The sequence below is a fragment of the Methylorubrum sp. B1-46 genome (genome assembly GCF_021117295.1).
Taxonomy (GTDB): Bacteria; Pseudomonadota; Alphaproteobacteria; order Rhizobiales; family Beijerinckiaceae; genus Methylobacterium.
Genome location: NZ_CP088247.1, coordinates 3,982,574 through 4,095,000, shown reverse-complemented (window position 1 = coordinate 4,095,000; position 112,427 = coordinate 3,982,574). Strand labels below are relative to the sequence as shown.

General features: G+C 68.0%; 105 protein-coding genes, 1 tRNA gene and 8 pseudogenes (2 of these 114 running past the window's edge). 71 read left to right on the top strand and 43 right to left on the bottom strand.

The window, feature by feature from the left end:
* The 4 genes and pseudogenes from LPC10_RS19115 to LPC10_RS19100 form a co-directional block, all read left to right on the top strand.
* Positions 1–134: the 3' end of a 3'-5' exonuclease gene (locus tag LPC10_RS19115; RefSeq protein ID WP_231343940.1), read on the top strand. It extends 751 nt beyond the left edge of the window; only the last 134 of its 885 coding nucleotides appear in the window; its start codon lies off the left edge, out of view; the stop codon is at positions 132–134.
* 221 nt (positions 135–355) lie between these two features.
* Positions 356–835 (top strand): annotated as a pseudogene (locus LPC10_RS19110) (hypothetical protein); the annotation flags it as partial.
* Positions 836–2,864: 2,029 nt separating this feature from the next.
* Positions 2,865–3,947: pseudogene (locus LPC10_RS19105) on the top strand (IS630 family transposase).
* A gap of 66 nt (positions 3,948–4,013) precedes the next feature.
* On the top strand, positions 4,014–4,262 hold the full coding sequence (locus LPC10_RS19100; RefSeq protein ID WP_003596801.1) for a hypothetical protein: 249 nt from the start codon (positions 4,014–4,016) through the stop codon (positions 4,260–4,262).
* Positions 4,263–4,352: 90 nt separating this feature from the next.
* Here LPC10_RS19100 and LPC10_RS25560 read toward each other — a convergent pair whose 3' ends face one another.
* The gene (locus tag LPC10_RS25560; protein WP_255538462.1) at positions 4,353–4,487 is read right to left on the bottom strand and encodes a hypothetical protein; all 135 of its coding nucleotides are present in this window, start codon (positions 4,485–4,487) and stop codon (positions 4,353–4,355) included.
* Positions 4,488–6,193: 1,706 nt separating this feature from the next.
* Between LPC10_RS25560 and LPC10_RS19095 the strand changes: the two genes are divergently transcribed.
* On the top strand, positions 6,194–8,782 hold the full coding sequence (locus tag LPC10_RS19095) for a recombinase family protein (RefSeq protein WP_003596798.1): 2,589 nt from the start codon (positions 6,194–6,196) through the stop codon (positions 8,780–8,782).
* A gap of 167 nt (positions 8,783–8,949) precedes the next feature.
* Here LPC10_RS19095 and LPC10_RS19090 read toward each other — a convergent pair whose 3' ends face one another.
* From LPC10_RS19090 to arsH (LPC10_RS19080), 3 genes are all read right to left on the bottom strand, one after another.
* Positions 8,950–9,387: an EamA family transporter gene (locus LPC10_RS19090; RefSeq protein WP_003596796.1), complete on the bottom strand. Its 438-nt coding sequence runs from the start codon at positions 9,385–9,387 to the stop codon at positions 8,950–8,952.
* A gap of 305 nt (positions 9,388–9,692) precedes the next feature.
* On the bottom strand, positions 9,693–11,033 hold the full coding sequence (locus LPC10_RS19085; protein WP_003596795.1) for an anti-phage deoxyguanosine triphosphatase: 1,341 nt from the start codon (positions 11,031–11,033) through the stop codon (positions 9,693–9,695).
* A gap of 262 nt (positions 11,034–11,295) precedes the next feature.
* Positions 11,296–12,042, bottom strand: a complete 747-nt coding sequence (gene arsH, locus LPC10_RS19080) for an arsenical resistance protein ArsH (RefSeq protein ID WP_017484361.1) — start codon at positions 12,040–12,042, stop codon at positions 11,296–11,298.
* 50 nt (positions 12,043–12,092) lie between these two features.
* Here arsH (LPC10_RS19080) and LPC10_RS19075 point away from each other — a divergent pair, with 50 nt between their 5' ends.
* From LPC10_RS19075 to LPC10_RS19055, 5 genes are read left to right on the top strand one after another with little or no spacing between them, the layout of a single operon-like run.
* Positions 12,093–12,452, top strand: coding sequence for a helix-turn-helix transcriptional regulator (locus LPC10_RS19075; protein WP_003596793.1), 360 nt, complete (start codon positions 12,093–12,095; stop codon positions 12,450–12,452).
* Entirely contained in the window at positions 12,445–12,972 is a 528-nt protein-coding gene (locus LPC10_RS19070; RefSeq protein WP_003596792.1) for an arsenate reductase ArsC, read from the top strand. Before LPC10_RS19075 ends, LPC10_RS19070 begins: the two co-directional genes overlap by 8 nt.
* Positions 12,972–13,397, top strand: a complete 426-nt coding sequence (gene arsC, locus LPC10_RS19065) for an arsenate reductase (glutaredoxin) (protein ID WP_003596791.1) — start codon at positions 12,972–12,974, stop codon at positions 13,395–13,397. Before LPC10_RS19070 ends, arsC (LPC10_RS19065) begins: the two co-directional genes overlap by 1 nt.
* A 7-nt stretch (positions 13,398–13,404) precedes the next feature.
* Positions 13,405–14,472: an ACR3 family arsenite efflux transporter gene (gene arsB / locus LPC10_RS19060; protein WP_231343939.1), complete on the top strand. Its 1,068-nt coding sequence runs from the start codon at positions 13,405–13,407 to the stop codon at positions 14,470–14,472.
* Positions 14,462–15,742: an MFS transporter gene (locus LPC10_RS19055; protein WP_003596788.1), complete on the top strand. Its 1,281-nt coding sequence runs from the start codon at positions 14,462–14,464 to the stop codon at positions 15,740–15,742. Before arsB ends, LPC10_RS19055 begins: the two co-directional genes overlap by 11 nt.
* Positions 15,743–16,707: 965 nt before the next feature.
* Here the strand turns inward: LPC10_RS19055 and LPC10_RS19050 are convergent.
* Positions 16,708–17,220 carry a hypothetical protein gene (locus LPC10_RS19050; protein ID WP_003596786.1) on the bottom strand — a complete coding sequence of 171 codons (513 nt, stop codon included), beginning with the start codon at positions 17,218–17,220 and terminating at the stop codon, positions 16,708–16,710.
* A gap of 402 nt (positions 17,221–17,622) precedes the next feature.
* Between LPC10_RS19050 and LPC10_RS19045 the strand changes: the two genes are divergently transcribed.
* Both LPC10_RS19045 and LPC10_RS19040 read left to right on the top strand, forming a co-directional pair.
* A complete protein-coding gene (locus LPC10_RS19045; protein ID WP_003596784.1) occupies positions 17,623–18,156 on the top strand; it encodes a hypothetical protein in 534 nt (177 codons plus the stop codon).
* Between the two features lie 147 nt (positions 18,157–18,303).
* On the top strand, positions 18,304–19,050 hold the full coding sequence (locus LPC10_RS19040) for a hypothetical protein (protein ID WP_003596783.1): 747 nt from the start codon (positions 18,304–18,306) through the stop codon (positions 19,048–19,050).
* Positions 19,051–19,350: 300 nt separating this feature from the next.
* On the opposite strand, the gene LPC10_RS19035 is transcribed toward LPC10_RS19040, so the two are convergent.
* Both LPC10_RS19035 and LPC10_RS19030 read right to left on the bottom strand, forming a co-directional pair.
* Positions 19,351–20,085, bottom strand: coding sequence for a type II toxin-antitoxin system PemK/MazF family toxin (locus tag LPC10_RS19035; RefSeq protein WP_003596782.1), 735 nt, complete (start codon positions 20,083–20,085; stop codon positions 19,351–19,353).
* 377 nt (positions 20,086–20,462) lie between these two features.
* Positions 20,463–20,795, bottom strand: coding sequence for a helix-turn-helix transcriptional regulator (locus tag LPC10_RS19030; RefSeq protein WP_003604320.1), 333 nt, complete (start codon positions 20,793–20,795; stop codon positions 20,463–20,465).
* 114 nt (positions 20,796–20,909) lie between these two features.
* Here LPC10_RS19030 and LPC10_RS19025 point away from each other — a divergent pair, with 114 nt between their 5' ends.
* The 7 genes from LPC10_RS19025 to LPC10_RS18995 all read left to right on the top strand — a co-directional run bounded on the left by LPC10_RS19025 (position 20,910) and on the right by LPC10_RS18995 (position 26,203).
* A complete protein-coding gene (locus LPC10_RS19025; RefSeq protein ID WP_012455859.1) occupies positions 20,910–21,575 on the top strand; it encodes a hypothetical protein in 666 nt (221 codons plus the stop codon).
* Between the two features lie 61 nt (positions 21,576–21,636).
* Positions 21,637–22,038: a hypothetical protein gene (locus LPC10_RS19020; RefSeq protein ID WP_003604318.1), complete on the top strand. Its 402-nt coding sequence runs from the start codon at positions 21,637–21,639 to the stop codon at positions 22,036–22,038.
* On the top strand, positions 22,035–23,219 hold the full coding sequence (locus LPC10_RS19015; protein ID WP_003604317.1) for a PfkB family carbohydrate kinase: 1,185 nt from the start codon (positions 22,035–22,037) through the stop codon (positions 23,217–23,219). The genes LPC10_RS19020 and LPC10_RS19015 overlap by 4 nt, the downstream gene beginning before the upstream one ends.
* Positions 23,216–23,860, top strand: coding sequence for a 7-cyano-7-deazaguanine synthase (locus tag LPC10_RS19010; RefSeq protein WP_003604316.1), 645 nt, complete (start codon positions 23,216–23,218; stop codon positions 23,858–23,860). The genes LPC10_RS19015 and LPC10_RS19010 overlap by 4 nt, the downstream gene beginning before the upstream one ends.
* Positions 23,861–23,896: 36 nt before the next feature.
* Positions 23,897–24,217: a hypothetical protein gene (locus LPC10_RS19005; protein ID WP_017484369.1), complete on the top strand. Its 321-nt coding sequence runs from the start codon at positions 23,897–23,899 to the stop codon at positions 24,215–24,217.
* Entirely contained in the window at positions 24,214–25,401 is a 1,188-nt protein-coding gene (locus LPC10_RS19000) for a carbohydrate kinase family protein (protein ID WP_012455858.1), read from the top strand. The genes LPC10_RS19005 and LPC10_RS19000 overlap by 4 nt, the downstream gene beginning before the upstream one ends.
* Positions 25,402–25,573: 172 nt before the next feature.
* Positions 25,574–26,203, top strand: coding sequence for an FRG domain-containing protein (locus LPC10_RS18995; protein WP_003604313.1), 630 nt, complete (start codon positions 25,574–25,576; stop codon positions 26,201–26,203).
* 294 nt (positions 26,204–26,497) lie between these two features.
* Here LPC10_RS18995 and LPC10_RS18990 read toward each other — a convergent pair.
* Positions 26,498–26,573, bottom strand: a tRNA-Ala gene (locus LPC10_RS18990).
* A 122-nt stretch (positions 26,574–26,695) separates the two neighbouring features.
* Here LPC10_RS18990 and LPC10_RS18985 point away from each other — a divergent pair.
* Together LPC10_RS18985 and LPC10_RS18980 are read left to right on the top strand one after the other, a co-directional pair.
* Positions 26,696–26,986, top strand: a complete 291-nt coding sequence (locus LPC10_RS18985; RefSeq protein ID WP_231343938.1) for a YggT family protein — start codon at positions 26,696–26,698, stop codon at positions 26,984–26,986.
* A gap of 302 nt (positions 26,987–27,288) precedes the next feature.
* Positions 27,289–28,335: a MaoC family dehydratase gene (locus tag LPC10_RS18980; RefSeq protein WP_231343937.1), complete on the top strand. Its 1,047-nt coding sequence runs from the start codon at positions 27,289–27,291 to the stop codon at positions 28,333–28,335.
* Between the two features lie 28 nt (positions 28,336–28,363).
* On the opposite strand, the gene LPC10_RS18975 is transcribed toward LPC10_RS18980, so the two are convergent.
* The gene (locus LPC10_RS18975) at positions 28,364–29,155 is read right to left on the bottom strand and encodes a TSUP family transporter (protein ID WP_231343935.1); all 792 of its coding nucleotides are present in this window, start codon (positions 29,153–29,155) and stop codon (positions 28,364–28,366) included.
* Positions 29,156–29,306: 151 nt separating this feature from the next.
* Positions 29,307–30,092 carry a class II glutamine amidotransferase gene (locus LPC10_RS18970; RefSeq protein ID WP_231343934.1) on the bottom strand — a complete coding sequence of 262 codons (786 nt, stop codon included), beginning with the start codon at positions 30,090–30,092 and terminating at the stop codon, positions 29,307–29,309.
* A gap of 297 nt (positions 30,093–30,389) precedes the next feature.
* Here LPC10_RS18970 and LPC10_RS18965 point away from each other — a divergent pair, with 297 nt between their 5' ends.
* Positions 30,390–30,779 carry a response regulator gene (locus tag LPC10_RS18965; RefSeq protein ID WP_108941568.1) on the top strand — a complete coding sequence of 130 codons (390 nt, stop codon included), beginning with the start codon at positions 30,390–30,392 and terminating at the stop codon, positions 30,777–30,779.
* A gap of 112 nt (positions 30,780–30,891) precedes the next feature.
* Here the strand turns inward: LPC10_RS18965 and rpsU are convergent, their stop codons facing one another.
* Positions 30,892–31,200, bottom strand: coding sequence for a 30S ribosomal protein S21 (gene rpsU / locus LPC10_RS18960; RefSeq protein ID WP_108941567.1), 309 nt, complete (start codon positions 31,198–31,200; stop codon positions 30,892–30,894).
* A 336-nt stretch (positions 31,201–31,536) separates the two neighbouring features.
* Positions 31,537–32,751 carry a polyhydroxyalkanoate depolymerase gene (locus tag LPC10_RS18955; protein ID WP_231343933.1) on the bottom strand — a complete coding sequence of 405 codons (1,215 nt, stop codon included), beginning with the start codon at positions 32,749–32,751 and terminating at the stop codon, positions 31,537–31,539.
* Between the two features lie 347 nt (positions 32,752–33,098).
* Between LPC10_RS18955 and LPC10_RS18950 the strand changes: the two genes are divergently transcribed.
* Entirely contained in the window at positions 33,099–33,755 is a 657-nt protein-coding gene (locus LPC10_RS18950; protein ID WP_231343932.1) for a glutathione S-transferase family protein, read from the top strand.
* A 217-nt stretch (positions 33,756–33,972) separates the two neighbouring features.
* Here LPC10_RS18950 and LPC10_RS18945 read toward each other — a convergent pair whose 3' ends face one another.
* From LPC10_RS18945 to LPC10_RS18935, 3 genes are all read right to left on the bottom strand, one after another.
* Entirely contained in the window at positions 33,973–35,145 is a 1,173-nt protein-coding gene (locus LPC10_RS18945; protein ID WP_231343931.1) for a GGDEF domain-containing protein, read from the bottom strand.
* Positions 35,146–35,343: 198 nt separating this feature from the next.
* A complete protein-coding gene (locus tag LPC10_RS18940) occupies positions 35,344–36,831 on the bottom strand; it encodes an ATP-binding protein (RefSeq protein ID WP_231343930.1) in 1,488 nt (495 codons plus the stop codon).
* Complete coding sequence (locus LPC10_RS18935) at positions 36,828–37,550, bottom strand: response regulator (protein WP_231343929.1); 723 nt, start codon at positions 37,548–37,550, stop codon at positions 36,828–36,830. The genes LPC10_RS18940 and LPC10_RS18935 overlap by 4 nt, the downstream gene beginning before the upstream one ends.
* A 242-nt stretch (positions 37,551–37,792) precedes the next feature.
* Here LPC10_RS18935 and LPC10_RS18930 point away from each other — a divergent pair, with 242 nt between their 5' ends.
* The 6 genes and pseudogenes from LPC10_RS18930 (at position 37,793) to LPC10_RS18905 (ending at position 41,852) form a co-directional block, all read left to right on the top strand.
* Entirely contained in the window at positions 37,793–38,074 is a 282-nt protein-coding gene (locus LPC10_RS18930) for an accessory factor UbiK family protein (protein ID WP_026105500.1), read from the top strand.
* Between the two features lie 338 nt (positions 38,075–38,412).
* Positions 38,413–38,919 (top strand): YbjN domain-containing protein, encoded by a 507-nt coding sequence (locus LPC10_RS18925; protein ID WP_003607101.1) that lies wholly within the window; start codon positions 38,413–38,415, stop codon positions 38,917–38,919.
* Between the two features lie 22 nt (positions 38,920–38,941).
* Positions 38,942–39,772 carry a pyrroline-5-carboxylate reductase gene (gene proC, locus LPC10_RS18920; RefSeq protein ID WP_231343928.1) on the top strand — a complete coding sequence of 277 codons (831 nt, stop codon included), beginning with the start codon at positions 38,942–38,944 and terminating at the stop codon, positions 39,770–39,772.
* 70 nt (positions 39,773–39,842) lie between these two features.
* Positions 39,843–40,637 carry a TetR/AcrR family transcriptional regulator gene (locus LPC10_RS18915; RefSeq protein WP_231343927.1) on the top strand — a complete coding sequence of 265 codons (795 nt, stop codon included), beginning with the start codon at positions 39,843–39,845 and terminating at the stop codon, positions 40,635–40,637.
* Between the two features lie 146 nt (positions 40,638–40,783).
* Positions 40,784–41,104 (top strand): hypothetical protein, encoded by a 321-nt coding sequence (locus tag LPC10_RS18910; protein ID WP_231343926.1) that lies wholly within the window; start codon positions 40,784–40,786, stop codon positions 41,102–41,104.
* A 151-nt stretch (positions 41,105–41,255) separates the two neighbouring features.
* A pseudogene (locus LPC10_RS18905) lies at positions 41,256–41,852 on the top strand (cytochrome b).
* Positions 41,853–41,938: 86 nt separating this feature from the next.
* Here the strand turns inward: LPC10_RS18905 and LPC10_RS18900 are convergent.
* The 8 genes from LPC10_RS18900 to LPC10_RS18865 form a co-directional block, all read right to left on the bottom strand.
* A complete protein-coding gene (locus LPC10_RS18900; protein WP_133090084.1) occupies positions 41,939–42,628 on the bottom strand; it encodes a DUF4142 domain-containing protein in 690 nt (229 codons plus the stop codon).
* Positions 42,629–42,782: 154 nt separating this feature from the next.
* A complete protein-coding gene (locus LPC10_RS18895; RefSeq protein WP_231343925.1) occupies positions 42,783–43,283 on the bottom strand; it encodes a GNAT family N-acetyltransferase in 501 nt (166 codons plus the stop codon).
* Between the two features lie 255 nt (positions 43,284–43,538).
* Positions 43,539–43,817 (bottom strand): DUF2218 domain-containing protein, encoded by a 279-nt coding sequence (locus tag LPC10_RS18890; RefSeq protein WP_231343924.1) that lies wholly within the window; start codon positions 43,815–43,817, stop codon positions 43,539–43,541.
* A gap of 39 nt (positions 43,818–43,856) precedes the next feature.
* Entirely contained in the window at positions 43,857–44,693 is an 837-nt protein-coding gene (locus LPC10_RS18885; protein ID WP_231343923.1) for a sugar phosphate isomerase/epimerase, read from the bottom strand.
* Positions 44,690–46,003: a DUF6005 family protein gene (locus LPC10_RS18880; RefSeq protein ID WP_231343922.1), complete on the bottom strand. Its 1,314-nt coding sequence runs from the start codon at positions 46,001–46,003 to the stop codon at positions 44,690–44,692. The genes LPC10_RS18885 and LPC10_RS18880 overlap by 4 nt, the downstream gene beginning before the upstream one ends.
* Positions 46,000–48,978, bottom strand: a complete 2,979-nt coding sequence (locus tag LPC10_RS18875) for an IucA/IucC family protein (protein ID WP_231343921.1) — start codon at positions 48,976–48,978, stop codon at positions 46,000–46,002. The genes LPC10_RS18880 and LPC10_RS18875 overlap by 4 nt, the downstream gene beginning before the upstream one ends.
* Positions 48,962–50,740, bottom strand: coding sequence for an IucA/IucC family siderophore biosynthesis protein (locus LPC10_RS18870; RefSeq protein WP_231343920.1), 1,779 nt, complete (start codon positions 50,738–50,740; stop codon positions 48,962–48,964). Before LPC10_RS18870 ends, LPC10_RS18875 begins: the two co-directional genes overlap by 17 nt.
* 344 nt (positions 50,741–51,084) lie before the next feature.
* Complete coding sequence (locus LPC10_RS18865) at positions 51,085–51,309, bottom strand: hypothetical protein (protein ID WP_231343919.1); 225 nt, start codon at positions 51,307–51,309, stop codon at positions 51,085–51,087.
* 341 nt (positions 51,310–51,650) lie between these two features.
* Between LPC10_RS18865 and LPC10_RS18860 the strand changes: the two genes are divergently transcribed.
* The 16 genes and pseudogenes from LPC10_RS18860 to LPC10_RS18785 all read left to right on the top strand — a co-directional run bounded on the left by LPC10_RS18860 (position 51,651) and on the right by LPC10_RS18785 (position 70,181).
* The gene (locus LPC10_RS18860; protein WP_231347093.1) at positions 51,651–52,172 is read left to right on the top strand and encodes an RNA polymerase sigma factor; all 522 of its coding nucleotides are present in this window, start codon (positions 51,651–51,653) and stop codon (positions 52,170–52,172) included.
* A gap of 98 nt (positions 52,173–52,270) precedes the next feature.
* The gene (locus LPC10_RS18855) at positions 52,271–53,275 is read left to right on the top strand and encodes a FecR domain-containing protein (RefSeq protein WP_231343917.1); all 1,005 of its coding nucleotides are present in this window, start codon (positions 52,271–52,273) and stop codon (positions 53,273–53,275) included.
* A gap of 122 nt (positions 53,276–53,397) precedes the next feature.
* The gene (locus tag LPC10_RS18850; protein WP_231343916.1) at positions 53,398–55,965 is read left to right on the top strand and encodes a TonB-dependent receptor; all 2,568 of its coding nucleotides are present in this window, start codon (positions 53,398–53,400) and stop codon (positions 55,963–55,965) included.
* Positions 55,966–56,191: 226 nt separating this feature from the next.
* A pseudogene (locus tag LPC10_RS18845) lies at positions 56,192–56,610 on the top strand (ABC transporter substrate-binding protein); the annotation flags it as partial.
* A 152-nt stretch (positions 56,611–56,762) separates the two neighbouring features.
* Positions 56,763–56,997 (top strand): annotated as a pseudogene (locus tag LPC10_RS18840) (oligopeptide/dipeptide ABC transporter ATP-binding protein); the annotation flags it as partial.
* Positions 56,975–58,279, top strand: coding sequence for a Zn-dependent hydrolase (locus LPC10_RS18835; protein WP_231343915.1), 1,305 nt, complete (start codon positions 56,975–56,977; stop codon positions 58,277–58,279). The pseudogene LPC10_RS18840 and the gene LPC10_RS18835, both read left to right, overlap by 23 nt.
* A complete protein-coding gene (locus LPC10_RS18830) occupies positions 58,276–59,256 on the top strand; it encodes a phosphotransferase (RefSeq protein ID WP_231343914.1) in 981 nt (326 codons plus the stop codon). Before LPC10_RS18835 ends, LPC10_RS18830 begins: the two co-directional genes overlap by 4 nt.
* 10 nt (positions 59,257–59,266) lie before the next feature.
* Positions 59,267–60,202 carry a phosphotransferase gene (locus tag LPC10_RS18825; RefSeq protein WP_231343913.1) on the top strand — a complete coding sequence of 312 codons (936 nt, stop codon included), beginning with the start codon at positions 59,267–59,269 and terminating at the stop codon, positions 60,200–60,202.
* A 3-nt stretch (positions 60,203–60,205) separates the two neighbouring features.
* On the top strand, positions 60,206–61,012 hold the full coding sequence (hisN, locus tag LPC10_RS18820) for a histidinol-phosphatase (RefSeq protein WP_231343912.1): 807 nt from the start codon (positions 60,206–60,208) through the stop codon (positions 61,010–61,012).
* 121 nt (positions 61,013–61,133) lie between these two features.
* Positions 61,134–62,393, top strand: coding sequence for an SRPBCC family protein (locus tag LPC10_RS18815; protein WP_231343911.1), 1,260 nt, complete (start codon positions 61,134–61,136; stop codon positions 62,391–62,393).
* A 3-nt stretch (positions 62,394–62,396) separates the two neighbouring features.
* The gene (locus tag LPC10_RS18810; protein WP_231343910.1) at positions 62,397–63,524 is read left to right on the top strand and encodes a hybrid-cluster NAD(P)-dependent oxidoreductase; all 1,128 of its coding nucleotides are present in this window, start codon (positions 62,397–62,399) and stop codon (positions 63,522–63,524) included.
* Between the two features lie 74 nt (positions 63,525–63,598).
* Positions 63,599–65,641: an NADH:flavin oxidoreductase gene (locus tag LPC10_RS18805; protein ID WP_231343909.1), complete on the top strand. Its 2,043-nt coding sequence runs from the start codon at positions 63,599–63,601 to the stop codon at positions 65,639–65,641.
* A gap of 91 nt (positions 65,642–65,732) precedes the next feature.
* Entirely contained in the window at positions 65,733–67,631 is a 1,899-nt protein-coding gene (locus LPC10_RS18800) for a (Fe-S)-binding protein (RefSeq protein WP_231343908.1), read from the top strand.
* Positions 67,628–68,854, top strand: a complete 1,227-nt coding sequence (locus tag LPC10_RS18795; RefSeq protein ID WP_231343907.1) for an electron transfer flavoprotein subunit alpha/FixB family protein — start codon at positions 67,628–67,630, stop codon at positions 68,852–68,854. The genes LPC10_RS18800 and LPC10_RS18795 overlap by 4 nt, the downstream gene beginning before the upstream one ends.
* A complete protein-coding gene (locus LPC10_RS18790; RefSeq protein ID WP_231343906.1) occupies positions 68,851–69,651 on the top strand; it encodes an electron transfer flavoprotein subunit beta in 801 nt (266 codons plus the stop codon). The genes LPC10_RS18795 and LPC10_RS18790 overlap by 4 nt, the downstream gene beginning before the upstream one ends.
* A gap of 20 nt (positions 69,652–69,671) precedes the next feature.
* Entirely contained in the window at positions 69,672–70,181 is a 510-nt protein-coding gene (locus LPC10_RS18785) for a prolyl-tRNA synthetase associated domain-containing protein (RefSeq protein WP_231343905.1), read from the top strand.
* A gap of 152 nt (positions 70,182–70,333) precedes the next feature.
* Here the strand turns inward: LPC10_RS18785 and LPC10_RS18780 are convergent, their stop codons facing one another.
* The 6 genes from LPC10_RS18780 to LPC10_RS18755 form a co-directional block, all read right to left on the bottom strand.
* Entirely contained in the window at positions 70,334–70,489 is a 156-nt protein-coding gene (locus tag LPC10_RS18780) for a hypothetical protein (RefSeq protein WP_231343904.1), read from the bottom strand.
* A 450-nt stretch (positions 70,490–70,939) separates the two neighbouring features.
* On the bottom strand, positions 70,940–72,298 hold the full coding sequence (locus tag LPC10_RS18775; protein ID WP_231343903.1) for an L-serine ammonia-lyase: 1,359 nt from the start codon (positions 72,296–72,298) through the stop codon (positions 70,940–70,942).
* Positions 72,299–72,441: 143 nt separating this feature from the next.
* Entirely contained in the window at positions 72,442–73,032 is a 591-nt protein-coding gene (locus LPC10_RS18770; RefSeq protein WP_231343902.1) for a sarcosine oxidase subunit gamma, read from the bottom strand.
* Positions 73,025–76,012, bottom strand: coding sequence for a sarcosine oxidase subunit alpha family protein (locus tag LPC10_RS18765; protein ID WP_231343901.1), 2,988 nt, complete (start codon positions 76,010–76,012; stop codon positions 73,025–73,027). The genes LPC10_RS18770 and LPC10_RS18765 overlap by 8 nt, the downstream gene beginning before the upstream one ends.
* Before the next feature lies 1 nt (position 76,013).
* The gene (locus LPC10_RS18760; protein WP_231343900.1) at positions 76,014–76,346 is read right to left on the bottom strand and encodes a sarcosine oxidase subunit delta; all 333 of its coding nucleotides are present in this window, start codon (positions 76,344–76,346) and stop codon (positions 76,014–76,016) included.
* A 15-nt stretch (positions 76,347–76,361) separates the two neighbouring features.
* On the bottom strand, positions 76,362–77,615 hold the full coding sequence (locus LPC10_RS18755) for a sarcosine oxidase subunit beta family protein (RefSeq protein WP_231343898.1): 1,254 nt from the start codon (positions 77,613–77,615) through the stop codon (positions 76,362–76,364).
* Between the two features lie 448 nt (positions 77,616–78,063).
* Between LPC10_RS18755 and LPC10_RS18750 the strand changes: the two genes are divergently transcribed.
* Positions 78,064–79,092, top strand: a complete 1,029-nt coding sequence (locus LPC10_RS18750) for a GlxA family transcriptional regulator (RefSeq protein ID WP_231343897.1) — start codon at positions 78,064–78,066, stop codon at positions 79,090–79,092.
* A 381-nt stretch (positions 79,093–79,473) separates the two neighbouring features.
* On the opposite strand, the gene LPC10_RS18745 is transcribed toward LPC10_RS18750, so the two are convergent.
* The 4 genes from LPC10_RS18745 to LPC10_RS18730 all read right to left on the bottom strand — a co-directional run bounded on the left by LPC10_RS18745 (position 79,474) and on the right by LPC10_RS18730 (position 84,009).
* The gene (locus LPC10_RS18745; protein ID WP_231343896.1) at positions 79,474–80,823 is read right to left on the bottom strand and encodes a hypothetical protein; all 1,350 of its coding nucleotides are present in this window, start codon (positions 80,821–80,823) and stop codon (positions 79,474–79,476) included.
* Between the two features lie 80 nt (positions 80,824–80,903).
* On the bottom strand, positions 80,904–81,740 hold the full coding sequence (locus LPC10_RS18740; protein WP_231343895.1) for a glycine betaine ABC transporter substrate-binding protein: 837 nt from the start codon (positions 81,738–81,740) through the stop codon (positions 80,904–80,906).
* A gap of 185 nt (positions 81,741–81,925) precedes the next feature.
* Complete coding sequence (locus tag LPC10_RS18735) at positions 81,926–82,777, bottom strand: proline/glycine betaine ABC transporter permease (protein WP_231343894.1); 852 nt, start codon at positions 82,775–82,777, stop codon at positions 81,926–81,928.
* Entirely contained in the window at positions 82,693–84,009 is a 1,317-nt protein-coding gene (locus LPC10_RS18730) for a glycine betaine/L-proline ABC transporter ATP-binding protein (RefSeq protein ID WP_231343893.1), read from the bottom strand. Before LPC10_RS18730 ends, LPC10_RS18735 begins: the two co-directional genes overlap by 85 nt.
* Positions 84,010–84,736: 727 nt before the next feature.
* Here LPC10_RS18730 and LPC10_RS18725 point away from each other — a divergent pair.
* Positions 84,737–84,952 carry a hypothetical protein gene (locus tag LPC10_RS18725; protein ID WP_108941525.1) on the top strand — a complete coding sequence of 72 codons (216 nt, stop codon included), beginning with the start codon at positions 84,737–84,739 and terminating at the stop codon, positions 84,950–84,952.
* Between the two features lie 31 nt (positions 84,953–84,983).
* On the opposite strand, the gene LPC10_RS18720 is transcribed toward LPC10_RS18725, so the two are convergent.
* Both LPC10_RS18720 and arsH (LPC10_RS18715) read right to left on the bottom strand, forming a co-directional pair.
* Complete coding sequence (locus tag LPC10_RS18720; protein WP_231343892.1) at positions 84,984–85,868, bottom strand: alpha/beta fold hydrolase; 885 nt, start codon at positions 85,866–85,868, stop codon at positions 84,984–84,986.
* Between the two features lie 73 nt (positions 85,869–85,941).
* Positions 85,942–86,688: an arsenical resistance protein ArsH gene (gene arsH, locus LPC10_RS18715; protein ID WP_231343891.1), complete on the bottom strand. Its 747-nt coding sequence runs from the start codon at positions 86,686–86,688 to the stop codon at positions 85,942–85,944.
* Positions 86,689–86,738: 50 nt separating this feature from the next.
* Between arsH (LPC10_RS18715) and LPC10_RS18710 the strand changes: the two genes are divergently transcribed.
* The gene (locus tag LPC10_RS18710) at positions 86,739–87,098 is read left to right on the top strand and encodes a helix-turn-helix transcriptional regulator (RefSeq protein ID WP_231343890.1); all 360 of its coding nucleotides are present in this window, start codon (positions 86,739–86,741) and stop codon (positions 87,096–87,098) included.
* A gap of 4 nt (positions 87,099–87,102) precedes the next feature.
* On the top strand, positions 87,103–87,540 hold the full coding sequence (gene arsC, locus LPC10_RS18705) for an arsenate reductase (glutaredoxin) (RefSeq protein ID WP_231347092.1): 438 nt from the start codon (positions 87,103–87,105) through the stop codon (positions 87,538–87,540).
* A 208-nt stretch (positions 87,541–87,748) separates the two neighbouring features.
* Here the strand turns inward: arsC (LPC10_RS18705) and LPC10_RS18700 are convergent, their stop codons facing one another.
* On the bottom strand, positions 87,749–88,285 hold the full coding sequence (locus LPC10_RS18700; protein WP_231343889.1) for a phosphatase PAP2 family protein: 537 nt from the start codon (positions 88,283–88,285) through the stop codon (positions 87,749–87,751).
* 184 nt (positions 88,286–88,469) lie between these two features.
* Here LPC10_RS18700 and LPC10_RS18695 point away from each other — a divergent pair, with 184 nt between their 5' ends.
* From LPC10_RS18695 to LPC10_RS18655, 9 genes are all read left to right on the top strand, one after another.
* Complete coding sequence (locus tag LPC10_RS18695) at positions 88,470–90,623, top strand: tetratricopeptide repeat protein (RefSeq protein WP_231343888.1); 2,154 nt, start codon at positions 88,470–88,472, stop codon at positions 90,621–90,623.
* A 147-nt stretch (positions 90,624–90,770) separates the two neighbouring features.
* Positions 90,771–91,553 (top strand): WbqC family protein, encoded by a 783-nt coding sequence (locus LPC10_RS18690; RefSeq protein WP_231343886.1) that lies wholly within the window; start codon positions 90,771–90,773, stop codon positions 91,551–91,553.
* A gap of 146 nt (positions 91,554–91,699) precedes the next feature.
* Positions 91,700–92,380, top strand: coding sequence for a phytanoyl-CoA dioxygenase family protein (locus tag LPC10_RS18685; RefSeq protein ID WP_231343885.1), 681 nt, complete (start codon positions 91,700–91,702; stop codon positions 92,378–92,380).
* The gene (locus tag LPC10_RS18680) at positions 92,377–93,111 is read left to right on the top strand and encodes a bifunctional 2-polyprenyl-6-hydroxyphenol methylase/3-demethylubiquinol 3-O-methyltransferase UbiG (protein WP_231343884.1); all 735 of its coding nucleotides are present in this window, start codon (positions 92,377–92,379) and stop codon (positions 93,109–93,111) included. Before LPC10_RS18685 ends, LPC10_RS18680 begins: the two co-directional genes overlap by 4 nt.
* Before the next feature lie 67 nt (positions 93,112–93,178).
* Positions 93,179–93,616 (top strand): GNAT family N-acetyltransferase, encoded by a 438-nt coding sequence (locus LPC10_RS18675; protein WP_231343883.1) that lies wholly within the window; start codon positions 93,179–93,181, stop codon positions 93,614–93,616.
* A 192-nt stretch (positions 93,617–93,808) separates the two neighbouring features.
* On the top strand, positions 93,809–94,618 hold the full coding sequence (locus tag LPC10_RS18670; protein WP_231343882.1) for an IS5 family transposase: 810 nt from the start codon (positions 93,809–93,811) through the stop codon (positions 94,616–94,618).
* Positions 94,619–94,647: 29 nt separating this feature from the next.
* Complete coding sequence (locus LPC10_RS18665; RefSeq protein WP_231343881.1) at positions 94,648–95,310, top strand: site-specific integrase; 663 nt, start codon at positions 94,648–94,650, stop codon at positions 95,308–95,310.
* Between the two features lie 181 nt (positions 95,311–95,491).
* A complete protein-coding gene (locus tag LPC10_RS18660; RefSeq protein ID WP_231343880.1) occupies positions 95,492–96,706 on the top strand; it encodes a site-specific integrase in 1,215 nt (404 codons plus the stop codon).
* A gap of 42 nt (positions 96,707–96,748) precedes the next feature.
* Positions 96,749–97,870, top strand: coding sequence for a hypothetical protein (locus tag LPC10_RS18655; protein ID WP_231343879.1), 1,122 nt, complete (start codon positions 96,749–96,751; stop codon positions 97,868–97,870).
* A gap of 63 nt (positions 97,871–97,933) precedes the next feature.
* Here LPC10_RS18655 and LPC10_RS18650 read toward each other — a convergent pair whose 3' ends face one another.
* Positions 97,934–98,209 (bottom strand): hypothetical protein, encoded by a 276-nt coding sequence (locus LPC10_RS18650; RefSeq protein ID WP_231343878.1) that lies wholly within the window; start codon positions 98,207–98,209, stop codon positions 97,934–97,936.
* Between the two features lie 246 nt (positions 98,210–98,455).
* Here LPC10_RS18650 and LPC10_RS18645 point away from each other — a divergent pair, with 246 nt between their 5' ends.
* From LPC10_RS18645 to LPC10_RS18610, 8 genes and pseudogenes are all read left to right on the top strand, one after another.
* The gene (locus tag LPC10_RS18645; RefSeq protein ID WP_231343877.1) at positions 98,456–98,683 is read left to right on the top strand and encodes an AlpA family transcriptional regulator; all 228 of its coding nucleotides are present in this window, start codon (positions 98,456–98,458) and stop codon (positions 98,681–98,683) included.
* 101 nt (positions 98,684–98,784) lie between these two features.
* Complete coding sequence (locus LPC10_RS18640) at positions 98,785–99,570, top strand: hypothetical protein (RefSeq protein ID WP_231343876.1); 786 nt, start codon at positions 98,785–98,787, stop codon at positions 99,568–99,570.
* A gap of 310 nt (positions 99,571–99,880) precedes the next feature.
* Positions 99,881–100,582: a hypothetical protein gene (locus tag LPC10_RS18635; protein WP_231343875.1), complete on the top strand. Its 702-nt coding sequence runs from the start codon at positions 99,881–99,883 to the stop codon at positions 100,580–100,582.
* An 85-nt stretch (positions 100,583–100,667) separates the two neighbouring features.
* Positions 100,668–100,940, top strand: coding sequence for a hypothetical protein (locus tag LPC10_RS18630; RefSeq protein WP_231343874.1), 273 nt, complete (start codon positions 100,668–100,670; stop codon positions 100,938–100,940).
* Between the two features lie 388 nt (positions 100,941–101,328).
* Positions 101,329–102,023, top strand: a pseudogene (locus LPC10_RS18625) (ISL3 family transposase); the annotation flags it as partial.
* Positions 102,024–102,101: 78 nt separating this feature from the next.
* A complete protein-coding gene (locus LPC10_RS18620; RefSeq protein WP_003599685.1) occupies positions 102,102–103,151 on the top strand; it encodes an IS110 family transposase in 1,050 nt (349 codons plus the stop codon).
* A gap of 292 nt (positions 103,152–103,443) precedes the next feature.
* Entirely contained in the window at positions 103,444–103,899 is a 456-nt protein-coding gene (locus LPC10_RS18615) for a transposase (RefSeq protein ID WP_231343873.1), read from the top strand.
* A gap of 175 nt (positions 103,900–104,074) precedes the next feature.
* Positions 104,075–104,398, top strand: coding sequence for a hypothetical protein (locus tag LPC10_RS18610; RefSeq protein ID WP_231343872.1), 324 nt, complete (start codon positions 104,075–104,077; stop codon positions 104,396–104,398).
* 61 nt (positions 104,399–104,459) lie between these two features.
* On the opposite strand, the gene LPC10_RS18605 is transcribed toward LPC10_RS18610, so the two are convergent.
* Positions 104,460–104,615, bottom strand: coding sequence for a hypothetical protein (locus tag LPC10_RS18605; protein ID WP_231343871.1), 156 nt, complete (start codon positions 104,613–104,615; stop codon positions 104,460–104,462).
* A 128-nt stretch (positions 104,616–104,743) separates the two neighbouring features.
* Between LPC10_RS18605 and LPC10_RS18600 the strand changes: the two genes are divergently transcribed.
* Positions 104,744–104,992: a hypothetical protein gene (locus LPC10_RS18600; protein ID WP_231343870.1), complete on the top strand. Its 249-nt coding sequence runs from the start codon at positions 104,744–104,746 to the stop codon at positions 104,990–104,992.
* Positions 104,993–105,208: 216 nt separating this feature from the next.
* Positions 105,209–106,888, top strand: a complete 1,680-nt coding sequence (locus LPC10_RS18595; RefSeq protein WP_003605489.1) for an IS1182 family transposase — start codon at positions 105,209–105,211, stop codon at positions 106,886–106,888.
* Here LPC10_RS18595 and LPC10_RS18590 read toward each other — a convergent pair.
* The gene (locus LPC10_RS18590; protein WP_231343869.1) at positions 106,870–107,202 is read right to left on the bottom strand and encodes a hypothetical protein; all 333 of its coding nucleotides are present in this window, start codon (positions 107,200–107,202) and stop codon (positions 106,870–106,872) included. The genes LPC10_RS18595 and LPC10_RS18590 overlap by 19 nt on opposite strands.
* Positions 107,203–107,920: 718 nt before the next feature.
* Here LPC10_RS18590 and LPC10_RS18585 point away from each other — a divergent pair.
* Positions 107,921–108,316, top strand: coding sequence for a hypothetical protein (locus LPC10_RS18585; RefSeq protein WP_231343868.1), 396 nt, complete (start codon positions 107,921–107,923; stop codon positions 108,314–108,316).
* Positions 108,317–108,318: 2 nt separating this feature from the next.
* Here the strand turns inward: LPC10_RS18585 and istB are convergent, their stop codons facing one another.
* Both istB and istA read right to left on the bottom strand, forming a co-directional pair.
* Positions 108,319–109,161 carry an IS21-like element ISMdi7 family helper ATPase IstB gene (gene istB / locus LPC10_RS18580; protein ID WP_003596510.1) on the bottom strand — a complete coding sequence of 281 codons (843 nt, stop codon included), beginning with the start codon at positions 109,159–109,161 and terminating at the stop codon, positions 108,319–108,321.
* Positions 109,158–110,657 carry an IS21-like element ISMdi7 family transposase gene (istA, locus tag LPC10_RS18575; RefSeq protein ID WP_012778770.1) on the bottom strand — a complete coding sequence of 500 codons (1,500 nt, stop codon included), beginning with the start codon at positions 110,655–110,657 and terminating at the stop codon, positions 109,158–109,160. Before istA ends, istB begins: the two co-directional genes overlap by 4 nt.
* A gap of 146 nt (positions 110,658–110,803) precedes the next feature.
* On the opposite strand from istA, the gene LPC10_RS18570 reads away from it, so the two are divergent.
* Positions 110,804–110,968 carry a hypothetical protein gene (locus LPC10_RS18570; protein WP_231343867.1) on the top strand — a complete coding sequence of 55 codons (165 nt, stop codon included), beginning with the start codon at positions 110,804–110,806 and terminating at the stop codon, positions 110,966–110,968.
* 384 nt (positions 110,969–111,352) lie between these two features.
* Here LPC10_RS18570 and LPC10_RS18565 read toward each other — a convergent pair.
* Positions 111,353–111,460 (bottom strand): annotated as a pseudogene (locus tag LPC10_RS18565) (IS5/IS1182 family transposase); the annotation flags it as partial.
* 49 nt (positions 111,461–111,509) lie between these two features.
* On the opposite strand from LPC10_RS18565, the pseudogene LPC10_RS18560 reads away from it, so the two are divergent.
* A pseudogene (locus LPC10_RS18560) lies at positions 111,510–111,684 on the top strand (IS3 family transposase); the annotation flags it as partial.
* A 286-nt stretch (positions 111,685–111,970) separates the two neighbouring features.
* On the opposite strand, the gene LPC10_RS18555 reads toward LPC10_RS18560, so the two are convergent.
* Positions 111,971–112,427, bottom strand: the 3' end of a protein-coding gene (locus LPC10_RS18555; protein WP_231347091.1) for an IS701 family transposase. Its footprint extends 845 nt past the window's final position; only the last 457 of its 1,302 coding nucleotides appear in the window; the start codon falls outside the window, past its right edge; the stop codon is at positions 111,971–111,973.

Below are 112,427 nucleotides of genomic sequence, written 5' to 3'. Positions count from 1 at the left end.
CGGCCTTCGCGCAGGAATGGCGACGGACTGGATCGCGCGCGCCGATGCATGTGGGTCGAACGACCGGGTCGGGTGCGGTGGTGGCTGGTCCGGACACCTGTCACGGAGCTCGACGGAGCTCGCTTGGGGCCTGAGGGCCGGGTCGCGGAGTAGCCAATCCTCGGGATGCCCCATGAGCGGGCGGCGGGACGCAGGTCCCGCGCCCGGATCCGCCGGTCCGGCGTGAGACCGCGATAAAACCGGGCGTTAGCCACGAGTGAGTCGAAGGCGTCGAAAGCCATCGGGGTAAATCGACCGTAATGGCTGGCGTGCGAAGGATCGGGCAACGGCCAGCAAGCCCAGGGGGGAACAGCCGATGACCCTGCCGCGCCTTTCGCGACCACTTGAATATAGCCGCGCTTGGGTGGCGCTCGGGGTCCTGGCACCTATCGGCGTGCTGATCGTGTCGGCGTCGATGCTCCTCGATCTTCGTCGCGATGCCTGGGACAAGGCCGAGCAGACCTCCAGGAACCTCATGCAGGTCATCGAACGCGACATCGCCCGCAACGTCGAGATCATCGACCTTTCGCTGCGGGCCGTCGTCGACAACCTGCGCGCGCCCGAGACCGCGGAAGCGAGCCCGAAGGCACGGCAGATGATCCTGTTCGACCGTGCCGCGAGCGCCAGGGACCTCGGCGTGATGCTGGTCCTGGACGGGAACGGCGACAGCAGCCTCGTGATCACTCAGAACCAGTACGCTGCCTGTGTCGCTGCTCGCTCAGACGTGATCACCGCGCAAACCCAGCTTCAGACAACCGAAGCCTTGAGCATTGCGGTCGAGCTCAGCCGGGCGACACTGACGACGAACAAATGAAGACTATGAGAAGTCGCCTCGCAGATGATGACGCAACTAGATCGCAAAATCGATATCAGACTGAGCCGAAACCGGATCTACCGTTGAGCATCCGGCCCCGACGACAAATAATAGTATAGCAGGCACACTCGACCGTGCTCAGTAACCGTAGTGGTAATCAAAGCTCGGAGCGTAACCACAACCGTAGTGGCCGTAGTATGGGCTGTGCGCCACGAGCCCATCGAGCGCCAAGCCACCGATCAATCCAGCTGCAACGGGGACCCCGTAGTAACCCCGCCTATGGCCGTAATGTCCGTGTCCTCTGCGGTAGCCGCGACCGCTATAGTAGCGGCGCCCATAGCCAAAACCACCATACCCATAAGTGCGACCGTGGCCGCCATAGTACCTGTGGCCTCCGCCATGGCCGCCATAAAACCCATGTCCTCCGCCATAGCCGCCATGATGGCCTTCAGCCTGGGCCGCACTCGGAATGGCCACGAGGCTGATGACGAGCGTGACCGTCAGAAGGCCGACACTCAGTGCCGTCTTCACCCTACCAAGACGAGCCATAACTATTTCTCCTTTGCGTTGCGCGTCCCTTCCCGAAGACTCGTTTGAGCGGGTCAAGGCCCTCTGCCTTGCCCAACGCCTGAACGCACGGGTGCGATCCGGCAGGCTCTGCTGAATGGTGTTTTCATCCCACCTCGCCCGCGCGCTTGGCAGGAGCGTTCCATCACATGACTTCGAAGAAAGCAAATAAGGTGAAGAGTTATACAGTAATAAAAATATATTTTATAGCCACAGCTAAGCTGTAAATTCCCCTTGTTTGTACGTCAGCTTCAGAAGCAACTGAATTGATCTGTGCTAGTCGGCCTAGACAATATCGTTGAAATGTAGACGAGGGGCGACCTGTAATGGCCACCCGTCGCTTATTCACAGCTCTTTTTATCTCAAGGCGTCAGTGACGTTCCCGCGGGGCATCGCCATGGTGTCCCTCTCGACGCTCTTCGTGGTGCTCTCTGCGAGGTTCATGATGGCCGCCCTCGCTACGCTCTTCGACAACGCGTCGTCCGTGGCTATCGCCTTCCACCCGAACCCCGCCCGGATTGACATCGATATGCTGAGCGAAGACTGCTGTTGGAGATACGGCAAAGGCCGCAGCGATCATTGCTCTTGCTGACTTTTTCATCACGACATCATTCTCCTGTGCTCGGATTTGGAAGAAAAAACATGGCTGTGCTTTGCTTCCGGATCGGATTTCGTTACGTCGGAGAATTATTCTGAGTAACGAACTATTTGCCGTCATCCGATGACTGAGTCCCGCCAACCTCGCCTAATGCTTGGGCTCAAGACAATCTTTGCGGGATCAAGCTTCTAGTTTGTGTCCCTAGTGGCCACCACCCCTGTGATGACCGCCGCCACCCGAGCGTCCGTGCCCACCGGAATAGCCATGTCGCCGACCGCCGCCGTGCCCACTGTACGATCTGCGATGTCCGCCGCCATAGCCGTGCCGACCGCCGCCACCGTGACCGCCGTAGCCGCCACCATGACCGCGGGAATGACCGTAGCCATGGCCTTGGGCGGCTGCCGGTTCGGGGATTGTTGCCAAGCCAAAGCCTAGTGCGAGCGCAGCAAAGCCAGCGATGAGTGAGGCTCTGAATTTAGACGTACGTGTCATGGAATAAACTCCGCAATTACGGGGATCGATTTCGTGTGGCGACCTTGGCAGGTTCAACGACCGCCGCCGAAGACGATGTGAACAGCGAGCGGCGGCGGGTGCGCATTTCCTACAGGCACGTAACGCTCGACGGGACGGAAAAGTCGAAGTCTCGTTCCAAAATGATCCGCAAACGGCCGTTTTCGGCGCAAAGCCGGCGACGAGCGAGGCAACCAGGAATTGCTGCGCTTAAATTGTCCCGCATCTCTGCTGCACAATCAGCGTACCCATAATACCAATCGGTACGGGTGAGGACTCGCGGGTTTACGCGGAAGCGGCGGATGTGATTCGATGTGGCAAGCTAGGAGGTTTGCCATGTCGAAGGCCGTGGATCTGCGCGAGGATTTCGATGCGGATACCCTGCGACGTCTGGCGCGGAAGAGCCGCGATGCCGGTCAGAGCCGGCGGCTTCTCGCGCTGGCCGCGATCTACGAGGGTGGGAGCCGGACGCAGGCCTCGCGGATCGGCGCGGTCGGCCTGCAGACGGTGCGCGACTGGGTGCTGGCCTTCAACGCGGCCGGGCCGGACGGCCTGATCGAGCGCAAGAAGCCCGGCCCGCGGTTCAAGCTCGACGCGGCCCAGCGGCAGGCGCTCGCGGTTGCCATCGAGGAAGGGCCGGACCTGCAACGGGACGGCGTGGTGCGCTGGCGGCTGAAGGACTTGGCGGCTTGGCTGTTCGCGCGCTTCGGCGTCAGCCTCGACGAGAGCAGTGTCGGACGGGAGGTGAAGCGGATGGGCTATGCCAAGCTGTCGGCCCGTCCGCGCCATCATCAGCAGGACCCGGCGGCGCTGACGGCGTTTAAAAAAACCTCCCCGCCCGCGTGAGCGCGATCCGCGCCCAACTGCCAGTCGACACGCCGCTCGAACTCTGGTGGCAGGACGTCCTTCGAGAGCCTCAGGATGAGAGCCCGCGTCGGTCAGAAGAACACGGTCCCGCGCCGGTGGGCGCGCAAGGGCAGCCGGCCCACGGCGCCCAAGGATCAGCGCACGGCGTCCGCCTACATCTTCGGGGCGATCTGTCCCGAGAAGGGCAAGGACGCCGGTCTCGTCCTGCCCCGCTGCGCCACACCGGCCATGAACGCGCATCTGGCCGAAATCAGCCGCGCCGTCGATCCCGGCGCGCACGCCGTCCAAATCCTCGACGGCGCCGGCTGGCACGTCGCCGCCGACCTCGTCGTCCCCGACAACTTCACCTTGCTGACGCTGCCGTCTCATGCGCCCGAACTCAACCCGGTCGAGAATGTCTGGCAGTTCCTGCGCGAGAACTGGCTCGGCGACCGGATCTTCGACTCCTACGAGGACATCCTCGATCAATGCTGCGAGGCTTGGAACAAGCTCGTCGCACAGCCTTGGATGATCATGTCGCTCGGACTGCGCGAATGGGCCTATCGGTTATGAACCATGCCGATTGGTATTAGCCGGCGCTTGGACCACGTGCGTTCTGAGGAGTTCTGGGATCGCGTGATGCACGAAGCCTACGAGATCCTGCCTGCGCAAGGCAGCATGTCGGTTGCGGACATCATGGTTCGGCTGCGAATGACGACGCTGAAGGGCGGCCGCTTGGTCAAGGAAGCGCTATCCGAGGGGATGCCGCGCAAGAAGATCGAGATCAGCGTCGAATACGAGCGATACTTCCAGAGGGTTGGCAAGGACGCCTATGCGCGCCTCCCAGGCTGGGACGGCGCGCTGGGCAAGCGGACGCGCGCCGGGTAGGGTTGGCGAAGTGTCCGGCGCCTCCCGAGAGCGCCGGCGGGCTAAACTCACCTGGACCTCAGGAAGGATTGGCGCAGCTTCGGCCCTGCGTCACCAAAGGTCCTCCTCGTCGAGACGCTGCAGGGCCGAAACATGCAGCCGCAAGCTGTCCGATAGCTCGCCTCGGACCAAGGCGAGGTCCCCGAGTTCGTCGAACGCGACGTCGAGCAGTTCGGGACCCATCACCTCGACGAAGGCTCCTTGGGTCTCCTCATCGTATTCGGTGGATTCGACGACGCGATCTGATACCGCCCTCAGCCTGCCCAACCGTTCCCTGGTCGGCGGAAGGCGCCGGCGTGTGGCCCTTCCGGTTGAGCTTGACGGAGCCTTATCCTGCTCAACGTCGCGCGGACTCGCGTGCCTCATCGTCTCACTCCCGTTGCTAGAGTGCGCTTCGTGTCTGGGGAACCGGAGTCGTAAATCGTCTGACACCGGTCGCGGCCATGTGCTCGCGGTCGGTGCGGTTGATCTGCAGGGCGGGGCAGCCTACCGCCCGGGGGACTTCGACGTCGCGATACCGTCCGACCACTGGCGCAGGGGCAGCCAAACCCTATCGGCACTTGGCGGCACCAGCGTCGTATTTATATCGCCAGTATATTCTACCGCCGATCCGCCTGCTTGACCATCACCCTCGCCGCGCCGGACCAGGATGGTCGTGTCGACCTGTGGATTGCGGGAACTTCGGTAAGGGGAATTCGGCAACGGCCCGGCAGCACCGACGACAGGCATAGGGTCAGTGCTCTCCGGGATGGCCCTGGGGGCCATCGGTTCCCACGTCATCTCGGTCAGCGGCTGTGCTTTTGCTCCTCAGGAGCAGGCCGATTGCTCCGAGCCTAGCCGCCCGGCAAACGTCGTGAATGCCCTTCACGGGCTGCTTGGTACGGACCGAAGCCGACGCCCTGGACACCTGCCCGTACCGACGGAGCATTCGCAACGGGGACTGGGACGACAAGGTCGGAGGTGGCGCTCGCGGATATCGCAAGTCAGGTGGCGGTTCCGCGGCGTCGTAACGCGCCATACCGCTTCCGCATCGACCTTTGAGGTTCATTGAGAACGGAAACGGTCTCTTGCAACTGGACAGGCTACCTTCGGCACCGCGTGCGGCCGCGATGCCCTTTCGTCCCGTCGGTCGCCGCACATGGCGACGAGTTCCGGATCGGCCTCCGGTATTGCAGTTGTATATACCTGCGGTATAATTAGAGACTTCACCCACGTTTCGTCGATGCGGCGCGGCCGTCCCAGAAGGGGCGGCCGACGCGCGTTTCTCGTACGCCAGCCGCCATGCGCGATCCAGGGGTAATTTCAATGGAACAGGGGGAGCGAACGATGTCGTTCGGCATCCAGAGGTTTCGGGGCGAATCGTCCAGTTCAGGACGGCCGCTCACGGTCTTAGACGCATTGTTCGAGGGCTTGGTGGGGATGGCCGCCGAACGGTCGGACGCCCAAAGGCTGGTCGCGCGCGGACAGAATAGGAAAGTTGCCGGTCGGGACTTGTACGCGGGCGACCTGGAATTAGATGTCGCCGTGACGCGAAATGCTCCGGCCAGGATGCGAAATTCACGTCGCGATGGTGCAGCGGAGACCCGGCCCCGTGGACGGGAGAGACGAAAATCACGGCCAAGCGCCCGAAGTCGCTTGTCGGCGGGAGCGAGCCGAAGCGTACGTGGCGTCGCGCGGCATGGATTCGAACGCCGGTCGCTACCGGGATGCCTGGAAGGATGACCGCTTGCGACCCGGCCAGGTGCGTCGAGGAGAACGTGACGGTCTCGGGCGGAGTCAAAGGAAAGCCATCCGGCGCACCGAGATGGACGTAAAGCGAACCCGCGCACGTCCCGGCTATCGCGTCCTCAGGCAAGCAATTCTCCCTTCTCTTCGCATGGAGCGGCGTTGCGATGGCCCACGGTGAACGGACGACCGACCTGATGCCTGGCGCCGTGGATCTGCGGCAGGTGGTCGATACGACGGCATTGTGCCCTCTGGACCGGTTGGCCCTTCGACGGAACCTGGATGTCGAACGCCGTGACGGCTTCGGCCCACCGGACAAGCTTGTGCCCGTGGGCCTCTACGCTCGCTACTCGTCTAATAAGCAGAAGGAGATGAGCATCGAGCGTCAGGTCAAGGTTGTAACCGCTTACATGAGGAAGCTTGGTTACGCGATTTACGTGCTGTATGACGACCCTGCTCGAAGTGCCCGATCAATGCGTGATCGTGAAAGCCTGCAGCGTTTGCTCGAAGACTGTCGGTCTGGCAAGATAAAAGTCATCATGGTTGAGGACTTTGACCGGTGGTCCCGCGAAACTTACGATGCGGTCGAAGTATGCGAGGAATTGAATGAGCTTGGCGTGGAATTTCATAGCGCCGGCGACTTCAAGGCACTGAACAAGAAGGAGGTCATCGAAGCGGCACTCAAGGCCGAGGCGGATCGGGACCGTCGCACCCTGATCATGGGCATGGGCAGGTTCCAGCACGCTGCCCAGGGCGGCGCCCATTCCGGTGCGTTCTTCGGATATCGGTACGGCGAAGAAAGGGGCTTCCTCGTGCGTCACCCCGAGGAAGAGAAGACCATATTTTCAATCTTTGAAATGGCAGCCGCGGGAATTTCCTACCGAAGCATCGGCCGGATCATGAAGGAACGCGGGGTTGCAGGACCGACGAAGGATTGCAGATGGACGAAATCGACCGTTGCGAACGTTTTGGGCCAGTTGGCCTATACGGGTAGATGGTACTATCCATTTACCTTGAATACGTTCGACCGCAAATCGGGGAAGGTCACCGTCCAGCGTCGGCATCCGAGCGAGATGACGCGCAACTACTTCGATCACCTTCGAATTGTGCCAGACGATCTGTTTTTCGCTGTCAACGAGAAGCGACGCCCCCGGGGGAAGCAGAAGTTCGAGCACAGCCACTTCTTGGCCGGAAAGGCGACGTGCGACTGCGCCGGGGTCGAAGGCCAGCGGTTCACCTTGGGTGGTCGACAGCTAACCTGCAACGTCTGGTCGGACGGGGGCTGCTGCCCGGCGAGGCGTCACTCCGTTATGCACGAGACCGTGGAGCGCGCCGTCCTCACCGCCGTTTGCGGCAAGCTGCGGTCCTTCGTCGGCGAGGAGGATTTCGCGGCTGCCGTCGACCGCTCGCTACGTGAGGCCTCCGCCGCCCGCCGCGCCGCCCGTGCGGATGTTGCGCGTAAGATTGCGGTCACCCGCGAACAGCTTCGCCGGGCGCTCGTCAAGGAGCTTGAATCGACCTATCCATCCGACCTGTTGTCCGAGGAGAGGAGCCGGCTGACGGGGGAGCTCGCAGACCTTCAGGCCCGTTCGGCGGGCCTCGCCGAACTGCCCGAGGTGGACGAAGCCGGTGAGAGGCTTCGAACACTTTCCGCCACGTTGGATCACCTTATCGAGCGGGTGCCATTCAGGGCCTTGACGGAGGCGGAGGCGAAGGTCTCCGCCGCCCTTGCCCGCCTCGTCCAGCGGGTGGTGGTCATACGGGATGGCCGGCCGGCGGGGACCTTGGGCCTGGCCATCCACCTGGACTTCTTGGCGTTCCTACAGGAGGACGGGAGCTGCGGCTCGCCCGGTGTTAGCTTGGACGTGATCCATGTCGATGTCGAGCAGCCGATGGGACGCCATGTCCGCCTTCGCGAAGACGCCCAGCGGCTTATGGCAACCGGAGGTTATCGGATCGACGACGCGCGTTGGGCCCTCGTCGCCAAGCACCTCCCGGACGTCACGGGCCACAGGAATGACTCGCGCCACATCCCGACGCGGGCTCTGGTCGACGCCCTCCTGCTCCGGCTCCGGACGGGCCTGCCTTTGCTGTCGGCGGCGTTCGGCGACGCGCTGGAGATGCGGCGTGCACTCTCGCGGTTCGTCTATGCCGCAGGGGACCAGATCCTGATTGACCTCCTTCGCGAGGCGGACCCTTCCTTCGTGGCCGGACTGGACCTCGGTCCGGTCGAGGCCGCGCGGGCGCGCTGGAAGGTTGGCGGTGATGATTGGCGCAAGCGCAGGGGGCCGGCCGCACGCTTCCACGCCCTGAATGGCCAGGATGCGCTCACCGACGAGCAATGGCTGGCCTCGAAGCCGCTGTTGCATTCGTCCATCGAGATCTCGTTCAAGGGCACCCCGGGCATTCCCGGCCGGCTGCTTCTGGAGGCGGTGATCCTGGCGCTGCGGACCGGCCTCTCATGGCGCAGGATGCCGGAGCGGTTCGGTGACGAACGGAACCTCACGAATTCCGTGCGCCGGCTGGTCCGCAGCGGAAGTTGGGACCGGTTGCTGGAGCTATGGGCGCTGCGCTTCCCTGAGCTTCTCGATGACTTGGATGTCGGGCGCTTGGCCAATATGCTCCGGGGTTCGGCGCAGTGGCAGGGCCCGTCACCCAGGCGCTCGCGCTACGCCAGGAACGGCGGCGTGGCCCCGGCCGTCCATCGAGCGCGCCGACGCAAGTCGCCTGCCGGGCGGAAGAGGGACGCGGCCTAGGCGCCGCCAGCCGTGTTCTTGGACGGCGAGCGTCAAGGGTCTGGACGTTGGGCGCAGGAACGAATGCAGAGAGTGCTCGATGGCGATCGGCCAACGCCCGTGCTGGTCGCGGCGTCCCGGGCGCTATCCTGCGTACGCCTCCGGGCGAAAGGGCACGCGGCCAGCCTTCAGCTCCTGTAGGCGACCAGGATCGTGCCGGCCGCTATCAGACCGACGCCCAACCAGTTGGGGACGGTCAGGCGTTCTCCGAGGAAGATGGTCGCGAAGACCGCCACCAGGACGACGCTCAACTTGTCGATGGGCGCCACGCGGGCGGCATCCCCGAGCTTCAGGGCGCGGAAGTAACAGAGCCACGATCCACCGGTGGCGAGCCCCGATAGGACAAGAAACAGGTATGTTCGTCCCGAAACTGAATCGAGTGGTTGCCATTGGCCCGTGCCGGCCAAAAGCGCGCCGAGGACGCACAGGATCACCACCGTACGGATGAAGGTGGCGAAGTCCGAGTTGATGTTCTCTATCCCGATCTTGGCAAAGATCGCCGTCAGCGCGGCAAATGCCGCCGAGAACAACGCCCAGAACTGCCAGGAGGCCAGCACGGCTTTCATGGGCATCTCCGAAAGTCGGAAACGAAAGGGGTCGTGACGAGCAGCCGCCGAACCGAGCAACATGCAACGCTGTTCGACGGTCTTATGCGGATGCCGATGATCCACGGCGCCGTAGCGCTGCCGCGCCCCGGCAAGATGGAGCGGGGCGAGGCTGCCGCCTCAGCATTCCGCCGGCGCCGGAAGGGAGGTCGTCCCGGTCTGCCCGCCCCTTCGGCATCGGTGAGGCCCTCACGCATCTGGGGTTGACGTGGGCCGGGAGCAGGAAGGAATCACGGGTTGCTCGCTTAAACCGGGCGGCGGGTCGGTCAGAGGCGGTCGAACACGGAACCCATCCTCGGGCTGAACAAGCGCTCGTAAGTGCGCATGAGGAAGGCGTCGGTCATGCCGGCCACGTGGTCGCAGATTACGCGCCGACCGTCAGGCGCCTTTTCGTACGCCTCGTAGGTCGACCGCGGCAGGAACGACTTCGGCTCCGAGGCGAGGGCCTCGAACACCGCGACGACCATACCCTGACCCTTGAATTCGAGGTGCTGGACCCCCGGGCTGCGAATGACGACCTCCCGGACCAGTTCCTTCAGCGCTTCCAGGAAGGTGTTCGCTCCGGCTTCGATGGCAGCCCGATATCGAACGAGGGGCTCGTCGAACTCCTCCCTGGTCTCGATCACGCAGTTCGTGATCAGGTGATGGACCATCCGGCCGATGCACCTCTTCCGGGTATCGCCGGCACCGAACAGCCGATCAAGGAATCCCTCATAGACGTTGTTGCCGAACTCCTCCGGGTATTTCTCCTTGAGACTGTTGAGGAAACTTGAGCTCTTCTCCTCGGTCACGTGCGCTTCGAAATCCACCTGCGTTACCAGGCCAAGGGCGAGGGCATCCTCCAGGTCATGGATGCCGAAGCCGATGTCGTCGGCGACGTCCATGATGCTGCAATCGAACGACTTGTGGAGGGGCTTGCGGTGCTTGCCCTCTTGATCGCGGGCCTCGGTGAAGGCGTTGCGGTCCTTTTCGCTGAGTGGGGCGAGGATCCAGTCGACGACGTCTTGCTCGCAATCCAGGTAGCACTTGGGCGGCTTGGAGGCCTCGCGGTCGATGATCCGGATCGACTCCGGGCCGACGTGGAGGGCGGGGCGGATGTCCGCGTTCATCGCGAGGCTGAAGGGCACGGGATACTTCAGAACCCCGAGCAGGGTGCGCCGCATCAGGTTCGCGCCGGCGGCCTTGGAGAACTTTTCCAGCCTGGACAGGATGCGCAGGGTCTGGCCGTTGCCCTCGAAACCGCCGGCACCGCGCATGCAGAAATTCAGGGCGACCTCGCCGCCGTGGCCGAACGGGGGGTGGCCGAGGTCGTGGGTCATGCCCACGGCCTGGATCATGCTGAGGTCCGGGATGTATTGCCGGGCGGAATGGTCGGCATAAACCTTCTCGAACCGCCGCGCGATCCCGCCGGCGATCTGCGCGACCTCAAGCGAATGGGTGAGCCTCGTCCGGTAGAAGTCGCTGTCGCCGAGGTTCAGGATTTGCGTCTTGCCCTGCAAACGCCGGAACGACGCGGAGTGGATGACCCGGCTGTAATCGGTGGCGGCCCCATCGCGGGCGTCGTCGGCCTGGGCCTGCCATGGTTCGCGGCGGTCGTACCAATCCATATGCAATCACTTTCGCGGCTAAACTCGATCCAGGCAGCCGGTACCTCTCGGCTGCGCTGGGTACCAACGGAAAGCGTCGATGCCGCCGCGGTTCCTTGCACACGGCGCCTCCGTCCTCTTAGGAGCCTTGGCAGTTGGATGTGCGGGTCTTCCACCGTCGGTGTTTCGAGCCGCGGGACAAGGGCCGCTACGCCCGTAAGGGAGGCTGACAGCGCAATCCGCAGGCCGGGACCGAGGCTCGCTCCACGGGGGAACGGTCCGTCTACCGCTGCACGAACCCGATGTCGGCGGCGACGCCCTTGAGGCGCTCGGGCTCGCGCTCCTTACGCTCGGAGTAGCGGTCGACGAGGTAGTCGGCCCGTCCACGCATCAGGAGAGTGAACTTCATCAGCTCCTCGCAGACGTCCACCACCCGGTCGTAGAGCGGCCCGGGCTTCATTCGGCCGGCGTCATCGAACTCCTTGTAGGCCATCGGCACCGACGACTGGTTCGGGATGGTGATCATCCGCATCCAGCGCCCCAGCACCCGCAGGCTGTTGACCGCATTGAAACTCTGCGATCCGCCCGAGACCTGCATCACCGCAAGCGTCCGCCCCTGCGTCGGGCGCACCGAGCCCTCGCTCAGCGGCAGCCAGTCGACCTGGGCCTTCATCACCCCGGTCATGTTGCCGTGCCGCTCCGGGCTGACCCAGACCTGCCCCTCCGACCAGATCGAGAGCTGCCGGAGTTCCTGCACCTTCGGATGTTCGACGGGCGCGTCGTCGGGCAGCGGTAGCCCGTCCGCGTGGAATATGCGGACCTCCCCGCCCATCGCCTCCAGCAGCCGTGCCGCCTCGTAGGCCAGGAACCGGCTGAAGGACCGATCCCGGAGCGACCCGTAGAGGACGAGGAATCGAGGCGCATGGTCGAGCGGCGTCGGCGGCGCCATCCGTTCCTCGGTCGGCACCTCGAAATGCGCCTCGGAGAGGTTCGGCACCCCGTCGGCGAACGGCTGCTGGGGCTTGTCCAAGGCGCTTAACTCCTCTATGTTTCAACGATAGTTGATATGTAGGTCATTCGATGGACGAACGGCAAGCCCTCGCCGCCTTCGCCGCCCTCGGCCAGGAGCATAGGCTCCGGGTCGTGCGCGCCCTGGTCACCGCCGGTCCGGGCGGCCTCGCCGCGGGCGTCCTCGCCGAGACGGTGAACGTCGCCGGCAACAACCTGTCCTTCCACCTGAAGGAGCTCTCGCACGCCGGGCTGATCACCTCCCGGCGCGAGGGCAAGTCGGTCATCTACAGCGCCGCCTACGCCGGCCTGTCCGACCTCGTCCAGTTCCTCATGCGTGACTGCTGCCAGGGCCACCCCGAGGTGTGCGCCCCGGCCGTCGCCGCGCTCGCCGCCTGCGACTGCACCACCGGGGACACCCTCCATGCCTGAGCCAGTCTACAACGTCCTGTTCCTCTGCACCGGCAACTCGGCCCGCTCGATCCTGGCCGAGGCCATGCTCAAAAAGGAGGGCGGCGGGCGCTTCCGCGCCTTCTCGGCCGGCAGCCGACCGAAGGGCGAGCCGCACTCGCTGGCGCTGCAGGTCCTGCGGGAAAGCGACTACCCGACGGAGGGCCTGCGCTCGAAGTCGTGGGACGAGTTCGCCGGTCCCGAAGTCCCCGTCATGGATTTCGTCTTCACCGTCTGTGACAACGCCGCCGGCGAGACGTGCCCGTACTGGCCGGGCCAGCCGGTGACGGCCCACTGGGGCATCGAGGACCCCGCCGCGGCGGAGGGCTCGGAGATGGAGCGCAAGCGCGCCTTCGTCACCGCCCAGCGCTACCTCAAGAATCGGATCGCGGCCTTCGTCGCCCTGCCGCTCGGCAGCCTCGACCAGGTCGCCCTGTCGTCGAAGGTCCGCGAGATCGGCCAGATGGCCGGCGCGACCTCGGCCCGCCCGGAGGTCGCGTGATGGACGTCGTCATCTACCACAACCCCGCCTGCGGCACGTCCCGCAACACCCTGGCGATGATCCGCAACGCCGGCATCGAGCCGCACGTGGTCGAGTACCTGAAGACGCCACCGAACCGGGCGCTCCTCAAGCAGATGCTCGCCCGCGCGGGCCTCTCGGTCCGGGATGTCCTGCGCGAGAAGGGCACGCCCTACGCCGAGCTCGGCCTCGCCGACCCGGCGCTGACCGACGAGCAACTCCTCGACGCGGTCGAGGCGCACCCCGTCCTGCTCAACCGCCCGCTGGTCGTCAGCCCCAAGGGTGTGCGCCTGTGCCGCCCATCCGAGGCGGTGCTGGACCTCCTCCCCGCCCAGCAGGGGGAGTTCGTGAAGGAGGACGGCGAGCGCGTGGTCGACGAGCGCGGCCGCCGCGTCGCCACCGCTTGAGGACACCATGAGCACCTTCGAACGCTACCTGACCCTCTGGGTCGCCCTCTGCATCGTGGCCGGCATCGCCCTCGGCCACGTCATGCCCGGCTTCTTCCACGCCGTCGGCGACGCTGAGGTCGCCAAGGTGAACCTGCCGGTCGCCGTCCTGATCTGGCTCATGGTCATCCCCATGCTGCTCAAGATCGACTTCGCCTCGCTGCGCCACGTCGGGCGGCACTGGCGCGGCATCGGCGTGACGCTGTTCATCAACTGGGCCGTGAAGCCCTTCTCGATGGCGGCGCTCGGTTGGCTGTTTATCGGCTACCTGTTCCGGCCCTACCTGCCTGCCGACCAGGTCGATAGCTACATTGCCGGGCTCATCATCCTGGCGGCGGCGCCGTGCACGGCGATGGTGTTCGTCTGGTCGAACCTGACCCGCGGCGAGCCGCACTTCACTTTGAGCCAGGTGGCGCTCAACGACACCATCATGGTGGTGGCCTTCGCGCCCCTCGTCGGCCTGCTGCTCGGCCTGTCGGCCATCACCGTGCCCTGGGGCACGCTGGTGCTGTCGGTGGTGCTCTACATCGTCGTTCCGGTGATCATCGCCCAGGTCGTGCGCCGCGCCCTCCTCGCCTCGGGCGGGCAGCCGGCGCTCGACCGGTCGCTCGCCAAGCTCGGGCCGGCCTCGCTCGTGGCGCTCCTCGCGACCCTGGTGCTGCTGTTCGGCTTCCAGGGCGAGCAGATCCTGGCGCAGCCCGCGGTGATCGGACTGCTGGCGGTACCTATCCTCATCCAGGTCTACCTGAACTCGGGACTGGCCTACATCCTGAACCGCGCCGCGGGCGAGCAGCACTGCGTGGCCGGGCCCTCGGCACTGATTGGCGCCTCGAACTTCTTCGAGCTCGCGGTGGCGGCCGCGATCAGCCTGTTCGGCTTCAACTCGGGCGCGGCGCTGGCCACCGTGGTCGGCGTCCTCATCGAGGTCCCGGTCATGCTTTCCGTCGTATGGATCGTGAACCGCTCGCAGGGCTGGTACGAGCGTGGAGCGGCCGGCAAGGCAGCGGCGCTGAAGCCTGCCTCCCGTGAGGTCTGAGGTCCACAACCGCCTCGTCGTCATCTCGGCCCTGGGCGTGGTGGAGATCCTCGCCTGGGGCTCGTCCTTCTACTTGCCGGCGGTGCTCGCGGGGCCCATCGCCGCCGACACGGGTTGGCCGCTCGCCTGGGTGGTCGGGGGGCTGTCCGTCGGCCTGCTGGTCGCGGCAATCGCCTCGCCCCGGGTCGGGATCGCCATCCACCGGCACGGGGGTCGGCCGGTCCTTGTATCTGCGGCCTTGCTGCTAGCGGGTGGCCACTTGGTGATCGGCCTGGCACCGAACCTTCCGGTGTTCCTGTCCGGCTGGCTGGTCATTGGGCTCGGGATGGGCTGCGGCCTCTACGACCCGGCCTTCGCCACCCTCGGCCGGCTCTACGGCGACGAGGCGCGCCCGGCCATCACCACCCTGACCCTATGGGGTGGGTTCGCCAGCACCGTCTGCTGGCCGCTCTCGGCCCTTCTCGTCGAGCAGGTCGGCTGGCGCTCGACATGTCTTGCCTATGCCGGGCTGCACCTCTTCGTCACGCTTCCCCTGGTGCTCGGTCTGATCCCTGAGGCGCCTGCCTTGGCTAACGGCGGGGACGTAAAACACCTTGGCGAGGCGCCGCTCACCTCGCGGGAACGGCGCGCCTTCGCGCTGATGGCCGGCGTGCTGGTTTTCGGCGGCACCGTGATGACGTTGATCTCGGTCCACCTGATTACCTTGCTGCAGGCACGCGGCGTGGCCTTTGCCGCCGCCGTATCCTACGGCGCCCTGATCGGGCCGTCCCAGGTCGGAGCCCGCGTTGTCGAGATGGCCAATAAGGGGCGGCACCACCCGCTCTGGACGCTAAACGTGGCCATGGCCCTCGTGGCGTTCGGGCTGGCAATCCTGGCATTGGGCATTCCTGCGGTCGGCATCGCCTTGGTGCTCTACGGTGCCGGCAACGGGATCTACTCGATCGCGAGAGGCACGGTGCCGCTCGCCCTGTTCGGGTCGGAACGCTACCCGGTTCTGGCGGGGCGGCTCGCCCGGCCGAGCCTGATCGCCCAGGCTCTTGCTCCGTCGCTGGGGGCCACGGTCCTCACCTACGGCGGCCCCGATTTGGCCTATGCCCTTCTGGCGGTGCTCGCGCTCGCGAACGTCGGTTTGGCAGGCGCCTTGTGGGGCACACGACCGGAAGCGGTCGGCATCCCTGGCGAGGCCGAGGCGGTTTCGAAGAACAGGTGCTTCGCGTCAGCAGCCAAGCCGAAAGGCCGCCTTCGAAACGGCCCCCCTTCTTCGCTCTAGGTTGCTTCAGTGCAGAACAATGGTGCCCGGCACCGGAATACCGGGTTGAGCATCATAAGGTGGCCGGTTCGGCACCACATCCAGGCGGCAGTGGCCCGTCCACGTCGGCCTCTGGCGGCCGCGCAAAGCACCCGATGTCATTGATCTTTCAACAATTTGTGGCAGACATCTCTAAATTGGGCGACTGGTCTCCGCTGGCTCCCGAGCCTCCGCTTGGGAGCCAGCGGAGGCCGGTCGCCCAAATGTCTGCTCTCTGCGATATCTATCTGTACATGCGCGATTTTTTTGATTTTGGGTGGTTACGTGTCCTCAGGATCCTGTAGTAGATAACTGGCCTCCTACGCCCGGGCCCGGAAACCGAAACGAAGAACGGCATCTCGGCAGTTTCGTGCCATGCATGGCTGCCGCCGCCTTGTCGCTAGAGTGGTGTTCAAGTCTGCTAACCGCAGCAATCGGAGCACCGCGGCCGAGCGCTTACTGGAATTAGCCAGTGCGCAGCATCCGTGTGATCCCGAGCGCCCTCGTGGGCCATCGCCCCGCGGGCGCGACGCACGTCCATGCACACGACGTGGAACACCGCGACTTCGGTCATCCGCCCGCACGGCCGGCCCGCCAGCGCCCGTCTCCTGTCCGCAGCCGATCAGCGACAGGCCGAGGGCACCCAGCGACGCCGCCGCTCACGCGCGATATTGGCTTCGCTGATGATGCCGTCGTCCTCGTCGGCGACGCATGCGCAGGTCTCAAGCCAGCGAGGCGTCGATACGGGTCTAGCAGCGCATGAGCCGTGCCCATACGGTCGGTCGCGAGCGGAACCCGGCAGACCGGCCGGCCATCTCGGCAGCTTGCCACGATCCGCGGCTCGGGGAAGGCTGGCGATGGCCCGGTCACCTGATCCAAGTCGTGACCGATCCGCCCGAAACCGCTGCCCCCCCGGGCGACGTGACCTGTACGTCGGAGTCCTTCGATCAGCGTGGTCGATCCGGCGGAAGCGGAAACCGCTGCGGCACCTCCCGCGACCGTCGCTTATGGTCCAGGAGATCCAGGGCCCAATCCGGCCTCGGCGCGACGGATGCTTCGTACAATTCACGGTATGCTTCAGGTGTCAGCCAAGTGCCGACGGGATGACGTCCGGTCAGGCGCAGGAAGGCGCTCAGCGATAGGCAAACTGGCGGCGGCAGGCCGACGACGGTCTGGAGAGCGCAGCTTGAACTCTTGCTGCGCTGTCCCACGATACGCGTGTTGATGAGGCTCATGGCCCCGGCCCGGGCATCCGGGCCGACGAGTTCCTCGTCGAGCGGCGTGGGCGTGCCGGGCGTTTCAAGCGCCGAAAGCAACTCGCTCCAGGACTGCCACCCCCACGCCAGCGCGACGACCTGTCGAGCGGTCGCCTCGGCGATAGGCTGCCGGACATTGGCGAGTTGCGCGCGCAGGGCGTGCACCTTGCGGTTTGCGAAGAAGATCGAGGACGGGCGGAACATCGCGGACCATGGGACTGCGTACGGTGAGCCAATGGATTCAGCTCGCTACGGAGCGGTCAAGGCAAGGCCGCGTCCGAAGCTGCTTCGGGTCGCCCCGGCCAGGACGAGGTCCGGCTGGAAAGGCGCCTTGCCCCTTCACCGCCGCCGCCCAGGCGGCGACCTGGTCCGCGACCTGGGCGCCTGTTCCGTCGCCGAGCGCGGGAGCGGTCGGGTACGTTGTCGCCTTCCCCACGTCGGCGGCCGACCCACGTCCACCAGGATCTCTGCAATCCGCCGTGGCCATCCCTCCGCCGTGACGCGAAACTCCCTGTGGATAAATCGCGTCGCCTCTAACCCCGCTTAGATATCCATGTGGACGTGTAACCGTCGGAGGTTAGTGTGGCGCAACGGAGGTGCGGCACCATGGGCGACTCGGATTGGGCGGCGGAGCGGGCTGAGGAATACTGGCGGCTCCACGCGGAACCCGTGCTCAAGCGCGTCGTCATCGACGCCTTCCTGTCCGGAACGGCGGCCGTGCCCCCTGCCTTGGCGAACTGGCTGGCATCGGCGCCCATCGGGCGCGGTGCCGAGGCTGTCACGCCGCCTCCATCCCCGGAGCCTGCGCAGCAGGTGCCGCCAAGCGCCAAGGAGGTCGCGGCACCGCAAGCCGGTCCTCGGCCCAAGAGGTCCCCCCGCCCGCTCAAGGGGGTGAGCGCCGCTGCGTACGACCTCGTCAAGCGCGCAGGCAAGCCCCTGACATCCCGGGAGCTGCTCGGACAGCTGAGGGACTGGGACGGGGGCGAGCGGACCGAGGCGCGCGACAATTCCCTCCTGGCCGCGATGCGGCGGCTTCGCAAGGCCGGTTGGGTCGACTTCGACGGGACGCATTACAGCCCGTCGGCGAAGAGGCCCCGCAGCAAAGGCAGGTCCGGTCCCGCCGGGCCGGGTCGGGTCTGATCGCCCGCCCATGGCAAGGCGAATCCATCGCCTCGCAGATCGGCTCCCTGCGCAGGAAGGCAGGGCGCTGGCGGAGATCGAGACCCGGCAAGCCCGCGGCCTACCGCCCGTTCGACCATCCAACGCAAACATGGACTCGGAGCGCACATGACCACCTCGTTCGGCGACGCGCGTCGCCTGCACGTCCTGTCTCTCGTCGCCCTGCTCTCGGTCGTGACGCCGCCGCGCAGCCGGGCCGCCGACGGAACCATGAGCGAGCACGAGATCGCTCCCGGCATGGTCATCCGCGGCCTGGTCACCGCGGCGGGCGCGCGGGCCTTTCGCCTGATCGTGCGGGGAACGCTCGTTGCCTCCTTGACCGCGAGGGATGGGGCGCCGCCGACCGGGTACTGCCTCGTTGGAGAGTGGTTGTCCGTGCTGGAGGCACTGGCTGCGCCATGGCGCGCGTTCGCCGGCGAGACCTCGCCGCGGAACTTCGTACCGCCGCGCCGGTCGCATTCCGAGCGCTCACCCTTCGTCGCACGGTTCCCGGCGCGCCAAGCCCGCCTCACGGGCCCGAAGCTCGTTCGGTTCCTCGCCGAGTGCACCGCTTCCCTAGGAGCGAAGGACTCGATGCGCGGCGATGAAATCGCCCTCGTCGTCGGCACGCCGGAGACCCGAGTTCGGATCGCGTGCAGCGGTGCCGAACTTCACGTCCTGGTCCATCGAGAGCGGCGCTTGGTCATGGCCGGCACCCTGTCGCGCCTCGACCTGAGTCGGCCCGGGCGCACGCGCTGCTGCATCGGTCGCCAGTGGCTGCCCGAGTTGTTGGATTGGTTCTGGGCCGTATCCGACGATGTCGATCCTGCAGACCTCGTTCGGTTCTGCCAGGGTGCCGCCTCGGATCGGCCCTAGCCGGCGTCGGCCGATGGCGCCGACGCCCGGATGCAGGGCCGGCCCTCGCCAAGCTTAAGCTCTCGCCTCTCGGGCCGTGACGTGTGCCAGGAAGGAGCGCAGCGTGGGTGTACGGCGGTCCTTGTGCGTTCGAGGCGCATACCGCCAACGAAAAAGCCCCGCCTGAGCGGAGCTTTCGTTTGAGGGGAATACCCGCGGGCAAACCCCGACCTCCGATGGCGAGCATCTTCGGTCAGCTGAAAAGACGGTGTGACCCGCCTCCAGCGAGTGAGAGGGATATCGCATATCCGCCTCGCCGGGTCAATGATCGAGGCCCAGCACGGTTCCGAGGAGCGCTCGGATGCCGGCGAGCTCGGCGGGCGAGATGGACGGCAGCGCCGGGCGGCGGTTCACGTTGACCTGCCACAGCCGGACCAGGGAAACGGTATAGATGTGGTCGCAGACGGCCCAAACCGGGTCGGTCTGGTGGAAGAAGGGATACGTGCCCGGCTCGAACCGGAAATGATGGGTGTTGTTCTCCCGGGGCGGGCTCTTGCTCACCGGCACCACCGTGCAGCGCCCGGCGGCGCCGGCCGAGCGCGAGGACACGACGATCGCCCGCCGTTCCTTCTGCATCTCCGGCTTCACGAGGTAGGTGAAATCGCACATCACGACCCGGCCGGGGCTCGGAGCGTGCGGAACCGGCCGCCTGACCTCGGCCGTGCGGCGCGTGACGACCGAACCTTCCAGCGTCGTCAGGAACGCGTCCGCCTTCGCGGCGGCGATGCCGCCGCGAACCAGCGCCGTCTTCAGCTTGGTCCGCTCGTACTGCGCGGTGGCCTTCTCCGACAGGAAGCAGTGGCGCAACGCGCTGGCCACCGCCTCCGCGGCCTCTTCGGCGAAGCCTCCCTCGCACAGCCGGTCGAGGCAAGCCTCGCCGTCGAAGCGGGTATCGGGATGCCGGGAAATCTCCATCAATCCGCCGACGGCGAGCGCCTCGCCCTGGGCGAAGCCGAGATCCGTCATGGCCTTGAACATGCGAAAGGCGTGGGGCACCCCGAGACAAATGCTCCTGCCGATGGGAAGGCGATGGCGTAGCCCGGGCGACGTCGCGTCGGGCAGGCCGAGGGCGAGCCGATCCGTTCGAAGTCGGCAAACACCTCGGCCGACGCCGTATCCGCACGCCGGACCATTGTCATCCCACGCCGAAGGGGCCGAGCGCCGCCGGCGCCCGGGCGCCGCGATCATGCCGGGGCCTACCCGCCGTGGATGCATTCGTTTGAGCGACCAGGCCCGGGGGGGGCGGCACCCGCGCTCGTCATCGAGGCGCCGGGTCCCGCCGCCCGGGCGCGCCGCCTCGGCCTGGTCCCGGGGCACGTTCCATCCGGCGCCGAGAACGACGGTTCCCGACCTTGCCGCACCGCCCGGCGCGGCTATTCGTTTTCATTCAAGAGCGCCACCGCGGCCTCCAGGAGCGCTCGGAACGCGACCGACTGCCGTGCAGCCGCCTCCACGCGCAGCGTCAGGTTCGAGAAAGCCGCGGGATCCTCCGACGGGTGCGCACCGATGAACCGAACCGCGGCGAGATGCAGCGCGGGTCTAGGCTTATGTTGCCCTGCCAATAGCTTCGATATGGTCGCCTGGCTCGCGCCGAGGATCTTGGCAAGGGCAGCCTGCGTAAGCCCGCGCTCTCGACGCACGCGACCGAGGGCAATCGCCAGCGCATGCGCATCCCCGCCGTCAGCCGCCCGCTTGCTTCCGCTCATGAAGTCAATAAAATCGAATGATAACGAATAATCAAGGCGCGCAGGATGCAGGCTCAGACGTCCGGGAGGACGCGGTCGGTCGCGACGATTCCCGCGGACCCGGAGGCCGAATTGATGCCGGGGGTGCGGTGGGGGCGCCCGGAATGGGTGCCGAGTGCCGCGTTCTGGGCTTTCATGGTCGGTCGGGCCAGCGAGCCGGTCGACGGGTTCGTGGGGCGGGAGGTCAGCCTGGCCCACGAGATCGGCTTCTGTCTGCTCGGGGGCTACGGCATCACGGCCGAGGTCAACCACGCGGTCCATCGCGCGCTCGCCGCGGATGGGATCTTCGAGCCGGGCCGTCGTCCCGGGGCCGATGAGATCGAGGCCCTCCTGCGCAGGCCGGTCCGCATCGGCGAAAGGTCGGTGCGCTACCGCTTCCCGAAGCAGAGGGCGGGCAGGCTCGCCGACGCGCTGACGCTCATCGAGACCGATCCTCCGCCGTCGAGCGACGCCCTGGCCTTCCGACGCCACCTGATGCGCCTGCCCGGCGTCGGTCCGAAGACCGCCTCGTGGGTCACCCGGAACTGGCTGGGCTCGGACGAGGTCGCCATCCTCGACATTCACATCATCCGTGCAGGCCTCCTGATCGGCCTGTTCGAGCGGCCGATCCGCCTCCCGCGGGACTACGAGGCGCTCGAACGGCGCTTCCTGCAGTTCTGCGTGGCCCTGGACGCGAAGCCGTCGCTGGTCGATGCCGTCATGTGGCGGGCGATGCGCAACATCGGCCGGGGACCGGTTTGACCGGCGACGGCGGAGGCCGATAAGAAATCAGGTCTCCTTCACCAGTGGCCGGGCAAGCGGGATGTCGGGGGGCAGCAAGAAAAGTTCGGGCCGTCGCCTGGTCGCGCCGGCCGGTGCAGGGCCGGGCGCGCCGAGCTCGACCGCCGGATCGGAGGGCGGGAATGCGCCGACGGGCTCGCCCTGCGACCTCAGTTACGACGTCGAACTGACCGGGGTCCGGGCCGACGTCGTCGCCGTCGTGCGCATCGGCGACGTCCTGGACGTCGCGCTGCACAGGGCGGGTGCGTTCGAGACCGCCGTGTGCCGTACCCGCCCCGCCGGGCAGGTGGTCGGCACGCTGGCGAACGTCGAAGGCCTCGACGAACTTCTCGGTTGCCTGCGCACCCACCACCGCTACGCGGCGACCGTGACGCAGGTCGGCCGCCTCCTCTGTCGCGTCGCCATCGCACCGGTGCTGGGTTGATCGTCGCCGGAGGGTCCTACCTGGAGATCTGCGAGATCCCGCGCTGGCGCCGGCTGTTCGGTTCGGGCGGCCGTGCCGCCGCGGCGGTCGGGCAGCTCTCGCCGGGCAGCAGCCTTCACACCTATGCCTTCGCAGGCTGGGCCCGCGACGTCGAGAGCTCGATGCACGCCTGCGGGGTGACGGCGACGGTAATGCCCATCGCCGAGGAGATCAGCTTCGGCTACTTCCATGCCCTGTCGCCGGCCACGCTGCGGCCCGGCGTGCCGACGCGACACCCGGCCCTCTCGGTCGACGGGCGGGTCGTGCTGCGTTTCGGCTTCGTGGAGGGCGACGCGGTCGTGTCCGCGGAGCGGGCGGTCCACGACCCGCAGGGCGACGACGTTGTCCCGTTCCGCGCCAACGGGTCCCGGGCCGAGGCCCTGGCCGTAGTCCTGAACGAGGGGGAGGCGGAGGGGGCGACGGGCGAGGAGGGGCCGGCCGCAGGCGAGGCCGTTCTCGCCCTGCACGCGGCCGACGTGGTCGTGGTCAAGCGTGGCTGCTCGGGCGCGACCGTCCACCGGCCTGGTCGCGACCCCGTCGCGGTGCCCGCTTATCGATCCGCCCGCGTGTTCAAGATCGGCTCGGGCGACGTCTTCAGCGCCGCCTTCGCGCATCACTGGGGCGAGCGCGGCCTCGACGCCGCGGCGGCGGCCGACCTGGCGTCGCGCGCGGTCCACCATTTCGTCGACACGCGCTCGCTGCCGCTGCCCGCGGCCGCCGACCTCGCCGACCAGGCGCTCGCACCCGTGGGCGGGGAGCCCGGCCGCGTCTACCTCGCGGCCCCGTTCTTCCACATCGCCCAACGCTGGCTCGTCGAGGAGGCACGGGACCGGCTGCACGCCCTCGGCGCGTCTGTCTTCTCGCCGTTGCACGACGTGGGCACGGGGGGCGGCGCCGTCGCCCTCGCCACCGCCGACCTCGCGGGGCTCGACGGCTGCCAAGCCGTGCTCGCCCTGCTCGACGGGGCGGACCCGGGCTCGATCTTCGAGGTTGGACATGCGCGGGCGCGCGGCATCCCAGTGGTCGTGCTGGCCGAACGCCTCGACGAGCATCACCTGACCATGCTGGCCGGCACCGGCTGCGAGGTCGTCGACGATTTCGCCTCCGCCCTCTATCGGGTCGTGTGGGCCTCGCTGCGATGAGGGTTCTGCTGTTTTCCGGCGGCCTCGATTCGACCGCCCTCGCTTGGTGGCAGAGGCCGGACGCCTGCCTGTTCGTCGATTACGGCCAGCGGCCGGCGGCGGGCGAAAGGGCGGCTGCGACGTCCATCGCGGCCGAGTTCGGGCTGCGGCTCGAAACGCTTCAGGTCGACCTGTCCGGGCTTGGCCTCGGGCCCCTGGCCGGCGGGGAGCCCGCCGCGCTCGCGCGTGCCCCCGAATGGTGGCCCTACCGCAACCAGATCCTGGTCACCCTCGCAGGCATGCGCTTCGTCGCGGAAGGCCTGTCGGAGATCCTCATCGGAACGGTGGCGACCGATGTCCACGCCGACGGACGCGCCCCATTCCTGCGGACGCTCGACCGACTGATGCGGCTCCAGGAGGGTGGGGTGCGCGTCGTGGCGCCCGCACGGCACCTGAGCGGGCCGGCCCTTCTCGCGGCGTCCGGCCTTCCCGCCTCGGCGCTCGGTGCGACATTCTCCTGTCACGTCATGGAATATGCCTGCGGGCAGTGCCGCGGATGCGAGAAGCATCGCGAGACCTTGCGGTCGTTCGGCCTGCGGTCCGACGTGAAGGCATCCCGCGCGGCCCCGGACCGACCGGACGCGGCGCGGGCGGAGGGTTGACGAATGGGCGGAGGGCTCCCACCCAAACGCCGCCGCATGCCGTACGGCATGGGACAGGTCCGGACAGGGTCCGACGAGTGCGACCTGACCTTCACGGTCGACCTGATCGGTGTCCGCCGCGACGCCACGCGCGGCCTGCAGGCCGGAGACGTGTTGGAGGTGGACCTCGTGGCCGGCGCGGGCGCCAGCACCGCAGTCTGCCGCACCGCCGACGGGGCGACCGTCGGCGCCCTCGCCGCGTTCCGCGGCCTCGTGAGCCTGCTCGGCTGCCTCGACCAGGGGGTGCGGTTCGAGGCCCTCATCGAGGATGTCGGCGCGACGCGCTGCACCGTTACGGTCACGAGGGCCGAGGCGTGAACGTCGTCGGCGGCACATATTTCGAGAGCTGCGCGTTCCCCGCCTGGGCCGGCCTGTTCGGTTCGGGCGCGCGCGCCGCCATGGCGGTGAGCGCGCTGTCCCCGGGCACCCGCCTGAGCACGTATGCTTACGCCGAGTCGGCCGGCGACCTCCGGGCGACCATGGCCGCCTTCGAGGTCGAGACGGACATCGTCGCCATCGGGGAGCGGCTCGAATTCGAGTATTGGCATCCCCTTCGCAAGAGCTGGGTTCCCGAGGCCGGCCGGCGCTACGCCGACCTGGCCGTCACCGGCGACGTCGTGCTCGGGTTCGGCATGCTGGAGGGCACGGCCCGGCTCACGGCCGGCCGGGCGGTCTACGACCCGCGCTCCGCCGACCCCGCGTCCTCCTTCGTGCGTTCCGGCTCGCGGGCGACGGAGCAACTCGCCTACGTGGTGCAGGATGCCGACTTGGTCCGGCTCGGGCCGCTCCCGGACCCGCGCGACGCCGCGACCGGCGTCATGGCCCGCGAGGGCGCCACGCTCGTCGTGTCGCGCCACGCATTCGGCGGTGCCACGGTGTACCGGGGCGACGCCCCCGGCATCCCGGTGCCGGCGTACGCCGCCCGCCGCTGGTTCAGGATCGGGGCCGGCGACGTCTTCTGCGCGGCCTTCGCGCATTATTGGGGCGAGCGTGGCTTCGACGCCGTGGGGGCGGCCGACCTCGCGTCCCGCTGCGTGGCGTGGTTCAACGACGGGGCTCGGTTGCCGCTGCCTCCGCCGGACGAGCTCGAAGGGATGGAGGCGGTGCCCGGGCGCCCCGCGTCGGGTTGCCGGGTCTACCTGTCCGGACCGCGCCGGACCATGGCCCAAAGATGGCTCTTCGACGAGGCGGCCGCTTACCTCGACGCGCTCGGGTTCAGGACGGAGACGGCGTTTGCGGACGACGGCCCCCGCTCACCCACGCGAGCGAATTGGCCGCCCCGGCCTCGCGTGCCCCATTCAGCCCTCCTAGCCCTGGGCGACGTCGCCGACCTCGGGACGAACCTTCACGTCGGCTACGCGCAAGCCAACGGCATGCCGGTGGTGCTGCTCGCCGAGACGGCCTCCGGCGGGGATTTGACGATGTTCTCGGGAAGCGGCTGCGAGGTGACGCACGATCTCGCCACGGCGCTCTACCGGACGTGTGTGGCATGCCTGCGGTGATCGGCGGCCGGGAGGGCACCCGTTGAGGCCGCCACGGTTTCCACCCGCTCCGGCGCGCCTGCGGGCGCCTGATCGCACGCCGTCCCCGTCCGGACCATCGGGGTCCGGCGATGGAGAGGGCGGGCCGGCGCAGGAGCGCTGGCAGGCGTTCCACGCCTTCCTGGCGGCACGCATGAACTCACGATGGGTGTTCCGCGGCTGCGCGTCGAAGGCCTTCGAGTGCAAGCCCAGCGCCGGCCGGGGCGCCGAGTTCGACCCGCGCCACGAACGGCAACTGTTCCAGGATTTCAAGCGCGAGGCCAGGCTGCACGTCGCGATGCCCGGGGCGACGGATTGGGACTGGCTGGCGCTGGGTCAGCATTACGGTCTCCCGACCCGCTTGCTCGACTGGACGACCAATCCGCTCATCGCCTGCTTCTTCGCCGTTGCCAGCCAGCCCGCGAACGAGGACGCCATCGTGTACGCGCATCCGCTCGGCGGCAGTTCCATGATCGACCCCGAGCGGGGTCCCGGCCCCTTCGAGATCGCCGAGGTCGGCTTCCTGCTGCCCTCCGCCCTGGCGCCCCGCATCGCGAGCCAGAAGGGCCTGTTCTCGGCCCACCCCGATCCGGCCTCGGCGTGGACGCCGCCCGGCATGGCGGAGAACAGCTTCGAGATCCCGCGGGACACCCGCGCGGTCTTCCAGCGCAACCTGTTCCAGCTCGGCGTGGATGCGGCCCACATCTGGGCCAGCCTCGAAGGCGTCTGCCTCTCGCTGACGTGGCAGTACCGCCTCCGAATCGGGCTCGGCGCGGCCTTGTAGCCCCCGCCGCTCGGAATCCCTGGATCATCCGGTCCGGACGACGGCGGTCCCGCCAAGCCGGTGCAGGCTTCGATATTCACCGGCCGGCGCGCCCTCTACCAACGCGCACGGCGTGGGTCAGGCACAGCAAGGGTTGCCCCCGTAGCTGCGCGGGGGTGGTGTGGATATCCTGTCGAAAACCGGACCACGCCTGGGATTTAGCGAACCGGAAGCGTGGGAGGAATTGGGATTTATCCGGGAGCTGCCACTCCCCAAGTCCTTGATGCCACACACCAATTTTCAAGCGAAAGTCGGTGGTGGAGCTGAGGGGATTCGAACCCCTGACCTCCGCAGTGCGATTGCGGCGCTCTCCCATCTGAGCTACAGCCCCGTCCGAGGCGAGGGCCTTGTAGGCTTGTCCGCTTCGGCCTGTCAATTCCGGAAATTTCCCGCCGCGCCCGCGTCCCTCACGCCGGGTCTCCGTGCGGGGCGACGAGGACCGATACCCCCCGCATGAACGCCCTGCTCTGGCTCTTCAACACCATCATCCAGCTCTATATCTACGTCCTCATCGCGAGCGCCGTGCTGAGCTGGCTCGTGGCCTTCAACGTGGTCAACGTGCGCAATCCGATCGTCTCGCAGATCGGCGAGTTCCTCTACCGCGTCACCGAGCCGGTGCTGCGGCCGATCCGTAACCTGCTGCCCAATCTGGGCGGCGTCGACATCTCGCCGATCATCCTGATCCTGCTCCTGCTGTTCGCGCAGAAGCTCGCCACCGACCTCTACGTCCAACTGGCCTTCTGACCCCGCCTCCGGCGTTCACCCGCCTCGAATGCGTTCCGACGAAGGGTAGGCCGGTTCGTCGAAAGAGAGCACGACAAAGCAATGGGCTGGAGCCGCCGGCCTAACGCAATCGGGTCGGGTACGGCTCTGGACACGAAGCGCGGCATTGCGCGAGCGCCGGGCTCGTTGCTAAGGCGGGCGGGCATCGGCTGATCTGAGAAGACGATGCAATAGCAGACGTTTAGGGCCTCGTTCTGAATACGGTATTCAAGACGATGCCCCGTTCGGCCAGCAAGAGCCGCACAGGGAGCGATGCGCGCGCCATGAAGACCAATCCCGGCCGCTTCTTCGAGGATTTTCGCCTCGGGGAGACCATCCGCCACGCCACGCCGCGAACCGTCACCACGGGCGACGTCGCACTCTACACCGCCCTCTACGGCCCGCGCTTCGCCGTGCAGTCCTCGGACGCCTTCGCGCGTGCGATCGGATATCCGGCAAGCCCGCTCGACGATTGGCTCACCTTCCACGTGGTGTTCGGCAAGACCGTGCCGGACATCTCCCTCAACGCGCTGGCCAATCTCGGTTATGCCGAGGGCGGTTTCCACCGACCGGTCTATCCCGGCGAGACGCTCTCCACCGTCTCCGAGGTGATCGGCCTGAAGGAGAGCTCCAACCGCCAGACCGGCGTGGTCTATGTGCGTTCCACCGGCTCGGATGCCTCGGGCCGGACCGTGCTGAGCTATTGCCGCTGGGTGCTCGTGCGCAAGCGCGATCCCGAGGCGAAGATCGCCGAAGAGCACGTGCCCCAGCTCGCCAAGGTCGTGAGCCCGGCCGACCTCGCGAACGCCCTGCCCCCGCTCGATCCGGCGGCTTACGATGATGCGCTCGCCGGCAGCCCGCACCGGTTTTCGGATTACGCGGTTGGCGAGAAGATCGACCACGTCGACGGCATGACCGTCGAGGAGGCCGAGCACCAGATCGCCACGCGCCTGTTCCAGAACACCGCCAAGGTCCATTTCGACGCGGTGGCGACGCGGGAGACCAAGTTCGGCAAGCGGCTGATCTATGGCGGCCACGTCATCTCGCTCGCCCGGGCGCTGAGCTTCAACGGGCTCGCCAACGCCTTCGCCATCGGCGGCATCAATGCCGGCCGCCACGTCGCGCCGCTGTTTGCCGGCGACACGGTCTACGCTTGGTCCGAGGTGCTGGAGACGGCCGAACTGCCCGGCCGCAGCGATATCGGGGCGCTTCGCCTGCGCACGGTGGCAGCCAAGAACCAGCCCTGCGGCGCCTATCCAGACCGGCAGGGCGAGGGCTACGACCCGTCGGTGATCCTCGATCTCGACTACTGGGCCTTCATCCCGCGCTGAAGCATCGGCCCGCAAGGGGCTGACACGCTTACGAAAAGAACCCGGCCACGGCCTGACGCAACGGGTTGGCCGGGTTCGACAGCAGGCGCAGGGCCATCGCGCAGGCGATGAGCACGAGAAGCGGGCGGATCAGCCGGGCGCCGAGGCGCACGGCGAGCGCCGAGCCGACCTGGGCGCCGAGGAAGGCGCCGGCCGCCATGGCGAGCCCCACGGGCCAGATCACCGCGCCCTGGAGCGTGAACAGGGCGAGGCTGCCGACATTGCTCGCGGCGTTCGAGAGCTTGGTGTGGGCGGTGGCGCGCACCACGCCGAGGCCGAGCAGGGTAACGAAGCCGATCATGTAGAACGAGCCGGCACCGGGCCCGAACACGCCGTCGTAGAAGCCGATCGCCGGCGCCAGCGTCACGGCGAACAGGCCCGGCGTGATGCGCGCTGCCGCGTCCTCGTTGCTCATCCGCCGCGCCGTGGCGAAATAGAGCGCGATGCCGACGAGCATGACCGGCACCAGCGCGTCCAGGACCGGGCGCGGCAGCAGGCTGACGCAGAGCGCGCCTGCGACCGAGGCGAGCCCGGCCCCGAGCGCGGCGGGGGCGGCCTCGCGCCAGCGGATCAGCCCGCGCCGGGCGAAGGCGATCGTGGCCGAGACCGAGCCGGCGCTGCCCTGTAGCTTGTTGGTGGCGATCGCGCTCACCGGATCGAGCCCGGCGAGCAGCAGGGCCGGCAGGGTCATCAGCCCGCCGCCCCCGGCGATGGCGTCGACGGCGCCCGCCACCACGGCCACGCCGAACAGACCGGCGACCGTCTCAAGCTCAATACTCATCGGGGATCCCAAAGGGCTTCAAGCCCTTTGGCGGGTTTTCAGAGCAGAGTCCTGACGCCGGCGAAGCCGATTTGCAGGGCTCTGCCCTGCACCTTTGACAAGGACTCGTCCTTTCGAGACCTTCACCATGGCTGCCGGCTCAGGGCAAGCCTCAGGCGGCGGCGCGCTCGGTGCGCGGCAGGCTGACGGTGGCGCGGTCGCCGCGGCTGGCCCGCAGCGTTCCGCCCTTGGGCACGATCGTCCAGCCCTCCTTGCAGCCGTCGATCGGCTCGGAGACGACGGTGAGGCCGCGCTCGCTCTCGCGATAGTACAGGCTCGGCGGGCGGCCGTCGCAGGCCCAGCGGAAGGCGGTGAGGCTCTCGCCGTCGGTGAGCACCGCGGTGAAGCGGAAGGCTTCCGTGATCCGGGCCTCCTGCATCAGGCCGCGCACGGTGGCGCAGGTCGCCTCCATCGCGGCGACGGGATCGGTGTCGAGGCCGTTGGCGAGCGCCAGCAGGAACAGCGCCTCCGAATCGGTCGAGCCGCGGCGGGTGTCGTAGAGTTCGTCCGGGATCAGCGCCTCCAGGCGCCGCTTGATCCGGTGATAGCCGCCGATCTGGCCGTTATGCATGAACAGGTGCCGGCCATGGGCGAAGGGGTGGCAGTTGGCCCGCGTCGTCGCCGTGCCGGTCGCCGCGCGGACATGGGCGAAGAAGGTCCGCGCCCGTACCTGACGGCAGAGGTTCACGAGGTTCTCGTCCGACCAGGCCGGGCAGATGTCGCGGTAGAGGCCGGGCTCGGCATGCTCGCCGTACCAGCCGATCCCGAACCCGTCGCCGTTGGTCTCAGTCTTGGCCTCGGAGGCGTGCAGCGACTGATGGACCAGCGAATGGGTCGGGGCGCAGACCAGCTCGTTCAGGAGGACCGGCTCACCGAGATAGGCGAGGAAGCGGCACATGGTGGGACAAGAGCCTCCTTTGCGGTCCAGGGCGACGCATGCAAACATCGGTCCGTTCGGACCGCCTCGCGTCGCCGGACTGTAACAATTCGGTTCGTGTGGTGAACAGTCCGTTAAGAGCCGGCCCGGTTCGCGCGGGTCATGCCGGCACAATTTCGCTGAACCGATCATCCCCGAACTTGTTGTCGCAGGGCAAGCATCGATGCCGCCGCCGATTCCGCCGCGGTCTGCCCTTGCGCGACGTGCCCTTGGCCGGGCCGCCGCTCCGAACCGCTCGCACAGCTTCAGGGAGATATCATGGCTCACACCGGAGACAGCCCGGTCGCGCTCCTCGTCGAGGACGACGAGGCCGCCCGCGATCTCGCGACCGCCCTGATCGAGGAGACCGACCTCGACGTCATCGCCTGTTCGAGCGCCGAGGATGCCCTCGCCGTGCTGGAACGCGGCGACGTGACGGTGGCGATGGTGATCGCCGACACGCATCTCTCGGGCGCGATGGACGGGGCGGCGCTGGCACGCACCGTCGAGGACCGCTGGCCGGAGGTGCGGCTCGTGGTGACCTCCGAGGCCCGCGAGGAGGGCCGCACCGAGATCCCGCCCCACGCGGTCTATATGCGCAAGCCCTGGCTGCCCTTGGAGCTGCTGCGGCAGGCGGAACGCGCCACGCTCACCGCGCGCGCCGCTTGAAGCGGTTCGCTTCCTGCGAAAAAGGCCCCGCCGGTCGAACCGGAGGGGCCTTTTTCGTGTCCGGATCGCGCGCGGCCCATCCCAGGGCCGGCGCGTCGCGAAGGGTTTCGCCTCAGGACGCGGCAGCGGGTGCCTGGACGGCGGCCGGCTGCTGCGAGAAGCTCGGCATGCCGGGGCGGCGCGGGGCGCCGGTCCGGGGCTTCGGCTTCGGCGCGGCGATCAGGCCCTCGCGGATCGCGGTCTTGCGGGCCTGCTTGCGGGCGCGGCGGACGGCCTCGGCCTTCTCGCGAGCCTTGCGCACGGAGGGCTTCTCGTAGGCCTTGCGCTGCTTCATCTCGCGGAAGATGCCCTCGCGCTGCATCTTCTTCTTGAGGACGCGGAGCGCCTGATCGACGTTGTTATCGCGAACGAGTACCTGCAACGGAATCAACCCCTAGGATCTGTTGTTTCGAACCGCACCGGCCTCGGATTCCCGGCGGAACCGGGAAAAAGCCGTCAGGCGCCCCTGCCCCGGTTTGGTTCCGGAGGAGGCGTCGTGACGGCAGCCGAATCGGTGCGAAAGAATTGCACCTGAGCGCGCGGCATACACGAAACAGGTTCGTGTTGGAAGTGCGCGAAAGCCTCTTGCAAGCGCGGCGCCGGGTGGTTTTCGCTCTCAGCCGTCATCGCGAGGCTTGGCGCAAGCGATCCAGGACGTGTTCTTTCCGGATGGGCCGTCGCCGGATTGCTTCGCTCCGCTCGCAAGGACGGAGGCGCCTCACGCGTGCGAGGCGATGAAGTTGCGCACGATCGGGTAGGTCTGTGCTTCCCACTTGCGCCCCGAGAACACGCCGTAATGGCCCACCCCCGCCTGGAGGTGGTGGCTCTTCATGTGCGGCGGCAGACCCGAGCAGAGGTCGTGGGCGGCCATCGTCTGTCCCACCGCGCAGATATCGTCGCGCTCACCCTCCACCGTCATCAGGGCGGTGCGGCGGATGGCGCCCATATCGATGGGCTCGCCGCGATAGGTGAGCTGGTTGCGGGCGAGGGTGTAATCCTGGAAGACGATCTTGACCGTCTCGAGGTAGAACTCGGCGGCGAGGTCGAGGACGGCGAAATACTCGTCGTAGAAGGTCTCGATCGCCTGCGCCTTGTCGGCGCTGCCGTCGACATAGTGCCAGAACAGGTCCGTATGCGCGTCCCTGTGGCGCTTGGCGTTCATCGAGACGAAGGCGGAGACCTGCGTGAAGCCGGGATAGACCCGCCGCCCCGCGCCCTTGTGGCGGCCGGGCACCGTCTCGATCAGGTTCTTCTCGAACCACTCGATCGGCTTCGAGGTCGCGAGCGCATTCACCGAGGTCGGGCTCACGCGGCAATCGACCGGCCCGGCCATCAGGGTCATGCTGCGCGGCTGCGCCGGGTTCTTGGTATGCGCCATCAGCGCCGTGGCGGCGAGCGCCTGCACCGCGGGCTGGCACACGGCCATGAGGTGGGCGCCCTCACCGACGGTCTCCAGAAAGCGCACCACGTGATCGACGTAGTCGTCGAAGCCGAAGCGCCCTTCCGAGAGGGGCACGTCACGGGCGTTGTGCCAGTCGGTGATGTAGACGTCGTGGTCGGGCAGCAGGGTGCGCACGGTGCTGCGCAGCAGCGTAGCGAAGTGGCCCGAGAGGGGGGCGAGCACCAGCACCTTGGGCTGAACGGTGTCGATATCCTTGCGGAAGCGGAGCAGGGTGCCGAAGGGCGTGGCGAGCACCGGTTCCTCGATCACCGGCACCTCGCGGTTGCCGACCATGGCGGAATGGATGCCGTAGGCCGGCCGCGTGAAGGTGAGGCCGGCGCGCATCATCATGCGCGCCCCCGCCGACCACCATTTCGCGGCGTCATGCCAGGGCGTCCGCATCCACGGCGCGGAGGCTTCCTGCAGGAGGCGCCCCCATTGTCGGGTCTGCCGGGCGATGTCCGATTGGACATCGAAAGCTTGGTAGAGCATCGGGCCGAACTCCAAGCGCGCAAGGTGCCTGCACGCGCCAATCTCTCGCGAACGTCCCGAATGGCCCGGATTCGCCCGCTTCGCTTCCTGCCTCGTCCTACCGCCCTGAGGAGCCGATGCCGGACGAACAGGCTAAGCGGTTCTGAGTTGGGCGCAACCGAACAAAAGTATATCGCGCAGGGCTGTGATGCGGATGCATCACTTTGCACGTCTACCGGGAGAAGGAGAATTCTTTTGCCGGAAAAGTGGAGGCCGAGGCAGGGCGCCCGGCACGAGTCTTGGATGCCGGCTTGAAGTCCGGGGCTTGAGCCGCAGGCTCGGGCGGACGCGCAATCCGGAGAAGAGTCATGGCCGAGGCGACGCTCACGATCTCCAGCCGCAACTACTCGTCCTGGTCCCTGCGCGGCTGGCTGCTGTGCCGGATGGCCGGGCTCGATCTCTCGGTGACGACTCTGTCCGGCTCGGACGCGGCGACGCGGGCCGAACTGCTCCACCTGTCGCCATCCTTCCTGGTGCCGCGGCTCGAACACGGCGCGATCACGGTGTGGGACGTGCTCGCCATCGCCGAATATCTCAACGAGATCCGGCCGGAGGCCGGCCTCCTGCCCGAGGCGGCCGCCGAGCGCGCCCGCTGCCGCGCCGTCTCGGGCGAGATGCATGGCGGCTTCGTCAACCTGCGCTCGGCCCTGCCGATGAACCTGCGTAGCCTCCATCGCGGCTTCAAGATCTTCAACGGCGCCAAGGGCGACATCGAGCGCATCTGCGCGATCTTCGAGGATTGCCTGTCGCGCTCGGGCGGCCCCTACCTGTTCGGGGCGCGGCCGACCCTGGCGGATGCGATGTACGCGCCCGTCTGCACCCGCTTCCGCACCTACGACGTCGCCCTCCCCTTCACCGCCGCGACCTACCGCGACACGATCCTCGCCTGGGAGTTGATGAACGAGTGGGCGGCCCTTGCCGAGAGCGAGCCGGAGGAGATCGAGGAACTCGACATGGAGTTTTAGAGCATCGTGCCGAAAGGTGGTTGCCGGCTTTCGGAAAAGACGATGCACAAACAACGAGATGATGCCTCACAAAGCTCCCGGTCACCGACCGTTTCCGCTTGGGCGAGGACAGCGTGGCGGGCGTGTTGCGAGAGACACTGAGCGCCGCCGGCGCGGTGGGCATCGGGGCGACGGCGGGGGCTGGTAAGGGAAGCGTCGGCGCCGGGCGGCGCACGGATCAGGCTACCATGACGCGATTGCGGCCGAGGTCTTTCGCTCGATAGAGGGCGGCGTCGGCGGCGTTCACGAGCGCATCCAGTTCCGAGTCGCCGTTCTTCCAGTCGGCGACCCCGATCGACAGCGTCACCACGCCCGCGGGCCCGAGACCGGGATGGGGAATGCGCACGCCTTCCACGCGGCGGCGGATGGCGTCCCCGAGCACGGCGGCCTGCGCGGCCGTCATGCCCGGGAGCAGCACGAGGATCTCCTCGCCGCCGAAGCGCACGGCCGTTCCCAGCGGGGGCGTGTTCTTGTTGGCGGGAGCCAGCATCTCGCGCAACAGATCGCTGATGGCACGGATGCAGCGGTCGCCCGCCAGATGCCCCTGGGTGTCGTTGAACCGCTTGAAGTGGTCGATATCGATCAGGAGCGCCCCGAGAGGCTCGGCGGCGCTCTTGGGGATGAGATCGGCGCCGATCGTCGCGAGATGATGCCGGTTGAACAGGCCCGTCAGTTGATCCGTCCGGGCCATCGCCTCGTTGTGCTCGATCATCGAATCGGCCCGGAGCCGTTGGAGGAAGCCGTAGCGCTCCGTCCGCTCCAGCACGAACGATCCCAGGAGGAGGATGACCGACGCGAGGATGTAGAAGCTTACGATGTACCAGAAGGTCGCGGCATCCACCTCGGGCCGTCTCGCGATGGTCGCGATTTGGATGAGGACGATGAGCACCAGTCCGAGGACGGCCAGCCGGAACCGGACACGCTGCACCAGAACCAAGTAGATGATGATGAGAATCGCCCCGAACTGATAGATCGCGACATAGTGCGACGTGCCGAACGAGATGATCGTCGAGGGCATCAGCACCGAGAGGACGGAGGTCCACACCAGCAGGCCGTCGACCTGCCAGACGTGTCGGCTGCGCGGCAGGATCCAGATGATCAGAAGGGCCAGCGGCGTGGCGATGCCCAGGCGCATCACGGTGAGCGGCCACAACACGTCCGGCAGGATCACCCAATCGGCCAGGAGGAAGACGTCGTAGAGGAGGGTGGCAACGGCGAGTGTCGTCCGGCCGAGTTCGATGCGCTGGGGGAGCCCTGCCTTCTCGAACAGCGCCTCGATCGGGGGCGAGAAGCGCAGTTGGTTGAGGCTTGCGAACTCACCGTCGATGGGTCCGGAACGGGAGAGACTCATCGAGGCGAGGACCGAGCTGCTCTGGGCGGCTCACGGCTAAAGCAGCGGGGTTGCCGAAGTCTTACAAAGACGGTCGCGGACTGATTATCCTCGGGCTAACCTTCTTTGCCGAACGGAACTGAACTGAAATCATGCCCTCGGCCGGGGGGGCGGCGTCGCAGGGCGCGGCCCTGCCCGGACGTTCCTCGCGGACGAGGGCTACGCCGACTGGGTCGCGGCCCCCGCCTCCCCCGTCCGCCCGGCGGCGAGCGGGAGCTCGATGCGGGCGCAGAAGCCGCCGCCGGGGCGGTTCTCCAAGGTCAGCCGCCCGCCATGCCCCTCGACGATGGCGAGCACGATCGACAGGCCAAGGCCGAATCCGCTCGCCGCATCGAGGTTGCGGGCGCGGTCGCCGCGCACGAAGGGCTGGAGCATGGCGCTGCGCTCGGTGTCGGGAATGCCAGGGCCGTCGTCGATCACCTCCACCGCCACGCCGGGATGGTCGCCGGAGCCCGCCGGCCCCATGACGAGGCGGGCGCCGCCGCCATACTTCACGGCGTTGTCGACGAGGTTGGTGATCGCCCGCTGCAGGTCGTCGGGGCGGCCGCGCACGAGGACGTGGCGGGTCCGTTCCAGGCTCACCGCCGCGCCGACGTCGCTGAACCCGTCGCAGACTGTCTGCACCACCGAGGCGAGGTCGATCAGCGTGGTCTGGCCCTCCCCCGGCGCGCCCTGCCCGTCCCGGACATAGGAGAGCGCGGATTCCACGAGCCCGTTCATCTGGTCGAGGTCGCGCAGGGTCATCTCGCGGGCGCGCTCGTCCTCGATGAACTCGGCGCGCAGCCGCAGGCGGGTGATCGGGGTGCGCAGATCGTGGCTGATCGCGGCCAGCATCTGCGTGCGGTCGTCGAGCAGGCGCAGCAGGCGGGTGCGCATCCGGTCGAGCGCGCGGGCGAGCGCCAGCACCTCCTCCGGCCCGCGCTGAGGCAGCGGCGGCGGCTCCTCCGCCGTGCCGAAGGCTTCCGCCGCCGCGGCGAGCCCGGCGAGCGGCGCGGTGAGTGCCCGCGTCGCCCAGAACGAGAGCAGCGTGAGGCTCACTCCAAGGGAGACGAAGGTGAAGATGATCAGCCCCTGCGCCGGCGGACGGGGAAAGTCGTCGGGCAGCACCGCCTGCAGTCGGGCACCGGCCGGTGTGGTGATGCCGATCTGCAGCAGGCCCGTCCTTCCCCGGTCATGGCCGGGGGAGAGATCGGTCACCGGCAGCGCGCGGCCGAAGCCGTCGCGCAGGCGCTCGATCAGCGGGTGGCGCCCGATCTCGTCCTCCTCGTCGCCCTGGCCGGCCGGCGGCACGGCGCCGTCCCAGGGGGCGATGCGCAGGGTCGGCAGGCTGCGCGCCGCCGCCCGGAGGATCCCGTCGCGCTCGCCCGGCTCGGCGGTATCGAGCAGCCGCGCGACCACGGAAAGCCGCGTCGCGGCCACCCCCGGCCGCTCGTCCGGCCGCCACGGCTCGCGGAGCGCCACCAGCATGACCGCCGCGAGCCCATGGGTGCAGAGCAGGGCCGTCACGACGAGGAGCGCGATCTGCCCGGCGGCCTTCTTCGGGCGCGGCCAGGGACGGTGCAGCCAGGCCGGTCGTCGCGGACGGCCCGGTTCGGCGGCGGGGGGCGGGGCCTGCGCCGGCCCGGCGGTGGTTCCGGCGGGGCTCATGTCCGGGCAATCTCCGGCGCGAACAGGTAGCCGCCCGAGCGGATCGTGCGGATGATCTCGGGGTTGCGCGGGTCGCGCTCGATTTTCTGGCGGATGCGCGAGACCAGCACGTCGATGCTGCGCTCGAACGGACCCGCCGCCCGCCCTTGGGTCAGATCGAGGAGCTGGTCGCGGGAGAGCACCCGGCCGGGCCGCAGGCAGAGGGCGTGGAGCAGGTCGAACTCGGCCCCCGTCATGGCGATGCGCGCGCCCTCAGGGCTCAGCACCTGCCGCAGGCCCACATCGAGGGTCCAGCCCGCGAACTGGAAGCGGCGCGCGCCGTCCCCGTCCTGCGGCTCGGCGCCCTTGCGCCGCAGGATCGCCCGGATGCGCGCCAGCAATTCGCGCGGGTTGAACGGCTTGCCGAGATAGTCGTCGGCGCCGATCTCCAATCCGACGATCCGGTCGATCTCCTCGGACTTTGCCGTGAGCATCAGGATCGGCACCTGCGACGCGGCCCGCAGGCGCCGGCACAGGCTCAGGCCGTCCTCGCCCGGCAGCATCAGGTCGAGGACGATGAGGTCGACCCGGGCATCGGCCAGCACCCGGTCCATCTCGCGCCCATCGCCCGCCAGACTCACCCGGCACTCGTTGGCGCGCAGGTAGCGCGCGACGAGCGCGCTGATCTCGCGGTCGTCCTCGACGACGAGGATGTGGGGCGTCGGCTGGTTCGTGGTCATGACGGGACAGTCTTACGCCTGCGCCCTCCCCGCCCGGAAGTATGGCCGCGGCGCAAGATTGTAACCCCGCGTTTCCGCTGCCTGGCCCGACACCTGCGGCAACGATCCGGCCTGGACTTCCGCTCCCCGCCGGTGCCGGCGCCCGGAGCGTTTCGTGAGCGCCCCTCGATTGCCCTGCCGGCCGCCGATTCTTATGTCGTGGGAACGTGCTCGAACAGGTCCGGGCGCGGGAGGAGATCCCCATGCAAGGCTCGAACCGCCTTTTCGACGATGTCGCCCGCCTGTTCACCGATGCCGCCGGAGCGGCCCAAGGGGTGCGCCGCGAGGCGGAGACGATGTTCAAGGGGCAGGTCGAGCGCCTGATCCGCGACATGGACGTCGCCACCCGCGAGGAGGTGGACGTGCTGCGCGACCTCGTCGCGGCCCTGCGCAGCCAGAACGACGCGCTCGCCGCCCGCGTCAGCGCCTTGGAGGCCCGCCTCGGCGCCGAGGCGGGGAGCGCCGGCAGCACGGAATCGGTCTGAGCGGCGGCGCCGACTCGCCGGAGACTCGGCAAAGACTCACCCTTGGGGGAAAACGCGGAATCCGGATTTCTTTGCACAGGAAGCATCGGTGGATAGCCGCGTTGCCCACCGCTGATGCCGGGGCGACGCTTTGAAGCCCGCGGGCGGCGCGGGCTATAAACGATCCGAAGTTGATTCGCCCCGGCGGAAAGGTGGAACCAAACCCTGGGGCGGTGAAATCTGGATTGAACCCCTCCGCAGGACGGAGATCGACGGGCGTCGCCTCGATTCCCGTCACGGCCCTGCTTTGACCGCCGGCCCGATCGAGCGCATCGACCGGGTCGACAACTTGGATCGCCATGACCCAGCTTAGCCTCATCGAAGACAGCGACCGGCCGGAGCACCCGCTCGATGTCGTCGAGCGCCTCGCCTCGCTGCGGGACTGGATCTTCGATCGGATCGAGACGGACGAGATGTCGGTCTCCGTTTCGGGGCGCTGGGCCGAATACCACGTTGCCTTCACCTGGATCGAGGAAGTCGAGTCGCTGCACGTGGCCGCCGCCTTCGACCTCAAGGTGCCGGAGCGGCGCCGGGCCGAGATGCTGCGCCTCGTGGCGCTGGTGAACGAGCAGCTCTGGATCGGCCATTTCGACCTGTGGTCGTCCGACAGTGTCGTGATGTTCCGTCACTCGCTGCTGCTCACCGACGGCATCGCGCCGACGCAAGGCCAGTGCGCGATGATGATGAAGACCGCCGCCGATGCCTGCGAGCGCTACTATCAGGCGTTCCAGTTCGTGCTCTGGGCCGGCAAGAGCGCCCGCGAGGCCCTCGACGCGGTGCTGTTCGAGACCGAAGGCGAGGCGTGAGCGCCGCGCGGGATCAGAACCGATGACGCAGGACCACGCCCCGCCCCCGTTCCCCACGCCCCTGGTTCTGGCCGGTGCCGGCAAGATGGGAGCGGCCCTGCTGCGGGGCTGGCTCGCGGGCGGCCTCGACCCCGCCGCCGTGACGGTGATCGATCCGCAGCCCTCCTCTGAGATCGCCGTGCTCTGCGCCGAGCAGGGCCTGCGCCTCAACCCGCCCGCCGCCGCCCCGGCCGGGGCCCTGGTGCTCGGCATCAAGCCGCAGGTCCTCGACGAGGCCGCCCCGGCGCTCTCGGCCTGGATCGGTCCCGACACCCTCGTCGTCTCGATCCTGGCGGGCAAGACCATTGCCGACCTGAAGCGCCGCCTGCCCTCGGCCCGCGCCGTGGTGCGCGTCATGCCCAACCTCCCCGCCAGCATCGGCCGGGGCGCGACCGGCGCCGTCGGCAGCTCCGAGGTCGGGGACCTGGCGAGGGCGGGAGCGAACGCGCTGCTCGCCAGTTCCGGCCTCGTCGCATGGCTCGACGACGAGGCGCTGATCGATGCGGTGACCGCAGTCTCGGGCTCGGGACCGGCCTACGTCTTCCTGCTGGCGGAGGCGCTGGCCGAGGCCGGCGTGGCGGCGGGGCTGCCGCCGGATCTGTCGGCGCAGCTCGCCCGTGCCACCGTCGCGGGCGCCGGCGCCCTGCTCGACGCCGATCCACGCGAGGCCGGGCAATTGCGCCGGGACGTCACCTCGCCGGGCGGCACCACCGCGGCGGCGCTGGCCGTGCTGATGCGCGAGGGCGCCCTCCCCGCCCTGATGCAAGAGGCGGTCGCCGCGGCCAAGCGCCGGGCGGGCGAATTGTCCGGCTGACGCCGCGGCGGGTTCAACCCGGCGACTTCGCTCCTACATGAGACGTCGAACCGAACACGGAGCACGGATCATGGCGACGGCCCCCGAGTCCAACACCGGCGGCAAGTCCGAGGCTGGTGGCAAGTCCGAGACCCATGGAAAGTCCGGTTCGTCGCAATCCGGCGCCTCGTCCAATCTGCCCAAGCCCAACCCGCGCGAGGCCGCGGTCGAGGCGCTGATGCGGCTCGCCGCCGAGCAGCCCTGGAACGACATCGAGGTCGGCGATATCGCCCGCGAGGCGGATCTGAGCCTTGCCGAGTTGCGCGACCTCTTCCCCTCGAAGGGGGCGGTGCTCGGCGGCCTGTCGCGGATCATCGACCGCAAGGTTCTGGAAGTCGACACCGCCGACCTCGCCGACGAGCCCGCCCGCGAGCGCCTGTTCGACGTGCTGATGCGCCGGCTCGACGCGATGACGCCCTACAAGCCGGCCCTACGCCGCATCGCCTTCGCGCTGCGCGGCGACGTGCTGTCCATGCTGGCGCTCAACGGGGTCGCCCTCAACTCGCACCGCTACATGCTGGCCGCCGCCGGCATCGACACGGAAGGGCCGCTCGGTCGGCTCAAGCTTCAGGGCACCGTGATCGCCTTCGCCCGCACCGTCGAGGTCTGGCTGGAGGACGACGATCCGGCGCTCGCCCGCACCATGGCCAAGCTCGACCGCGAGATCCGCCGCGGCGAGACCCTCATGGAGCGCGCCGACGATGCCCGCCGCCTCACCGCGCCCCTGCGCGCCCTCGGCCGCGCCCTGATGGAGCGCCGCCCCCGCAACGACCGGACGCCGCCCGCGAGCGACCCGGAGGATCGCGACCCGGCCGCGGCGATCTGAGCGGCGGGATTTCGAGCGGGAGGGGCGGCGCTGGAGTGCCGCCTTCCCCGGCGCTGTGTGTAACCCCACCGACAAATGCCATCTTAACGGGTTCATCCCGCGGTTGTGCTTCTTGAGAGCGAGCGCTTCGGTGGGATGCCTCGCCCATGCAGTCCAAGTATCGAAAATTTGCATCGATCGTAGCGGAGAAGATTGCTTTCTTCGCACTGGTGGGGTCGGCCTCGGGGATCGGCGCGATGATCCGGCCGGGACCTGGCCCTGATGAGTATCTGCTGCATTGGGATTCGTCGAAGATCGTCATCGGCGCCGTGATCGGTGCGACGATGGGAATCGTCGTCGGCGTGCTCGAGGCCCGGCGGTGGCTGAAACAGTACTGGGAGACGGTTCAAACCCTGGCAGCCGAGGGCAAAGACGCGTCGGTGCTCTTCGCGCCGCGATCGCGCGCTCGATCGCCGTTCGGGCCGTGATGAGCTTGCAGGGAGCGTTCGTTGCCGCGCCGCCAGTACGACGACCGCATGAAACGCCTGTGCTGGTTCTGACTGTTCGATGCAATCTGTGATGGGCGCGGCCGGGAGGGGCCCTATCTGAATTCTCCGCATCGACGGGAGATTCAGGCCCATGACGTCAACCGCCGCCCCCGGCGTCGCTCCGAAGCCCGTCCCTGCCTTCCCGCGCTACACCCGCACGGCGCAGGCGCTGCACTGGTTGACCTCGGTTCTCGTCCTCGCCGTCCTGCCGCTGGCGTGGGTCGCCACGAGCCTCGCCAAGGAGGCGGCGGCCAAGCCGGTGCTGTTCCAATTTCACAAATCGGTCGGGCTCACGATTCTCGGGCTGGTGGTCGTCCGCATCCTGTGGCGCGCCTTCAACCCGCCGCCGCCTTAGGTGAGCGAGCCGGCAGGCCTCGCCCTCATCGCGAAGATCAGCCACTGGCTGCTCTACGCGGTGTTCCTGCTGATGCCGGTGAGCGGCTTCCTGCTCAGTGCCTTCAACGGCAGCACGACGCAGTTCTTCTATCTCTTCCCCATCCCCGGCTTCGAGAAGAACGAGGCGCTGCGCAACCTCTTCCAGTCGGTCCATCTCGCCGGGCAATGGGCCGTCTACGTCCTGGTGGGGCTGCACATTGCCGGCACCGTGTGGCACGTCGCGATCCGCCGCGACGGCGTGCTCGACCGGATGCTGCCGGAGCAGGATCCGCGGCGGACGATGCGCGGGTGACGCCGGTTTGGCCGTGAACACGAGCCCTGGTCGCGGCGCATCATCCCCGAGAGCGCGATCGGGGACGGTGCGCCGCAGGTTCAGGCCTACCCTTGCCGGGCGCCGCCCATCATTGCCTGCATCCGCGAGAGCTGGGCGATGTGGCGCTGGATCAGCGGGAGCGCGCCCGCCGCGATGCGGCGCAGGGCCGGGTCCTCGCCGGCCTGCGCGTAGGAGCCGTGGATCTGGTACGCCTCCTGATGGCCCTGGAGCGAGGCATTGACGAACATGGCGTCGTAGTCGGGGCCGGGCTGCATCCCCGAGAGCTGCGACAGGATCTGGGCCTTCTGCTCGTCCGTGGTCATGGCACCGGGGCCGGCCCCGCCGGGCACACCCAGGGCGCCGCCGACGACCCCGCCCACCGCGCCGACGGTCGCCCCCGCGACACCGCCGGCCACCGCCAGCGGCGCGGCGACCAAGCCGCCGACGAGGCCGCCCGGACCGGCGGGTGCGCCGCCCGCCATCGGCGCGGCACCGAGATACGGGTCGAGCTTGCGGGCGAGGTTGACCTGCTCGGTCACCTCGGCCCGGCTGAAGGCCTTGACGCGCGGATTGCGGGTCTTGGCGTGGGCGTCGCGCGCCGTGTTCTCGAGGAACAGGCCGCCCTTCGTCGCCATGGCAAGATAGACGGGCGTCGGCATGGCACCGGCCGGCGCCGGTTGGGCCAGCGCCGTGCGGGTCACCGCCAGCGCGGCCGTTGCGGTCAGCAGAGTCGTCAGAAAATCGCGCCGATGCATGGTATCGGATCTCCCGGTCTGGATACGACAGCCAGGCGCCGATTGTCTGGGAGCGGTGCCGGAGTCTGACGGGCGAAACCTTCGCGAAATCAGCAATGTTCCTGGGATCCAGGGGCTTCGACGCTCGAAGACGCTCGGGCGATCCGTACCGGATTCAGTGCCCGCTCGTCGGGCGCAGGCGGGCCATGCAATGCACGTCGTCGAGGCGGCCGTTGCGGAACGAGGCGGCCCGGTGCGTGCCCTCGATGACGAAGCCGAATTTCTCGTAGAGAGCGATGGCGCGGGTGTTGTCGGTGAAGACCGTCATCTCGATGCGCGAGACATTGATCCAGTTGTCCGCGGTGTCGATCACCGCCGCGAGGAGCCGCGAGCCGATGCCGTTGCCGGCGAAATCCTCGTGTACCGCGATCCAGAACTCCGCCGCGTGGGCGCGCCGGCCGTAGAAGGGGCGCAGGGCCGCCGCCCCGACGAGGCGTCCCTCCCGCTCCGCCGCGAGGTGGAGATCGCGCGGCGAGCGCGGCTCGGCCCACTTCTTCACGGCCTCGAAGGATTCGTAAGGAAGTGCCAGGGTGCCGAAGCGGAAGGCGGGCTGATTGTAGATTTCGAAGAGATCCTGCGCATCGTCCTCGCGCATGGCCCGTATCGTCAGGTCCATATCGTTCCTCGTGCCGCTGATTTCAGAATTTGTCGAAGATGTTGCCTTGTTTTGCTCAGGCAATCTGAATGCTCCTCATGCTGAGGTGCTGCGTCAGCAGCCTCGAAGCACATCGCGACGGTTCTCCCGGCAACCCGATGCCGCGGGGCGATCGTTCAGGCGTGCTTCGAGGCCGAGCTTTCAGCTCGGCGCCTCAGCATGAGGTACGCTGTGCTTGCCAAAACAACGCAGGCCGGCCGGCTCGTGCGACGGTGCTCACGTCCAGTCGAAGCGCAGCGTCTCGCGGAAGGCGAAGCGCTCGATGTGGCGCACGACCACGTCGCGCAGGCCGGGCAGGCTGGCGGCGTCCTGTGCGGTCAGATCGATCGTCAGGGTCTCGGCGTCGGCGGACAGACGCGTCTCGCCGAGCGGCAGGGCGATCCGGGCGTTCGTCGCGCTGAACTCGGTCTCGAACCGGTGGGCCCAGTGCTTGCAGAGCTGCTGGAGATAGCGGCCGGCATGCGGGGTGCTGACGACGGCGTGGCTCTCGGTCATGGCGATCTCCTGGCGATCTCCTCGCGCTTCGGTGTCTGCTCAGCGCGCGGCGTGGCGGGGGCCGGCGGCGCGACGGCCGGCGGTGGCACTGCGCACGCGGAAAAGGTCGGTCGGCAGGACCGCGAACGAGGCGTCGCCGAACCATTCGAGCGAGGCTTCCGCCTGTGGCGGCAGCGTCTTCAGCAAGGCGCCGTAATCCAGCGCGCCCTCGAACAGAGCGGTCATGCCCTCGCGCCGTCCGGCCGCGGCGTAGACGTTGGCCGGCTCGAACACCGGCAGGTCGGCCCGGCTGCGCACGTTCTTGAGGTGGTAATAGTCGATATAGGGGCTCAGCCGGGCATGAGCCGCGAGCGGATCGTCGCCGCCCTCCCAGACGTGGAGCGTGTCGAAATTCACCCGGAGGTTCGGGTGATCGACCGAAGCCAGCAGGTCGAGGAGTGAGGTGGTGGTGTCGGCGAGCGTGCCGGGATGGGTCTCGACCACCAGCCGCAGGCCGTGATCGGCGAGCTGGGTCGCCGCCATCCGCAGGCGTGCCGCGACCTGCGCCCGCTCCTCCGCCGAGGCGTCCGCGCTGCTCTTGGTGCCGGCGAAGGTGCGCAGGCGCGGCGCGCCCCAGCTTCCCGCGAGCCGGGCGAGTTCGGCCGTCCGCTCGGTCAGGGTCTTTGGCGGTGCGTCGAGGGGCAGGTAGTCGCTCAGCATCGGCACGCGCAGGCCGTAGGCGGCGAGCCATTCGGCGTGGTCGCCGGGGCCGAGATTGCGGGCGTGAACCCCCCACAACTCGATCCCGTCGAAGCCGTGGCCGCGGGCGAAGCGGGCGAGTTCGCCGATCGACACGAGATGATGGCGAAAGCTGATGGTGCAGAGGGCAACTCTCATGCGGGGAGCCTTTCGCGGGAGGGCGGCGCGGCGTTTCCGAGGTCAGGGCTTCTCTGCCGCCACGCGGCGTAGGCCGCGGCGAGCTGCCGCTTGATCGCGAATTCCTGCGCATCGAGGGCATCGAGCCGCGCGAGGACGGGGGCGAGTTCGGCCGCGTCCCCTGTCCGGGCGAGCTTCAGCACGGCGTAGTGCAGGGCGGTGAGGCCGTTCACCAGGGCCTCGATCTCGTCGCAGATCCGCTGGAATTCCGGGTCCGGCCAGCGCAAGGCGCGCCAGAAGAAGGCGAAGCCGTGCTCGTAGGCCCATTTGCGGATGGTGATGACCGGCAGTTCGCGCAACGCCTCGCCGAGATCGGTCAGCTTCAGGCCGCCGCGCCCCTCGGCATGGGCGAGCACGATGGCCCGCGCCGCATCGATCAGCGGGTTGGCGTCGAGCCGGAAGCAGGCATCGAAGAAGGCCGCCAGATCCGTGTCCCTCGGCGGATGGGCGCGCGAGGGATCGAAGCGGTAGCCGCCGGCCACGCTCGGCTGGCGGATGGCGTTGAGCATCCGCTCGCGCTCGATCATGCCCTCCCAGCGGAAGTCGGGGTCGCGCACCTGCCAGAGGTCGGGATCGCCGGAGAGCGACACCAGCAGGTAGTGCGGGAAGGGGTTCTGGTTGAACTTGTTCTCCCGCTCCGGGAGGTGAAACATGTCGAGCATCACCATGATGCACTCGTTCGGTTCCCGCCGCTCCATCAGGTCGAGCAGAGTGGCGACGTTCTCGTCCTTCGAGCGGGAATGGTCGTACCAGGGCACGAGCGGCACGCCGTAGAGCCGCTCGAACCAGTAGCGGAACGACTCGTGATCCATCGCGTCCGAGTGGTAGGCGAGCTTCGACCCGTCGGTGATCGCGAACTCGGCATCCCAGATCAGGGCGTAGAACGGACGGTGATCGATGCCGCGGCGTTTCAGCCCGTCGCAGACGCAACTGACGAAGCAGTGGATCTTCAGATCGTAGGGCATCGCCCCGTGGACGCCCTCGGAGGGGGCCTCCGGTTCGGCGGCGACCGGTGCGACCGCTTCCGCGCCCGGTGCCAGGAGGCGGGCGAGGTCGGCCACGGTCGAGACGTCCTGCCGGTTGATCGCCTCTTCCGGCACCGCCACGCCGTGCGTCATCTCCAGTGCCAGGATGAGCTGAAGCAACTGCACGGAATCGAGGTAGAGATCCTCGTTCAGCCGTGCGTCGGGCCCGAACCCATCGAGATGGGGATGGCGCATCTCCTCGCGCAGGACCGTGCCGATCGCGGCGATCAACGTCTCGTTGCTCACGCCACCGCCTCCAGGCCGCCGTCCCGGTACTGCGCGGCGACCGCGCGTCGCGAAATCTTGCCGTTGGCCTCCCGCGGGATCGCGCCGACCTGCACCGCCTCCACCGGCACCTGATGGCCGGCGAGCCAGCGGCGGCACCAGTCCTGAAGGGTGCGGGGCGGCACGGGGGTGTCGGCGCTGAACAGCAGCGTCACCCGCTCGCCCGCGAACGGATCGGGCCGGGCGAAGGCGACGGCGTCGGTGACGCTGGGCAGCGCCATCACCACGTCCTCGACCTCGCCGGGATAGACGTTGAGGCCCGAGACGTTGATCATGTCGTCCCGGCGCGCGACGAAGACCAGCATGCCGTCGGGTTGGAGATAGCCGAGATCGGCGGTGCGAATCGTGCCGCCCTCCCCCTCGACCACGATCTCCGCCGGGGCCTCGGGACCCGTTCCCGCGCGGACGCGGTGATGCGGCAGCGGGCGGCCGATGGCGTCGGCGCGGCGCAGATACGGATTGATCGCGATGCAGCCGGCTTCCGAGCAGCCGTATTGCTGGAACAGGTGGGTGACGCGCTCCCGGATGGCGGCAAACCAAGGCGCGGGCAGGAGCGTGCCCGAGACCATCGCCGCGTGGATCGTCTCGCCCTCGGGCATCAGCCGGGCCAGCGTGTGCAGCATGGCCGGCGCCGTGTAGAGCACCGGGCGCTCGATCTCGCGCAGGCGGCGCAGGAGATACTTTGGATTCGTGGTGTCCACGATCACCGGCACGCGACCGCGGCGTAAGCCCACGAACAGGCCGCAGATCAGCCCGTAGGAATGGGTGATCGGGCAGGCGATCACGGGAGTCATCCCGTCCGGTTCGGTGAATGACGAGACGTAGCTCTCGACCTCCCGCTCGACCGCGCTCCAGGGGCGGGCAATGCATTTGGGCGCGCCGGTGGTGCCGGAACTCATCTGGAGCAGCTCGCCCTCCCCCGGTGCCGGCGGGGGGGCGGCGGTGAGGGCCTCGCCTTCCAGGCTGTCGAGGAACAGGCGATGGCAGCCGGCCCGTTCGGCGAGCCGGCGTGCGCCCTCATCCGGGAGCGCCGGATGGATCGGCAGCAGGCTCGCGCCATGCCGGCGGGCGGCGAGGATGAAGGCGAGGCTCTGGGCGGTGTCGCGGAAGCGCGCGGCGATGCGCTCGCCGCTGCCGCCGCGCAGGGCCGCCGCGTCCGCGACGCGCCGGAGGGCGGCCTCCATCTCGTCTGCTGGGATGGTGCGGCCGTCGATCTCGATCATGCAGGCTCCGGAAGGGGCGTCGGGGCAAGGAAACAGGGTGTTGGGTGCGTGGAGGCTGCTCCGCGCCTCGCCGAGCCCGAGCTTGCGCGACAGCAGCGCCTCAACCCGCAGCCGCGGCGCCTCGACGGCGAGGCGGGCGAAGCGCGCCTCCAGCCCGTGCTCCGCAGCGTGGCGCCGCAACCGCCGGCCGAGCTGGCGCCAGAAGCCCGCCTCGTCGAGGCCGTGCCGGCGCGTCAGAAGGCTAGTGATCTCGCTGAGGTTGAAGACGAACAGGCTGTCGGTGACGAGTTCGGCCAGCGTCGCGGCTGAGCGCATGGCGTGGAAGCGGTCGTCGGCCGGGCCGGCATGGGCGGGGTCGATCGCCCCGAAATCCGGCACGCCTGCCGGGTCAGTCACGAAGTCGGGGGTGTATTCCGCGCTCTCGTGAAAGTCGCGTAGGATCACCCGTTCCGGCCAGCCGTCGCGGTGGACCAGGATCATGTTCTGGCCGTGCGCTTCCAGGGCGACGCCGTGGGCGGCGAGCAGGTGCCAGACCGGCAGCACCGCGACTGCGACCAGACGGTCGAGCCAAGCGTCGCGGCCGTACCGTTCGAGCCAGGGCCCGACGAACGAGCGGCCATCCGCCTCGCACACGGCCAGCGCGTTGAAGGGCACGGCCGCCTCGTCGGGCGCGAGGCGCGGGCTCTCCCGCCAGATCGCGGCGAGATGGCCGGCGAGCGGCCCGTCCCGGTCGGCTAGCACGGCGGCGTATTCACGCAGCACCGTCACTTGCTTACGCAGTGTGGGGTCGGCGGCGACGATTTCCGCGAGCCAGTCCGACAGGGCCGGGCCGGTCAGCACGAAATGCGGATCGAGGATGCGCAGGCTCGAGGTCGAGACCACGCTCAAGGACAGCTTCACGCTCGCGGCGGACGGATCGTCGTGGTTGTGCAGGGTGCGCAGGGATTGGCTCGCGACGTAGCGCGGGCCGGCGGTGCCGAGGGCGACCGCACGGCCCTCCGCCAGCCAGGGGCGCAGGGCGTCGCCTTCGAGCCGGCGCATCTGCCAAGGGTGGACCGGCAGCAGCGCGTGCGTGCCGAGGGTGTGCCCGGCCGTGCCGAGACGGTCGGCCAGCACGTCCCATTCCCCGCCGAGTTCGGCCCGCCAGAACGCGGCTTCCGCGGCCGGTCCTGCGAGAGCGATCGTGTCGCGGCGGATCGCCAGCCATGCGAGGCGGAACGGCGCAGCGGCCTCGGGCCCGTAGCGGCGGTGATCCTCCAGGCTGAAGCCGGTGCGGGCCTTGAAGCTCGGATGGTAGGGATGGCCTTCCCAGAGCGCTGCATCCAGCGCGGCGAAGGGCAGAGTGCGGCGCTCCGGCAGCGACAGGTTTTCGGCGTTCCAGCGGCAGAGTTCGACCGTCTGGTCAAGCTCCGCCAGCAGCCGCGCCCGGTGCTCGGGAGCGGCTGGCAGGGCCTCGACGAGGGCGGCGAGATCGGCCGGTTTCCAGCCCCCCTCCCCGTTCGCCATCTCGACCGAACCGGGGGCGAGGCGAGGGCGGCCGAAGGCGCCGAGCGTGCCCGTCGCGCGGAAGCGGTGTGGGCCGAGACGCCATGCGATCCGATCGGAGGCGCCGACAGGTCCGCGCTCGGCCAGCCCCTCGAACAGGACGGCCTCCGCCAACTGGCGCAGGACGCGCGTCTCCGGCGGCTCCCTTTCGTCACGAAGCGAGGGCATGGCCGGCCTCGCCCCGAGCCGCCGCGCGAAGCGGGTTCGGCATGTCGATGTAGTTGCCGCGGCCGTCGCCCGAGGCGAGTTCGTCGCGGTCGCACAGGCGCACCCGCAGGTTGGCCTTGGTGCAGAGCGTCGGCCCGTCGAGCACCGAACGGGCGAAGGCGCGGCCGGCGCCGGTCAGGCGGCGCGCCATCGCCTCCAGGCGGCGGGCGAGGTCGTCGAGGAGCGTTTCCTCGCGCGCCAGTCCGTCATGGCCCATCCGGGCGATCACGGAAAAGATCTGGTTGACCACGAGATAGTAGGCGAGGCGTCGGCGGATCTCTCCGTCGGCGAAGTAGAGCGAGGCGATCGAACCGGTCTCGGGCGCGTCGCGCAAGAGACGCGGGCGGGCGGCCTCCGAGAGGTAGAAGCCCTGGTTGTCGCGGTAGATGCCGCGCTCCGGCCAGCCGGAGGCCACATCCAGCAGGGCGTTCTGCTGGTGGGCCTCCAGCGCGATGCCGTGCCCGTCGTAGAGGGCGACGACGGGCTCCAGCATGCAATCGAGATAGCGGCTAAACCACGTGCGGGCGGCCTGGGCCCGGTCGGCCGCGCCCTCCGGGCAGATCTGCCGCAGGAGCGCTTCCAGCCGCGAGAGGCGGCCCGGCAGCGGCTCGGCGGTGAGTGCCGCCAGGGTGGCGACGCCCCGCTCCGCGCCGTTCCGGAAGGGGTTTTCGCGCAGGACCGTCTCGAAGCCGCTCTCCTCGCGGCCGGGACAATGCAGGGTGAGATAGGCGGGGTCGGCCAGGATCCGGAAATTCGGATGGCGCGCGCCGAACCCGCTTTTTGCCAGCAGCCGTGCCATGGCGACCCCGGCCTTGAGTTCGGCGAGCCGGTTCACCCGCAGCGAGTTGGTGAGGGTGACGGGCAGCGAGAACTTTGCCATCCACGGGCTCTCGGCGGCGTAGACGGTGCGCAGCGAGGAGGTCGCGGTGAAGCGCGGGCCGAAGGCGCCGAGGGGCCGCAGGCGGCCCGCCTCGACGAGCGCCGCGACGTGCGGCTCCAGCATCAGCGCCTCGGCCTGGAGCGGGTGCATCGGCAGGGCGATCTCGCCCGCGCGCAGATCCAGGCGGGCGGCATCCGAGCCGATGAGGTCGAGGGCGAGGTCGGGCGCGGCGCGGGTCTCCGCCGAATCGTGGCGCACGAGGCTCGCCTGCGCCGCGAACACGGCGAGCCGGAACGAGCCGCCCTCCTCCGGCGCGTAGGTGCGGGCCTGCCAGGTGGTGAGGCCCTGCCGACTCTTGGGCGTCGGGTGCAGCCAGTGGCCGAAGACGAGGGCGCGCTCGGCGGCGATGAAGCCGGTGGCGTCCGCCTCCCGCTCCGCGAAATCAAGCAGGCGTGCGGTCTCGCGGTAGCTGTCGAGCACGCGCCCGAGCAGTTCCAGTTCGCGTTCGCGGGCGGTCTCGCCCCGGCCCTCGTCGGCGCGGGAATAGGCCTCGCCGAGAAGCTCCTGAAGCGCCCGCATCGGCGCCACCGCCCGCCAGCGCGGTTCGTGCAGGTGACGCGTCCAGAGACGGCCGAAGGCGTGCGCGCCGCACAGCGACGGGGACAGGATCTCGGCGCGGATCGCGAGGCGACGGCTGCGCAGGTTCCACTCGACGCAGCGTGCGGGCGGGCCGTCCGGCAGCGCGTGGCGGACCCGGATGCCGGGGTCGATCTCGCGTAGATATCCGTTGGCGAAGCTGCGGAAGGCGGCCGCCTCGGCCACGGCTTGAGACGATGGTGGCATGATCCTCAAAACCTCATCCTCGAAAGGAGCCTTCGGGGCCGGCCCCGGCCGTTCTGTCGATCGACGGCGCCCCACATGGCGCGTCGGCGGCCCCGCACGCGGATGACGGCGGCCATCCGCGTGCCGGCGCGCGGGCCTCACCGCCGTCGTGCGGGCTGACGGCGTGCCGAACTCACCGTTGCGGAGAGGGGCAAAAATCGATGCGCGGTTCTGTAAGTGGGAAGAAGATGTTGGGAGAAGCGTAAGAGTAAGAAAATTGCTTATTGTTGTACTTGCTCATCGGACTGAGGACTCCCTCGAATCGCGCAAAGCTGAGTTCGTGTTGCGCAAACTTCGAGTGTGCGTCAAGCGAAGTCGATCCGATTGGAATTGTTCTTGATATAGGGTGGTGTGGCGTTTGTTGTTCCGTTGCAGTTGCTTGGCGGTGCGGATGCCCTTGATTTATTCTTGCCCGTTGCGGGCTTCGCCTTGAGGTCGACCGCTTGCCACGGCGTCCCCTCGAGAAGCGGCGCGTATAACGCCCGATCGGTGGTTGTGCCGCGTCGCCGCCTCGTCGCGGCGCCCATCATGCCGCCGGCTCCGTTCGGGCCGGGGCTCGATTTCCGATCTCGGTTTCCGCCGCGCCGGGTGGCTCGGGCAGGTGAGGCGCCTGCCGCGCGGCAACGGACCAGCCTGTTGCCGATCTGCAACGAGATGATGAAATGGTCTCGATGCTTGAGTTGTAATAATTCTTGTCTTCAGCTTCAGGCCGTCATTTCGACTGTTCGTCCAACGCGTTGCGAAAGCGCCGGCATCTAGACTGGAAATTATACAAGCTATTGCGGGACTTGCATCGTTCGCCCCTCTCGTTCTGGTCGCTCCTCACTGATCGAACGGTGCGGGATCATCTGTGAGCGACGGGGCCGATGTCATGACGGGAGGGGCGGCGGGGGTGTCGATCGACGCCCTGTACCGGCACGAGGGCCTGAAGCTCCGGCGCTTCCTCGGCCGCCTGCTCGACAACCCGGCCGATGCCGCGGATGCGAGCCAGGAAACCTATATGCGCATGGTCGCCGCGCTCTCGCGCACGAGCATCGAGCACCCGTCCGCCCTGCTGTTTCGCATCGCCACCAACGTGGCCCTGCGGATGCGCAACCGCGGCCGGCTGGAACGGACCCTGTTTGCGGCGAAATGCGAGGCGGAACTGGCCGAGGTGGCCGACGGCTACGCTCTCCCGGAGCGGCAGGCGATCGCCCGTCAGGAGCTGCGGCGCCTCGCCGGGGTGATCGACGCGTTGCCGCCCCGCTGCCGCGAGGTGTTCCTGCTCAGCCGCCTCGACGGCCTTCCCAACGGGGAGATCGCGTTGCGCCTCGGCATCTCCCGCAACATGGTCGAGAAGCACATCATCAAGGCCCTCCTGCAGTGCCGCCGCAGCCGCCTCGATCTTTTTTGAACGAGTCGCATCAGGAGACCGCGATCTCGTTGATCTAAGGGGGTAGGACACCCGCGCGGCGCCATGTCGGGCTGCCGGAAGCCCCCGGGGGATGAGACGTGGCCGGCAGCGACGGGGCAGAGGCCGACGGGATCGATGACGGGGACGATCCGATCGAGCGCGCGGCCGCAGCCTGGGTCGCGCGGCTATCCTCCTCCGACGCCACAGAGGCCGACCACCGGGCGTTCGAGGCGTGGCGCGAGGCCGATCCGGCTCACGCGGCGGCCTATGCCGAGATGGATGCGCTGTGGCGCAGGCTCGGGCAGCTTCCCGATCCCCGCCCCCGCAGGGGCCCTCTCGAGGAACCTGCCAAGGGACCTCCCGAGGGGTCGCTCAAGGGATCGCCCAAGGGGTCGCCGAAGACGCTCTCGGGCCTGGCTGCCCTCGCCCTGATCGGAGGCGGGCTGGCGTATGAGGTCGGGCTCCTCGACCGGCTGCGCGCGGATCTGTGGAGCGATGTCGGCACCATCGCGCACGCGACGCTTCCCGACGGCAGCGGGGTCGCGCTCAATACCGACACGGCGATCGCGGTGCGGTTCACCGCGCAGGAGCGCGGGATCGCTCTTCTGCGCGGCGAGGCCAGCTTCGATGTCGTGCCCGATCCGAACCGCCCGTTCGTCGTGCGCGGCGGCGGCCTGAGCGTGCGCGCGGTCGGGACCCGCTTCTTCCTGCGCGCGGACGGGGCGGGCCGCCCCGTGGGGGTGGCGGAGGGCCGGGTCGACGTGTCGGGGCCGAGCGGGCGTGCCGTGGTCTCGGCCGGAGAGGAAATCCGTGTCGGCGGCGGCGCCCTGCAGGTGGCGGCGGCCGATGTGGAGCGCGACCTGGCTTGGCGCGACGGCCGGCTGATCTTCGCCGGACGGCCGCTGGCGGCGGTGCTGGCGGAACTGGACCGTTACCGCCGCGGGCGCATCGTGCTGCTCGATTCCCGGCTCGGTGAGCGGCGGGTGACCGGCGCCTTCGACGCCCGCAACACCGACGAGGCCCTCGACGTGATCGCCGCGACCATGGGCGCCCGCATCCGGCGCCTCTCGCCCCTGCTGGTTCTGGTCGGATCGCCCCTGTGAGGTCGGCCGAAAAAATTCGCGCGCGCCACGTCAGGAGTTCGCGCGCCCGTTGATCTTCATCATCGAGGGCGCGGATGACGCGACGCGTGCCGCCCCTCGCGATGGATCGATGGGGCTTTGGCATGGCGTCGCGTGCGCGCAGGTTTTCACGGGGCCGGGTGGCGGGGCTCGCGCTGGCCGGCGTGTCGGTCGCGGTGATGGCACAGGCGGCTGTCCAGGCCGGCGAGATCACCGCTGAGGCGAAGCGCCCGCGCGGCCCGGCGGCGCGCACGATCCTGGCCGAGGCGCCGATGGCCGCTGACCCGGTTCGCCTCGCCATCCCGAAGGGCTCGCTGGAGCGCGGCCTCGTCGCCTTCACCGAGCAGGCCGGGGTCAAGCTGGTCTACCCGACCGAACTGACGGCGCGGCTGGAGACGCAAGGGCTTGCCGGCGAGTTCGCGCCGATCGAGGCCCTGACCAGGCTCCTGGAGGGCACCGGCCTCACCTACCGCCCGGCCGGCGCCTCGACCATCACCCTGGTCAACCCGCGCTACGTCCAGCTCGGCGCGGAGGCCGCGGGCGCGGTGCAGCTCGACGAGCTCCATGTCCAGGGGCAAGGTCAAGGTCGTGCTGCGACCGCCGGCCTGCCGCCCGCCTCCGGCACCGTCGGGCAGCCGCCCGTCCCCTATGCCGGCGGCCAAGTCGCGACCGGAGCCCGGCTCGGCGCGCTCGGGAACCGCTCCGTCCTCAAGACCCCGTTCAACGTGACGAGCTACACGGACAAGCTGATCCGCGACCAGCAGGCGCGCACGGTCGGCGACGTGGTCCTGAACGACCCATCCGTGCGGATCGATGTCCCAGCCTTTAGCGAGCGCGACTCCTACTTCATCCGCGGCTTCTCGGTGACCAACGTCGACACCGCCTTCGACGGTCTGTTCTATCTCACCAACGCGCGCCGCCACTTCGTCGAGGGCATCGAGCGCGTCGAGGTGCTGAAGGGGCCGACCTCGCTCCTGAGCGGCGGCATCGGCCGCGTCGGCGGCACGATCAACCTGATCCCCAAGCGTGCCTACGACGAGCCGCTGACGCGGATCACGACGACCTATATCAGCGACGCGCAGATCTGGACCCATGCCGATCTCGGACGGCGCTTCGGCGACTTCAAGGAATGGGGCGTGCGCTTCAACGGCGCCTATCGCACCGGCGCCACGGCCCTCGACAAGAACGAGATCGAGGTTGGCGTCGCGACCCTCGGCCTCGACTATCGCGGCGAGCGCTTGCGCGCCTCGCTCGACCTCGTCCATTCCAACCAGAACATCACCGCGCCCGTCTCGATCTTCAATACGGTCGCGCCGAACATCGCTATCCCCCGCGCGCCGAACGGGCGGATCAACACCGCGAGTTCGTTCGAGTACAACGACAGCAGCTACGGCATGGCCGCGGGCCGGGTCGAGTACGACCTGCTGCCCGACACGACGCTCTACGCCGCGGGCGGCATCAGCCGCTACCGCGAAGACTCGCTCTCGTCCTTCTACCAGATCACGGGGCCGGCCGGCCAAGCCACCAACTCGCTGGCCATCGCTCCGATCGAGCTGCAGGGCCTGACCGGCGAGATCGGCCTGCGCTCCAATTTCCAGACCGGCATCATCGGTCACCAGTTCACAGTGTCGGCCGTCGAGGCGGTGAACAAGAACTTCTCGCGCGGCTACGTCGCGCCGAGATTCCCGACCTTCCAGACCAACATCTACGATCCCGTCTCCCCACCGTTCGGTTCGATCTCCAGCTTCGGCTTCCCGCGCTCCAGCCGGCAGCCGCTCTTCAACGATCTCTCCGTGCGCAGCGTGGCGGTGGCCGACACCCTGTCGCTCGGCGGCGACCGCGTCCTGCTGACGCTGGGCGGACGCTATCAGGAGATCAACCTGAAGAGTTTCGCCACCCGCCCCGGAGCGGATTTCGGCAATCAGGTCTCCGGTTACACCGAGGGCCGGATCAGCCCCGTCATCGCCCTGGTGGTGAGCCCGTTCGACAACCTTTCGTTCTACGGCAACTACATCGAGGCGCTCGAAGTGGGGCCGACCGCGCCGAATACCGGGGCGGTGGATAATCCCGGCCAAATCTTCCCGCCGGTCGTCAGCACCCAGAAGGAGGTCGGCGCCAAATACGATTTCGGCACCGTTGCCGTGACGGCCTCGCTGTTCGAGATCGAGCAGCCGAACGCCTTCACGGCCGGGCGGCTCTTCACCGTCAACGGCCTCCAGCGCAACCGCGGTGTCGAGTTCACGGCCTTCGGCGAACCCGTGCCGGGGGTGCGGCTCGTCGGCGGCGTCACCTTCTTCGACGCGCAACTGGCTCGGACGGCGGGCGGCACGTTCGACGGCAACGCCGCACCGGGCGTTCCCGACACGGCGTTCAACCTCTACGGCGAGTATGATCTGCCGCCGTGGCTTGCGCCGGGCCTGACCCTGACCGGCCGGGCGCTCTACACGAGCAGCGTGTTCTTCAATCAGGCCAACACCCAATCCGTCCCGGACTGGACCCGCTTCGATGCCGGCCTGCGCTACACCTTCGAGGGCGTGAACGGGAAGCCGGTGGTGATGCGTGCCGTCGTCGAGAACGTGTTCGACAACGCGTACTGGGCCTCCGCCACCCGCGGCTTCCTCGCCGTCGGCGCACCGCGCACCTTCATCGTGTCCGCCTCGGTTGATTTCTGAGGGGCTGACCGCTCGATCCAGCTATGCCCGCCCTGCCCCGGCGTCGTGCCGGGGCGCCCGGTCTTAACCCGCGCCGTCTGCCGCTGAAACGGGCAGATCGCTGGGGTGACTTGCCCGTCCCCTGACCAGCGCCGCCCACCGCGGCGGCGGTTGCCGCCAAGCTGACCGGTCGGTGCCTTTTGTGGCTTCTGGCACGCGTCCTGCAATGTGGTTTTTGACCGCTTTGATGGATGCGTGGGAACTCGGGAGCCTCAGTGTGGTCGGAACAATGGACCGCAGACGGTTTCTGCAGGTCGCCCGGCAGGGCGATGCCGCCGCTGTGGGATTTGCCCAGGTCGATCCCGATTTCCTGATTGTCTCGGCCTTTGCGCAAGCGGGTAAGCCGCTGCTCTCCTCTCGGCCGAGAACATCACCGGCGACTGGGACCCGACCGCCCACACCACGCTCTCGCAGAAGAACATCGAGGGCTTCGTGATGGGCTTCCTGACCCGCACGCCGATGCCCCTCGATGACCCCTGCACGGTCGTCGACGAACTCGCCACCGACATCCAGCTCCTCGACCCCCACCGCCTGCAGATCAAGCTGCGCAAGGGCGTGCATGTCCACGACGGCAAGCCGTTCGGGCCGGAGGACGTGAAGGCGACTCGATGGGCGCCCTCGACCCGACCCTGCCGGTCGGGCGCCAGATCGTCGAGAAGCTGCGCGCCGTCATGCCCGAGGTGAGCCGCCGGGAGGCGCAGGCGCGCGGGATCGCCCTGCTCGACGCCCTGCGCATCCCCTCCGCCCCCGCGCGCTTCCGCAAGTACCGGCCGGAGGCGTGCCTGATGGAGGGCGAGCCGCCGAGCCCAATCGACCTGTCGCGGGGCTGTGCCTTCCGCTCGCGCTGCCCGCAGGCGCTCGAAGCCTGCGCCACGCATCCCCCCGTTCCTCACCGAGTGCGGCGCGCACGACTTCGCCGCCTGTCACCGCGTGCCCGGCGCCGCCCCCTCCCGAGACAGCGATGAGATTCATGCCCGACATGACGGCCGATAAGACGCCTCTGGCCCCCGTGCGGATCGACCCCGCCCGCCTCCAGGCGATGATGGAGGCGGTCTCGGCCTTCGGCGGCGGCGCGGACGGCGCCCTCACCCGCCTGAGCCTGTCGCCCGAGGATGGGCAGGCGCGCGACTGGCTCGCCGCATGGTTTTCCGCGCACGGGTTCACCCCACGGGTCGATGCGATCGGCAATCAGTTCGGCGCCCTGGAACTCGCCGAGCCCGGTGCGCCGACGGTGATGGTCGGCTCGCATCTCGACAGCCAGCCCAACGGCGGCCGCTTCGACGGCACGCTCGGCGTGCTCGCCGCCTGCGAGGCGATCGTTTCGGTCCGCGCGGCGCTTCAGGCGGCGGGCAGGCGTTCGGCCTGCAACTTCACGGTCGCCAACTGGACCAATGAGGAGGGCGCCCGCTTCCAGCCGAGCCTGCTCGGCAGCAGCGTCTTCACCGGCGCCGTCGGGCTCGACGGGGCGCTGGCGCGAAGCGACGGCGACGGCATTACGGTGGCCGAGGCGCTGTCGCGGATCGGCTATGCCGGGAGCGACGTCGTGCCGGTGCCGGACGCCTTCATCGAACTGCATATCGAGGGCGGCCCGGTGCTGGAGCGCGAGGGCCTGCGCTTCGGCGCCTTCACCCGCTTCTGGGGCGCCACCAAGTACCGCCTCGCCTTCCTCGGGCGCCAGGCCCATACCGGCCCGACGCCGATGGCCGAGCGGCGCGACGCGCTCCTCGGCGCCGCCTACCTGATCGCCGACCTCAAGGCGATGACGGCCGATTACGGCCTCGACCTGCACAGCTCCGTCGGCCGGCTCGAAGTGCGGCCGAACTCGCCCAACACCGTGCCGAGCGAGGCGGTCCTGTTCATCGAGCTGCGCTCCGGCTCGCCCGCCATCCTCGAGGAGGCCGAGCTCCGGCTAAAGGCGGCGATCGATCTCGCCTGCGCCCGCGCCGAACTCGGCCACGAGATCCGCGCCATCGACCGGCGCGCCGCCGGGCCGATGGCGCCGGGCCTCGTGCGGCTTGCCGAGCGCGCAGGGGCGGCCAACGGCACGCCGACCCGCCACCTCGACACGATCGGCGGCCACGACGCCGTCAGCCTCTCCGCCGTCTGCCCCGCGGTGGTGCTGGCGGTGCCCTGCCGCGGCGGCGTGATGCACCATCCGACCGAGTTCGCGAGCCCGGAGGACCAAGCCTTCGGCACCCAGGTGCTCGCCGACATGCTGATGATCCTGGCAAGCGAGGGCATCGCTGCCATCGAGACTGCGGGAGAGGGCCGGTGAAAGCGCTGGGGGTTCCCGAGGACGCCTCGGAGCGGCTGGCCGAGGCCGCCCTGGGCCAGGCCTTTTCCGCGCGGCCGGAGTTGCGGGGAAAGGTGCCGCATTACGCGGTGGCGGTGCCAGGCCTCGCCTCGCCCTCCTATCACGGGGTCGAATCGACCACCTACCGCGTGGCGGAAAGCGCGGGCGCCGAGCCGCGCCTGTTCCTCAAGGTCTCCGAGCCCTGCGCCGCGACGCTCCTCGATCCCGCTGCCGCCTTCCGCGCGGCCCAAAAGATCGCTGCGCTGGGCCTCGCGCCGGAGCCGCTGCATGTCGCGGCGGATCAGGGCGCGATCCTGTTCCGCGGCCTCGGCCCGGATTGGCGCCCGGCCACCCTCGACACGCTGCAGCGGCCCGACAGCATGGCCACGGTGATCGAGGCCTTCCGCTGCATCGGCGCGGGCGAAGCCTTCGGCCGGCCCTGGAGCGTGTTCGCGGCGATCCGCCACCTCCGCAGCTTGCTCGGCGAGGATAGCGACGCCCTGCCGCCCGATGCGTGGTTCCTGTTCGATTGGGCCGAGGCGATCGAGGCAGCCCTCGCTGCCGCCGGCACCGACACCCGCCCGGCCCATGCCGACCCGCACGCCTCCAACCTGCTGTTCGGCCCCGGCGGCGCCCTGCGGCTCGTCGATTTCGACATGGCCTGCGACACCGACCCCCACTACCAGCTCGGCGCCTTCCTCAACGAGGCCTGCCCCTTCGAGACGCCGATGAAGGCCGGCATCGAGATGGCGGAGGGGTCGTTCCGGCCGGACGTGTTCAACCGCGCCCGCGCCTACGCCGCCGCCGACGACCTGCACTGGGCCTTGCGCGCGCTCGCCATGGATCGGCTCTCGCCGCGCCGCGGGCTCGAATTTCGCAAGTACGCCGCCTGGCGCTTCCTGCGCTGCCGGATGCGCGTCGGCCGGCCGGGCTTCGAGGAAACCCTGAGGGCGTTGTGAGGAGGGGACCATGATCGCTCTGGGTCAAGCCGCAACGGAGGCCGAACACGCCTTCGAGGCGGTCCTGCGCGCCGTCCCGCGCTGGCAGGGGCGCCCGACGCGCTACCGCCCGGTGCTCGGCGGGATCAGCAACGTCAACTGGCGCGTCGAGATCGAGGGCGAGCCGCATCCCTACTTCGTCAAGATGCCCGGCCGCGGCACCGAGATGTTCATCGACCGCGTCGCCGCCCGCGCCGCCAGCCGGCAGGCGGAGGGGATCGGCTTGGGCCCCCGCACCTTCGACGACCTCGACGCGCACGGCATCGAGATCGCCGAGTTCGTGGACGGGCGCCGCCCCTCGACCAACCGCGACTTCGCCGACCCGGCCCTGCGGGCGGAGGCGATGCGCGTCTACCGCCGCTTCCACGCTGCCCCGCTCCTGCCGCTGACCAAGACCGTGTTCGACATGATCGACGAGCATAACGGCCAAGCGGCCGAACTCGGCGCCCTCCTGCCGCCCGATCAGGCCTGGCTCACCCGCCAGACCCGGCTGGCGCGGGCGGCCTTGGAGGCCTCGGGCCTCGACCTCGTGCCCTGCTTCAACGATCCGATGCCGGGCAACTTCCTTCTCGGCGAGGACGGCTCGATCCTCTTGATCGATTTCGAGTACGCCTCTAACAACGACCGGCTCTACGACATCGCGATCTGGAGCGGCGAGATGTTCTTCCCCGAGAGCGTCGATCGCGAACTGATCGAGCAGTATTTCGGCCGCTGCGACGAGGCGTTGTTCGCGCGCCTGATGGTGCACAAGGCGCTCGCCGACGTGAAATGGTCGACCTGGGCAATGGTGCAGAACCGCATCTCGACCCTCGACTTCGATTTTTACAAGTACGGGATCTGGAAACACATGCGCGCCCGCTCGATCATGAACGACCCGCGCTGGCCGCTCTTCCTGAAGGCGCTGTGAGCGATGGACCGGCCTCCGCCCACGACCGGCACGCTCGCCCCGGAAGAGATCCTCGCCTTCGCCGTCGAACTGGCCGAGGCCGCGCGCCCGATCGCGCAGGCCTATTTCCGCACCCCGCTCGACATCGTGACGAAGGCCGATGCGAGCCCGGTGACGCTGGCTGACCGCGCCATCGAGGCGCGCCTGCGCGGCCTGATCGAGGCCCGGTTTCCCGATCACGGCGTCTTCGGCGAGGAGATGGGCGTGAAGCCCGGCAAGAGCCCCGACACCGGTCCGGTCTGGGTGATCGACCCGATCGACGGCACCAAGAGCTTCGTCACCGGCCTGCCGCTGTTCGGCACCCTGATCGCCTTCCTCGACGGCGGGGCGCCGGTCGTCGGGCTGATCGACATGCCCGCACTCGGCGAGCGCTGGACCGGCGTACCGGGGGAGGCCCGCTTCGGGGCCGAGCCCGCGCGCACCAGCGCCTGCCGGAGCCTGTCGCAGGCGCGCTTCTTCACCACCGCGCCCGACGGGTTCGTCGGCGCCGACGCGGCGCGCTACCGCCGCCTCGTCGCGCAAACCGCCCTGCGCCGCTTCGGCGGCGATTGCTACGCCTACGGCCTGCTGGCCTCCGGCCATTGCGACCTGATCGCCGAGACCGGCCTGCAACCCTACGACATCATGGCCCTGGTTCCGGTGATCCGGGCGGCGGGCGGGATCATCACCGATTGGAACGGCGAAGACCTCGGCCTTCACTCCGACGGGCGGGTGCTCGCGGCGGCGACCCCGGAGCTGCACGCCGAGGCGCTGGCGGTCCTGCAGGGATAGGCCCGCGAACCGGTGGTTTCCCCGCGTCGCGGTTTGCCAAGGGGATGTCGCTGATATGGAAGCGACCGGACCCGTGTCGCACAATAATTCCCGAAAGCCAGATACGGCTCGGGAGGTCCCCATGCTCGATGTGACGCCGACCCCGCTTCAGCGCCTGCTGCGCGAGCGCCGCCCCGGCTACACCCTCGCGGCCCCGTTCTACCTCAGCCCCGAGGTGTTCGAGGCCGACATGGAGGTCATCTTCGGCCGCCACTGGATCTATGTCGGCGTCGAGCCCGACGTGCCGGAGGCCGGCGACGTGATGGTCGTCGAGATCGGCAAGACCTCGGTCGCGATCGTGCGCGACGACGACAACGAGATCCGCGCCTTCCACAACGTTTGCCGCCACCGCGGCGCCCGCCTCGTCCACGAGGAGAAGTCCACGGTCGGCAACCTCGTCTGCCGCTATCATTCCTGGACCTACAACCTCGAAGGCAACCTCATCCACGCCGAGCATATGGGCCCGGACTTCAAGAAGGAGTGCCACGGCCTCAAGCCGGTGCATGTCCGTTCGCTGGCGGGACTGCTGTTCATCTGCCTCGCCGACGAGCCTCCGGCCGATTTCGACGAGATGGCCGCGCGCCTCGGGCCCTACATCGAGCCGCACAACGTGCGCGAGACCAAGGTCGCCTTCCAGAAGGACATCATCGAGCCCGGCAACTGGAAGCTCACGATGGAGAACAACCGCGAGTGCTATCACTGCGGCGCCAACCATCCCGAGCTGACCGTGCCGCTCTTCGCCTACGGCTTCGGCTTCGCGCCGGAGGAGATGGACGAGCACGACCGCGTCAACGCGGAGCGCTACGGCTGCCTGCTCAAGACGCGCCACGAGGAGTGGGAAATCGAAGGGCTGCCCTCGAAGGAGATCGAGGAGCTCGACACGATGGTGACGGGCTTCCGCACCGAGCGCCTGCCGCTCGACGGCGAGGGCGAGTCCCACACGCTCGACACCAAGGCCGCCTGCAAGCGGCTGCTCGGCAACTTCACCAACGCCAAGCTCGGCGGCCTCTCCGTCTGGACGCAGCCGAATTCCTGGCACCACTTCCTCGGTGATCACATTGTCACCTTCTCGGTGCTGCCGCTCGACGCCGAGCGCTCGCTCCTGCGCACCAAGTGGCTCGTCCACAAGGATGCGGTCGAGGGCGTCGATTACGACCTCGCCAACCTCACCGGCGTCTGGGAGGCCACCAACGACCAGGACAGCGAGCTCGTCGGCATCTGCCAGCAGGGCGTGGCGAGCCCGGCCTATGAGCCCGGCCCCTACTCGCCGCACACCGAGATGCTCGTGGAGAAGTTCTGCAACTGGTATGTCGGCCGCATGGCCGCGCATCTGGGGCGCTGAGCCGTGACGTCGGCCTCCTCCGAACCGGCCGCCGCGCGGCTCGCGGCCTCCGCGCCCTGGGATGCGGAGGCCGACGACAGCTTGGTCTGCCTCGCGGTGCGCGACGAGACGCACGACGTGAAGACCTTCGTGCTGGCCCCGAAGGAGCCCCGGCTTTTCGCCTACGCGCCGGGCCAGTTCCTGACCTTCTCCTTCGAGGTCGGCGGCGAGACGATCCATCGCTGCTACACCATCTCGTCGGCGCCGACCCGACCGAACACCGTCTCGTTCACGGTCAAGCGCGTGCCCGGCGGCCCGGTCTCGAACTGGCTGCACGACAACCTGAAGCCCGGCGACACGGTGCGGGCGCTCGGTCCGATGGGCGAGTTCTCCTGCTTCACCCATCCGGCGAAAAAGTACCTGCTCCTGTCGGGCGGCAGCGGTGTCACGCCGATGATGTCGATGGCGCGCACCTTCCACGATCTGGGCGAGGCTCGCGACGTGGCCTTTGTCCACTCCGCCCGCTCGCCCGCCGACATCGTGTTCCGGGGCGAACTGGAGACGATCGCCCGGCTCGATCCCGCCTTCCGCTTCCACGCGGTCTGCGAGACCGATGCGCCGAACGAGACCTGGGCAGGTCCGAAGGGCCGGCTCTCGCTCGACATCCTCCGCCAGGCGGTGCCGGACTTCCTCGAGCGTGAGGTCTTCGTCTGCGGCCCCAAGCCCTACATGGACGTGGTGCGGGCCATGCTGAAGGATGCCGGCTTCGACATGGCCCGGCACCATCAGGAGAGCTTCGACTTCGGTGAATTGCCCGAGGCCGAGCAGGCGGCGGCAGCGGAGGCGGCTCAGGAACTCGACGCCGAGGCCGCCCCCACGGAGGGCGTGCGCACCTTCCGGGTGGAGTTCGCCAAGACCCGCCGGGTGCTCGAATGCCCCGAGAACGAGACGGTGCTCGACGCCGCCCGCAAGGCCGGCATCCGCCTGCCCTCGTCCTGCGCCAAGGGCCTGTGCGGCACCTGCAAGTCGAAGCTCACCTCCGGCACCGTCGCCATGACCCATGCCGGCGGCATCCGCCAGCGCGAGATCGATGCCGGCATGGCGCTGCTGTGCTGCTCCAAGCCGACGAGCGACCTCGTCGTCGAACGCTGAGAAACCCCGGCCGCCGCGGCGGCCGGTGCCGTCAGCGTCCCCAAGTCTCCCCCATTGCCTTCGGGAGTCGTCCCGTGATCGCCAATGCCGACGCGCTGCTGAAGCCGCTCACCATCAAGGGCCTCACCATCCGCAACCGGGTGATGTCCACGAGCCACGCCCCCGGCTACGGGAAGGACGGCAAGCCGCAGGAGCGCTACCAGCTCTACCATGCCGAGAAGGCCAAGGGCGGCATCGGGCTCACCATGTTCGGCGGCTCGTCGTCGGTGGCCGTCGACAGCCCCGCCGCGCCCTGGAACCAGATCTCGGTCGCCGACGATTCGGTGATCCCGTTCTTCCAGCAATTCTCCGACCGGGTGCACGCGCATGGCGGCAAGCTGATGATTCAGCTCACCCATATGGGCCGGCGCACCAAGTGGGACACCGAGCACTGGCTCCCCACCGTCTCGCCCTCCCCCCGGCGCGAGCCCGCCTCCCGCACCATCCCGAAGGAGATGGAAGAGGAGGACATCGCCCGCATCGTCAAGAGCTTCGCCCAGGCCGCGCGCCGCTGCCGCGAGGGCGGCCTCGACGGCTGCGAGGTCTCGGCCGCTCATGGCCACCTGATCGACCAGTTCTGGTCGCCCTCCGTCAACCAACGCACCGACCGGTACGGCGGCAGCCTGGAGAACCGGATGCGCTTCGGCATCGAGGTGCTGGAGGCGATGCGCGCGGAAGCCGGCGACGACTACGTCATCGGCATCCGCATGTCCGGCGACGAGATGATCGCTGACGGCCTCAGCCAGGAAGATTGCCTGACGATCGCCACCGAGTACGCCAAGCGCGGGCTCGTGGACTTCCTCAACATCCTCGGCGGCCAGGCGCGCGACCACATCGCCCACGCGATCTCGCTGCCGAACATGTCCTTCCCGGTGGCGCCGTTTCTGTTCCTGCCGAGCGCGATCAAGCGCGAGGTCGACGTGCCGGTGTTCCACGCCCAGCGCGTCACCGATCTCGCCACCGCTGCCCGCGCGGTGGCCGAGGGCCATATCGACATGGTGGCGATGACGCGCGCCCACATCGCCGATCCGCACCTCGTCAAGAAGCTGTCCGAGGGTCGCGCCGACGACATCCGCCAGTGTGTGGGTGCGGGCTACTGCATCGACCGGATCTATGTCGGTGGCGACGCACTCTGCATCCAGAACGCTGCCACCGGCCGCGAGGCGAGCATGCCGCACGAGATCCGCCGGGCGGACCTGCGCCGCCGCGTCGTGGTGATCGGCGCCGGTCCCGGTGGGCTCGAGGCAGCCCGCGTCTGCGCCGAGCGCGGCCATTCGGTGGTGCTGTTCGAGAAGAGCGGGCAGGCCGGCGGCCAGATCTCGATCGCGGCCAAGGCCGGCTGGCGCGAGGCGATGTCGGGCATCACCCGCTGGCTGGTGTCGCAGGTGACCAAGCTCGGCGTCGATCTGCGCCTCAACACCGAGGCGACCGAAGAGGCCGTGCTGGCGGAAAAGCCCGACGTGGTGATCGTGGCCACCGGCGGCACGCCCTTCCGCGGCCACGCCAAGGGCGCCGAGCAGTACGCCGTCACCACCACCGAGGTGCTGACCGGTGCGGTCGAGCCGACCGGCTCAGTCCTGCTCTACGACGAGATGGGCCAGCACAACGCCTCGTCGGTGGCCGAGCAACTGGCCAAGCGCGGCTGCCTCGTCGAGATCGCCACCCACGACCGCATGGTCGCGGAGGAAGTCGGCACCACCAACCAGCCGATCCACTTGCGCGAATTGTACAAGCTCGGCGTGGTGATGAGCCCGAACATGGAGCTGATCGAGATCTATCCGGAGGGCAACCGCTTCGTCGCGGCTTTGCGCAACACCATGACCGATGCCGAGGAGGAGCGCCTCGTCGACCGCATCGTCGTCGATCACGGCACGCTGCCGGTGGACCGGCTCTACCATGGCTTGAAGGAGGCCTCGGTCAACCGGGGTCAGACCGATCAGGACGCGGTCCTGCGCGGCGAGCCGCAGCCCTACGACCTGTCACAGGGCTACGCGCTCTACCGCATCGGCGACGCGGTCTCGGGCCGCAACATCCACGCGGCGATCTACGACGCCCTGCGGCTGTGCAAGGACATCTGATCCGGGTGGGGCGCTAGCCGCGTCGCCGCCCCCTCCCTCCCCCGCAGAGGGGGAGGGTTCGTGCTGTTGCCCAGCCTTTAGGCTCACCGTCATGACCAGCGCCGCCCCCCTGACCCTGGTGTTTCCCGGCCTCGTCTGGCTGATGGCGGCGCTCGCCCTCGTCCAGGTCTCGCGCCGGGCCGCCCTTTGGCGCGTCGGCACGGCGGCGCCGGTGGCGTGGCTCGACGGGCTCGCCAAGCTGCCCCGGCGCTACCTCGTCGATGTCCACCACGTCGTGGCGCGCGATCCTTACGCCTCGCGCATGCACGCCGTCGTCGCCGGCGGCCTGCTCGCGTCCTCGATCCTGACTGCGTTGGCGATCCTGCCGCCGCTCGCCGACTTCCGGCCCTACTGGTTTCTCGTGGCTTTGGCCTTCGGAGTGACCGCGATCGGCTCGCTGCTCGTCGGCGCCCGGCGCTATCCGGCCAAGCAGAAGCGTCTCTCCGCCGGCCGCTTCCAGATCCTGCCGTTCCTGCTCCTCGCCTACGCCATCGGCGGCACGATCACCGCGCTGCTGCTGGCCTTCGGCGGCGGGGGCGTGTTCGGTTCCGTCGCCCTCGCGCTCGCCGCGGCCGGCGGACTCGGCCTCGCCTTCGAGGTGCGACACGGGCCGATGCGCCACGCGGCCGCCGGCGCGCTCCACCTCGTCGCCCATCCCCGGCCCGGCCGGTTCGAAGGCCGCCCCGACACCGCGCTCCAGCCCCTCGACCTCGATGCGCCCCGGCTCGGCTCGGAGATGCCGGCCGACTTCACCTGGAACCGGCTCCTGTCCTACGACGCCTGCGTCAGCTGCGGGCGTTGCGAGATCGCCTGCCCGGCCTTCGCCGCCGGACAGCCGCTGAACCCGAAGAAGCTGATCCAGGATCTCGTCGCCGGCCTCTCGCCCGCCGAACCGGCTTACGCCGGCAACCCCTATCCCGGTGGCCGGGCGGGGCAAGGCGAGCGCGGGGCGCTGGCCCGGCTGATCGGCCCGGACGCGCGCATCCATCCCGACACCCTGTGGTCCTGCACCACCTGCCGCGCCTGCGTCGAGGAATGCCCGATGATGATCGAGCATGTCGATGCGGTGGTGTCCTTACGTCGGCACGAAACGCTGGAGCGGGGGGGGCTGCCCGAGAAGGCGGTCGTGCCGGTGACGGAACTGCGCCAGGCCGGCGATCCCGGCGGCCGGCCGCTGGCCTCGCGCACCGACTTCGCCGCCGGTGTTGAGCTGCCGCGCATCGCCGATCGGGGCGGGGCCGAGATCCTGCTCTGGCTCGGCGAGGGCGCCTACGACCTGCGCTACGGCCGCTCCTTGCGCGCCCTGGTGCGGCTCCTGCGCGAGGCGGGCGTCGATTTCGCGGTGCTGGGGCCGGAGGAGCGCGACACCGGCGACCTCGCCCGCCGGCTTGGCGACGAGGCGACCTTCCAGGCGCTGGCGCGGGAGAACATCGCGACGCTCTCAAAATACCGCTTCGCGCGGATCGTCACCGCCGACCCGCACGCGCTGCACGCCCTGCGCAACGAGTACCCGGCCTTCGGCGGGCGCTACACGGTGGTGCATCACACCGCCTTCCTGCTGGAGCTGATCCGGGCCGGAAAGCTCAATCCCGGCCGCCTGCCGGACCTCTCGGTCACCTACCACGACCCCTGCTACCTCGCCCGCTACAATGGGGAGACCGAGGCGCCCCGCGCCGTGCTCGACGCGATCGGCGTCGCCCGCAGCGAGATGGCCCGTTCCGGGCGCCGGGCGATGTGCTGCGGCGGCGGCGGCGGCGCGCCGGTGAGCGACGTGCCGGGCGAGCGCCGCATTCCCGACATCCGCATGGCCCAGGCCGCCGAGACCGGTGCCGGCATCGTGGCGGTGGCCTGCCCCTCCTGCACGGCGATGCTGGAGGGCGTGACCGACCGCAAGGCGGAGATCCGCGACGTGGCCGAATTGCTGCTCCAGGCGGTGGAGGCGGGCCGATGAGCCGCCTGCGCCGCGATCCGAGGGCCGAGCGGGAAGCCGGTTTCATCGCCGGCGACGGCCCTCGCCCGCGTTATGACCGGACCCGGCGCTCGACCGCCTCCGGGCGACCGCGCCGCGATCCGCGGACCGAGCGCGCAGCCCAGCGCATCGGCGGGGCGGCGCGGCTGCGCTACGACCTCAGCCAGGTCGGTCGCCCGAGGGGTGAGGCCGTCACCGCCGCGCCCCGGTCCGCGCCCGTGGCGGAAGCGCCGAAGACGGTCATCGTCGAGACGCCCGCCTTCCTCGTCGCGGTGGTGCCGGATGCCCCCGGCGGCCGTCTTTCGAGCCACGATCGGCAGGTGCTCGGCGCCGCGCGGGTGCTCGCCGGCCGCGAGGGGGCCGTCGCGGTCATCGTGGAGGGCGCGTGCGAGGGGCTCGGCCCGGCGGGCGCCGACCGGGTGCTCCGACTCGACGGTGCGGAGGGCTACGATCCGGCGGCCCGCGCCGCCCGCATCGAGGCTGCGCTGGCAGGCATGGGCGCGCGCCACGCCCTGTTCCCGGAATCGCTCGATGGCGGCGACCTCGCCCGCCGCGTCGCGGTGGGCCTCGGCGAGGCGCTGTTCACCAATGCCGAGGTGGTGGCCGCCAAGGGCCTCGTCCGCCCGGCCCGGGGCCGGCGGGTCGAGCAGAGCCTTGCCCCGCCCCGCCTCGCCACCGTGGCGCCGGACGCGGTCGCCGACTATGCCGGCCCGCCACGGGAGGCCCGCGCCCTGCCCTTCGAGGGTGCGCCGCCCGAACCTCACGGCAGCATCGTCTCGGCGACGCGCATCCCGGCCGATCCTGCGACCGTGCCGCTGTCGCTCGCCGAATTCGTCGTCTCGGCCGGCAACGGCCTCACCGATCTCGACACCTTCCGCCAAGTGGTGGCGGCGCTCCACGCGACGCCGGGCGCGAGCCGCGTGCTGTGCGATGCCGGCTTGATGCCGCGCCACACCCAGGTCGGCGCCTCGGGCACCGTGCTTGCCGCGACCTGCTACTTCGCGCTCGGCATCTCCGGGGCGCCGCAGCACCTCCAGGGCATCGCCGGCTGCGAGCACGTGGTGGCGGTCAACACCGATCTCCACGCGGCGATGATCGAGCGGGCGGGCCTTGCCGTGGTGCAGGATGCGCAGGCCGTCATGCCGGCCCTGCTGCGGCTGCTCGCGCAGGAAGCGGCCGGCGCGACGGCGGGGGAGCCGACATGAAGATCGCGGTCCTTCTCTCGGCCGGGCAGCACCCCGTCTCCGGCGCGCCCGTGCTGCCGCGGGTCGAGGCGCAGGCGATCCGGATCGCCGCCGGACTCGGCGAGGTCGGCGGAGAGGTCGTCGGCCTCCATGCCGGGCCGGACACCCGGGCGGTCGCCGAAGCCCTCGGCCAGGGCCTGCCCCGGATCGAGCACATCCCGATCGCGGCCGGAGACGACCCCGTGCCGGCGCTCGCCGCGCGGCTCGCCGCCCTCGCCCCCGATCTCATCCTGGCCGGGCGTCGCAGCCAGGGCGGCGACGAGAGCGGCCTCGTGCCCTACGCCCTGGCCCGTGCCCTCTCGATGCCCCTGGTCTCCGACGTGGTCGCGGCGGCAGCCGAACCGGATGGCACCCTACGGCTCGACCAGAGCCTCGGCCGTGGGGCCTTGCGCCGGGTGCTGATCCGCGGATCGGCCGTCGTTACCTGTCATCCCGATGCCCCTGCCCCGCTGGCCTTCGCCTACGGCCGAGCCCGCCGCGGAAGCGTGGCGGCGCTGGCTGCGGCCCCCGTGGCGGGACGCGCGACCGTCGACGTGGCCGTGGAGGAGCGCCCCTATCGTCGCCGGCCGAAGATCGTGAAGGGTGCGCCCGCGGGCGGCTCGGCGGCGGAGCGGCTGAAGGCGGCCACCGGCGAGAGTGGCGCGGCCTCGAGCGGCCAGCTCCTGATCCAGCCCGATCCCGAGGACGCCGCCCGCGCGATCCTGGCCTATCTCCGGCAAATCGGCGTGCTCGCCGCACCGGCCGAACCGAAGACCTGAGAAGAGCGGAACGACACTCCATGCCCCTGAGCCCGGACGACCTGCTGACGCGGCTGCGCGAGCGCGGCATCGCCTACAAGCTCTACGAGCACGAAGCCGTCCTCACCGTCGAGGCGATGATGGCGGTCTGCGGCGACATCGCCGGCGCCCACACCAAGAACCTGTTCCTGCGCGACGGGAAGAAGACCTACTTTCTCGTGACGCTCCAGCACGACGCCGCCGTCGATCTCAAGGCATTCCGCGCCGTGCTCGGCGCCCGCGGCGGCCTGTCCTTCGCGAGTCCCGACGCTTTGCGCGAGATCCTCGGGGTCGGGAGCGGGGCCGTCTCGCCGCTGGCGGCGCTCAACGCCGCGCCGGGCAGCGTGCAGGTGTTCCTTCAGGACAGCCTGCTGAACGAGACGCGGGTCAACATCCACCCGCTCGTCAGCACGCGCACCCTCTCGCTCGTTCCGGCCGACCTCGTGGAGGTTTTGAGGGTGGAAGGTCACGAGCCCACATCGATCACCCTACCGGAGAGCGCGGCGGCCTGAGGGCCGCTGCCCGTGTCGGCAGAGTTCTTGAGCACCGACCCAAAAGGGGGCCACCGGCTTTCGGCACAGACGATGCGCTAAGGGAACCGACGGCGGCCGCAGGGCGCACTCTTGGCCGGCCCGTTCGCAGGCCCGCGGCGTCGAACCGGCGTTCAGGCCCCCTGGAGGGCGCTGGGGAAGGCGAGAGCCGCGAAGAGCGGTGCGACGCTCACGGCCTCCGGGCGGGCCGGCTCGGAGCCGATCCGCAGCTCCGAAACCGCGCCGCGGGTCAGGCCGATATCGTCGAGCGCCGCGTCGCTCAGGTTCATCAAAGCCTCCTCATTGGCTCTGGCGCGAAGATGGGCGCGAACACTCTCGGAAACTTTGCTGAACATGGGATGAGCCTCGTTCGCGCCGCCCTGATCAAGACGAGGGCGGCTCGCGCTTCGACGGATATGGGCCTTTCTCAGTCGTCGGAGGAGCGCGGATGCTTGGGATCAGCTCTGCTTGATGCGCATGCATTGTGCAGAAAAGACCATGTTTTAGCAGATTGCTTACCTATTATGCATAGGCGCCGCTCGCCCGACCATCGCCGCCCGTGATCTGCGGTGGACAGCCGGGCCACCGGAGCCACGCTTTCCAAGGCGGGACGCCCCCTTTCGAACGATGCCCTCAACGTCAAAAACCCCTCTGCCGGAGCCGGCAGAGGGGGCGGGATAGGTCGAAGGCCGGACGGGATCGACTGCGCCGCGAAACACCCGCTTCCGTCGCGGGGCGCGTCAGCAGGCGGCGACGTTGACGGCCAGCCCGCCGAGCGAGGTTTCCTTGTACTTGGCCTGCATGTCATGGCCGGTCTGGCGCATGGTCTCGATCACCTCGTCGAGGCTCACCCGGTGCTGGCCGTCGCCGCGCAGCGACAGCGAGGCCGCCACCACCGCCTTGTTGGCGCCGAAGGCGTTGCGCTCGATGCAGGGCACCTGGACGAGGCCGGCGATCGGATCGCAGGTCATACCGAGATGGTGCTCCATGGCGATCTCGGCGGCGTTCTCGATCTGGAAGGCCGAGCCGCCGAGCGCCGCGGTGAGGCCAGCCGCCGCCATCGCCGCGGCCGAGCCGACCTCGCCCTGGCAACCGACCTCCGCCCCCGAGATCGAGGCGCGCGCCTTGATCAACCCGCCGATGGCGGCGGCGGTGAGCAGGAAGTCGCGTCCGCGCTCGTCGTTCCAGTCGGGGCAGAAGTCGCGGGTATAGCGCAGGACCGCCGGCACGATTCCGGCCGCGCCGTTGGTCGGCGCCGTCACGACGCGCCCGCCGGACGCGTTCTCCTCGTTGACGGCGAGCGCGTAGAGGCTGATCCAGTCCATGATCTCGTGGGCCGGCCGGCTGTTGGCGAGTTTGGTCGCCTCCAGCGACTCGTAGAGCCGCTTGGCGCGCCGCCGCACCCGCAGGCCGCCGGGCAATTCGCCGTCCATGCGCAGGCCGCGCTCGATGCAGGCGAACATCGCGTCGCGGATCGCGTCGAGGCCGGCATCGATGTCCTCGCGCGAGCGCAGGGTCAGCTCGTTGGCGAGCTGGATCTGGGGGATCGTCAGCCCGGTGCGCAGCGTCAGGTCGAGAAGTTCGCGCCCGCTGCCGAAGGCCAGCGGCGGCTCCTGCCCGGCCTCTCCGGCCGAGGCGGCTTCGGCTTCCGCGGCCGTGACGACGAAGCCGCCGCCGACCGAGTAGAAAATCTGGTCCTCGATCCCTTCACCGGCGGCATCGTAGGCGCGAAAGCGCATGCCGTTGGTGTGCAGCGGCAGGATGTCCTTGAAGTTGAAGACGAGGTCGCGCTCGGTGTCGAACTGGACGCCCGGAATGCCGAGATCGCCGGTGCGGCGCAGTTCGTCGGCGAGCGGCGCGGTCCGGTCGGGATCGATGGTGGCCGGCGCGTGACCGAGCAGCCCGAGCAGGATCGCCACGTCGGTGCCGTGGCCGCGGCCGGTCCAGGCGAGCGAGCCGTAGATCTCGGCGCTGATCCGGGTGACGCCGCCGCGGGCGAGCACGGTGTCGCGGAACCGGCGCGCGGCGACCATCGGCCCGACGGTGTGGGAGCTCGACGGACCGATCCCGATCTTGAACAGATCGAAGGTGCTGATCATCGAATCCGCTGCTCTCTAAAAAGGCGCCTCGCCCTCAGGCAGAGGCACGTTTGGGGGAGGCACGCATCACGTCGGGATGGCCGGGGCCGCGCGGGGGCATCGGCGACGAGATGGGCTCGCCGCCCACATGCATCAATCCCGCATCAATGCGCGGCCGGCCCTTCGACCCCGAACACGGCCTCGTTGAGGAAGCCGTGGACGTAGGTCGAGAACGACCGCCAGCACTCGACGCGGTAGAGCGGCGCGGCGGTTGCCCGGATCAGCACGATCTCGGCCTTGCCGAGCAGGGTGCGGGTGGCGCTGCCGGGCGGGAAGGCCGCCTCGGACAGGTCGAGCGGGCAGCCGGCATTGAGCGCGGCCGCCGCCTGCCGGCCCGACACGTCGATGCCGACATTGCGGTGCGAGACATCGACCAGCGAGTGGGGCAGCCCGGCCAGCGCCTCGTGGATGCGGCCCTGCAGCAGCTCGGCGTCGGCCTCCGGACCGCCAACGAGCCACTCGTCGGGCCCGAGGCGGGCGATCCAAACCTCGCCGTCGGTGCCGACCGTGTTGATCGGCGCGTCGAGCACGAGCCCGCCGACCTTCGGCGCGGCGCCGGCACCGAGCCGCGCCCGCAGGGAGAAGCGCGATTCGGCGCCCACGGGGCGGACCGATAGGCCCGAACCCGAGGTGACGGGACGGGACACGGCGCCGAGCGGCAGGGCGCGGGCAGCGCGGTAGCGGGTCTCAAGCATTGATGCGCTCCCCCTGGACGTCGAAGAAGACCGGATCGCAGACGGTGACGCGGGTGAACCCGTCCGGCGTGGTGACGTGGAGATGGCCGCCCATCCGCTCGCGCCCGCCCTCGACCAGGGCCAGGGCGATGGAGCGGCCGCAATTGGCGCTCCAGTAGCTCGACGTGACGTGGCCGAGCATGTGCATCGGGATCGGCTGAGCCGTGTCGGCGACGATCTGCGCCCCCTCGTCGAGGACGAATTTGGGATCGTCGGTCATGAGCCCGACGAGCTGCTTGCGGCCGGTGGCCACCACATCGGGACGCGCCAGCGAGCGCTTGCCGACGAAGTCCTTCTTCGCCTTCGGGATCATCCCGGCCATGCCGACATCGTCCGGGGTCACCGTGCCGTCAGTTTCCTGGCCGACGATGATGTAGCCCTTCTCGGCGCGCAGCACGTGCATCGTCTCGGTGCCGTAGGGGGTGATGCCGTAGCGCTGGCCGGCCTCGAACACCGCCTCCCAGACCGCGCGGGCGTGGTCGGCGGGCACGTTGATCTCGAAGCCGAGTTCACCGGTGAACGACACCCGGAACAGCCGGGTCGGCACGCCGCAGATCGTGCCCGTGCGCATCGCCATGTGCGGGAAGGCTTCGGGCGACAGGTCGATGCCGTCGACGAGCGGGGCGATCACGTCGCGGGCCTTTGGGCCCTGGAGCGCGATCACCGCCCATTGTTCGGTGGTCGAGGTGAGGAACACCTCGAGGTCCGGCCACTCGGTCTGGAGGTAATCCTCCATGTGGCCGAGCACCCGCGCGGCACCGCCCGTGGTGGTGGTGACGTGGAAGCACTCGTCCGAGACGCGGGCGACGACGCCGTCGTCGAGGATGTAGCCGTCCTCCTTCAGCATCAGCCCGTAGCGGCACCGGCCCGGCGCGAGCTTGGTCCAGGGGTTGATGTAGAGGCGGTTCATGAACTCGGCCGCATCCCGGCCGACGATCTCGATCTTGCCGAGCGTCGAGGCGTCGAAGATGCCCACACCCTCACGCACCGCCTTGCACTCGCGGGCGACGGCGGCGTGCAGATCCTCGCCGGCCTTCGGGAAGTACCAGGCGCGCCGCCACAGGGCGACGTTCTCGAACAGGGCGCCGTGGGCCTCGGCCCATTCGTGGATCGGCGTGGTCCGGATCGGGTCGAACAGCGCGTGGCGGGCCGGGCCCACCAGCGCGCCGAAGGTCACCGGGGTGTAGGGCGGGCGGAAGGTCGTGGTGCCCACCGCCGGCAGGGCCTTGTCGAGTTGCCCGGCGACGATGCCGAGGGCGTTCATGTTCGAGGTCTTGCCCTGGTCGGTCGCCATGCCGGTCGTGGTGTAGCGCTTGACGTGCTCTATCGACTGGAAGCCCTCGCGGACCGCGAGCTTAATGTCCTTGGCGGTGACGTCGTTCTGATAGTCGACGAAGGCGCGGACCTTGGTCGGGTTGGCGTCGGTCGGCATGATCCGCACCGGCTGGAAGCCGGTCAGCGTCGGCGTCGCGGCGAAGTCCCGGCGCTCGTCCGAGCCCGCGGCGGCGGCACCGGCGGCGAAGCCGTCGCCGAGGCAGGCGGCGAGGTCGTAGGTGCCGCGGGCCGCGCCCGCCGAACGCTCGGCCTGGGCCGAGATGCTCGGCACGAAGGCATCGATGGCGTCGTCGTAGCGGAGCTTGCCGCGGGACTGCGAGAACAGGTGGACGGCGGGCGTCCAGCCGCCGGACATGCCGACGCAGTCGCAAGAGAGAATGCGACGGCCGCCGCACCGGCCGTCGCTCCCGACAGGCGCCACGATCAGACCCGTGACGCGCTTTCGGCCCTTCGAACCGACCACGGTGTGGCCGGTCAACACTTCGGCCCCGGCCGCGCGCAGCTGCGCCAGCTCCGGCCCGCACTCCGCCTCTAGGCGCAGATCGACGAGGGTGACGTCGAGGCCCGCAGCCCGCGCATCGAGCGCGGCTTGGTAGGCGGAGGCGCCGCTCGTGGCGAAGACGAGCTTGCGGCCCGGCGCCACGCCGTAGCGGTTGAGGAAAACCCGCACGCTCTCGGCGAGCAGGATGCCCGGCCGGTCGTTGTCGGCGAAGACGAGCGGACGCTCGTGCGATCCGCCGGCGAGCACCACCTGCTCGGCGCGCACCTGCCACAGGCGCTCGCGGGGGGCTTGCCCCGCGGCGGACGGTAGGTGGTCGGTGACGCGCTCGGTCATCGCGACGTGGTTGTGGTTGTAATAGCCGAAGGCGGTGGTGCGGGAGAGCAGGATCACGTTTTCCCGCGCGTCGAGGTCCGCCAGCGTCTCGGCGAGCCAGCTTGCGACGGGGCGTCCGTCGATCTGCGAGGTCGTGTCGTGCAGGAGCGAGCCGCCGGGCTCTGCGCCCTCGTCGGCGAGGATGACCCGCTTGCCGGTGCGCGCCGCGGCGAGCGCGGCGGCGAGACCGGCCGGACCGGCGCCGACGACGAGCACGTCGCAATGGGCGTGGCGGTTGGCGTAGCGGTCGGGATCCGCCTGGGTCGGGGCCTTGCCGAGACCGGCCGCGGCGCGGATGAACGGCTCGTAGACCCGGTCCCAGAACTTCCGCGGCCACATGAAGGTCTTGTAGTAGAAGCCCGCCACGAAGACCGGCGACAGCAGGTCGTTGACCGCGCCGATATCGAATTCGAGCGAGGGCCAGTGGTTCTGCGAGGTCGTGCGCAGCCCGGAGCGCGCCTCGACCACGGAGGCGCGGTTGTTCGGGTCGGTCCGGCCCGGCCCGCGATCGACCGAGAGCAGCGCGCTCGGCTCGTCGGGGCCGTGGCTCAGGATGCCGCGGGGGCGGTGATACTTGAACGAGCGCCCGACGAGGTGGATGCCGTTGGCGATGAGCGCCGAGGCGACGGTGTCGCCGGCGTAGCCGTGAACCGGCTTTCCGTTGAATTCGAAGACGATGGGGCGGGTGCGGTCGATGCGTCCGCCGCGGGACAATCTGAACGGCTGTGCCATCTCACGCCCTCATCTCGCTCTGGATTGCGGAATCGGTTCCGAGAATCGTTCCGGGTTTCACGCCGGATTTGGACTGCTCGCCGATCGGATAGGTCTCGATGAAGCGGTCGCTGATCGTGTCGCGCAGCGCGTTGAACCAGCGGCCGCAGCCGTGGATGTGGCACCAGCGCTCGGCATGCACGCCCTTGGGGTTGGCGCGCACGAACAGGTGCTCGCTCCAGCCGCCGTCATCGACGGTCATCGGGTCGGCCGGGCGGGCGATGTGGGCTTGGCCGCCGCACCGGAACTCGGTCTCGGGCCGTTTGCCGCAATGGGGACAGGCGATCAGCAGCATGGGTCTGGCTCCGGATCAGTGCGCGACGGCCGCCGCGGCGGCTTCGTCGATGAGGCGCCCGGTGCGGAACCGGTCGAGGGTGAAGGGCGCGTTGATCTTGTGCGGCGTGCCGGTCGCGAGCGTGTGGGCGAAGACGTGACCCGAGCCCGGCGTCGCCTTGAAGCCGCCGGTGCCCCAGCCGCAATTGACGAACAGGTTCTGAACCGGGGTCTTGCCGATGATCGGCGAACGGTCCGGGGTCACGTCGACGATGCCGCCCCAGGAGCGCAGCATCCGCATCCGGGTGAATTGCGGGAAGAGCTCGCAGATCGCGTCGAGCGTGTGGGTGGTGATGTGGAGGCCGCCCTGCTGGCTGTAGGAGGTGTACTGGTCGGTGCCGGCGCCGATCACCAGTTCGCCCTTGTCGGATTGCGACAGGTAGGCGTGGACGGCGTTCGACATCACCACGCAGGGGAAGCACGGCTTGACCGGCTCGGAGACCAGAGCCTGGAGCGGGTAGCTCTCCAGCGGCATCGACACGCCGGCCATCGACATCAGGGTCGAGGTGTGGCCGGCGGCGACCACGCCGATCCGGCCGGCGCCGATGAAGCCGCGGCTGGTCTCGACGCCCACCGCCGCACCGGAGGCGTCGCGGCGGATGCCGGTCACCTCGCAATTCTGGATGATGTCGACACCGCGGGCGTCGGCGCCGCGGGCATAGCCCCAGGCCACGGCGTCGTGGCGGGCGGTGCCGGCCCGGCGCTGGAGCGCGCCGCCGAGCACGGGGTAGCGCAAGCTCCCCGAGATATCGAGCGGCGGGCAGAATTCCTTGCACTCTTCCTTCGAGAGCCACTCGTTGTCGATGCCGTTCAGGCGGTTGGCATAGACGTGGCGCTTGAAGCTCTGGACGTCGTGGATGTTGTGCGCGAGCATCAACACGCCGCGCTGGGAGAACATGATGTTGTAGTTCAGCTCCTGGCTGAGCCCCTCCCAGAGCTTGAGCGCGTGCTCGTACATCGCCGCGCTCTCGTCGTAGAGGTAGTTGGAGCGGATGATCGTGGTGTTGCGGCCGGTATTGCCGCCGCCGATCCAGCCCTTCTCCAGCACCGCCACGTTGGTGATGCCGTGCACGGTGGCGAGATAATAGGCCGTCGCCAGCCCGTGCCCGCCGCCGCCGACGATGACGACGTCGTAGCGGGGCTTCGGTTCGGGCGCGCGCCACTGGCGGCCCCAACCGGTATGGCCCCGCAGGGATTCGGAAAGCAGCGACGTGAGGGAGAAGCGGCGCATCGGTCGACCTCGCGGTGTTGACAGATCATGGTCCGCCCCTCGCCCCGGGGCTTGATCGACGGCGACCGCGAGTTTGGGATTCCCGACTTCAGTCATTTTCCGCGAACGCGCGGCTCGGAAGGCCCCATCGACCGGTTCGAGTGACGGCGCGGCGGCTCGCCCGACAAGTCTCTCGGATCGGTCCGTTGACTGACAATCCGGATGTCTTGTCTGGTCACGCCGCCGTGAACGGGGGGCGAACAAGAATTATTCTATTGCGTTCGGCCGACGATCGGAGATTAAGTTCCGGTATGGGCGCCGCCTCGGCGGACGTGCTGCCTCCTGATCGACGGGGCCGGTTGCAACCGGAGCGATCCTGCATCGCTTCCTCGCCGGCGAAAGATCGGCGCGGCACGTGAATTGCCCACCAAGCCGCGGCATAGGCCGACAGACGGTGGTCGGGATGGAAATGACGATAGCTGCCGGGGAGACGGGCCCGGCTCATACGGTGGCCGAGAGCGAGGCGATCACCGGGAGAGGCATCGCCGTCGGCTTCATGCTGGTCGACCGCTTTTCGATGATCGCCTTCTCCTCGGCGATCGAGCCCCTGCGGCTCGCCAATCGCGCGGTCGGCCGCGATCTCTACCGTTTCTCGCTGTGGTCGGAGGATGGGGCCAAGTGCACCGCCTCGAACGGGATCGAGGTCAAGGTCGCGGGCCGCTTCTGCGACGCGCAGGATTTCGACATGATGGTCGTGTGCGGCGGCGTCGACATCCAGCGCCCGGATCACCGCGCCCTCCATTCGGCCCTGCGCCGGTGCAGCGCCCGCGGTGCGGCGATCGGGGCGGTCTGCACGGGCACCTACGTGCTGGCCAAGGCCGGCCTCCTCGACGGATACCGGGCGACGATCCACTGGGAGAACCTGCCGGGCCTCGTCTCGGAGCATGACGGGCTGGAGATCGGCTCGGATCTGTTCGAGATCGACCGCAACCGCTTCACCTGCGCGGGCGGCACCGCGGCGGCCGACATGATGCTGTCGCTGATCATGCGCGACCACGGGCCGAGCTTGGCCTCGGAGGTCGCCGACCAACTCATCCACCACCGCATCCGCGAGTCCGGCGAGCGCCAGCGGATGGACCTGCGCATGCGCCTCGGCGTCTCGCACCCGAAGCTGTTGCGGGTGGTGGGACTGATGGAGACCTCACTGGCCGAACCGCTCGGCAGCCAGGAGCTCGCCGACGCGGTGCAGCTCTCGACCCGCCAGCTCGAGCGGTTGTTCCTGAAGTATCTCGGCCGTTCTCCGGCCAAGCACTACCTGCGCATCCGTCTTGAGCACGCCCGCACCCTGATCCGGCAGACGGCGATGCCGCTGCTCTCGGTGGCGTTCGAGTGCGGCTTCACCTCGGCCTCGCACTTCTCGAAGGCCTATCTCGACTGCTTCGGCCAGCCGCCCAGCGCCGAGCGGAAGATCGGGCCGGCGCAGGGCGCACGCGCCTGAGGCGCGGCCGTCGTCCGTTCGAGCCCCCTCCCCCTCCCCCGCCTCCGACAAGGCCGGGCTTCGGCAGGATTGCATTCGGCCGAACCAAGCGCGGCGCGTTGGCCGCCAAGGCGCGACGGTAAAGCGCACGACCTGAAAACGAGAACGCCGGCTCCCTCGGAAGCCGGCGTGATGCTCGCGAAGATCGCGGATCGCGGAGAGGCCGGCCTGCCAGCAGCGGGCCGGCCTCTCCGGGTCGTCATGCATGCTTCCGACGAACTGGCTCCCCTTCGTCGGAAAGCGCCAGAGAGCATCGTCCTGGATATCGGATCCAGGACGACGCTCGAGATCATTGTTTTTGCACCGTCCCGAAAGCCGGCGGCCACCTTTCGGGGCGATGTTCTAGAAATAATACCCGATGTTCATGATGAAGCGTGACTTCCAACGGTTCTCGCCGCCCTGGGCGAGGCCGTTGTTGAATTCGCCGACGCCGACATAGGGGTCGTTCCGGCCGATGGCGGCCTCGGTGTAGATGATCAGGTTCGGATCGGCCGTGAGGGTCCAGGCTCCGCCGAGCGTGAAGCGCTCGCTGGCCCGGAACGCCGCCTTGTCCTTGTAGAAGGCGCTGTAGCCGACGAAGGGCACGACCGTGAACGGTCCGATCGGATCGGGCACCTTGTAGGTCACCTCGCCCGAGATGAAGTTGCCGCGCGTGGCGAGATTGTACGAGAAGTCGAAGCCGCCGATCGTGATGAGGTCGTTGCGGAAGGGGTTCTTCGGGTCGATGTCCTGGCGGACGTAGATCGCCTTGAAGCCCCAGGGGCCGTAGGTGCCCAGGGCGTGCAAGCCTTCGAGCTGCTTGGTGCCGGTCTGGCGCGTGTCGAAGTTGTAGATGTCCGAGTGCCAGATCGAGGCGCCGAAGGCGAGCGAGGCGGTGTCGTTCTTGAGAACGAAGTACTCGGCTCGTCCGATGAACATGTTCTGTTCGGCGTTGCTGGTGCCGTTCGTGACGTAGGGGTCGGCGCGAACGATGTTGGTCGAGTAGCGCGCGCTGTCGAGGCTGAGACCGAAGGCGTTGGGGTTGGCGCCCGGATAGAAGCCGACCTGATAATTGAAGTCCGGCTCGACATGCGAGAACTTGACGCCGAAGTTATAGACTTCCTCGATCCCCATGGTGAAGCCGAGCGTTTCGAGGAAGCTCGTCCCGAAATACGGGGTCAGGCCGAAGGGGGACTGGTTGAGGCCGACGGTGATGCTGTTCTCGGGCGTGAACTTGTAGCCGATATAGGCGAACATCGGAAAATGGACTTCGCCCGGATTGCCGCGATACCCGTTGCGTGGGCCGTAGATCGAGCTGCCGCCGTAGAACCGGTACTGTGCCGCGCCGAAGATGGTGTCGGAATCGTAGGCCGCCTTGAGCGCGAGGGTGTCGAAGTCGAAGTTCTCCCGCGCCTTGCGGACGCCGCCGCGGCTGGCATCGTCGAAGCGCCAGTCGTAGCGGGCGCGGATGGCGCCGCCGAAGGTGAAGGTGCCGGTGTTGGTCTTGCCCTTCGGCGGCCCCAGGTCGAAATTGCTGAGGGAATCGGGCGCGTCGCGGGGATCGGGGACCGCGACCGGCTGCTCGCGGTTGACCTGGCTGGGCTCAGCGTCGACCTCGACGGGGCCTCGCGCCTGCGCCGCCGCCCCCGACGGGCACAGCATCACCCCCGCGGCACAGGCCACCAGGGCCGCCGCCAAACCGTTCGCCGTCATGTTTTCCGATCCCCCTCCACCGAATTCCCGAATCGTCTTCCGAGCTGTCTCCGGTCGTTTTCAGCTCGCGGGCGGCCGCATCACTTGAGCCAGCCGTCGACCGTCGCGCGGTTCCGCGCGATCCACTTCGCGGCGGTCTCCTCGGGCTTGGCGCCCTTCTCCTCGTTCTCCGCCATCACGGCTTCTTCGTCCTTGATGGTGAGCTTGAACTTCTCGAGGATTCCGTAGACCTCCGGCATGTCCGCCTTGAGCCCCTTGCGGGCCAGCGTGTTCACGCTCTCGGCCTCACCGAAGCTCTTCTTGGGGTCGGCGAGGTATTTCAGGTCGTAGCGCGCGAACATCCAATGCGGCGTCCAGGCGGTGACGACCACGTCCTTCTTCTGCCGCACCGCGTCCTTGAGTGCGCTGGTCATCGTGGCATCGCTGCCGTCGAGCAGCTTGACCTTCAGGCCGTAGGCCTTGATCGCCGCCTCCGAACTCTTCATGACGCCGGCGCCGGGATCGATGCCGACCACCTTGCCGTCGACCTCGGACGCCTTGGTCGCCAGATCCTCGATCGAGTTGAGCGACGAGTAGGCGGGCACGGCCCAGCCAATCTTGGCGCCCGTGACGTTCGGGCCGATCAGGTCGATGCGGTTCTTGAGTTTTTCGTAATAGGCGCCCTGCGTGACGGGGAGCCAGGCCGCGACGCTCGCATCCGCATCGCCCGTTGCCACGGCCTGCCACATGGCGGCGGCCGCGAGCGGGATGGTCTTGACCTGATAGCCCTTCTCCTCAAGCGCGAGCTTGAGGATGTTGGTGGCGACCACGGCGTCGGCCCATTCCACGTAGGCGATCCGAACCTGCTTGCCCGCCGCCTCGGCCGGCGTGTGGACCAGGGCAAGGCAGGCCATCACACCAAGTATCGGAGCGCGCATGGATCGGACCTTTCAAGTTGATTTGGGGATGTGCGGCGTTTTTTAGCCGAGCTTTTTCTGTTCAGGTGCTGAGCCTGAAGTTCCGATATTCGGGGCTGTTCGGTGATGATTTGGCTTTTGCAATATATGATAGCATTTCAGCCGGAACGCAATCTTTGTTGGCGCTCCGGCTGAGGATGTAACCTTCAGGCAACACCGTGGGGGCGGGCCCGGGCTGCGAGGGCCTGGGTGACGCGGTCGAGGATGACCGCCACGATCACGATGCCGATGCCCGCCTCGAACCCGGCTCCCGCCTCAAGGCGCTGGATCGACTGCCAGACCGCGCGGCCGAGGCCGCCGGCCCCGATCATCGCCGCGATGACGACCATGGAGAGGGCGAGCATCATGGTCTGGTTGACGCCGGCCATGATCGTCGGCAGCGCGAGCGGCAATTGCACCTTGAACAGCTTCTGGGTCGCCGAGCTGCCGAAGGCATCGGAGGCCTCGACGAGTTCGCTCGGCACATTGCGGATGCCGAGCGCCGTCAGCCGGATGACCGGCGGCACCGAGAACACGATCGTCGCGAAACAGGCCGAGACGGCACCGAGCCCGAAGAAGGGCAGAGCCGGGATCAGGTAGACGAAGCTCGGCAGGGTCTGCATCATGTCGAGCACCGGCGAGAAGGTCCGCCAGGCCCGTCGGCTGAGCGCGAACCAGATCCCGACGGGCACGCCGATCACCAGCGCCGCGGCGGTGGCGATGCTGACGAGGACCAGGGTCTCGACCGTCGCCTGCCACAGCCTCAGATTCCACAGGAACAGCAGGCCGGCCAGCGTCAGGATCCCGATCTTACGGCCGCCGACACGGTAGGCGGCGAGCGCCGCGATCGCGATGCAGATCCAGGGCGGGATCGAGACGAGAGCGGTGGTCAGCGTCTCAATCCAGTCGGAGACGGTGCGGCTGACGGCGCGGGTCAGCCAACTGCCATGCTCTGTGAGCCAGTCGAGACCGTTGTCGCTGAGCGTGTCGAGGGGAAATTTGGGGACGTTCCACTCCATCGCGGTGTTCCTGGCGGCTTCGAGAGGATCTGTTGACCTGTCTGCGACAGGCCGTGTGTGCCGGGGCGCGCGGCCAGCGCCTGCACCACGTCGCGGCTCGTGACGGAGCCGATCAGGCGCCCGTCCCTGCCGACGACGGCCACGCGCTCCTCGGCGGCGATCGTGGCGAGGATGGTGTCCAGCCGGCGATCCGCCTCGACGACGGGCTGCCCGAGATCGAGCAGGCTGGCGACGGTCTCGTCAGGCCGCGCGGCGGCGAGCCTGTCAGCGAAGATGCGGCCGACGAGCCGCCCGTCCCCGTCGGCGACGAGCCAGGAGCTGGCGTTCCCCCCGCCGAGGGCGGTGCGCGCCTCGGCCACCGTCTGCGTGGGCGCCAGCCGGGGGGCGGACCGGTCCGCGACCTGCTCCGCCCGCAGAACCGCGGCGAGGTCGATATGCTCGACGAACCGCTCGACATACTCGGTGGCCGGATGGGCCACGATATCCTCGGGCTGCCCGATCTGGACCACCTCGCCGTCCTTCATCAGGACGATGCGGCCGCCGAGCGCGATGGCCTCGTCGAGGTCGTGCGAGACGAAGACGATGGTCTTCTTGAGCGTGCGCTGGAGGTCGCGCAGCTCCGCCTGCATGTCCCGCCGGATCAGCGGATCGAGGGCGCTGAACGCCTCATCCATGAGGAGGATGTCCGCATCCGCCGCGAGCGCCCGCGCGAGACCCGCGCGCTGCTGCATGCCGCCGGACAATTGGCTGGGATACTTCGACTCCCAGCCCTTGAGGCCGACGAGTTCGATCGCCTGCATCGACCGCTCGACCCGCTCCTTGGCCGAGACCTGCTTGATCTCGAGCCCGAACCCGACATTCCCGAGGATGGTCCGGTTGGGCAGCAGGGCGAAGTGCTGGAAGACCATGCCGAACGTCTTCTGGCGGAAGGCGAGCAGCTCCTTGCGCCCGAGCCGCGTGACGTCCACCCCGTCCACGACGATCCGTCCGCAGGACGGCTCCACCAGCCGGTTCATGCAGCGCAGGAGCGTCGACTTGCCGGAGCCGGACAGGCCCATCAGGACGAGGATCTCGCCCTCCTCAATGTCGAACGAGATGTCGCGCAATCCGACGACGGCACCGCAGGCGGCGGCGATCTCGCTCTTCTGCTTTCCCTGCGCCATCAGATCGAGCGCCGTGGACGAGTTCGAGCCGAATATCTTGCTGATACCTTCAAGATTGATCCGGCCCATAGGGAAAGCCCTTCAATTTGGAGCGATGTTGTCCTCGATCGAAATTTTTATGGTTTTATCTTGGACGATCAAAGGTTATTTTCAGTCATTCCAGGAGGCTTGTCGTATTGCGACATTTTATTGGCGCCGGACGACGCCCCGGCAGTTTATCGCTGCAATTGGGCCCGTCCGGCCGGGGTGTGGCGCGAATCCGAGCAGCGCTGTCCAGAAAAGTTGCAAGATATGTGCGAGTGTTGGGCACGATGACGGCCGCCGCGCGGCGATGCGGCGGAGGTTTCCGCCGTCCGGGGTTGGACCGTCTGAGCCTTTTCCGGAGTCGGGCGCTCGTCTGTTCGAGGGCGCCGGATACAAAAATCGGACTGAACCGCGCTCAAAGGCACGGGCCTCGAAGAGAGAAGCTTGCGAAAGACAGCAAAGTTCTTTTCTCGATCGGGACAAGGACTGATCTCACAACGCGCGTCGCGTCGATCGCAAGAGTTCCCGCATCACGTCGGTGCATTCGATCCGAGAGCGGTAGCCGCAGCGGGCGACATCCGCGGGGCCGAGACATACGCGAGGGCGGCCGCGCCGGGGGCGGCCTGTCCCCAAGCCGCACCGGCGATCAAAACCGGGTGTAAGTCCCTGCCGGCGCTGAAGGTCGTATTGCTCTTTTCCACGCCTTGTCCCCATATGGAACGAAAGGCGAACGACCGTCTTTTCAGAGTCGATCAGGAGGAAAAGGGCGCCCATGGCACGCTACCGCTTCCACGCGACGAATGGCTACGAGTGCGTGTTCGACGCGCAGGGCAAGGAGATCCGTGTCCCCGAGCGCCTCGTGCGGCGCGCAGACGAGGTGGTTCAAGAGGTGATGAGCAGCCTCGCGGACCGCGAGGATTGGTCGGAATGGCACGTCACCGTGCACGACCTCAGCGGCCGCCGCGTGCTGGTGAAGCCGTTCGTGTGACGGCCGGCGCGGTCGCGAAACCGCGGCGCGCTCAAGCCAGGAAATCGCGAAGGGCGGCGAGCACGCGATCGGGTCGCTCCTCCTGCAGGGTATGGCCGCAATCGAGCGCAAAACCGCGCACGTCGCGAGCCTTCTCGCGCCACGTCGCCGGCACGTCGTAGGTCCGCCCCACCGTCCCCCGCGCGCCCCAGAGGGCCAGGAGAGGCGCCTCGATCCGCCGGTCGGCATCGGCGGCGTCGTGCTCCAGGTCGATTCCCGCCGCCGCCCGGTAATCCTCGCAGATCGCATGGCGCGTGGCCGGATCGCGGTAGACGCGCAGGTACTCGGCGAAGAGCGCCGGGCTCGGGCTGCCCGGCGTCTTCGACTGTCCCTCGACATGGGTGCGTAGAAAAAATTCCGGGTCGGCCGCGATCAGGCGCTCCGGTAGGGGCGCCGGCTGGATCAGGAAGAACCACCAGAAATAGGCCGTGGCGAAGGCCTTGTCGGTCCGTGCGTACATCGTCGCGGTGGGCGCGATGTCGAGGACGGCGATCCGGGTGACGGCATCGGGATGATCGAGGGCGAGGCGGTGGGCGACCCGCCCGCCGCGGTCGTGCCCGACCACGGCGAAGCGGTCGTGGCCGAGGCGTCGCATCACCGCCACCGCGTCGGCGGCCATCGCGCGCTTGGCGTAGTTGGCGTGGCGTTCGCCGCCCTCCGGCTTCTGCGAATCGCCGTAGCCGCGCAGATCCATCGCCACCACGCTGTGGTGCTCGGCCAGAGGCGGGGCGACGGCGTGCCAGGTCGCGTGGGTCTGCGGATGCCCGTGCAGCAGCAGCACCGGCGGCCCGGACCCGCCGACGGATGCGCGGATGCGCAGGCCGTCCGCGTCGATGTCGTGAAGCGTGAAACCCGCCAGAAACGGATCGGCCGTCATGGTCCGCACCTCAACCGAACGAGGGCGCGCGCTCTGCGCCCTGCCCCCGCATGCAAGCCCTACCGCAAGGTCCTTATTCCTTGGCGAAGCCGATATCGGCGGCCACGGCTCTGAGGCGCTCCGGATCGCGCTCCTTGCGCTCGGAATAGCGGTCGACGAGGTAATCGGCCCGCCCGCGGGTGAGAAGCGTGAACTTCATCAGTTCCTCGCAGACATCGACCACGCGGTCGTAGAGCGGTCCAGCCTTCATCCGGCCGGCTTCGTCGAACTCCTTGTAGGCCATCGGCACCGAGGACTGGTTCGGGATGGTGATCATTCGCATCCAGCGCCCGAGCACCCGCAGGCTGTTGACGGCGTTGAAGCTTTGTGAGCCGCCCGACACCTGCATCACGGCGAGCGTACGTCCCTGCGTCGGGCGTACCGAGCCCTCGCTCAAGGGCAGCCAGTCGATCTGGCTCTTCATGACCCCGGTTAGGTTGCCGTGCCGCTCAGGCGAAACCCAGACCTGACCCTCGGACCAGATCGAGAGCTGCCGCAGCTCCTGCACCTTCGGGTGGTCGGCCGTGCCGTCGTCGGGCAGCGGCAGGCCGTGGGCGTGGAACAGACGCACCTCGCCGCCCATCGCCTCCAGCAGCCGCGCCGCCTCGTAGGCCAGGAAGCGGCTGAACGAGCGCTCCCGCAGCGAGCCGTAGAGGATCAGGAAGCGCGGCGCGTGGGAGAGCGGCGCCGAGGCCTCCGACCGCCCCGCCGTCGGCACCTCGAAATGGGCCGCCGAGAGGTTCGGCATTCCGTCGGAGAAGGAAGGCTGAGGCTTGTCCAAGGCGTCGGATCCCGATACGTTTCAATGTCTGTTGAAATGATGGAACGATCATGGACGAACGGCAAGCCCTCGCGGCCTTCGCCGCGCTCGGTCAGGAACACCGGCTCCGGGTCGTGCGCGCCCTCGTCGCCGCCGGGCCCGATGGTCTCGCCGCCGGCGCGCTCGCGACCGTGGTCGGGGTCGCGAGCACCAACCTCTCCTTCCACCTGAAGGAGCTTTCCCATGCCGGGCTGATCACGTCGCGGCGCGAGGGCAAATCCGTCATCTACAGCGCCGCCTATGCCGGCCTGTCGGACCTCATCGCCTTCCTGATGCGCGATTGCTGCCAGGGCCGGCCGGAGGTCTGCGACACCGCGCTTGCCGCCCTCTCCGCCTGCGAGTGCTCCACCGGAGACGCTGCCCATGCCTGAGCCGATGCCCGAGCCCTTCGACGTCGTGATCTACCACAACCCGGCCTGCGGCACCTCGCGCAACACGCTGGCGATGATCCGCAATGCCGGCATCGAGCCGCACGTGGTCGAATACCTGAAGACGCCGCCGAGCCGGGCGCTCGTCCGTCGGATGCTGACGCGCGCCGGCCTCTCGGTCCGTGATGTCCTGCGCGAGAAAGGGACGCCCTATGCCGAGCTCGGCCTGGCCGATCCGGCGCTCACCGACGCGCAGCTTCTCGACGCCATCGAGGCCCACCCGGTCCTCCTCGACCGGCCTCTGGTGGCAAGCCCGCGGGGCGTGCGCCTGTGCCGTCCGTCCGAGGCGGTGCTGGACCTGCTGCCGCCGCAGCGGGGCGAATTCGTGAAGGAGGACGGCGAGCCTGTCATCGACGCGCAGGGCCGCCGCGTCGCCACCGCCTGAGGAAGCGCCGGTGTCCCTGTTCGAACGCGACCTCACCCTCTGATACGGTCTCCGCTTGATCGCTTCGGCGTCGCCTCGCAATCACGCGGAGGAGACCGATCGCATCAACCGGGCTTGATGTGAGCTGAGCGGCCGGCGGCGCCGGTCGGGACGCTGCCCGACATCGGGGCCCGGCGCGAAGCGGGTTCCGCCTCGGCTCGCCGACGGATCATGCCCCGTCGTCGGACCGTGGGCGCAGAATGCGGTGGCTGACCGCCTCGGCTCCGACGCCGATCGCGGCGCCGGCCAGGACGTCGATGGGGAAATGCGCGCCGCGGACGACCTGTATGCCCGCGACGCCCGCAGCGGCGATCGCCGCCACTGCTGCGAGGCCAGGATAGGTCCGGGCCACCGACCGGGCGAGGGCAAAGCTCAAGGCGGCGTGCCCTGACGGAAAGGATTGCCAGGGGCCGATGCCGGTTCCGGGCCGGCCGCGTGCGTAGCGCCCTTCGTCCATCAGGACGTTGGGACGGGTGCGGTGGACCGTCCGCTTGATCGTCGTCTTGACGAGGCTGGCCGCGAGGCCGGCCGCGAGCATGTTGCCTCCGGTCTCGGCAAGACGGCGGTCGCCGGTGGCCTTGCCGCACGCCAGAACCGTGACAGACAGGGCGAGGAGGGACTGCCAGCTCCCGACCTCGCCGACGAATCCGAGGGCGCGGTTGGCTGGATGATCCTTCGTTCGCGCGAGGGAAACGCCGGCTGCCAAATCGAGGGCCTCGAGGCCGCTGGCCAGTCCCGCGGTTCGGGCACGGATCGGATGTCGCGAGATCTTCGAAAGCATGGCCGTAAACGCGGCCGGCCGGGAATCGTTCGTGACCGCCGGACTGGGCGGATTAATCACTTGTTAGGCATCCCGCCGATACCGTCCTGCCGTTACGGGAATGTCGGGTATGCTCGAGCACCGCAAGTCACGCACGATCGAGCACGCCGGCGCGCCGGACCCGTTCGAGCGCACCCTGTCCAAGGCCGTCGCGCACCGGGTGGCCGGGCGCTTCCAGAAGGCCCGCAGCAACCTTCAGCGCCTGCTCGATGCCGCGCCTCAGCACGCGGGGGCGCACCATGAACTCGGCCTCCTGACCAGCAAGGCGGACGGGCCCGGACCGGCGGTGCCGCACTTCGTCGCCGCCCTGAGAGCGGAACCCGAGCAGCCGCGCCACTGGCTGGCGCTCGCGCTGTCGCTCCTTGTGCTCAATCGCGTCGGCGAAGTGCGCGCCCTGATGGAGCAGTTCTGCAGCCGCGGCCTCGTGGATGACGGCAGCCGCGCCGCGCTCAAGGAATTCACCGACCACGCCTTCGCGCGCGGACAGGAGCGCTACAATGCGGGCGATCTCGGCGCGGCCGAGGCCCTGGCCGACCTCGTCATCGGCCTCGACGACACCCATGCCGACGCGACGCATCTCGCGGGCGCCGTCGCCGCGAGCAAGGGCCGGCACCAGCAGGCCTTCGACCTGTTCAGCATCGCGATTTATCGCCAACCCGAGAATGCGGGGTATTTCAGCAGCCTCGGCGCGGTTCTCATCACGTTGGGCGACAATGCCGGCGCCATCTCGGCCCTGGAGCGGGCGATCGCGCTCAAGCCCGACCTCGCGATCGCGCATGCCAACCTGTCCGGCGTCTATCAGCGCATCAGCCGCCACGGCGCGGCCGTGACTCATGCGCGGCGTGCCGTGACGCTCGATCCCGGCCTCGCCAACGCGCACAACAATCTCGGCTGCAGCCTGAAGAGCCTCGGCCACGTGCACGAGGCGATCGCGAGCTTCGACAGGGCGCTCGCGGCCGATCCCCGGCACATCACCGCCTATTCCAACCGGCTGTTCGCCAAACTCTATGCCGAGGGCATTCCGCACGCCGATTACGCGGCCGACGCGCGCGGCTTCGGCGCGCGCTTCGCCGATCCGCTGCTGCGGCGGCGGCCCTTCACCAACGATCGCGATGCGGATCGTCCCCTGCGCATCGGCTTCGTCTCGGGCGACCTGTGCACCCACGCCGTCGCCCGCTTCATCGAGCCGTTCCTGCGCCATCTGGATCAAGCGCAGTACGAGGCGCGGGCCTACATGACGCAGGCCGCGGAAGATGCGGTCTCGGCCCGCCTGCGGACCGTGTTCAGCGGCTGGCACAACATCGCCGGCCTCAGCGACGACGAGGCCGCCGACCTGATCGAGTCGGATGCGATCGACATCCTCGTCGACCTCTCGGGTCACAGCGCCGGCCACCGCCTGCTCGTCTTCGCGCGCAAGCCGGCGCCGGTGCAGGTCACGTGGATCGGCCATCCGGCGACCACGGGTCTGCGCGCGATCGACTACCGGCTGACCGACTTCGGCCACGACGGCCTCGGCCTCTCCGAGGCGCTGCACACCGAGACGCTATGGCGCATGCCCGGAGTCTCGGCCACCTACGAGGCGCCGGATGCACTTCCTCCGGTGCGCGAGCGGCCGCCCTTCGAAGACAACGGCTTCGTCACCTTCGGCGTGATGAACCGCTTCGAAAAGATCGGCGACGGCGTTCTGGAAGCCTGGGCCGAGATCCTGCGGACACTTCCCGAAGCGCATCTTTTCATGGTTGTCGCCGACATCGAGGTGTCGGAGATTCGGGCCCAGGTCGAGGCACGGCTGTCGAAGGCCGGGCTGCCGCTGGAGCGGATCCGCCTCCACCCGCGCGTGACGTCCACCTACTTCGAACTCTACCACGAGTTCGATATCGCGCTTGATTCGTTTCCCTATAATGGCGGTACGACGACCTGCGACACCCTCACGATGGGCGTTCCTCTGGTCGTCCTGGCGGGCGCTCACGCGGTCGCTCGTACTGGCCTTGCCGTCTTGACGGCCGTCGGCTTGACCGAACTTGTCGCAGAGACGCGGGACGATTACGTGGCGCGCGCCGTCGCCCTGTCTTGCGATCCCGACCGTCTGCGCACAATCCGGTCCGGGCTTCGCGAACGGGTCTTCGCTAGCCCATTGATGGATCACGAACGCCATGCCACGGAAGTCGGCGAGGCTTTCCGCGCGATGTGGAGGCACTGGATCGATGCGACCCGCGCCGCTTGACCCCGCCGTCGGAGCGAAAGGCCGCCCTCTGCCGGAGCTTCCAGCGCAGGCGACCCTTTGCCGTCCGGAGTGGGAAGGCGGGCAGATCCTCCTCCTTTTGATCAATCCCGATCGAGACTCCGCCATCGTGGTCCGGATCGCACAGCCATGACAGCGCCGATCACGGTCGCGATCATGCAGCCGTATCTCTTTCCCTATATTGGCTACTTTCAGCTCATCGCAGCGGTTGATCAGTTCGTGATCTACGACACTGTGAAGTATACCAAGAAGGGTTGGATCAACCGCAATCGGTTCCTGCGTGACAGGGCGCCGGTCACCTTCACGCTGCCGCTGGAGAAGGCTTCGGACCATCTCGATATCTGCGAGCGGCATGTCGCGGCGGAGTTCAAGCCTGCTCGGCTGTGCGCCCAGATTGCTCAAGCCTATCGCTCCGCGCCGTACCAGCGCGAGACTATGCCGCTCGTTGAGGAGGTTCTGGGGTACGCGAGCGCCGACCTGTTCGATCATCTGCGGCACGGATTGTTGCAGACCTGCGCGCATCTTTCCATCACCACGCCGATCCGCGCCGCGTCAGCGATCGAGGGCGTGACGGATCTGCGGCGGCAGGATCGGGTGATCGATCTGTGCGAACGGCTGGGGGCTGCGACCTACATCAACCCGATCGGCGGCACGACCCTCTACGATCCGGTCGCTTTCGCACGGCGTGGGATGCGCTTGCGCTTTCTCCGCGCCCGGCCTTTCGCGTATTCGCAGGGACCGCACGCCTTCGTGCCCTGGCTTTCGATCCTCGACGTATTGATGTTCAACCCGCGATCCATGCTCGCGAGCATTCTGACCGGCGGCTACGATCTTATCGAGGGAGACGCGCATTGCAGCCTCGATGCGGCCGCCCCGTCTCGCTCCTTCGAATACGATACCGCAGCGGCATGACCGACCACGCCCCGGATCGAGGAGCCACCCATGGTCAATCCCACTTCGCACGATGCCGAGTGGTTCGACGAACAGATGCGGCGCAAGGCTAAGTTCTATTCGAGAGCGTCGTGCCCACCGCTCATCTGCCCTCCATCCGTCAAGCCGTGCTCGACAGCCTCGTCGATCGCGGCCGACGTCAAGTCGAGGGAGGCGCCACCACCGCACCCGACGGCACCGCGCATCACGCCGTCGGCCAGTACCCGGCACTCGACGCCTTCCTCGAACAGGATTGGCTCGATGGTCTGATCTCCCGCTATTTCGGCGACGCCGCCTACATCCTGCACGCTTTCAATCCGGCGAGCGTAGGACCTTCCGCGACGAGCTATCTCCACCGTGTCCATCGGGACGTGCGCACCTTCGGCGGCGGCTTCCGGCTGATGCTGAACATGCTCGTCATGGTGGACCCGTTCACCACGCAGAACGGCGCGACGCATGTCCTGTCCGGGTCGCACCACGCACCCGCCCAGCCGCCCGAAGCCGTGTTCCGAGCCGAGTCAGACCGGCTCGTCGGGCCAGCCGGCAGCATCGTCCTTTTCGATTCGAACCTTTGGCATGCGGCGGGAAGCAACGCCACGGACACGACGCGCACCGCCCTTACGCTCAGCTTCAGCCGGGCGTTCATCAAGCAACAGATGGATTACCCTCGGTTCCTAGGTCCGGAATACGGTGCGAAATGCTCGCCGAGGATGCGGCAATTGCTGGGCTTCAACGCTATGGTGCCGGTTTCCTACGATGAATTCTATCAGCCCGCCTCGCGCCGGCTCTATCAGGCGAACCAAGGATGACGCAGGCCCGCGACTACGACCGCGAGGGCGGCCAGTTCGGCGACCGTCGCTACAACTACGATTTCGACGCCATCACGCGTCGCTACATGATGCGCGCCTTCGCGCCGTTCCTGCCACAGGGCCGCGCGCTCGAACTCGGCTGCTACCTCGGTGAATCCACCGAGTGGCTGGCCGGGTTGTACCGCGATCTCACGGTGGTCGAGGCGGCGCCATCCCTGATCGACGCGGCGCGGCAGCGAGTCGGCGACGCTCCCCGCTTCATCTGCTCGACCTTCGAGACGCTGGAGATGGAGGAAACGTTTGACGCGATCTTCTTGATCAACACCCTTGAACACCTGGATGACCCCGTCCTCGTCCTTCGTCGGATCCGCCGTTGGCTGACACCGTCCGGTCGGCTGTTCCTGCTGGTACCGAATGCAAATGCCCCCTCGCGCCAGATCGCCGTGAAGATGGGGCTGATCACACACAACAGCGCGGTCACCCCCGCCGAGGCGGCGAATGGGCACCGAAATACTTTCTCCTTCGATACCCTGGAGCGGGCGACCCGCGACGCCGCCCTCTCGACGCTCCATCGCGGCGGGCTTATTTTCAAAGCTCTCGCAAACTACCAATTCGATGCAGCTCTCGCAGCCGGCATCATTTCGGATGCCTACATCGAGGGTTGTTACCAATTGGGCAATCAGTATCCGGAGCTGACCGCTAGCATCTATCTCATCTGCGAGCGTAAATAGAGTTGATCTGGACGGGGAAGCCGTGAGTGAGTCGCAGTTCTGCCGGAATCGGTCTCGGGCGGACGATGTGTGGTCCCATCTGAGTGCCTGCGCGAACAGCTTCACGCCGCCGCTCCACCGGAGGGTGGCGATCTCCGACTACGCCACCAAGCTAGTGGCTCGCGCCGAGCGGTTCGAAGCGTGGGAGGGGGCGACCCTGATCGGCCTGGTCGCCGTCTATTGCAACGATCCGGCTCGCGTCGCCGCCTTTGTGACGAGCGTCAGCGTCGTGCCGGAACGGACAAGGATGGGGCTCGGGCGTCGCCTGCTCGCGGCGGCGATCACCCACGGCCGCGGTCTCGGCTTCGCCCGGATGGCGCTGAGCGCGGATCGCGGGGCTGCGGCACTCAACCTGTATCGTGAGTTCGGCTTCACCGAAGACGCGCGTGATGGAGCAACGTTGCACCTCTCGCTCGCACTGATGTTGCCGTGTTCCGATGCAAGCGAGCGGGCAAGATTGCCATGAGCCCCGCGCGACTTCGATCGTAAGTGTCTCTCACAAAACTCCCGCTGCGCTGTCCTTGCCAGAGCGAGAACGGCCGGTGAGCGGGAGTTTTGTGAGGCGCTCTCAGAGCCTGTTTGAGATCCTCTGCCGACCGTCCCCATCTGTCTCGTGTGCCGAGACAAATTCCGCCTGGCGGGGCGGAGTGGAGAGCAGATGTGGACGGATCGAGATCGGACGCGTCATGAGGCGCGCCTAAAGGACATGGTGCTGCAGGCGGGCCTGGACGAGGTCGCCTGCTTTCTGGAGCGGGCCGATCCGCCGGGCAGCCCGAACGCACGGCCGGTGCGGTTGGTGGCGGCGGCGATTGCCTGGCACTTGCGGGTCGGCGGCGCATGGCGGAGGCTGCCGGCCGGCTTTCCGCCCTGGCGCACGGTCTACGGCTGGTTCCGACGCTGGATCGAGAAGGGGCTGTTCGAGAGCCTGATGCGCGCTCTGGCGCGCCGACAGCGTCGCCGCTGCGGCCGTCGTGCGACGCCGCGCCTCGCCATCATCGACACGCAAAGCGTCAAGTGCCTTGGGGTGCGCGGGCCGCGCGGCTATGACGGGGCCAAGAAGCTGGTCGGGCGCAAGCGCGTGGCGCTGGTCGATGCCGAAGGTCACATCCTGGCGCTCGCCATCGTGCCCGCCAACGTTCAGGATCGCGACACGTTGACGGCCCTCGATGAAGGTAAGGAACGGTGGCCGAGCCTGCGCCTGGCCATCCTCGACGGCGCCTTCACGGCCGAGCGCTGCCGGGACTGGTGCCATCTGCATGGCATGCGCCACCACGTGGTCGAGAAGGACCCGGATCAGAAGGGCTTCGTCGTGCTGGAGCGGCGCTGGGGTGTCGAGCGCACCTTCGGCTGGCTCAGCCATTGGGGCGGCCTGCTGCGCGAGCGCGCCGGGCGCCTCGACGTCGCCACCGGTCGCCTCACCTGTGTCGCCTGCCTCAGGGCCGTCAGCGCCCTCCACAATCCAGCCTGAGACCGCTCCTCAAACAGACTCTGAGTGGAGTGTGTTCCTGCGCCGTTGCCTGGGACTACATCGACAGCAACCCGGTCAAGGCGTTCGACAAGCATCACCTCAAGGAGGCGCCCCCCCGTACCTCGTACCCGAGCGACGCCGACGTCAGGCGACTCGTGGAGCGAGCGTCCCCGATGGTGGGGCGCATCGTCCTGTTCTTGGCGCAAACCGGGATGCGCCAGGAGGAGGCCGTGTCGCTAGAGTGGCCGCAGGTCTCGATCCCCCGTCGCGAGGTCCGTCTCGTGAAGACCAAGACATCGGCACCGCGCGTGGTGCCGATGAGCGACGAGGCGCTCGGCACACTTCTCGGCACACCCCGGCATCCGACCAGCACCTACGTGTTCTGGAATGGACCCGGCCGCAGGTACACGAGCTTCTCAAGCCAGTATCGCAACCTCGCAGTCCGGGCGGGCGTGGAGTGGCGGTGCCACGATCTGCGGCACCGCTTCGCATCAGAGTTCCTCCAACGGACGGGCGACCTTCCGGCGCTACAGGCGATTCTCGGCCACCGCACGGTGACGATGACGATGCGCTACGCCCACATGATCACCGCCCACCTGCACGAGGCCATGGCGAAGTACGGCACAAAACCCGGCACGCCAAAGGCGGTGTCGGAGGGCCATGAGGAGGCCGATGATCGGTTAAGTGCTTGAATTTCTGGCGGAAGGGGTGACCGCCGCGTTGAGATCCGGCAGCGTCCGCGTCAGTCCATTATGCAAGCCATAGCGGGGGTTTAGCGAACACTCATCGTTCGACGCAATCCGGCTGGATCCGGCTACATCCGAGCCTATATGTGGTAAGGAATGTGGGGCACGCGAGTTAGGCGGAGGATTTGTGAAGGGTAGGGGTAAGCATCCCGAAAAAGCGCTCACCGCGGTGCAGGTGCGCCAGTTCAAACAGCCTGGACGCTATGCCGATGGAAACGGTCTCTACCTCGTCGTCGACCCTTCCGGCGCCAAACGCTGGCTCCTGCGCCTCGTCGTGCAAGGTCGCCGCCGCGATATCGGCTTGGGCGGAGCTGGCCTCGTGACGCTGGCCGAAGCGCGCGAACGGGCACTGGCCTATCGCAAGACCGCACGAGAGGGCGGCGACCCGTTGGCTGAGCGCCGCAAAGCGCAGGACGTTGTGCCGACCTTCGCCGAGGCGGTCGAGCGCGTCCATAGCGAGCACAAGGCTTCCTGGGCGAACGCAAAACACGCCCAGCAGTGGCGCAACACCCTCCAACAGTATGCCTGCCCGCAACTCGGCACCCGTCGCGTCGATCAAATCGACACCCCCGATGTGCTGCGCGTGCTCGCGCCGATCTGGTTGACCAAGCCCGAAACGGCCCGGCGCGTCCGGCAGCGCATCGGCACGGTGCTCGACTGGGCGAAGGCCGCCGGCTACCGCAGCGGCGAGAACCCGGTTGAAGGAGTTGCCAAGGGACTGCCGAAGCAGGGCGACCGCGACGGGCACCACGCGGCACTGCCTTACGCACAGGTTCCGAGTTTTATCGCGCAGTTGCGAGCGGCCGAAGCGAGCGAGGGCAGCCGACTGGCCTTCGAGTTTTTGATCCTGACCGCGGCACGCACGGGCGAGATTCTGGGGGCGCGCTGGGAAGAGATCAACGTGACGGAGCGACTGTGGACCGTGCCGGCCACGCGCATGAAGGCCAAGCGTGAGCACCGCGTGCCGTTGAGCGAGCGCAGTCTATTGGTCCTCGCCCGTGCGCGTGAGCTTGCCGCGAGTAGCGCCCTCGTGTTTCCTGGCCGCTCCGGGGAAAAGCCACTCTCGAACATGGCGTTTCTGATGCTGCTGCGGCGCATGGAGCTATCCTTCACCGCCCACGGCTTCCGCTCCTCGTTCCGCGACTGGGCAGCGGAACGTACAAGCCTGCCGCGGGAGGTTGCCGAGATGGCGCTGGCCCACACGATTGAGAGCCGGGTCGAGGCAGCCTACGCGCGCAGCGATCTGCTGGAGCGGCGTCGCGATCTGATGGAGCAGTGGGCATCATACGTTGAGAGCGAGCTGGCACCCGGACATGCCGCCGACGACTCGGTTGCGTCGTGACACCGGTGCTTCCTGGGCAACACAGGCATGGAGGCAGCGGACGTGACGGATGACGAACCGAGCGATGCCCCGGCAAAGCCCGACACCCCACGGCGCCGGCGGCTGCACGCGAACTGGAGGGCAAGTAAGCCGACGATCCCGTTGCGCCCGTTCATCGACTATGCCTGGGAGAACTACGACCCGAGGGCGGTCGCGAGCTACCTGCTCGATCCCGGCCCCGGTGACTTCCACCAGCACAAGGCAATTTTGCACGCTGGCTTCTGTGCCTGGGTAGTCTGTCCCGGCTTCACTAAGCTGCGCGAAGACGCGATGGTCTACCGAGTAGCCAGGGCCGTCGAGGTGGCCGAAGCCCCCTGGCGCGAGCAGGCCAGCGGGTTCAGCCGGCCGGTTGGCGCTACGGTTGGGCGGATGCTTGGAACGGACCGACGCTTCGACGAGGAGGTTTACGCTTCAATCGGGGGCGCCCCCCGTATACTGCGAGCAATGTCGCGCTCGACGTTTAGGCGAACCTTACTGTCCCACGCGACCGAGATGCTGGAGGCGATACATCTGGTGGCCCTGCACCACTACCACCTTACACACCTTCGCGATAAAAAAACCTACCACATCCCTAGCAAGGATGCCGGGGCGGCGCTGGTCAACACAGCGTTCGGCGGGCCAGTCACCGAGTTGTTCGTGGAGGGGCTACGCGTCAAACCCAAGACCGAGGAGGCAAGTAAAGCCGGATCGGACGGCAAGGTACCTGCCCGGTACAAGCTGCGCCGCAGCTCCAGCATCCTGACATCGTGGAACAAACTGCGGATCGCCGTAGCCTATGCCTACGCTGCGGCGTCCCTGCCAACGGAGCCAGGCCGAACGCTCCTGCACGAGATCGTCGCTTGCCGATCTACCCATGCCAAGCACCGTGCGCTGATGCCGGAGTGGTGCGGGCGAGCGCGCTTCGTGGTGGAGGGCATCCTAGACCAGTGCCACCCGGAGCAGAAGCCTTACGACTACGGAGCGGAGGTACTGAACGTGGCCCCCGTGCCGTTTACGTTGCCCGTAATGTTCTCTTTCGCCCCGGACGTCATCGCACGAGGCTACAAAAACGCCCGTTCAGATCTGCAGGAGAGGCAGGCGAAACAAAAAACTGACAATCAGAGGAAGTTTGCGGCTCGAACCTGATGCGGTGGTTCGGCCAGTTCGAGACTATTACGCTCGCAACGTGCCCAGTGCCTAATCTGACGCCTAACGGGCCAGCCGCCGCACAAGGTCTTCGAAATCAAGGAATGGGCCCGCCGCTTCGACATCGCCGCGATTGAACCGGTACGAGGCCGCCTGCAGCTGCGTCCGGTCGGCAAACGGCAGGTCGAGGGAGATCGCGACCTCAACATGGCGCGCGGCGTGGGCAGCCCAGGCGTAGACTCGACCGTTGGGCGCCCGTAACGCGCGCACATCCCCGTCCGAGGCGTCGGCGAGCAGACGTGTGAGGTCGTCTCGGCTGGGATCGACGAGGAGGCGCATGTCCCGATCCTAGTGGGCGCCCGAGCCACAGGCCAGCGCCGTTCACCCCAAACGCTCGCGCCCCGACCCAACGCATCGACTGTTGACCGCGCTTCCATGCTCGGAGGAGCGAGCCTACGCACGCTGGCGCAAGTCATCAGCAACATAACTATCATCAAAAATTTTTGGTGAGTTCCGCTCCCTGCTGAACCCCAATAGATCTTCCCATGCCGGCCGGCACCCCGCAACGGAGATCGCAAAATTACTATGAATAGCCAAACAAAACAGCCGGATGGTTCGGCCGCCGACGGTGATAGCCTGCCCAAGACCGGCTTCGTGCGCCTCACCACCGTCCTCAATCTCATTCCGGTGTCCCGCTCGACTTGGTTCGCCCATCGCGGCAGCCGCTTCCCGCTGCCGGTCAGCCTCGGCCCGCGCATCCGTGCCTACCGCGTCGAGGACATCCGCCGCCTCCTGGCAGAGGGCGTCGAGTAGCCCCCTGCACCGCGGCGGGGTGACGATCAGGTCCCTCCGCCGCGGCGAGCCGATCTCAAGAAATTTCGCATCGAAACTCTTCTTACAATCGGGACCAGAACATGCCGAAGAATGGAACGACGTCTGACAACTTCGACGTGAACGACTTTGCCGGCGGTCGCCGCGATCCCCGCCGGTACATGCGCGGTTTGAGCAAGGCCATCCGCAAGGGTGAGCGGGGCTATCACGCCGCCCTCCGTGCCCGGACCGCCGGACTGCTGGCCATGGTGTACGCTGCCTGCGACGACTACGATCTCTTTTGCGACTGGCGTCAGACGGACTGCTTCGAGGACAACGCCAAGCTCCTGTCGCTTACGGAGGACGACTATCAACCCCACGTTCCCCGGTGCGTGGTCACGCTGGCGTGTTCCGGCAGCGACATCCTGGCTAGCACGCGCTCGAAGATTTTGACCGTCGTCAAAGCACTGGTCGAGGCGGGTGTGATGCCGGAGGACTGCGAGAAGGTCATCAAGGCCAAGGGCGGCTTCGAGGGTGCCTACCAGGAGGCCAAGGAGGAGCGTGCCTGCCGGAAGGACCCGGGCAACACCTCCAGAAGCGCCAAGAGCAAGAAGGCGCGCAACGAGGCTTCCAAGCCGACCGGTAAGGCAAAGGAGCGTCGTGAAGTGGGCACCGTGCGAGGTGAGGGAGACGATCCCCACGCAACGCAGCTCTGGATCAACCTGCAGGAGGAAGATCTAGAAGACTTCTGCGATAACTCGGAGGATGGTGAGATTCGCCTCCTCAAGGTCTTGCGTGGCGGCAAGAAGGGACCAACCAGCCCGACGGTCTGGAGCCTGCTCGAGTACAAGACCCTCGAAGACGACGCCTTGGAAGACGACAGCGAGTAGGACTCACTGACTGCCTAGTAAGTGTTTCCTCAATGAATGACGGGATCGGGCAGCGCCAGCAGCCCGGTCCCACTAAATTTGATAATCCGCGCTCACCATTTTTTTCGCTTGTACATACGAGCAATACGAGCGAAAAACTTTCGATTGGCACTTGGTAAAGTATGGCCATATCCACAGGGATACGGTGATACTTGTGATACCACGCTCATCATTTGCTCGCTTCTCCGTGCGTGAGCACGCCCAAGCCACTCGCCTCATTGAGGGGCTACGGGGCTACCATCAGCAGATTTATGCCCGGCCCGAACGTGAGGTGCGCCGCCTCGGTCGCCGATGGGCCAGCGAGCTCGGCGCTCAGAACCCCTACGCCCGCGAACGCTGGATGCGCTCGCTCGGGGCCGGGTTGTGTCGTGAGGTCGGCGCCCGAGCGCCGGACTGGACCCCGCAGGTGCCCGTCTTCTTCGTCACCCTCATCGACGAGACCCAGATCGTCTACCCCGCGGGGTGCGCGCGGGGCTACCGGCCGAACCCGAGGATCGTGGACATCCGCCGGCACTACCGCCGGGCTCTGCGGGGTCTGGACTACCTCGCGATGCTCGATCCCGCCCTCTACGTATCGGCACAGCGGATTCAAGGCGTACCCCGCTTCCTCCTGTGGCACGCCCACGCCCTCGTTTGGAACACCTCCGAGGCCGAGCTCGATGCCTGGGCCGAGGGGGTCCGCCCGACGATGAATGCCTACCTGCCCTATGCCAGTGCCGTGAAATGCAGCGAGATCATCCCCGAGGACCTGCGGCAGATGATCTGGTACATGAACAAGATGCCCCGCAAGCAGTATCAGCTGTGGAAGCGTCAGAGCGAGTCGTTCAAGCAGTATAAACGCGACATCAACGGCATCAACTCGGTGCGGCTCTACGCCGAGATGCGAGACGTTGCGTTGCCGGAGCTCGCATTCGCTGGCGGCGCTGGTCGGCCTATCCTGCGTCAGACCGTGAAGTCCTCAGCGAGCTGGTAGCAGCATGTCCGGGCGTACCCCAGGTCAAATCCCGACTCAGTAAATAATCTGCGCCGGCACTTTCGCTGTCTCCGGAGGTTTCACAATGAAAATAAAGTACACCGGCTCGCTGTCGAGCCTGCAAAACGCCACTCTCGACTGCGGTGTGTTCGGGGATTGGTCCTGGCACGAACGCGAACGTTTGCATCGGTTCCGCTCGGATGCGGGCGAAATCATGACCTGGTGGCCGAGGACTGGCACGGTCTTCTTCCAGGGGCGGCCTGGGCCGCTGCAACGTCGGCTCATCATGATGTTCGTGCGCCGGGCTGCAAACAGCGATGGTGTGCACATCACCAACGCCCGGGCGCTCGTCGGCTGAGCGACAGGAGAGCCGGGAGGGGGTACCCCCTCCTGGCTTTTTCGTATCGAAAATTCGACTTCGTCACGACCCAGCGACCTTTGAGTGTCGGCCTGTGCCTCGGCCATCCGAGTCGCCACTCGGTTGAGCGTATCGCGGAGTGCGGGAATCGAAGTAAGCTGATACCGCAAGCCTGCCCTGCCGTTACGGCAGCACCACAGCTTGGGCAAACATCCACGACGCCCGAGCCGACTTTATCGAGCGATTCGGTGCCGTGGCGGTGCGTCTCGGCTGGACCGCGCGGGAACTCTTCGGCGTTCTCTGTCGATCGGCGTCAAAAAGGGGCTCTGACTTACTTTTGATGCAGGCGGGTTGATGGATCTCGGCTTCAGCCGTCGGAGATCCTGCTATGCCTCGTAGCCTTCGTGTGGGTTCGATCGTCCCGCTAAGCCTTGCCGTCGATCACATCGAGGTGGGAGCGGGCCTGACCATCACCGCTCGGCCGAAAGCCGCCTCAGCCCGGTGTCCGAGGTGTGAGGGCGCCTCGTCTCGGATGCACAGCCGCCACACTCGCACCCTGTCGGATCTACCGGTCGCCGGCCGGCGCGTCGTCATCACGGTCAGCGTCCGCCGGTTCCGGTGCCTCGGACCAAAGTGCCGGACGAAGATCTTCGCCGAGCGGCTCGAACCGAACCTCGCCGCGGCCTACGCCCGCCGCACGGAACGGCTCGTGACCATCGTCCATCATCTCGGCCTCGCTCCCGGTGGCAGGCCGGCGGAGAGCTTCGCCCGCCGGCTCTTGGTGCCGGCGGGCCGGGACACGATGTTGCGGACCGTGCGCCGCCGCGTCCAGAGGCCGACAGAGCCCCTCAACGTGATCGGCATCGACGATGGGCGTTCCGCCGCGGGCACCGCTACGGCACGCTGATCTGCGATCTGGAGCAGCGGCGCGTCGTCGCTCTCCTGCCGGATCGCGAGAGCGGCACCTTCGAGGCGTGGCTCTCCGCCCATCCCGAGATCACCGTCCTCGCTCGTGACCGCGGCGGTTGCTACGGCGAGGCTGCGGCGCGGACGTTGCCCATGGCGACCCAAGTCGCCGATCGCTGTTGGAGTGGACGGCCCCCGAACGGCATCGCTGTGCCAAGCTGAGGTCGTTGCAGATCTCAGGTGAGGAGGCCGTCCGTGAACGAGATTACCCGCATCGGGATGGACACGTCCAAGCACATCTTCCAGCTCCATGGCGTTGATGGGGACGAGCAGCCGGTCCTGCGCCGGAAGCTCCGGCGTCGGGAGATGATCGCATTCTTCGAGAAGCTCGCGCCGACGCGCGTCGCCATCGAAGCCTGCGGCGCCTCACACCACTGGGCGCGGCTGCTGAGTGGGTTCGGCCACAAGGTGCAACTCATCGCCCCGCAACTCGTGAAGCCCTACGTCAAGCGTGGCAAGAACGACGCGGCCGACGCCGAAGCGCTGTGCGAGGCGATGAGCCGGCCGACCATGCGCTTCGTGCCGGTCAAGACGGCCGAGCAGCAGGCGGCGCTCATGCTGGTGGGACTTCGCGACCGGCTGGTCCGCAACCGAACTCAACTCGCCAATGCGATCCGCGGTTACGCGGCCGAGTTCGGCCTCGCGGGTGCCAGCGGCATCACGCACGTGCCCGCATTGCTTGCGCGCATCGAGGCCGACGTGGCGCTGCCCTCGCTTGCCCGCGAACTGTTCGCGATGCAGGCGGCCGAGTATGCACAGGTCCAGGCGAAGCTCGCGGTCGTCGAGGCCAAGCTCCTGGCCTGGCACCGTGCCGACGAGCGCAGCCGACGCTTGGCTGGGATCCCCGGCATCGGACCGATCGGAGCGACGCTGCTGACCATGAAGACGCCGGCACCCGAGGCCTTCCGGTCGGGCCGGCAGTTCGCGGCCTGGATCGGGCTGACGCCGAAGGATCACTCGACGGCGGGCAAGGCGCGACCCGGCGTGATCACGCGGGCGGGCGACGAGGCGTTGCGCAGCGTGCTGGTCGTCGGAGCCACGGCCCTGATCCGGCGCGTGCGCGAGGGCCGATCGCGCGACGGACACCGGTTCGCGGCTTGGGTCCAGGACCTTCTGCGCCGCAAGCCGCCGAAACTGGTAGCGGTGGCGCTGGCCAACAAGCTCGCGCGCATAGCCTGGAAGTTGATGATCACCGGCGAGAGCTTTGCCGGCCGGCCTGCACCCGCGGCGGCAGGGGCCGTGTAGAGATCGGTCCGGGCGCGGACCGCGAAGAGCGCGTCTGCTCAGGACTGATGCCGAGCTTGCAAGAGGACGAAGAGGTGGCGTGATCGATTGATCCGAGACGTGAACCAACCCGCAGGTGCCAGTGGCCGGCCATGGTCGCATCGTTGTTTGGGCCTCACGCCGCGGAACCCATCTTGGCCAGCGTTCATGTGCGAGCGCAGCAGAAGGCCGGACATATGAACGCAAGCAATCGAATGACGCGAACCGACTTCGTCAACCTTGCGAGACGGGGGCCGTCCACATATGGCACCTAATGGAGAATGCCAGCGCCGCCTTCCTCGATGCCGTGCGCAAGTCGATGGCCGCTATCCGCACGGCGGTGAGCGCCACCACGATCGACCCCGGCCGGCTGATGACAACCGGGCGAGACAGCTTCAGCAAGGCCGAGACCGTGACGGTGGCGACGATCGAGGCGGCAGTGCCGGCTCTCGACGAGGCCCGTTCACTCCTGTCCGGGTTCCAGAACATCATCCGTGAGCGCAAATCGCCGGACCTCGACACCTGGATCGATACGGCTGCCGGTGGCCTCCTCGCGTCCTTCGCCAAGGGCCTGCCGAGGGACAGAGCGGCTGTCGCTGCGGCGCTGGTCGAGCCGTGGTCGAATGGCCAGACCGAGGAGCAGGTCACTCGCCTCAAGCTGGCGAAGCGGCAGATGTACGGTCGGGCCAAGCTCGATCTGCTCGAAGTGCGGCTGATCGGCGCCGGGTGAGGCAACTGCATCGAGAGTGCACCAGCCCCCTCCTTCCACGCCGATACCCACTTCAACCGCCCCACCGGCGTAGGAAAATAAAACTATACGCAAAAATTTTTGAGCAATTCCGCCCTCAGCAAAGACCTAGTAGATCTCTCCTTGCCGGCCGGCGCCCCGCAATGGAGAAGTAGATATGACCATCATTATTGGCGACAAAGTCTTCAACATCAACCAGCGTGTTTGCGGAGGGCGCGACGGCGAAACGTATTGGCGCGTCAGTCTGACCACCAACGCGCCGCTGGCGATCGGCCGGTCCGAACTCGTCGGCTTGGCTATGCAGCTCGATCTGACGCAGGCGGAGGTTGAGGCGGTACTCGGCACTGCCGCCTTCCCGCCGCAGCTCGTCGAGCCCGGCGTACCGCCTCGCCGCCCGCGCTACGTCCAATGGGCCTACAAGCCGGCGGTCGCCGCGCTGCTCGCCCTGGGCAAGGCCAAGCTCCACGCTCAAGCCAAGTAGGCCGGCCCTTATCAAGGCCACCGCGGCGCTTCCCAGCCGCGGCGGCCCTCTTTCAACTCTATCAGCGCACCCGGGTCAGCCGATAATTCTCGTAAGGAGAACGTCGTGACGGGTGCCCATCCAAGGACCACATCATGACGAAGTCGAAGTGCAGCACGAAAAAGCCGAAGCCGCCGCCGACCGAGTGGACCACGAAGGCGCGCGAGGGCAGCAACAAGGGTCCCTATCCGCCGGACACTTCCGATCTGCAGCGTCGCATCAAGGAGAACCCCCCTCAGCGTCGCCGCGGAGGCCCGGTACTAGCTCGGCACGGTCCAGAAGGGCTACCGCCGTGACTCGTACGCCGTGCTGGCGATGACCGTCGGGATCGCTCGCCACTACTACAATGACTACAAGGCCTGGAGGCCCTTCTTCAACCAGCCGCACTTCCACACCGGCAAGTACAAACCGAAAGCACGAACCCATCACGAGCACGCGCTGCGACACATGATGAACTACGTGTTTGATGTCAAAAGCAAACAGGCGCGCAGCCGGACCGGCAAGTACGCAGCGGCACTTCACCTGACCTTGCCCCCTGGCCTACCCTCATTCTGAAGCTAGGGTCCGTCGAGCAGGAAACGAACGATGAAGAAGAGCCGGTTCATCGAAGAGCAGATCATCGGCATCCTGAAGGAGCAGCAGGCTGGGCCGCCGGTGGCTGAGTGGGATTGCCCCGGTTTGGATACTGCTGGCGAACGGGGCGGGTCGACCTGGGATGGTAGGCGTTATCGGATTGAGGCGCGGAGCGCGCCGCGATCCGGGAGGCTTAGGATGTCCCTCCAGCCTACACTCGACACCGAAGTTCCGAGCCAGACCGCCGCCGTCGCCCACGCTGCGTTCCCGCGCGGTCACGCCTATCTCAGCCTGCGCGATGCCCTCGGCCCGATCTATGCCGATGCCCAATTCGTCGAACTGTTCGCGCACGACGGCCAGCCCGCGGCCTGCCCCTGGCGACTGGCGCTCGTCACACTGCTTCAGTTTGCCGAGAACCTGTCAGATCGCCGAGCCGCCGATGCTGTGCGTGCCCGCATCGACTGGAAGTACCTGCTCGGGCTCGCCCTGACCGATCCCGGCTTCGACGCCTCGGTCCTAAGCGAGTTCCGGTCCCGCCTTGTCGCCGGCGCCGCCGAGGGGCTGCTGTTCGACACCCTACTGAACCTCTGCCGCGAGCGCGGCCTTCTGGCCAAACGCGGCCGCCAGCGCACCGATGCGACCCACGTTCTCGGAGCGGTCCGCAGCCTCAATCGCCTCGGCTGCGCCATCGAGACCCTGCGTACCGCACTGAACGTCTTGGCGATCGCCGCACCGGACTGGCTGCGCGCCCACGCCGATCCGGCCTGGGTCGAGCGCTACGGCCGCTCCATCGACGACTTCCACATCCCGCAGGGCGAGGCGGACCGGCGCGCCTGCGCCGAGGAGGTCGGGTCTGACGGGCATCGTTTGCTCGTCGTCATCGACGCCAGGACAGCGCCGGGGTGGCTGCGCGACGTACCGGCCGTCACGATCCTGCGCCGGGTCTGGCTGCAGAACTTCCGCCTCGCCGAGCGTGACGCCAGCGGGCCGCACGGAAGCGATCGGGTCCGGTGGCGGACCGAGGCCGACGGCATCCCGCCCGCCCTGACGATGGTCGCCTCGCCCTACGATCCGGACGTCCATTACGCCAAGAAGCGCGCCACCACCTGGATCGGCTACAAGGTCCACGTGACCGAGACCTGCGATAACGCCCGGCCGCCGCTGATCATCCACGTGGCGACGACCCCGGCCCCGGTCGTGGACCGCGCTGTGCTCGATCCGCTGCACGCGGCGCTCGCGGCGAAGGACCTGCTGCCAGCGCGCCATCTCGTCGACGCCGCCTACATCGATGCCGACGGCCTCGTGTCGGCGACGCGCGATTACGGTGTCGACCTCATCGGACCAGTGCCCAAGGACAACCAATGGCAAGCGCGCACCGAGGGGGCGTTCACCATCGAGGCCTTCCGCCTCGACTGGGATCGGCAGATCGCGGTCTGCCCGGCCGGGCACAGCAGCCGGAGTTGGTGTCCGGACCATAACCTCGGGCGCACGGTCATGCGCATCCGCTTCGCGACGCGGGATTGCAAGGCCTGCACCCTGAAGCCGCGCTGCACCCGCTCGGAACGCCGTCTGCTGACGCCGCGCTCGCGCCGGGAGCACGAGACGCTCGTCGCGGCACGGGTACGCGAGAGCCAGCCAGCGTTCGCGGCAGACCGGCGGCGGCGAGCCGGTGTCGAGGGGACGCTCTCGCGCGGAGTGCGGGCGATGGGCCTGCGCCGCAGTCGCTATCTCGGCTTGGCCAAGACGCACTTGCAGCACCTGCTGACGGCCGCCGCGATCAACCTCGGTCGGCTCGCCGCCTGGATCGACGACGCGCCCACAGCTCGAACACGACGCTCAGCCTTCACCCGCATCATGGCTCAGGCAACCTGCGCGTAGGCGTTCGCCAGCAGTATCGGTTTGGTGGACACCGAGAACGCTTTCGCGTGAGGTGTTTTGCCGATGCTGCGGGCGCGGCGGTGCTTCCAAGCCCGAAACAGCAGCCGCGTGTACGCACCCTCGGCGGCATGGTGCATCTGGGCGATGACCGATGCTCGACGCCGATGATGGCCGAGATGGCGGAGTTTGAGGACGAAAAGGTAGGGGGACCACTCATCGACCACCCGGTCGATGACCAGCTGGCCGTAGCCGCCGGTGAGTTGATGGATCTGCTCACTCCGGCTGAGGTTGGCGAGGAGAAGGGGCTGGGTCAAACTGCATCTCCTTGGAGGGTGGGGGCTGATCTCATCGGTTGAGTCTGAAGGGAGCGGGAAGGGGGCGTGTCTGTGAAGAGGAATCGCTCGGATGGCCCTATGGGCTGATGAGCCGATCGTCCCCTAGGAGGTCTATTTCGACACGACTCTCCATATGCACGCAGTGTAGCGTGCAGATCTGCGCGAGTGATCGCGCGTCGGCCTGTGGCAAATCCAAGCAGCGCCGAATGTTACGTTTTGATGAAATCAGTTCACTATTTTCGCATTGACTGATATTCACACCTGCGATTGCGTGTATTCGCCCGTAGTTATTGCACCAAAGTATGCTTGGTGACCGGTTTCGACGGTGGACACGCAAATGTCTACGCGTCGGTCTCTGCTCTGCCACGTGCCATCGCTGCCTCAACTGCGTAGCCAGTGGAGGTCTGGTAGTCCTGTCTCCCTCATGGCTGCAGCGCCAGAGGGCGATGGCCCGCACTGTCCGCGCCTTAGGGCAGCGCACACCGCCGGCCCCCAGTTTGGCCGAGCAGATCCGCCTGGACTCGATCGAAGGTGGGGCTGAATTCGTGCAATTATTTGCATCTAAGGCTTGTGAAGTAATTCATCGTAGGACAATTTGATTTCTGCTACACCGCTGATTCATCTTAACACTCGGCACCAAAATTGGATTTGGTAAATTTCCCATGCCGGCAGCTATCTCGCCGGCGGAGGATTTATCATGACAAAAAACTCCAATAATAGCGCGCCGCGGCTCAAGCGCCGGGGCGCAAAAAAGCGGGCACTCTCCGCAGTCGACGAGCAGCAAGTGCGCCAGTGGATCGCCGTCGTCCATCGCAGCGAAATTGCGCTTGATCGGACCTCTCCGGCTGGGCGGCACATCCGCTCCATGGATCAGGGCTGCGTGCGGTATCTTCGTGGGCTCGAATTTGAGGAAGGAATCCGGCGGCTGAATGACGGTGTCATTTCCGAGCCTTTGGTGGACGCCTCCCGCGACTGTAAAGGGCGGACCAATTTTAGGCCGCCGTGGCGGAGTAAAACCAGGCCACGGACTGCGGACAGCCTGAACGATGAAGGGGCCCGATCGGGCCTCTTCATCGTTTGTCGCGGATCGTGAGGTCAGGCTGGCCGGATCTCGCCCGTCGCGGGATCAGGGTCATCAAGGGTGGCCTGGTTTTGCTCCGCCCTGTCTGTGCGGCCCCGCCGGCTGCGGGAGGATCTGAGGCGGTAGCTGTCTCCGTTCAGGCTCAGGATGCTGACGTGATGGGTCAGCCGATCCAGCAGCGCACCGGTCAGCCGCTCCGAGCCCAGGACCGAGGTCCAGTCCTCGAACGGAAGGTTCGAGGTCACCACCGTCGAGCCGCGCTCGTAGCGCTGGGACAGGACCTCGAACAAAAGCTCGGCCCCCGTCGGCGACAGCGGCACGTAGCCGAGTTCATCGACAATCAGCAACTTCACCGCGGCCAGCTCCCTCTGAAGCCGGAGCAGGCGGCGCTCGTCACGCGCCTCCATGAGCTGGTTGACCAGCGAGGCCGCCGTGGTGAACGTGACCGAGAAGCCCTTCTGGCAGGCTGCCAGTCCGAGAGCCAGGGCGATGTGCGTCTTGCCGGTGCCGGAGTTGCCGAGCGCGATGACGTTCTCCCGACCGAGGACGTAGCCGCAGCGCGCCAGCTCCAGCACGAGCATCTTGTTCAGGCTCGGGATGGCGGCGAAGTCGAAGGTGTCGAGGCTCTTCACCGCCGGGAAGCGTGCCGCCCGGATCCGGCGCTCGACCATGCGCCGTTCGCGGTCGATCAGTTCCAGCTCAACCAGCCGCAGCAGATAGCGGGGGTGGTCGAGGCCGCTCCGGGCGCAGTCCCGGGCGACCTTGTCGTACTCGCGCAGGACCGTCGGCAACTTCAACTGCTTGAGGTGATGGGCGAGCAGGACGCCCGGTGTCGTCTCATCGCCGCTCACGCTCATGCCGCCACCTCCGGCACCAGCACCGTGTAGTCGGCGGCCATCGTCGCGCGCACCGCAGGCCGGGGCAGATGCGGGTAGGCCGACAAGTCGAGCCGAGGCGGCCGCCGTTCGAGACGGGCCAGCGCGATCAACTTGACCGCATCGAAGCCAATCGCCCCGAGCCGGATCGCCTCGGTGACGGCCCAGGCCACGAGGTCCTTCGGCATCGCCTCCATCAGGCGCAGCACCTGGATGAACTCGCGCTTGCCGCGGTTGCCCATGCGCGCCTCCAGAAGGTGGCGCAGGTGCTGGAACGCCTCGGGCAGATCCCAGCCCTGGAGTGCCGCGGCTTGGTCGAGGGCGTTCGGCTTGGTCTCGATCAGCGCGAGGTAGTGCAGAGGTTCGGCGACGAAAACGCCGCTGCCGTAGCTGCGCGGGTGCCGGGCGATCTCGACCCCCGCACACAGGATCACGACTTCCTCGACGAAGCCCTTCACCAGCACGTCCCGGAAGCCGTAGGTGGTCGGCACCGAGTAGTCGTTGCCGCGATAGCGCACCAGCGCGGTCGACGAGACGCGCCCGGCCCTCTTCTCGCACGGCTCCAGCGGCACCGCCGGCAGGGCTCGCAGAACCACTCGATCGGCCATGAGCCGCGTTCCGATGCTCTCGGGATGCCGCCCGGCGCACTCGTTCTGCCGAGCTCGGCAGCGGCGCTCCAGGTCAGCGTTCAGCGCCTCGAACGAGGCCGCCTCCGGAGCCGGGGTCATGAAGTGGGACCGGGCGAACTTGACCAGCCCCTCGACCTTGCCCTTGTCGTTGCCCCTGCCCGGACGGCCGAAGCGATCCCGGAACAGGCAGTGGCTCACCAACTCGGTGAAGGCGCGCGTACGCTCACGCTGTCCGTCGCCGCAGATCTTGGCCACTGCGATTTTGGTGTTGTCGTACAGGATCGACAGAGGCACGCCGCCGAAGAAGGCGAAGGCGGCGACATGCCCGTCGAGAAAAGCTTCGGTGGTCTCCCGCGGATACGCCTTCACGAAGCAGGCGTCGGAGTGCGGCAGATCCATGCAGAAGAAATGGATCTTGCGGCGCACGCCAGCGATGGTGGCGACCGCCTCGCCAAAATCGACCTGGGCATGGCCGGGCGGGTGGGCGAGCGGCACGAAAGTCTCCTGCCCCCGTGCTCGGCAGATCCGTACGTGGTCCTTCACCACGGTATAGCCACCGGCATAGCCGTGCTCGTCGCGTAGGCGCTCGAAGATCCGCTTGGCCGTATGGCGTTGCTTGAGCGGTGCAGTCCGGTCCGCCTCAAGGATCGCCGCGATCACTGGCAGAAGAGGCCCGAGCTTCGGCTTCTCGACCGGCTTCGAGCGTGTGTAGCCCGGCGGCAACGAGAACCGACACATCTTGGCGATCGTCTCTCGGCTCAACCCGAAGACCCGAGCCGCCTCACGCCGGGACTGGCCCTCGATGAACACGAACTGCCGAACGGCTGCGTAGACTTCCACGACGAACATCCTCGGCTCCTCTCGAAAGAGAAGCCTCTCCACTGGCCGGCTTTTACACCGCCCGCATCAGCACAAAGCCGACGCTCCAGTGGATGGTTTTGTCACCGCCCTACACACGCGACCGCACCTGCCTGTCCAAAGCCGACGCACGAGCGATGCTGGTACACGTCGCCGTGGCTGAAATGGTCAAACAGTTCGGCGAAGGTCGAGCGGCGGAGACGCTTGCGCGCATCGCCCGGCGATTGCGTCGCGACGGGTCGGATCATCTGCGGACGATGGTGCTGCAACTCGTCGATGAAGCCACGGTGATGGAAGCGTAAGCGAGACCCCGACTGATGAGGCGCGCGTGGGCGGTCAGCTCGACTCTCGGGAGTTGCCGCCCGCACCGTCTTACTGTTGCACAAGTTCGTGCAACCTAAACGATACACGTTTGTCGCTCACGACCGCAGTGCCGAGGTCGCAATCACTGAACGGCGGGGCTACCGTCGGCATCCCGCCGGGTCGCGTGAGCAGAGAGGCTACCCACGGGCTCGGCGTCCGCGATCGAGATGCCGGCGGCGTGGTGTGCGACGATGCGCTGCCGAAGAAATGGCTCCGCCGACCGGCGACGGACACGAGATGAGCCAGATTGGGAAGATCTACTCTCACGGCTTGGACGTAGCGGCCGATCATGCCGAGGCGTGGCGCTGGCACAACTTGGCAACAGTCAGGATCGCAGGACGCGCACCCGTGGTCCAGATGTGGTCGCGGAAGCGATGGCTGGAGTAGCCGCGGTCGCCTACGACCCACGAGGGTAGGCCGGGCAACTGGTTGAACCGCTCTGGGTTTCCCGGAGGCTTCAATTCTCAAGAGGATGGAGCCATGACGAAGCGCAGCACACCCTTTTCGCCTGAGGTCCGCAAACGCGCGGTGCGGAAGGTGTTCGACCACCAGGGCGAGCACGGCTCGCAATATGGGGGGGATGCGCTCGATCGCAGCCAAGATCGGTTGCACGGGCGAAACGCTGCGGAACTGGGTCCGGCAAGCCGAACGGGACATCACCTTCGTGGTTGACGCTCTGGAGCAGGCCCTGCACGAACGTCGTCCCCTCCGGGGCAGCGGACTCGTCCAGCCTCGCTGACCGCTGTCCCGACAGCGTCGCTGGTAAGCATATGGAGCTCAGCCAAAGAGGGCGGGTGCCTGAGGCTGGCGCGACTTGACCTTACGGATGCGGAGTGGGCGATGATCGAACGCTTCACTTCGCGGATAGAGCTGCTCATTTGCGATTGTATTTTAGCACTACTTTGGCAGATTGCCTTCAAGGTGGCTGGTCGAGGGCGGCCTCACAGTACGGGCATCGCCGCGGTGGTGGCCGGCTGAGGTGATCCAGGATGGCTTGGCGGACGGCCGGCATCGAGGGCTGGGGCGGTGGGCAGGCGATTCTTTTTTTTCCGTCCCGTCGCTGCGAGGCGCCGGGATTGGAGGAAGGCGTAGGCCATCATCGTCATCAGCGCGTGGCGATGCAGCCCGGTCCAAGAGCGGCCCTCGAAGTGGTCGAGGCCGAGTTCCTCCTTCATCTGCTGGTGCGCCTGCTCGCAGATCCAGCGCGCCTTGATCGTTGCGGCCAGTTGCTTGAGGGTCGCGTCGGCGGGGAGGTTCGTGAGGTAGTATTTGCGCTCGCCCGAGCCGCGCTCCTCGCGCACCAGCCAGACCTCGTCACCGGGCAGGTGTTGGTTGCCTTTCGTGCCGATCCGCTGGGTCGGACCATCGGCCATCCGGACGCGCAACGCGCAGAAGCGG

Bases quoted from the DNA above. Each gene is read 5' to 3' on its own strand.
- LPC10_RS19100 (WP_003596801.1), top strand. From the start codon at position 4,014: ATGCACGAAGCCTACGAGATCCTGCCTGCGCAAGGCAGCATGTCGGTT.
- LPC10_RS19095 (WP_003596798.1), top strand. From the start codon at position 6,194: ATGGCCCACGGTGAACGGACGACCGACCTGATGCCTGGCGCCGTGGAT.
- LPC10_RS19090 (WP_003596796.1), bottom strand. From the start codon at position 9,387: ATGAAAGCCGTGCTGGCCTCCTGGCAGTTCTGGGCGTTGTTCTCGGCG.
- LPC10_RS19085 (WP_003596795.1), bottom strand. From the start codon at position 11,033: ATGGATTGGTACGACCGCCGCGAACCATGGCAGGCCCAGGCCGACGAC.
- LPC10_RS19075 (WP_003596793.1), top strand. From the start codon at position 12,093: ATGGACGAACGGCAAGCCCTCGCCGCCTTCGCCGCCCTCGGCCAGGAG.
- LPC10_RS19070 (WP_003596792.1), top strand. From the start codon at position 12,445: ATGCCTGAGCCAGTCTACAACGTCCTGTTCCTCTGCACCGGCAACTCG.
- arsC (WP_003596791.1), top strand. From the start codon at position 12,972: ATGGACGTCGTCATCTACCACAACCCCGCCTGCGGCACGTCCCGCAAC.
- arsB (WP_231343939.1), top strand. From the start codon at position 13,405: ATGAGCACCTTCGAACGCTACCTGACCCTCTGGGTCGCCCTCTGCATC.
- LPC10_RS19050 (WP_003596786.1), bottom strand. From the start codon at position 17,220: ATGTTCCGCCCGTCCTCGATCTTCTTCGCAAACCGCAAGGTGCACGCC.
- LPC10_RS19045 (WP_003596784.1), top strand. From the start codon at position 17,623: ATGGGCGACTCGGATTGGGCGGCGGAGCGGGCTGAGGAATACTGGCGG.
- LPC10_RS19040 (WP_003596783.1), top strand. From the start codon at position 18,304: ATGACCACCTCGTTCGGCGACGCGCGTCGCCTGCACGTCCTGTCTCTC.
- LPC10_RS19030 (WP_003604320.1), bottom strand. From the start codon at position 20,795: ATGAGCGGAAGCAAGCGGGCGGCTGACGGCGGGGATGCGCATGCGCTG.
- LPC10_RS19025 (WP_012455859.1), top strand. From the start codon at position 20,910: ATGCCGGGGGTGCGGTGGGGGCGCCCGGAATGGGTGCCGAGTGCCGCG.
- LPC10_RS19020 (WP_003604318.1), top strand. From the start codon at position 21,637: ATGTCGGGGGGCAGCAAGAAAAGTTCGGGCCGTCGCCTGGTCGCGCCG.
- LPC10_RS19010 (WP_003604316.1), top strand. From the start codon at position 23,216: ATGAGGGTTCTGCTGTTTTCCGGCGGCCTCGATTCGACCGCCCTCGCT.
- LPC10_RS19005 (WP_017484369.1), top strand. From the start codon at position 23,897: ATGCCGTACGGCATGGGACAGGTCCGGACAGGGTCCGACGAGTGCGAC.
- LPC10_RS18995 (WP_003604313.1), top strand. From the start codon at position 25,574: ATGAACTCACGATGGGTGTTCCGCGGCTGCGCGTCGAAGGCCTTCGAG.
- LPC10_RS18985 (WP_231343938.1), top strand. From the start codon at position 26,696: ATGAACGCCCTGCTCTGGCTCTTCAACACCATCATCCAGCTCTATATC.
- LPC10_RS18980 (WP_231343937.1), top strand. From the start codon at position 27,289: ATGAAGACCAATCCCGGCCGCTTCTTCGAGGATTTTCGCCTCGGGGAG.
- LPC10_RS18975 (WP_231343935.1), bottom strand. From the start codon at position 29,155: ATGAGTATTGAGCTTGAGACGGTCGCCGGTCTGTTCGGCGTGGCCGTG.
- LPC10_RS18970 (WP_231343934.1), bottom strand. From the start codon at position 30,092: ATGTGCCGCTTCCTCGCCTATCTCGGTGAGCCGGTCCTCCTGAACGAG.
- LPC10_RS18965 (WP_108941568.1), top strand. From the start codon at position 30,390: ATGGCTCACACCGGAGACAGCCCGGTCGCGCTCCTCGTCGAGGACGAC.
- LPC10_RS18955 (WP_231343933.1), bottom strand. From the start codon at position 32,751: ATGCTCTACCAAGCTTTCGATGTCCAATCGGACATCGCCCGGCAGACC.
- LPC10_RS18950 (WP_231343932.1), top strand. From the start codon at position 33,099: ATGGCCGAGGCGACGCTCACGATCTCCAGCCGCAACTACTCGTCCTGG.
- LPC10_RS18945 (WP_231343931.1), bottom strand. From the start codon at position 35,145: ATGAGTCTCTCCCGTTCCGGACCCATCGACGGTGAGTTCGCAAGCCTC.
- LPC10_RS18940 (WP_231343930.1), bottom strand. From the start codon at position 36,831: ATGAGCCCCGCCGGAACCACCGCCGGGCCGGCGCAGGCCCCGCCCCCC.
- LPC10_RS18935 (WP_231343929.1), bottom strand. From the start codon at position 37,550: ATGACCACGAACCAGCCGACGCCCCACATCCTCGTCGTCGAGGACGAC.
- LPC10_RS18930 (WP_026105500.1), top strand. From the start codon at position 37,793: ATGCAAGGCTCGAACCGCCTTTTCGACGATGTCGCCCGCCTGTTCACC.
- LPC10_RS18925 (WP_003607101.1), top strand. From the start codon at position 38,413: ATGACCCAGCTTAGCCTCATCGAAGACAGCGACCGGCCGGAGCACCCG.
- proC (WP_231343928.1), top strand. From the start codon at position 38,942: ATGACGCAGGACCACGCCCCGCCCCCGTTCCCCACGCCCCTGGTTCTG.
- LPC10_RS18915 (WP_231343927.1), top strand. From the start codon at position 39,843: ATGGCGACGGCCCCCGAGTCCAACACCGGCGGCAAGTCCGAGGCTGGT.
- LPC10_RS18910 (WP_231343926.1), top strand. From the start codon at position 40,784: ATGCAGTCCAAGTATCGAAAATTTGCATCGATCGTAGCGGAGAAGATT.
- LPC10_RS18900 (WP_133090084.1), bottom strand. From the start codon at position 42,628: ATGCATCGGCGCGATTTTCTGACGACTCTGCTGACCGCAACGGCCGCG.
- LPC10_RS18895 (WP_231343925.1), bottom strand. From the start codon at position 43,283: ATGGACCTGACGATACGGGCCATGCGCGAGGACGATGCGCAGGATCTC.
- LPC10_RS18890 (WP_231343924.1), bottom strand. From the start codon at position 43,817: ATGACCGAGAGCCACGCCGTCGTCAGCACCCCGCATGCCGGCCGCTAT.
- LPC10_RS18885 (WP_231343923.1), bottom strand. From the start codon at position 44,693: ATGAGAGTTGCCCTCTGCACCATCAGCTTTCGCCATCATCTCGTGTCG.
- LPC10_RS18875 (WP_231343921.1), bottom strand. From the start codon at position 48,978: ATGCCCTCGCTTCGTGACGAAAGGGAGCCGCCGGAGACGCGCGTCCTG.
- LPC10_RS18870 (WP_231343920.1), bottom strand. From the start codon at position 50,740: ATGCCACCATCGTCTCAAGCCGTGGCCGAGGCGGCCGCCTTCCGCAGC.
- LPC10_RS18865 (WP_231343919.1), bottom strand. From the start codon at position 51,309: ATGATGGGCGCCGCGACGAGGCGGCGACGCGGCACAACCACCGATCGG.
- LPC10_RS18860 (WP_231347093.1), top strand. From the start codon at position 51,651: ATGACGGGAGGGGCGGCGGGGGTGTCGATCGACGCCCTGTACCGGCAC.
- LPC10_RS18850 (WP_231343916.1), top strand. From the start codon at position 53,398: ATGGCGTCGCGTGCGCGCAGGTTTTCACGGGGCCGGGTGGCGGGGCTC.
- LPC10_RS18835 (WP_231343915.1), top strand. From the start codon at position 56,975: ATGCCCGACATGACGGCCGATAAGACGCCTCTGGCCCCCGTGCGGATC.
- LPC10_RS18825 (WP_231343913.1), top strand. From the start codon at position 59,267: ATGATCGCTCTGGGTCAAGCCGCAACGGAGGCCGAACACGCCTTCGAG.
- hisN (WP_231343912.1), top strand. From the start codon at position 60,206: ATGGACCGGCCTCCGCCCACGACCGGCACGCTCGCCCCGGAAGAGATC.
- LPC10_RS18815 (WP_231343911.1), top strand. From the start codon at position 61,134: ATGCTCGATGTGACGCCGACCCCGCTTCAGCGCCTGCTGCGCGAGCGC.
- LPC10_RS18800 (WP_231343908.1), top strand. From the start codon at position 65,733: ATGACCAGCGCCGCCCCCCTGACCCTGGTGTTTCCCGGCCTCGTCTGG.
- LPC10_RS18795 (WP_231343907.1), top strand. From the start codon at position 67,628: ATGAGCCGCCTGCGCCGCGATCCGAGGGCCGAGCGGGAAGCCGGTTTC.
- LPC10_RS18790 (WP_231343906.1), top strand. From the start codon at position 68,851: ATGAAGATCGCGGTCCTTCTCTCGGCCGGGCAGCACCCCGTCTCCGGC.
- LPC10_RS18785 (WP_231343905.1), top strand. From the start codon at position 69,672: ATGCCCCTGAGCCCGGACGACCTGCTGACGCGGCTGCGCGAGCGCGGC.
- LPC10_RS18780 (WP_231343904.1), bottom strand. From the start codon at position 70,489: ATGAACCTGAGCGACGCGGCGCTCGACGATATCGGCCTGACCCGCGGC.
- LPC10_RS18775 (WP_231343903.1), bottom strand. From the start codon at position 72,298: ATGATCAGCACCTTCGATCTGTTCAAGATCGGGATCGGTCCGTCGAGC.
- LPC10_RS18770 (WP_231343902.1), bottom strand. From the start codon at position 73,032: ATGCTTGAGACCCGCTACCGCGCTGCCCGCGCCCTGCCGCTCGGCGCC.
- LPC10_RS18765 (WP_231343901.1), bottom strand. From the start codon at position 76,012: ATGGCACAGCCGTTCAGATTGTCCCGCGGCGGACGCATCGACCGCACC.
- LPC10_RS18760 (WP_231343900.1), bottom strand. From the start codon at position 76,346: ATGCTGCTGATCGCCTGTCCCCATTGCGGCAAACGGCCCGAGACCGAG.
- LPC10_RS18755 (WP_231343898.1), bottom strand. From the start codon at position 77,615: ATGCGCCGCTTCTCCCTCACGTCGCTGCTTTCCGAATCCCTGCGGGGC.
- LPC10_RS18750 (WP_231343897.1), top strand. From the start codon at position 78,064: ATGACGATAGCTGCCGGGGAGACGGGCCCGGCTCATACGGTGGCCGAG.
- LPC10_RS18745 (WP_231343896.1), bottom strand. From the start codon at position 80,823: ATGACGGCGAACGGTTTGGCGGCGGCCCTGGTGGCCTGTGCCGCGGGG.
- LPC10_RS18740 (WP_231343895.1), bottom strand. From the start codon at position 81,740: ATGCGCGCTCCGATACTTGGTGTGATGGCCTGCCTTGCCCTGGTCCAC.
- LPC10_RS18735 (WP_231343894.1), bottom strand. From the start codon at position 82,777: ATGGAGTGGAACGTCCCCAAATTTCCCCTCGACACGCTCAGCGACAAC.
- LPC10_RS18730 (WP_231343893.1), bottom strand. From the start codon at position 84,009: ATGGGCCGGATCAATCTTGAAGGTATCAGCAAGATATTCGGCTCGAAC.
- LPC10_RS18725 (WP_108941525.1), top strand. From the start codon at position 84,737: ATGGCACGCTACCGCTTCCACGCGACGAATGGCTACGAGTGCGTGTTC.
- LPC10_RS18720 (WP_231343892.1), bottom strand. From the start codon at position 85,868: ATGACGGCCGATCCGTTTCTGGCGGGTTTCACGCTTCACGACATCGAC.
- LPC10_RS18710 (WP_231343890.1), top strand. From the start codon at position 86,739: ATGGACGAACGGCAAGCCCTCGCGGCCTTCGCCGCGCTCGGTCAGGAA.
- arsC (WP_231347092.1), top strand. From the start codon at position 87,103: ATGCCCGAGCCCTTCGACGTCGTGATCTACCACAACCCGGCCTGCGGC.
- LPC10_RS18695 (WP_231343888.1), top strand. From the start codon at position 88,470: ATGCTCGAGCACCGCAAGTCACGCACGATCGAGCACGCCGGCGCGCCG.
- LPC10_RS18690 (WP_231343886.1), top strand. From the start codon at position 90,771: ATGACAGCGCCGATCACGGTCGCGATCATGCAGCCGTATCTCTTTCCC.
- LPC10_RS18680 (WP_231343884.1), top strand. From the start codon at position 92,377: ATGACGCAGGCCCGCGACTACGACCGCGAGGGCGGCCAGTTCGGCGAC.
- LPC10_RS18670 (WP_231343882.1), top strand. From the start codon at position 93,809: ATGTGGACGGATCGAGATCGGACGCGTCATGAGGCGCGCCTAAAGGAC.
- LPC10_RS18650 (WP_231343878.1), bottom strand. From the start codon at position 98,209: ATGCGCCTCCTCGTCGATCCCAGCCGAGACGACCTCACACGTCTGCTC.
- LPC10_RS18645 (WP_231343877.1), top strand. From the start codon at position 98,456: ATGAATAGCCAAACAAAACAGCCGGATGGTTCGGCCGCCGACGGTGAT.
- LPC10_RS18640 (WP_231343876.1), top strand. From the start codon at position 98,785: ATGCCGAAGAATGGAACGACGTCTGACAACTTCGACGTGAACGACTTT.
- LPC10_RS18630 (WP_231343874.1), top strand. From the start codon at position 100,668: ATGAAAATAAAGTACACCGGCTCGCTGTCGAGCCTGCAAAACGCCACT.
- LPC10_RS18615 (WP_231343873.1), top strand. From the start codon at position 103,444: ATGGAGAATGCCAGCGCCGCCTTCCTCGATGCCGTGCGCAAGTCGATG.
- LPC10_RS18610 (WP_231343872.1), top strand. From the start codon at position 104,075: ATGACCATCATTATTGGCGACAAAGTCTTCAACATCAACCAGCGTGTT.
- LPC10_RS18595 (WP_003605489.1), top strand. From the start codon at position 105,209: ATGTCCCTCCAGCCTACACTCGACACCGAAGTTCCGAGCCAGACCGCC.
- LPC10_RS18585 (WP_231343868.1), top strand. From the start codon at position 107,921: ATGACAAAAAACTCCAATAATAGCGCGCCGCGGCTCAAGCGCCGGGGC.
- istB (WP_003596510.1), bottom strand. From the start codon at position 109,161: ATGAGCGTGAGCGGCGATGAGACGACACCGGGCGTCCTGCTCGCCCAT.
- istA (WP_012778770.1), bottom strand. From the start codon at position 110,657: ATGTTCGTCGTGGAAGTCTACGCAGCCGTTCGGCAGTTCGTGTTCATC.
- LPC10_RS18570 (WP_231343867.1), top strand. From the start codon at position 110,804: ATGCTGGTACACGTCGCCGTGGCTGAAATGGTCAAACAGTTCGGCGAA.